The sequence below is a fragment of the Rhizobium sp. BT03 genome, assembly GCF_030053155.1.
Classification (GTDB): Bacteria; Pseudomonadota; Alphaproteobacteria; order Rhizobiales; family Rhizobiaceae; genus Rhizobium.
Genome location: NZ_CP125641.1, coordinates 456683 through 570748 on the forward strand (window position 1 = coordinate 456683; position 114066 = coordinate 570748).

Consider the following 114066-nt stretch of genomic DNA (forward strand, 5'->3'; position numbering starts at 1 on the left):
TGCCATGGTGCGCGACATCGACACGCGCTGGATCGTCCGTTCGATGATCGGCTCGGACGCCAAGGATTTCGCGAAATCCCTCACCCATTCCGTCGGCGAAGAAGTCTTCCGCGCCGAAAACATCAGCCTTCCCCGGCCGACGGGCGGGCTTGCGGTCAACGACGTTTCCCTGTCGGTCAAGGCAGGCGAGATCCTCGGCATTTACGGCCTGATGGGCGCCGGGCGCAGCGAATTCTTCGAATGCGTGATCGGGCGGCACACGCATTCGACCGGCAGGATCTTCATCGACGGCAGGCAAGTGCGCGCCCGCGACACCACGCGGCGCATCCGCCGCGGCCTTGCGCTGATCCCGGAAGACCGGCAGCGCGAGGGGCTGGTGCAGGTGCTCTCCATCGCTTCCAACCTGACGCTCGCAAGCCTGTCGCGCTTCACCCGGCTGTTCCATATTGACAGCGGCGCGGAGAAGAACGCCATTCAGGAGGCGATCCGCGATCTCTCCATCAAGGCGCCGAACCCGGATTTCGAGGTCACCTCGATGTCCGGCGGCAATCAGCAGAAGGTCGTCATCGGTAAGGCGTTGATGACCAATCCGAAGGTGCTGCTGATGGACGAGCCGAGCCGCGGCATCGATGTCGGCGCCAAGGCCGACGTCTTCCGCACGATGCGGCGGCTGGCGGCAAACGGGCTCGCCATCCTGTTTTCGACTTCCGACCTCGAAGAGGTCATGGCGCTATCCGATCGCATCGCGGTCTTGAGCAACGGCCATCTCGTCGCCGTCTTCGACCGGGACGAGGCGACGGAAGACGCCATTATCGCGGCTTCGGCCAAGGGACACGGACATCAAGGGAAACTCGCGTCATGATGGCGGCTACCTCAACCACTCTTGCGCCGAAGGGCGCCAACGGCTCGGCGCTTCTGACGCTGATGAAGCTCAGGACTTTCATCGCGCTTTTCGCCGTCATCATCTTCTTCGCGATCTTCGCACCGAACTTCACCTCGACGGCGAACATGATCCTGATGTCGAAGCATGTGGCGCTGAACGCCTTCCTGGCGATGGGCATGACCTTCGTCATCATCACCGGCGGCATCGACCTTTCGGTCGGCTCGATCGTCGGGCTTTGCGGCATGGTCGCGGGCGGGCTGATCCTCTACGGCATCGAACTGCCGATCGGCTACACCATCTATTTCAACCTCTTCGAGATCGTGCTGATCACGCTGTCGATCGGCCTTATCATCGGCCTGATCAACGGTCTCTTGATCACCAAGCTCAACGTCGCGCCCTTCATCGCCACGCTCGGCACGCTCTATATCGCCCGCGGCCTGGCGCTGCTGTCCTCGGACGGCCAGACCTTTCCGAACCTCGTCGGCCGGCCGGAATACGCCACCACCGGCTTCGACTTCTTCGGCGCCGGCCGCATTCTCGGCTTGCCGGTGTCGATCTGGATCCTGATCGTGCTGGCGCTCGCGGCTGCCTATGTCGCGCGTTCGACGCCGATCGGCCGCCACATCTTCGCCGTCGGCGGCAATGAGCGGGCGGCGCGCATGTCCGGCATCCGCGTCGATCTCGTGAAAATCTTCGTCTACATGTTCTCCGGCCTTTGCGCGGCGATCGTCGGCGTCGTCATCTCCTCGGAGCTGATGGCCGCCCATCCGGCGACCGGCGAAAGCTTCGAGCTCAATGCGATCGCCGCAGCGGTGCTCGGCGGCACCTCGATGTCGGGTGGGCGCGGCACGATCGGCGGCACGATCATCGGCGCCTTCGTCATCGGCATCCTCTCCGACGGGCTTGTCATGATGGGCGTCTCCTCCTTCTGGCAGATGGTCATCAAGGGCCTCGTCATCATCATCGCCGTGGTCGTCGACCAGGCGCAGCGCCGCCTGCAGCAGCGCGTCACCCTCATGCAGATGGCAAAGGCGGGTTGACATGAGCGGATTGAAAGGCGCGTTGATCGGCTGCGGCTTCTTTGCGATCAACCAGATGCATGGCTGGAACGATGTCGACGGTGCCGAGATCGTCGCCATCTGCGACCGCGATCCCGAGCGGCTGAAGCTCGTCGGCGACCAGTTCGGCATCGAGCGGCGCTACAGCGATGCCGGGGCGATGTTTGCCGATGGCGGCTTCGATTTCGTCGATATCGCCACGACAGTTCAGAGCCACCGCGCCCTGGTGGAAATGGCCGCTCGAAACAGGGTGCCGGCCATCTGCCAGAAGCCTTTCGCCAGGACGCTGGCGGATGCCAAGGCGATGGTCGAAGCCTGCCGCGCTGCCGGCGTGGCGCTGATGGTGCACGAGAATTTTCGCTGGCAGACGCCGATCCAGGCGGTGCGCAAGGCGCTCGATGTGGGCGCCATCGGCACGCCCTTCTGGGGCCGCTTCTCCTTCCGCTCGGGCTACGACGTCTTTTCCGGCCAGCCCTATCTCGCCGAAGGCGAGCGCTTCATCATCGAGGACCTCGGCATCCATACGCTCGATATCGCCCGCTATATCCTCGGCGACGTCAGCGCGCTGACCGCCCGCACCAAGCGGGTCAACCCCAGGATTAAGGGCGAGGATGTCGCGACCATCCTGCTCGATCACGAAAACGGCGCGACCTCCGTCGTCGATGTCAGCTACGCCACCAGGCTCTCGAAGGAGCCCTTCCCCGAGACGCTGATCGAACTCGACGGCTCCGAAGGCACGATCCGGCTCAGCCAGGGCTACGGCCTGGAGATCACCAACGGCAAGGGCACGACCGTCATGGATGTCTCGCCGAAGCTGCTGTCCTGGGCCTCGCGGCCCTGGCACAACATCCAGGAAAGCGTCTATGCGATAGAGCAGCATTGGGTCGACCAGCTCAGGCGCGGCGCGGAGCACTCGACCTCGGGCGCCGACAATCTGAAGACCTTCGCCCTCGTCGAGGCCGCCTATGACAGCGCCGCGCGCGGTCAGACGATCGATATCAGGGCTCTGCTGCGATGACCGCCGATGCGTTCCAGCTCTACGGCACCCGCGCTGCGGAAAGGCCGCCGGTCCGCCTGACGGCGGGAAAGCTGACGGCCGATCTCGCCGACGGCAACCTTCGTACGATCCGCTACGACGGTGTCGAGGTGCTGCGGGCGATTTCCTATCTCGTCCGCGACCGGGACTGGGGCACCTACAGCCCTGACATCGCCGATCTCAGGATCGAACAGGGCGAGGATCGGTTCGAGGTGACTTATCTCGCTCGCTGCCAGGGACCTGATGAGACGACGCTCGTCATCGAGGTCCGCATCAGCGGCAATCAGGACCGGCTCGATTTCGAGGCCGAAGCCCGGAGCGGAACCGGCTTCGAGACCAATCGCTGCGGCTTCTGCATCCTGCATCCGATCGTCGGCGTTGCCGGTTCGCCGGCAGCGGTCGAACATGTCGACGGCCAGATCGCGGCGACGCGTTTTCCCAATGTCATCGAGCCGTGGCAGCCCTTCAAGGACATGCGCGCCATCACCCATCAGGTCATGCCTGATGTAAGCGCGGAATGCCGGATGGAGGGTGACACCTTCGAAATGGAGGACCAGCGCAACTGGTCCGATGCCTCCTACAAAACCTATGTCAGGCCGCTCGCCTTGCCCTGGCCTTACCGGATCCCGGCCAACCAGCCCGTCCGGCAGAAGACGTCGCTCATCATCACGGATATCAGCCGCTCCGTTGCGCCGCCAGCCGCGACGCAGAGCGGAGCCATAAGGCTCGAACGCGGCGCGCGGACCGGCACCATGCCCGATATCGGCGTGATCGTTACGCCCGAGGAGGCCGAGGCGACGCGCGCGGCCGCGTTCCTCCTGTCGGAGATCGCGCCCAAGGAACTGCTCTTCCATTTCGATCCCGATGCCGGGCACGGCCTCGACGCGCTGAAAAACTTCGCGGAGATCGCTGCTCTCCATCGCGGTCGCTTGACGCTGGAGATCGCGCTCCCCTGCAAATCGTCGCCGGCGGGCGAGGCGGCCGGGATCGCCCGGCAGATGCAGCAGGCGGGCTTCAAGCCCGACGCGATCCTGATTTCGCCCTCCGTCGACCGGCAATCGACGCCGCCCGGCAGCAAATGGCCGGACTGCCCTCCGCTCGATGAGGTCTACGCCGCAGCCCGCGCCGCCTTCTCCGGCATTCGCATCGGCGGCGGCATGCTCAGCTATTTCACCGAGCTCAACCGCAAGCGCGTGCCGGCGGACGAGATCGATTTCGTCAGCCATTGCACCAACCCGATCGTGCACGCGGCCGACGATCTCAGCGTCATGCAGACACTGGAAGCGCTGCCCTTCATCACGCGCTCCGTCCGTGCGATCTACGGCGACAAGCCCTATCGCATCGGTCCGTCGACGATCCCGATGCGGCAGAATCCCTATGGCAGCCGCACGATGGACAATCCCGCCAGTGGACGCATTCCGATGGCCAACCGCGACCCCCGCCACAACGGCCGTTTCGCCGAGGCCTTCGCGCTCGGCTATGCGATCCGGGTGCTGGAGGCCGGTCTCGAATGCCTGACGCTTTCGGCGCTGACCGGTCCTTTCGGGTTGGTCGCAGGTCGCGATGAGCCGGTCGCGCAAGGCGGGCGGCGGCCGCTCTTCAACACGGTGCGGACCTTGTCGGCGCTGGCGGGTGCATCCTGGCAGGAATGCCTCTCGTCTTCGCCCTCCGAAGTTCTGTCGTTTGTGGCGCGGGATGCCGCAGGCGCCAAGCTTTATGTGGTCAATCTCACAGGCGAAGAGCGAAGGGTCGGCGGCAGCGCACTGGCCGAAGAGCTGCGGCTCGCGCCCTTCGCGACGGCCGCCTTGCCGCTAGAACAGGATGATTTTAGGCCCGGTTGGCCTAAAATCTGAATCCTGTTCTAAATTAAAGAGTTAGAGCATGATGTCGTCCGAAAACCGCTCACACTTTTCGGCATCATGCTCTAGGAGTCGTGGACTCTTGGGATTCCCAAAGGTGAGCAAATCAGATTCAAGACTGTCTTTTGGAGGCAGTCATGGGTGTTTTAGATCGTCTCATTCTTCGAGATGACCAGTGGGAGCGGATGTCTCGCCATATCATTGGCGACGATCGCACGCGCGGTTCGTCTGGACGTGACAATCGCATGTTTGTGGAAGCGGTCTTGTGGATCGTGCGGACGGGTTCGCCCTGGCGCGATCTGCCGGAGGTGTTCGGTGATTGGAACAGCGTGTTTCGCCGCTTCAGCCGCTGGAGCCAAAAGGGTGTCTGGTGGCGTGTCTTTGAGGCGATGTCGGAGGATACCGACTTCGAATATCTGATCGTCGACAGCACTATTATTCGCGCCCACCAGCACGCCTCCGGCGCAAAAAAGGGGCTGAAGATCAGGCCCTTGGCCGTTCCCGCGGCGGCTTGAGCACCAAAATCCATATGGCCGTGCGTGGCCTTGGATGTCCCGTTCGTTTCATCCTGACCGCCGGTCAGAAAGGCGATGCACCGCAAGCCGATCTCCTGATCGAAGACCTGCCAGCCGAGGTCGTCATGGCCGATACGGCCTACGACAGCGACCGGCTACGCAAACTCATTGCCGACAAGGGCGCGCAAGCGGTCATCCCGAACAATCCCTCGCGTGCCAAGAAGTATCCGCTCGACAAGCAACTCTATGCTCAGCGTTATCTCATCGAATGCTGCTTCTCGAAGCTCAAGCAGTTTCGACGCATCGCCACACGATATGAGAAAACCGTTCGAAACTACAAAGCCATGATCGCTCTGGCCGCCACAATCCTATGGCTCAGATAAGTGTCCACAGCTCCTAGCGGATTGACCTCCGGCCCGCCCGCCGCATCTATTCAGTCGGAGCTTGTTCAGGGGAGGATCGGCGTGAAGACGAAGAAGCTTATCAATGCAGGCGCGGATGCCGTCGATGAGATGCTGCAGGGCGTTCTCGCGGCGCATCCCGAGCACCTCCATGCCGTGGACGGCGTGCCGCGCGCCATCATTGCCAGGAACGGCCCGCGCAAGGGCAAGGTCGGGCTGGTGATCGGCGGCGGATCCGGGCATGAGCCGACATTCCTCGGCTATGTCGGCAAGGGGCTCGCCGATGCCGCCGCGATCGGCAATGTCTTCGCCTCGCCGCCGCCCGATCCGATCATGGCCTGCGCCATGGCCGTCGACGGCGGCGTCGGCGTGCTTTTCATGTACGGCAACTATGCCGGCGACGTCATGAACTTCGACATGGCCGCGGAAATGCTGGCGCTCGACGATATCGCGGTGCGCACCGTGCTCACCACCGACGATGTCGCGTCCGCGCCCGCCGATCAGAAGGACAGGCGGCGCGGCGTGGCCGGCAATGTCTTCATCTTCAAGGCCGCCGGCGCTGCCTGCGATCTTCTCTATTCCTTCGACGAGGTCGAGCGCGCCGCCCGCCACGCTAATGCGCGCACCTATACGATGGGCGTGGCGCTTTCGCCCTGCTCGCTGCCCCAGACCTTGAAGCCGAACTTCCAGATCGGCGAGGAGGAGATGGAGATCGGCATGGGCATCCACGGCGAGCCCGGCGTGGCGCGCGGGCCGCTTGGAACGGCCGATGCGGTGACCGACGAACTGATGGACAATCTTCTCCAGGAGATGAAAGCCGAGCGGGGCGATCGTGTCGCCGTGCTCGTCAACTCGCTCGGCTCCACGCCGATGATGGAGCTCTACATCATGATGCGGCGCGTCAAGGCGCGGCTCGACGAGGCCGGGCTCGTCATCCATACCTCGCTCGTCGGCAATTACTGCACCTCGCTCGAAATGGCAGGCGCCTCCATCACGCTCATGCATCTCGACGACGAGCTTCAGCGGCTGATCGACCATCCCTGCGACTGCGCCATGTTCAGGAGGTGATCGATGCCGATCGAGACCAAAGACCTGCAGCATCTCTTTGCCCTGATCGCCGCCGATATCGCGGCGCATCGCGACCATCTCTGCGAGCTGGACGGCGCGATCGGCGACGGCGATCACGGCCTTGCCATGGATGCCGGCTGTGAGGCCGCGGCCAAGGCGGTCGCAGCACTCGACCCCGCGCAGGCTGCGCCGACAGCCGTCTTCAACGCGGCGGCAAAGGCATTCCTGAATGCGGTCGGCGCATCCTCCGGCCCGCTCTATGCCACCGCTTTCATGCGCGCCGGCGCCGCCGTCAAGGACAGGCCGGACCTCGCGGACGAGGAGTTTGTGCGCGCTTTCGCGGCGATGGCTGCGGGCATTCAAGAGCGCGGCAAGGCCGAGCCCGGCGAAAAGACCATGGTCGATGCCTGGAAGCCCGCGGCCGATGCGGCGTCTGATGCCTGGGCATCGGGAGCTTCCCTCCTCGAATGTTTCGATCTGGCCGAGCGGGCGGCGCGCCAGGGCTGCGAAGCGACCAAGGATATGACGGCGGCCAAGGGGCGGGCGTCGCGGTTGGGAGAACGGGTGATCGGCCACATCGACCCCGGCGCGGCATCGGCCGCGATCGTCATCGCTGCCATAACCAATTTCGTTCGAGACGCGGATGGCTAGCTCAGACTTGTCACCTCAAAATCTCGCCGATAGGTTGTCGGGGGTAACGAGGTAGCCAAGACATGCGTATCCGAAAAGCCGTCTCCTCCGACGCGGAGGAACTGAGCGCTCTCCTGAACGAGATCATCCGCGCCGGCGGAACGACCGCGCTCGAGACACCGCTTTCGGCCGCCGAGTTTGCCGACTGGTTCATCGATGGCGAATTTCCGCTTGCCTGCCATGTGGCCGAGCACAATCAGTCGCTGGTCGGCTTTCAATCGCTGAGCTTATACGGCGATCCGCCGAAAGGCGTCGCCGACATCGCCACCTTTGCCCGTATGAACCCGAAGACCGCAGGCGTCGGCAGCGCGCTTTTCCCCGCGACGCTGGCGGCAGCGGAAGAGGTCAAGCTCGAATTCATCAATGCGACCATCCGCGCCGACAATGTCAGCGGCCTTGGCTATTACGCGAAGATGGGCTTTGAGACCTATGACAGGGTGGTCCAGGTTCCGCTTCAGGACGGGACGCCGGTCGACAGGATCAAGAAGCGCTTCAGCGTAAACGCCGTGAAGCGTGCGACGCCGAACGCCTGAATGGTTGAGATGATACACACGGCAATGACCAGAGACGTGCAGCCTTAAGAGCACGCGCCTATCCCTTCACCGTGATGAGTGGCTTGATCCTCGCAACTTTTGTTATCATATCCGCGTCGACCATCGGTGCCACAACGCTGTCGATTGGCTTGTATGCCGCTGGCGCCTCTTCCTTGAGCCGAGCCTGGATCTCGGCCACAATATCCTGCCGGCCCCGCAAAGTCGGGCTTCGAGGGTCGACGGGACCGATGACACGCAGCCCACTGCCGATATTCGTTTTCGAGCGCGCTTCCTGCCTTGATAGCTTGCGCCCCGCGCCATGAGCAGCCGACTCCAGAAATTCGCTCGAGCCGCATCCAGCAAGTAGCCAGGTGCCATCGCCCATGGAGCCGGGAAGGATGACCGGTTCGCCGAGCCATTCATATGGACTGGAGGCCATGACACCAACACCCCTGGCTGGGCACGCACCCTTTCTATGGCGTACGATATTTCCGTTTTGCCAAACAGTGTTGTGTGGGGCGTCATAGACGAGACGATGGTCGACTTCTCGTCCCAAAGCGCGCGCTAGGGCCTCCACCGCCGCCAGCCCGATAAAGAAGCGGTTGGCGAAGGCGGCATTCACGGCATTCGCATGACCATCCATGTACCTTCTGTAGAGGTGCGGCTGCATTTCCATAGAGAGCACCCGCCAATCCTCGCCAGATCTGGAAGCAATCCTCGCTCTCTCTTTTGTTGCCGTGCCTACTCGCTGTCCAAAGTCAAGAGAGCCCGAGTGGACGACAAGGACGACTGAGCCGGACTTCAGTCCGGCAGTTCGGGCAAATGCACCATCTGCAACGTGATCGACATAACCGAGTTCCACGAAGTGGTTCCCACCACCGATCGTGCCGAGGATAGCATCGCGGCGGTGGTCGTCATCGACCTGCGCATAGTCTGCGAAGTCAGGATCGATGCCCTCGCATGAGAAAACCCCGTTGTCGGAATGCCGTTCGAGATCGACCCACGCCCGCGAAAGATCGAGTTTGGAGAGCAGGCCAGTACTCGTCCGTTGCAGGTTATCAAGGAGCCCAGGTAGACCCTCGCGTAGAATTGCGTGACGGTCCAAACCCGTTAGGGCGATATCACGCCCGCCCTGAAAGAAGAGATGGCGAAGATGATGGTCGAGAAACGGTGTCGACAATTGATCTGCCGCAACGTCTTCGAGAACAACCATGCGCATCCCGCATCCGATGTCCGAGCCGATCATGTGCGGGAGAACCGCACCCTCAAGGTCCGCGACGACGCCAACGGGGACGGGTTTGCCGGGATGAAAGTCGGGGGTCGTGACGACTGCGCGAAGCGATGCCTTCTTTTGAATCAACGCTTCCGGCGATGGCAGCGCGCTCGCAAGGTCCGCAAGTGAATGTGAAAAACTCTGCTCCGGTTCGTCGTGTGCAACGACCGACCTGATGACATGCCCAGCAATGTTGCTGGTGCGGCAGATGAATGATGGCGCGTTCATGTGGTTCTCCGTGAGTGCCTAGGTTCAGCAGCCGCGGCAATACGGAGTGTCGGCGCATATGGCATGGCTTGATGAAAGGCTCAATTCCTTTTCAAAGTTGGCGCCAGAGGGATGTGAGGGAAGGCGCCCGAGTGGAGAAAACGCTCCTCAATAGCAACGGGCGTTGTGGATGACCGACAAGCCGCGCCACCTAATGTGCCGGAGCCAAGTGCTGCGACGGGTCGAGTTTTGTGCGGCGGCTATAGTAAGCCTATGAGGTATCAGCATAGTTTTTTACAATGGAAGAAAAGTGGCGATTAACTTCCGTCATAAATGGTGCTGTCTCGAGGATGTTATCGACTGCCGATAGTGGTAGATCTTGAATGTAAGACGTAAAACAGATCGAAGCCATGTCCGGAGATCAGCCATGCCGACTGCGATGTTCACAGCCGACGAACTTGCGGTGGTCCGCCGCGCTTACGCTCATCAGGTGGCGGCAACCGCCGGGACGACGAACCCGCGGATCGAGGCGGCCTTTGCCGTCGTGCCTCGCGAAAAATTCCTCGGCACGCCGCCATGGCAGATCGCCAATCTAGGTGGCGGATATCGCCCGCTGCTCTCCGCCGATTTGGTTCTGGCCTATCAGGATGCGCTGTTCGCCCTGCGGGCTGACAAGGGTGTCAACAATGGCAGCCCGTCGCTGCACGCGCGGCTCCTGGCGGAACTGGACGTGCAAATCGGCGATCGCATCGCCCATATCGGCGCCGGCACCGGCTATTATAGCGCCATTCTTTCGGAGTTGGTCGGCGCCACCGGTCATGTCTATGCCGTCGAGATGGATCCCAATCTGGCAGGCCACGCTCGATCAGCGCTTGCGGACCGGGCCAATGTCAGCGTCATCATCGCCGACGGTAATCAATGGCCGCAGCAAGAGATGGATGCGATCTACGTGAATTTCGCCGTCGGGCGTCCCGCGGTGCCCTGGATCGAGAGGCTGCGACCCAGAGGGCGCTTGGTATTGCCGCTCGGCGTGCCGCGCCAGGGCCGGCCGTCGAATGGCGGCCGTCATGCCTCCCATGGCGCCGCACTTCGCATCGAGCGCGGCGCCGATGGATTTGCAGCGCGCTGGATCGGCACAGCCTATTTCGTCTGCGCCGATGGGGGATTGACGATCGATGAGAATGAGACCGAGGCGCTGACGGCCGCGTTCAAACGCGGCGGCATCGAGTTCGTGAAGAGTCTGCTCTGGAAGACGGAGCCGCGAATGGGCCGCTGCTGGTATATCGGCGACCAATGGGCGCTCTGTTACGACGATCCCTGAAGCATTCATTCCGGGTCGTGGAAACTCGTCGGCGGCGACAGCGGCCCGCCGCGATAACGAAAGCCCGGCGCGGGAGAGGGCGCCGGGCTTCGATAGGGATGACCGACAGCCTGGGAGGAGGAATGCTGTCCGTCGAACAGAAGCGGCTCGGAGGGTTGAGCGCTTCGGTCCAGCATCAAGTAGTGACGCAATGCCACAAATTCAAGCTTGGCGGTTGGGCTATGGCGGGTGACGCGCTGGAGGCGGGTCGGGATGGGTGCGGCTCTGGTAATGGCTCGCGGATTCTGCGCGGTGTTGTCCGCGGACAACTTGCGCCGCTGCATTGGAATGGTTGCCTGTTGTCCGCGGACAACCTTTTCATTCGGCGTCGGTGCGCCCGCCTCGTCCTTCGAGGCCCCTTGCGGGGCGCCCCAGGATGAGGCTCTCGGGGGGCGGGCGCAAATTCTCCAGCGCCCGTTATAGGGGCGCAGAATGCCAACGCGCCCCTGTTAGGACGCGGCATCCGCCAATGTCCCTCAGTCCGAGGTCCGCAGGCTGACGGCCGGAGCCTCGAAGGACGTGCTCTGCGCTGCTTCCTGCGTTCATTCTGCGTTGGCGTACCCGCCTCTTCCTTCGAGACCCCTGCGGGGCGCCTCAGGATGAGGCTCTCGTGGGCGCTGAGCCCGCCGCCGCCGGCAGCCGCTTTGCTCCAACCTATCAGGAGTGCGGCACCCTCCAACGTCCCTCATCCTGAGGCGCGTAGGCCAAAGGCCGGAGCCTCGAAGGACACGCTCCAGCGGTGCTCCTTGCGTCCACCACCAGTGCGCCCGCCTCGTCCTTCGAGGCCCCTGCGGGGCACCTCAGGATGAGGCTCTCGGGGGGGCGGAGGCGCAGATTCTCCAGCGCCCGTTATAGCGGTGCAGAATGCTAACGCCCCCTGTTAAGGTCGCGGCATCCCCCAACGTCCCTCATCCTGAGACGCGCAGGCTGAAGGCCGGAGCATCGCTGGGTCCGCCGCGTCCTTCGAGGGCGCCTCAGGACGAAGCTTCTCGAGAGCGCCGGCGCGGAAAGCTGGAAGGTCGAGGGGTATTCTCCAACGTTGCTTCATGGATTCACCGGGGTGCTGCGGACAACGGATGCCGCGGGCGCTGTTCAGATATGATGTCGCGTGTCGAGTTGCGCCGACAAATCCCGTTGGCCCCATGAGCCTAAGCCTTGATGGTGAAGTGTTTGACGGTTAATGTATGAGTCTGGAAGCCTATCCAAACCTGCTGCCGGGTTGAAGGGCATGTGAGGTTTCTCGACGACCGTGTTCCTCAAGGTCGAAGTGTAATCGGCAGACTTCGACCAGAGCACTGGATCGTCCCATGTTGAACCCATCCATCAGGTTCTCGCCTTCGAACGTCGTCACTTTAAAGCAAGCGTTACGGGGCCAATATCCTCACATCAAATCGTCGCACTTTGATGAGGCAATCGCCGCGTCATTCGGCTTCAACTCATATGCTGCCATGCGCCCCGCCTTGTATCAGCTTGGCGCTTACGCCCGGCTGATCGTCGTCACCGACCACTTGCTGCTTCTGCTCCGCCTGGAGGAGCTTGGCTATCGCAATATCGCACCGGAGTCGTTGCGTCGCCTCATCTGGAATATAAACTTCCCCGATGATCGATATGACAACGATGTCGGACAGATTGTCCGAGCCCGCAGGAGGCCCGCGGCCGCCAATGCCGGGTAGCACATTGGCTGCATGCTAAAGTTGGAAGCGATCTGACGTGAAAAGTAGCGAGGTGGCCGGCGTGCCCGCCTCGTCCTTCGAGGCCCCTGCGGGGCGCCTCAGAGCCTGTGAATGTTTTGTGGCGGTGTCGATGGGATTGTGATTCTGTTGGGTGGTTGATTTGCTTGGGGGATGATGGTGAGCGACGAGCTGTTCGAAGGATTGCCGGTGCATGGATCGCAGCGCAGTGCTCAGGCGGGGCGCGGGGCGGCGCGCATGCGCGAGCCGGTGCGCGATCAGATCGAGTTGCGTGCCGTGGATATCGACAGCTTGATCGGCCAGGATCACGCGGTGCGCGTGATTTGGAGCTATGTCGAGGGACTGGATCTGAGCGCGCTTGAAGATCGGATCAAAGCGCGTGAGCAGCGGCCGGGCCATCCGCCGATTTCGCCACGGCTTTTGCTGGCGCTGTGGCTCTATGCCAGCAGCGATGGCGTCGGCAGTGCGCGGGCGCTGGAACGGCTGTGCGGGAGCCACGACGTCTATCGCTGGCTGTGCGGCGGCGTCTCGGTGAACTATCACACGCTGTCGGATTTTCGGGTTGGTTGCGCCGATCTGCTCGACCGGCTGCTGGCCGAGCATCTGGCGGCGCTTGCCGATGCCGGCCTCGTCGCTTTCGATAATTTGGCGCAGGATGGCGTGCGGGTCCGGGCGAGCGCGGGTGCCGCCTCGTTCGGCCGCAAGGCGACGCTTGATCGGCATCTTTCCATTGCCGAGGCGGTTGTGGATCAGCTCAAGCGCGAGGTCGATGCGCGTTCGGATGCCAGCACTCGGCGCATCGAGGCTGCCAGGCAACGAGCGGCGCGTGAGCGCGGCGAGCGGCTCAGAGCAGCCAAGGCCGCTCTTGACGAGATTCAGCGCCATCGCCAAGCGCGCGAAGAAAAGCGCGGCAATGGCAAAAAGCCGAAGGAGCCGCGCGCCTCCAGCACGGATGCGCAGGCGCGGGTGATGAAGATGGCCGACGGCGGCTTCCGTCCGGCTTATAATGTGCAGGTTGCGAGCACCGCCGGCGAGCAGTTCGTGGTCGGGCTCGAGGTGACCAATGCCGGCTCCGATCGCGGCCTCATGCGGCCGATGCTGGAGCGGTTGCGCGCGCTGAGCGGCCATCTGCCGCGCCGCTATCTCGCCGATGGCGGCTTTTGCAGCGCTGAAGATATCGAGTGGGCGCACGGCGAAGGGGTCGAGGTCTTTTGTCCGCCCACGCAGTCCAAACACGGAACCGATCCCTTCTTGCCGCGGCGCGGCGACGGTGCGGGTGTGTCAACCTGGCGGACCCGCATGGGAAGCGAGACGGGCAAGGCTCAGTACAAACCCCGCTCGATCTGCGAATGCATCCATGCCCGCTGGCGCAACTGGAATCTGCGACAATTGACGGTGCGCGGCATCGAAAAGGTCCAGGCCGTCGTGCTCTGCTACGCACTCACCAACAATATCCTGCAAGGCCATCGGCTTGCCAATGGCTAAACCAGGGCAATCACCCTGACGCCAACACGCGACCATCAAAACGCACCGCGTAATCGGCTAACGCTCGATGGCATCGGCCAGCCAAGACCAGCCAACACTGGCCTGAAACGCACAAGATTCAAAAGCTTCACAAGCTCTCAGGATGAGGCTCTCGGGGATGTCGGTGCGGGTTTTTCTGGGCCTGTCGCTGAGGCGCACCGAATGCCGGCGCCTCTTATTGGGGGTGCGGCATCTTCCAGCGGTCCTCACCTGAGGCGCGCAGGCCGCAGGCCGCAGCCTCGAAGGACACGCTCCGGCGCTGCTTCTTGCATTCATCTGGCGTCGGCGTGCCCGCCTCGTTCTTCGAAGCCCTGTGGGGCGCCTCAGGATGAGGCTTTCGGGGATGTCGGCGCGAGTTTTTCAGTGCCGGTTGCTGAGGTGCCGAATGCCTTTTATTAAGGGGCAGCATCCTGCGCACTTCATTCCGAGGTGCACAGGCCGTAGGCCGGAGCCTCGAAGGACATGCCCAATGTTGCTTCTTGCGTTCATTCGGCTTCGGCGACGGCACACCCGCCTTGCCCTCCGAGGTCCCCGCGGGGCACCTCAGGTGAGGCTTCTCGGGGCGGATTCTCCGGTATCTGTTGTTGCAACTCGGCTTGCCCGTGGCGCCTGTTGAGGGCGGCATCTTCCAACGGTCCTCATCCTGAGAGCTTGTGAAGCTTTTGAATCTTGTGCGTTTCAGGCCAGTGTTGGCTGGTCTTGGCTGGCTGATGCCATCGAGCGTTAGCCGATTACGCGGTGCGTTTTGATGGTCGCGTGTTGGCGTCAGGGTGATTGCCCTGGTTTAGCCATTGGCAAGCCGATGGCCTTGCAGGATATTGTTGGTGAGTGCGTAGCAGAGCACGACGGCTTGGACCTTTTCGATGCCGCGCACCGTCAATTGTCGCAGATTCCAGTTGCGCCAGCGGGCATGGATGCATTCGCAGATCGAGCGGGGTTTGTACTGAGCCTTGCCCGTCTCGCTTCCCATGCGGGTCCGCCAGGTTGACACACCCGCACCGTCGCCGCGCCGCGGCAAGAAGGGATCGGTTCCGTGTTTGGACTGCGTGGGCGGACAAAAGACCTCGACCCCTTCGCCGTGCGCCCACTCGATATCTTCAGCGCTGCAAAAGCCGCCATCGGCGAGATAGCGGCGCGGCAGATGGCCGCTCAGCGCGCGCAACCGCTCCAGCATCGGCCGCATGAGGCCGCGATCGGAGCCGGCATTGGTCACCTCGAGCCCGACCACGAACTGCTCGCCGGCGGTGCTCGCAACCTGCACATTATAAGCCGGACGGAAGCCGCCGTCGGCCATCTTCATCACCCGCGCCTGCGCATCCGTGCTGGAGGCGCGCGGCTCCTTCGGCTTTTTGCCATTGCCGCGCTTTTCTTCGCGCGCCTGGCGATGGCGCTGAATCTCGTCAAGAGCGGCCTTGGCTGCTCTGAGCCGCTCGCCGCGCTCACGCGCCGCTCGTTGCCTGGCAGCCTCGATGCGCCGAGTGCTGGCATCCGAACGCGCATCGACCTCGCGCTTGAGCTGATCCACAACCGCCTCGGCAATGGAAAGATGCCGATCAAGCGTCGCCTTGCGGCCGAACGAGGCGGCACCCGCGCTCGCCCGGACCCGCACGCCATCCTGCGCCAAATTATCGAAAGCGACGAGGCCGGCATCGGCAAGCGCCGCCAGATGCTCGGCCAGCAGCCGGTCGAGCAGATCGGCGCAACCAACCCGAAAATCCGACAGCGTGTGATAGTTCACCGAGACGCCGCCGCACAGCCAGCGATAGACGTCGTGGCTCCCGCACAGCCGTTCCAGCGCCCGCGCACTGCCGACGCCATCGCTGCTGGCATAGAGCCACAGCGCCAGCAAAAGCCGTGGCGAAATCGGCGGATGGCCCGGCCGCTGCTCACGCGCTTTGATCCGATCTTCAAGCGCGCTCAGATCCAGTCCCTCGACATAGCTCCAAATCACGCGCACCGCGTGATCCTGGCCGATCAAGCTGTCGATATCCACGGCACGCAACTCGATCTGATCGCGCACCGGCTCGCGCATGCGCGCCGCCCCGCGCCCCGCCTGAGCACTGCGCTGCGATCCATGCACCGGCAATCCTTCGAACAGCTCGTCGCTCACCATCATCCCCCAAGCAAATCAACCACCCAACAGAATCACAATCCCATCGACACCGCCACAAAACATTCACAGGCTCTGAGGCGCGCAGGCCGCAGGCCGAAGCCTCGAAGGACGCGCTCTGGCGCTGCTTCTTGCATTCCTTCGATGCCGGCGCACCCGCCTCGTCCTTCGAGGCGCCCTGCGGGGCGCCTCAGGATGAGGCTTCTCGAGGGCTGCGGCGCGGCAGTTTCGGCGCGCGGCGGGCGATGTTTGCCGTGGGCAACGTGAGCGACTATTGCCGGTCGTGTGCGACAGCGCTATTGATGAAGGTGGGCATGGTGGCGCGCTGGACGTCCAGCGTTCGGGCCGATGGCGGCGGGCGGAATTCAGGTTCAAATTGCACTTTCCGAACCGCGTAAAAGCCCGAATTTGCCGCCTTGGGGCATCGAATTTGCCAAGCAGGCAGTCGCCTCCAGATATAGACTACGCGGCAGTGATGAAACCAAAGTCCGGTTTCGTTTCCGTATCAAGAAATATATCCAATAAAATCAGCGGATTATGATCCGAGAATTTGATGCGGTTTCTGTCCCGCAGCCCTCGTGGGCTGCGGCGTCCCCTCCCCTGCGCTCCGAATCTCCGCAGGAAAGCAACGGCTTGCATCCTTTTGCGGCACCCGGCGTTATCCACGCAGCAAATCGGAGGATAGGGTAATGGCAGATGTGCTCCCGCTCAAGAGGTTGTCCATCGCCGCTGCGATGATGGCGGCGGCGATCGGGGCATTTGTGTTGATACAGGCGAAGCAGGACGGTGTACTGGTCCCGCCCGCGGAACCGGGCCGGGCGGTTGACGATCATGGCCGCAGCGCCGCCACGCCCGAGGCTATTCCGCTCAGCGGTCTTCGTGATGTGTTCTGGCGGGTTTACCATGAAGTCCTGAACGACCGGGTGACGCTCATTGCCGCGGGCGTGACTTTTTATCTGCTGCTGGCGCTGTTTCCCGCCATGGCGGCTTTGGTCTCACTCTATGGGCTGGTTGCCGATCCGGTCACGATTTCGGAGCATCTTCGCGAATTGGCCGGTCTATTGCCGCCGGGCGCCTTCGACCTGCTTGCCGATCAGATCAAGGAACTCGTCAGCAAGCGTGACAGTGCGCTCGGCATCACCTTCTTCGTCGGTCTCGGCATTGCGCTGTGGAGCACGCATAGCGGCACGCTGGCGATTTTCGATGCGATGAACGTCGCCTATGAGGAGAATGAAAAGCGCGGACTTATCCGGTTGAACCTCATCGGCCTCTGCTTCACCTTGAGCGCGATGCTTCTGATGGTGGTGATGGTCATGCTCGTCGGGGTGATGCCTGTGGTGCTCTCCTATCTCTGGCTCGATCAATTCAAGGAGCACATGGCCCTTCTGCTGCGGTGGCCGCTGCTTCTGCTGGTTGTCGCGGTGGCGGTCACCTCGGTTTACCGCTTCGGCCCCAGCCGGGAGCCCGCCAAACTCCGGTGGATGACCTGGGGCGCGGGTCTGACGACCGTCGCCTGGGCCGCCATGTCGCTTGCCTTCTCCTTCTATCTCGATCATTTCGCCAACTACAACGCGACCTACGGCACGCTCGGCGCGCTGATCGGCTTCCTTATCTGGATCTGGCTTTCCGTCGTCATTCTCGTCATCGGCGCGGAACTCAACGCCGAGCTGGAACATCAGACCGCGAGGGACACGACGACGGGCATGCCGCTGCCGATGGGCGCGCGCGGCGCCTATGTTGCGGACACCTTGGGCGAGACCGTGAGCTAACCGTTAAGGAGCGGCACCGATCATTGCATTCTCCCATGCAGTTTTGATGTAATTTGTCCCTGGGCAATCCCGACAGAGGAGACGATCATGACGGCCCCGCATCCTTCCAAAACCCATATCGGCAATCATGCACTGCATCCCGAAACGCAGATGCTGAATTACGGCTACGATCCCGAACTCTCGGAAGGGGCGGTCAAGCCGCCGGTATTCCTCACCTCGACCTTCGTCTTCAATTCGGCCGAGGATGGCCGCGATTTCTTCGATTACGTCTCGGGCCGCCGCGAGCCGCCGGCCGGCAAGGGCGCCGGCCTCGTCTATTCGCGCTTCAATCATCCCAATAGCGAGATCGTCGAGGACAGGCTCGCCGTCTATGAGCGGACGGAAAGCGGCGCGCTGTTTTCTTCAGGCATGTCGGCGATCGCCACCACGCTGCTTGCCTTCGTCAGGCCGGGCGATGCCGTCCTGCATTCTCAGCCGCTTTATGGCGGCACGGAAACATTGCTGGCCAAAACCTTCCTGAACCTCGGCGTCGCCGCTATCGGCTTTGCCGACGGTGTCAGCGAGGGCTCGGTGCAGAAGGCGGCTGAGGAGGCGATGGCCAGGGGCCGCGTTTCCGTCATCCTGATCGAAACGCCCGCCAACCCGACCAACAGCCTGGTCGATGTCGCGATGATCCGGCGCGTCGCCGACGCAATCGGCGCAAAGCAGGGGCATGTGCCGATCATCGTCTGCGACAACACCCTGCTCGGCCCGGTTTTCCAGCGGCCGATCGAACACGGCGCCGATATCTCGCTCTATTCGCTGACCAAATATGTCGGCGGCCATTCCGACCTGATCGCCGGCGCCGTTCTCGGCCGCAAGGCAGTCATCAAGCAGGTCAAGGCGTTGCGCGGCGCGATCGGCACCCAGCTCGATCCGCATTCCTGCTGGATGCTCGGCCGCTCGCTGGAAACGCTGCAGCTGCGCATGGAGCGGGCAAACAGCAATGCGCGCGCCGTCGCCGATTTTCTGCGCGATCACCCGAAGGTCGAGAAGGTTCACTACCTGCCTTACCACAATCCGGATTCACCGGCCGGCCGGACCTTCGCCGTGCAATGCACCGGCGCCGGTTCCACCTTTTCCTTCGACATTCGCGGCGGCCAGCCGGCCTCCTTCAAATTCCTGAACGCGCTGCAGGTGTTCAAACTCGCGGTCAGCCTCGGCGGCACGGAATCGCTGGCGAGCCACCCGGCGACCATGACGCATTCCGGCGTGCCGGCCGTTGTGCGCCAGCGCATCGGGGTGCTGGAATCGACCATCCGCCTGTCGATCGGCATCGAGCATCCGGACGATCTGATCGCCGACTTGGAGATGGCGCTGCAGGCGGCCTGAGGCCGCGCCAGGAGATATCGATGCCCGGCGTCGCCGGGCATCGTGCGTAACATCATTTGTCGTCGGTCGTCAGCTCCGTCTCGTCCGAGTTCACCACGAAGACCGCAAGCAGTTTCGCCGGCGCGGTCTTGCTGCCGTTGGCGCTGACACTGTGGTGATCGCCGGGGAATTCGGGAAAGCTTTCGCCGGCCTTGTAAATCTTCACCGGGCCGTCATTGACCTGGCTTTTGATCGAGCCCTCCAGAACGGTGGCATAGATGAAGGCGGATTTCGGGTGGGTGTGGCCCGGCGATGTGCCGCCGGGCTTATATTCGACGAGCACGGCCTTGATGCTCTTGCCTGGAACGTTGGGAAGCTCGTGGTCGTAGACGAGGGTTACCTTCGCCTTGTCGCCCGCGGCATGCGCTACGGTGCCGGCGACAATGGCAACGGCGAATGCCGCCGCCGAGATCATTTTTCCTAACATGTCTGGTCTCCTTGCGTTGATGGAAGCGGTAGCCGCGAGGGCCACGAAGGGCGGCCCCGGCCGTCAAGCGCTCTTCTTCTGCGGTGGCTGCCGGCTGAGCCAGTCGTCGAAGCGGATGCGGCCGAGCCGCGCCTTGGGCCCGGTGACCAGCGAGTCATCCTCGAGCTCGACGCCGAAGTAACGGGCGTGCGGATCGGCGATCACCTGGCGCGGATCGTTCGTCGCCTTGAGGAGGCGCGTGACGATGTCGGTGAGCCGGATTTTCTCCGGCCCGCCGATCTCGATCGTGCCGTTCACGGGGGCTGCGAGCGCCACCTCGGCCATGACATCGGCGACATCGTCCGAAGCGATCGGCTGCACATAGGCCGGTGACAGATGCACCATCTGACCTGATGTGCCTGACTGGGCGATGCCGGCCATGAATTCATGGAACTGGGTGGAATGCACGATGGTGTAGGGAATGCCTGAGCCCTTGATCAGCTCCTCCTGGGCCATCTTGGCGCGCATATAGCCGCTGGCCTGCAGCCGCTCCATGCCGACGATCGACAGTGCGATGTGATGTTTTACGCCGGCCGCGGCCGCTGCCTTCAGCAGATTGCGGCCGGAGGTCTGGAAGAATTCCAGGACCGCCTTGTCCTCGAAGGAGGGCGAGTTGGCGAGGTCGAGCACCACCTCGGCGCCTGCGAGGGCTTCGGCCAGCCCCTTGCCGGTGATCGTGTCGACGCCCGAATTCGGCGACGCCGCCAGCACCTCGTGCCCCTTGCTGCGCAATCTTTCCACGGTCTTCGAGCCGATGAGGCCGGTGCCGCCGATAATGACGATCTTCATGGGTGGTCTCCTTGTCCCTTACGAGGATTTCCTCTGTTGACGTGAGCTGGCTGGCGCAATCGCCGCCTCGGCGAGGCCGGCGACGTCATCGGTATGGGGACCGTCACTTGAGTGCGGGCGGCCGGAACCGATGGACAGGAGAATGCGCCGGATCGCGAGCCGGAACCATTCTCCCTCGGTCGTTGTCGGCCTATGCCAAGGCAGTAGGGCGGCTCGCCGAAATGGCGGAATTTGACGTCAACAGGGATCGGCCTGCGATCGTCGGTGCGGATGAGCGGAGGTGAGGGCGTTGCCGATGCGGAGTTTGGCGAGACGCCAACCCCACTCTCCGTCGTCCCCGGCCTCGAGCAGAGGACCCATGCCGCGGCTGCCGGTGGATGCGGTGTGGATGCTCGGCTCAAGGCCGAGCAGGACGGAGGGCGAGGCTAAAGTCGCGGGAGATCGCTCACCTCGTCGGAGACCTAGCGTCAGGTCCGCCCCTGCCGCTCCCAATCCTCACGCAGCGGCTTCAGGTCGTTGCCGATGTAGTTGAGTGGATCCGGCCCAGTTTGGCGAGAAGCCAACCCAGCCTCCGTCGTCCTCGGCCTTGCGCCGAGGACCCATGCCGCGGTTGCCGGTGGATGCGGTGTGGATGCTCGGCTCAAGGCCGAGCAGGACGGAGAGTGGAGCTAACGTCGCCGATCCTTCTCTCCGTCTTTTACGGGCAGCCGATGCAGGCGGTCCTTCTCAGGAAAGCGCGGCAGCCTTGAAGAGCGCCGTCAGTCCAATGCCGCCGCCGATGCCGATCATGGCGAGGCCGGTGGCGCCGGGAACACCGGCGCGGACCAGCTGACTGTACAGTCTTGTAACCAAGATTGCGCCGGATGCGCCGAAGGGATGGCCCAGGGCAATGGCGCCGCCCTCCCTGTTGACCGCGTCGGTGGAGATATCGAGCTGATCCAGCGAGGCCAGAACCTGGGCGGCGAAGGCCTCGTTGAATTCGATGGCATCGACGCCGGAGAGCAAAAGCCCGGGCTGGCGCTGCAGCAGCTTCCTGGTCGAGGCGACCGGGCCGATGCCGAGCAGGTTGGGATCGACGCCGGCGGCAGCGCTGTCGATGAAGGCGAGGCCTTTTTCGATGCCGAGGCTTTTGGCTAGGCCCCGGCTCATGACGAGCACCAGGCAGGCGCCGTCGTTCACAGGGCAGGCATTGCCTGCCGTCACCGAACCGTCGGGGAGGAAGACGGGCTTGAGGTTTGCCAGTGCTTCGATCGATGTCGTGGGGCGCGGGCATTCGTCCCGCTCCAGCAATCCGTGCCCAGTGGAGATTTCGACGATCTCTTGCCGGAAGAGACCGGCCTCAGCCGCCTTGACGGCGAGGCGGTGGCTGCGGAGCGCGAATTCATCCTGTCTCCGGCGCGTGATGCCAAATTGCCGGGCGACGTTTTCGGCGGCAATGCCCATATCGGGATCGCCGACTGCATCAGGGGAAAAGCGGGCGCGACCGTAAAAGCGCGGCAGCGCCCCGTTGGCTTTCGGCCGTTCGACGCGCCAGGGCGCGGTGCTGACGCTCTCGACGCCGCCGGCGAGAAAACAGGACCCCGCCTTCGCCTGGATCAGGCGGGCGGCCATGATGATCGCTTCCAGGCCGGAACCGCATTGCCGGTCGATGGCGACGCCGGGAACCGCCAGGGGCAGGCCGGCGGCAAGCGCCGCCAACCGGCCGATATTGCCGCCGCCGCCAGCGGCATTGCCGACCAGCACGTCGTCGATGGCTTCGGGCGCAATGCCTGTTTCGGCAACGATCCGCCGGATGATCGGCGCAAGCAGGTCTTCGGCCGCAACAGTCGCAAGCGATCCGAAGGCCCGGCCGATCGGGGTGCGGTAAGCGGCAACCACGACCGGCTGCCAATCCTCGTCAGGCTGATAAGCGTAGGACAAGACCATCTCCCGAAATCACCGCTGCTTCCACCTGGCCTCTGGAAATCTTGCCGCTGCTCGTCATCGGCCAAGAAGCGATATGGTGGAATTGCCTGGGGATCTTGAACCTGGCGAGCTGTCGCGCGCAATGCTCGGCCAGCATTTTCGCGTCTTTCGCCTCTCCCGAGACGACTGCCACGATCTGCTGGCCATAATACGCATCCGGCAGGCCGAAGACGACGGCCTCTTCGACGCCGGGGCAGGTTTTCAGCGCGCTTTCGACTTCGGCGGGATAGACGTTGTTGCCGCCCGATATCATCATGCCGCCTGCCCGGCCGATCACCCGCAGCATGCCGTTTTCGTCGAGCTCGCCGAGATCGCCGACCGTCGCTCCCGCCTCGGTGACCCGGAATGCCTGGCCGTCATCGCCCCAGAGATAGCCGTCGGCGATGAGATCGCTGCTGACGAAGATGGTGCCCGGCACATCGGTCCCGACATCGTTTCCATCAGGGTCGCGAATGGAAATCTCGACGCCGGGATAGGCCTGCCCCACCCGGTCGATCGGAAAATCGACCGCGCCGCCGACAAGGGTGGAGATGGTCATGAAACCGATTTCGGACGCGCCGTAATATTCGCGAATGCGCGCTTTCGGGAAAAGGCGGCGCATGGCTTCGACCCCGTTCGCGTCGAGCTTGGCGCCCGCGGTCAGAACGTCGTGCAGGGAGGTCAGAGCCGGTTCGTCTGCCCACGCCCTGGCAATGCCGGCTATATGGGTCGGCACGGCGACCAGCCGTTCGATCTTCTCGGAGGCGAGGATACGCGCGACGGCGGCGGGATCCCATTTCCGGACCGAATGGAAGGTGCCGCCGGCATCCAAGGCTTCGACCAAGGCGTAAAGCGCCAGCCCATGCGCCAGGGCGCCGGGGCATAGGGTGGACGGCGCATCCTCGAGTTCGAAGACGACATGTCCGCGATCGAGGCTGCGGCGCCACTGCTCGCGCGAGCGAAAATAGGCTTTCGGCTCGGCGGTGGTGCCCGAGGTAAAGCCGATCAGGAAGATGCCATCGGCATCGTCAGGCAGATCATCTCCGGTCTCAGCGAGATCGAAGGGCTCGGCTTCGGCGGCGACGACCGATATGCCGAGCCTGCGAGCAATTTCGGCGCTCGGCCCGGCATAATCGTCGACAATGAGCACGTCGGGCGCCAGCCGCTCGACGATGCGCTCGATTCTCTCAGGCGGCATCATCGGGTCGATCACCGCGCAGGCGTTCGGCAGGGCAGTGGCGGCGATAAAATATTCGGCGAAGCCGATATGGTTGCCGAGGCTGAGGGCTACAAGTTTTTCCACGCCGGGCAGATCGAGCGTGCGGCAGCTTAAGCGCGGCAATTCCTGGAGAAAGCGGCAGATCGCCTTGGCACGCACATAAAGCTCGCCGTAGCTCAGGAAGCGGCCGTCGATCACCACGGCCGGCGTGTCAGGCCTTTCCGCTGCATGTCGAATAAGCTGCGCATGGATCGGCATGGACACTCGCTGGTTTGAAGATCGGCCGTCAGCCTAACGCCGCTCTGGTGGTCTCGGGGATCGGCGTGGGACGGCTGTCCGAAAGGCCGACGCAGACCCAGACAAGGCCGGCTGAGGCGCAGTGGGCGCCGTCGCGCTGGCGAAAGAGTTCGATCGCGAAGGCGAGACTTGTGCGCCCGATTTTCTCGACGCTCACCTTGGCTTCGACGACATCGTCGACGTCGATGGGGCTGTGAAAGGTGATCTCGGCCTTCTTCACGTGATAGGCGACACCTGAGGAGGTGTGACGGAAGTGGCTCAAGATTTCCCGGTGCCGCAGGAACTCGACGACCGCATCCTCGCAATAATCGAGGTAAACCGAATTGTGGACATGGCCATAGATGTCGATGTCTCGCATAGAGACCCGGAAGGATGCTAAAGGCCTGTCGTCAACGCTCATGCGATCACCCAAAATTGGTGGGCTGTTCTAACCGCTGTTGTCTGGGGGATGCAATGCAATATCAGGCGATCGTGCGAAAATTCGGGCCGGCCCCGGAGGTCGTCGGGATCGAGCGGGCCGAGCTGCCGGCGCTGCGGCGCGACCAGGTGCGGGTGCGCCTGCTCGCGCGCTCGATCAATCCCTCCGATATCATCACCATATCAGGCGCCTATGCCGGCCGCACGACCCTGCCCTTCATCCCCGGCTTCGAAGCCTTCGGCGTGCTCGAAGCCTGCGGTGAAGAGGTTTACGGGCTTGCGCCCGGCACCCGCGTGCTGCCGGTGCGCAGCGCCGGCGGATGGCAGGAATTCAAGGATACCGATCCCAGCTGGTGTCTTCGTGTTCCGGAAGCGCTGTCCGATTTCGAGGCGGCGACGAGCTACGTCAACCCGATGACGGCCTGGCTGATGCTGCACAAGAAAATCGGGCTGAGACCCGGCATGCGCATCGCCGTCAATGCGGCCGCCTCTTCGATCGGATCGATCCTGATCGGTCTGGCAAATGCCGTCGGCGTCGAGCCGATCGCGATCGTCCGCAGCGAGGAGTCGGTGGCGCGCCTGCGCGGCCGGCTCGAGTCTGTCATCGTCGACGGGGCGGACGACGATCTGGCCGCGGGCCTTGCCGGCCGGCATGGGCTGGACGCGGTGCTCGACTGCGTCGGCGGCGCGCGTGCCTCAATCCTCGCTGCTGCGCTCAAACCAGGCGGCCATTTCGTGCATTACGGTCTGCTTTCGGGCCAAAGCATTCCGAATTCCTTCTGGGCCTCTCATCCCGATATCAGCTTTTCCTTTTTCCATCTCAGAGAATGGGTTCATTCCGAAGCCATGGGGGATGTCCAGCGCGCCTATTCCGAAGTGGCGGCGCAGATCGCCCAGAAGGTCATCGCGACCGAGGTGCGGGAGGTCTTTCCCCTGGATAAGATCGGTGAGGCGCTGCAATCCGCCCTTCCCTTCCGGGCGGGCGGCAAGGTGCTGCTGGCCTGACAAAACCAGCGCCCGCCTCGTCATTCGAGGCCCCTGCGGGGCACCTCAGGATGAGGCTCTCGTGGGCGTTGGCGTATCCTCATCCGCCCGTTATTATCGGCGCGGCATCCGCAACCTCCCTCATCCTGAGGCGTGGAGGCCGTAGGCCGGAGCCTCGAAGGACACGCGCCAGCGCTGCTTCTTGCACCTGCCTCGGTCCAAACCTACACAGTTTCGTGCCGCAGCCGTGCGCGGATAATCTCCGGGTGGTTCCGCTCGGCCCATCCGACCAGGGCTTTCATCGGGATGAGGAAGGAGCGCCCCAGCTCCGTCAGCTCATATTCGACGCGCGGCGGGACTTCGGGATAGACGGTGCGCCTGACATAGCCGTCCTGCTCCAGATGCCGCAGCGTCTTGGAAAGCATCTGTTTCGAAATGTCGCCGATCTCGCGCAGCAGCTCGTTGAAGCGCTTCTTGTCGGTTTCCAGCGCCTCGAGCGTCAGCAGGCTCCATTGATCGCCGATGCGATCGAGCACGCCTCTGATCGGGCATCCGGCTCCCGGCCGATCGGTTTCTTCAGGCACGGCGTCCTCCTTTTTGGGTCATCGCGCGCTGACCTTGGCACTGAAAACTGCCTTCTTGCCGGGCATGTCGCTCTGTCCTAGACCAGCCTCATAGTCTGTTTCTTAGACTAGATCGCGGCCATACCAAGGAGCTTGATGCATGACATTCGGGAAATCGCTTTTCGCACTCGCCATTGTGGCGGGAATGGCCATGCCTTCCGGCGCTTTTGCCGCCGCGCGGGATGTGAAGGTCGAGGAAGCCAATCGCAAGCTGGTGGTGGAGTTTTACGACCGATTCTTCAACAAACACGATATCGCCGCCGCCTCGGTCGTCGCGGACGAGTACCGGCAGCACAATCCTGAGGTACCCGATGGCAAGAAGCCTTTCGTCTCCTTCTTCACCGGCTTCTTCAAGGACAATGCGCAGTCGAAGGCCGAGATCGTCCGCAGTTCGGCCGACGGCGATCTCGTCTGGCTGCATGTGCATGCGACGAACGGCACCGGCGATCGCGGCCAGGCGATCGTCGATATTTTCCGCGTCAAGAACGGCAAGATCGTCGAACACTGGGATGTGATCCAGGCGGTTCCGAAAGACGCCGCCAACAAGAACACCATGTTCTGATCGAAGGTCTGAATTCAATGGGGCCGGCTTTTAGCTGGCCCCATTCTCGGCGGAATCGGCCCACGGGCGTTCCGCTTTCGGCGTCGCCAGCCCGTGTTTGGCAAGTTCCAGCGTCAGGATGCGGGTTTCGAGCAGGTTGAAGATGCGCAGGACAGCCTCGATCGCGTCGAAGGGCTTCGTCAGGAAATCCTTGGCGCCGAGCGAAAGTGCGCGCCTGCGCGTCGGCAGGGTCGCATCGGCGGTCAGAACCAGGATCGGCAGGTAGCTGTTTTCGGGAATGAGCCTTGCGAAGGTTTCGAGAAGCGCGAAGCCGTCGAGATCGGGCATCATCAGGTCGAGAAGAACGAGATCGACTGGATGCTCGCGGAAGAGCCGAAGCGCCTCGCGCGGCTCAGTGGTGCTGATCAGCGCCTTAAAGCCTTCACGCTTGAGAATGCGCTCCAGCAGCGAAACATTGGCCGGCTCGTCATCGACGATCAGGATCGTCGAGGCTCGCACGATATCGGTGGAATCTGTCATGGACCAAAACCCGCGACGTCATCCTCGGCCTTGTGCCGAGGATCTATGCCGGCCCAATTAAGTTTCTAAAAATAAATGTTTTCCCGTCAAGCAATTACCGTGGTCAGATGCTCGGCACAAGGCCGAGCATGACGGAGGAGAGCTTTTCAACAACTGGCGGTGCCCTACGGCACCGCGACGTCTTGCGTCTCGATCTCCCGCATCGCCACCGGCGCGCGCGGCAGATCGACATGGAAGGTGGCGCCGCCTTGCCCGTTGCTCAAGCCGAGCGTGCCGCCCATGGCGTCGATCAGATGTTTCGACAGCGCAAGCCCGAGGCCCGTCCCCTCCTGGTTGATCCGCTCGGCCCCCAGCCGGTCGAACGGCGTGAACAGCCGGGCGACGCGGTCGGCCGGGATGCCGGGGCCGGTATCGCTGACTTCGATCCGAATGCGATCTCCCATCGCGCGTTGGCTGACGGTCACGCTTCCCTGGTGACGATTGTATTTCACCGCATTGGAGAGAAGGTTCAGGAACACCTGCAGCAGACGCCGCCGGTCGGCGAGCACCATCAGACCCGGCTCGGCCGGCGCGGTGACCTCGATCCGGATCTGCTGCTTGCCGCAGAGCGGTCTTGCAAGCGACACCGCTTCATCGATCACTTCGGCGACAGGCTGCGGCTCGACAGCGAGATCCATGCGGCCGGCCTCGATTCTGGCCATATCGAGAACCTCGTCGATCAGGCTGAGCAGATGCCGGCCGGCTCTCAGGATCTGGGCGACGCTCTCCCTGGAATCGGCATCGGTCACGTCCATTTCCAGAAGCTGGGCGAAACCGAGAACGGCATTGAGCGGCGTGCGCAGCTCGTGGCTCATGCGCGACAGGAACTCGCTCTTGGCGTTGCTGGCACGGATCGCATCCTCGCGGGCGGCAAGCAGCGCCTCCTCGAATTGCTTGCGCTCGGTAATGTCGCGGGTGATCTTGGAAAAGCCGCGCAGCCGGCCGGTCTCATCATGGAGCGCGGTGACGACGACGTGCGACCAGAACCGCGACCCGTCCTTGCGCAGGCGCCATCCTTCCGCCTCGGTACGTCCATCGCGCGCCGCCTTGGAAAGCTCTTCTGCCGGAAATGTGTCCCTGCTTTGGGTGGGGTAGAAGCGGGAAAAATGCTGGCCGACGATTTCCTCGGCACCGTAACCGGTGATCCGCTCGGCGCCGGCGTTCCAGCTCACCACCTGCCCATGGGCATCGAGCCCGAAGATGCCGTAATCGCTGACGCCCTCGACCAGTTGGCGGAAGCGTTCCTCGCTCTCGGTCAGATCGGCCTCGCGCTTTTTCAGAAGGACGCTCGCGTCTTCGAGCGCCTGTTCGAGGCTGCCGAGTTCATCGAGGAAAGGATCGGCCACCGTGACGACTTCGCCTTGCGACAAGAGATGCGCCTGGGCTTTCAATGCGTGCACGCGGCGCACGATGCTTGCTGAAAACAGGAAGACGGCGGCGAGCGCGCCGGCAAAACCAAGAAAGCCGGCTGATATCATCAGGCTGCGCGACAGGGTGCGGACCTGGTCGGCGGCCTGTGTCCTTGCGTCAAGGAGATCGGCCTCCCGCCGGTTCATCGCGTCGATCTCCTGCCTCAGCACATCGAGGACCTGCTTGCCCTCGATGAGCCTGGCCGCAAGATCCTCGCGCCCGCCGGCGCGCAGGATGTTGGCCTGTTGCAACAGCTGCAGACGGTCGACTTTGGCATCGACCAGAGCGCGGATGCGGTCGAGGCGGGCCTTCTGCTCTTCATCCCGCAATCGGCGGCCGACTTCGTCGAGCACCACGGGCAGCCTGTCCTCGGCCCGGTTGAAGGGGTCGAGAAAATCGGGTCTGCCGGTCAGGAGATATCCCCGCATCGCCGTTGCGGCCTCGGCAATCAAGGCGTGGATCTCCTGAATGCCCGACTGGATCTCCAGCGTCACGCGCACCTGATCCTCGGCGATCCGGCTTTGCCGGTCGGCGACGAAGACCGAGGCGAGAGCCGCCAAGAGCAGCGCCAGCGGCACCATGATGATGACGATGCCCTTCGCCCGCAGCGGAAGGTCGGCGAAGCGCAACGACCGCCGACCCGCAGGTACCGACGTTGTCCCGGTCATGACTGATCTTCCCCTGATGTTGCGACGAGCCCGCCGCGCACGGCCATGACGGCGGCCTGCGTCCGGTCGCCGGCGCCGAGCTTGCCGATGATGCGTTCGACATGGATCTTCACGGTGCCGGGCGAAATCTTCAGCGCCCGGCCAATCTCCTTGTTGGTCAGGCCTCCGGCCACTTTCGTCAGCACCTCGCGCTCGCGCACCGTCAGTGTTTCCAGGCCGCTATTGTTGGTCTGCGGCTTGGTGGCGGCGCGCTTCAAGAGTCTTGCGACCAGCGGGCCGTCGAAGAAGGCGTCGCCCGCGAGCACGCGGCGGATCGTGCGCAGAATGTCGTCGCGGCTGGCGTCCTTCAGCAGATAGCCGGTGGCCCCGGCCTCGATCGCCGCTTCCAGATAATCGAGACTGTCATGCATGGTGATGATCATCACCCGCGTTTCCGGCGACACGCGGCGGATCTCCCTGGCGGCGGCGAGGCCGTCCATGCGTGGCATGCGGATGTCGAGCAGTGCCAGATCCGGCTTGCGGGCAGCGCAAGCGTCCACCGCTTCCACGCCGTCGCGCACATCGAAGGCGACATGGAAATCGTCCTGGCCGCCGATCATGGCAATCAGCCCGGCGCGGGCGATGTCATGATCGTCGGCAACGAGAATGGATGCGGTCATCCCGATATCGTCTCCTGCTGAAGGGGTGCGAAGGCGCGGACACAGGTGCCGCCTGCAGCTCCCGCGCCGATCTCGATACGGCCGCCGAGCAGCGCCAGCCGCTCTCGCATGCCGACGATGCCGAGCCGCGCTCCCCGCTCCTGAATCCGGGGCGCTTCGCCGATGCCCTTTCCATCATCGATCACTTCGAGATGGGCTTCACCCGCGCTGTCCTCGAAGAGGCGCACGATGAGCCGGCGCGCCTCGGCATGCTTGATCACATTGGTGATTGCCTCCTGCGCGACGCGGTAGAAGATGATCCCGGTCGATGCCGGCCAGCGGTCGGCGCCGGCATCGAGATCGGCGATCACCTCCAGGCCGTCGATCGCATCGAGGCGGGTGCGCAGCGCCGCCGCGACGCCGAGATCATCGAGCTCGGGCGGGCGAAGATCGGCGATAGCAGCACGGAGATCGGCGACGGAATGGCGCGCGAGTGCGGCGAGCTGGTCGATCTCCGGCTTCAGCGCATGCGCCTCGCCGATACGGGCGGCCAAATCCTGCAGGCGATAGCTGAGGCCGGCGGCGAGCTGCGCCGAGCCGTCATGCAGATCGAGCGCCACCCGCTGCCGCTCCTGCTCCTGCGCCTGGATCAGCTGCGCGACGAGGGCCGCGAGTTCGCTGCGCTGCCGCTGCAGATCGCCGAGCAGCGCCTGCTTCTCCGCCGCTTGCCGTTCGAGATTGCAGGCGTCGGCGAGCTGGCCCGCCACCACCTCCAAGGTCTGCCGGTCGTCTGCGTCGACAGGCCGCCCTCTCGACGGGCCGATGAGCGTCAGCGAGAGATCGGAACCATCCTGCGAGGCATACAGGATGCCGTCGCTTTCCGGGCTCCTCGATTGCCCGACCGTCAGCTGCATGGGCGCCTCTCCGTGCAAGGGCGGAAAGACGAGCCTCGCAAGCGACGCTCCGGCGAAATCGGCAAGCCGGGACAGAACCTCCGGGGCGGCCGTTTCGAATGTTTGCGCATCGAGCAGGTTTCGCGCTTCGATGATGAAACGCAGCCGCGCCGCCCGTGCTTCCGCCGCCCGGTAAAGGGCTCTCATCTCCGCGACATCAGGCGAATGCGCTGTATCTGTGTTATGCTCCAGGCCCAAGGGGACTGCTCCTGAAATGAATGACGAGTTGAACGCGCCCGGCACGATAGTCATTCCGGTGGGAATGTCATCTATGCCGTTCGGCAGACCGGATCGGAGCCACCCGGCAGATGGGGCGGCAGCGCCGGCCGCTTAGATATTGGTCATGCGGTCGACCGAAGCGATATCCGCCGGAACCGCCACAAAGGAAAGTCAAACATGCGTACCATCATTGCCGCCGCCCTCGTCCTCGGTTTCGTTCAGGTCCAGTCGGCGGCAGCGGCCGAAACGGCGACCTGCGCGCCGGTGAGCGAAGAACAGGTCGCCAAGCTCTTCGACCGCTGGAACGCTTCGCTCGCAACGCTCAATCCCGAGGAAGTCGCCAAGAATTACAGCGCGGACTCCGTGCTGCTGGCGACGCTCGCGAACAAGCCGCGCCTGACCCAGGAAGAGCGGATCGACTATTTCAAGCACTTCCTGGAAAAGGGCCCCAAGGGCCACATCGACAGCCGCACCATCAAGACCGGCTGCAACTGGGCGGTCGACACCGGCACCTACACCTTCACCATGAAGGACGGCTCGAAGGTTCCCGCCCGCTATACCTACACCTACGAATTCAAGGACGGGAACTGGCTGATCACCTCGCACCACTCCTCGATGATGCCGGAGAAGTAAAGGTCCGTCCGATCCGGCAGGAAGACCCCGTGTCCACCCACACGGGGTCTTCTGATGTTGACGGACGGAAGAGAAGGCGTGCCGTGCGGAACCCCCCTCTGCCCTGCCGGGCATCTCCCCCACAAGGGGGGAGATTGGCAAGTGGCTCAAACTTCGCGCCCATTACGCTTTTGCCAGACTGTGAGGCTGGTTGTTTGGCGAGGCCGTTGCGCCCAGCCGATCTCCCCACCTGTGGGGGAGATGCCCGGCAGGGCAGAGGGGGTGCCACACGGTACACCCTCTCCTTCTCGTAAAAATCTCGCCCATCGCGTATCGCCACGCCAACCCGCGCTCCCTCTCCTGTACCCGTCACAGGAATCCAGCGACCGCGCATCTGCGCGGTGAATGACTCTCATTTGGGAAGGAAGTCTCCCGCGCCCAAGGACCTGGGCGCACTGGATTCCTGTGACGAGCACAGGAATGAGGAGAAGTAATGCCGTGGAATCACAAGGCATTCCGATAGAGACGAAAAAGCCCTGGCGCAGCCGAAGCTGCGCCAGGGCGAAATGCTTGCCGATCAGACGAGGTCGAAGCGGTCGGCGTTCATCACCTTGTTCCAGGCGGCGACGAAGTCCTTGACGAACTTCTCCTTGGCGTCGGCCTGACCGTAGACTTCGGCGAAGGCGCGCAGCTGCGAGTGCGAGCCGAAGATCAGGTCGACGCGGGTGCCGGTCCACTTGGCGGCACCCGTCTTGCGGTCGCGGCCTTCGTAGACGCCGTCCTTGCCGGCGGCCGGAACCCACTGCGTGGCCATGTCGAGCAGGTTGACGAAGAAGTCGTTCGTCAGCGTCTCGGGACGGGCGGTGAAGACGCCGTGTTCCGGCTGGCCGGCCTTCAGCACGCGCAGGCCGCCGACGAGGACGGTCATCTCGGGCCCGGTCAGCGTCAGCAGCTGGGCGCGGTCGACCAGCGCTTCTTCCGGCTTCATGAACTGCAGGCGCTTGCCGTTCACATAGTTGCGGAAGCCGTCGATGCGCGGCTCCAGCGCTGCGAAGGAATGCGCATCCGTCTGGGCTTCGGAAGCATCCATGCGGCCCGGCGTGAAGGGCACCCTGACGGCAGTGCCGCCGGCTGCCGCAGCCTTTTCGACGCCGGCAGCACCGGCGAGCACGATCAGGTCGGCGAGCGAGATCTTCTTGCCCCCGGTCTGGGCCGCGTTGAAGTCCTTCTGGAGGCCTTCCAGAACGCCGAGCACCTTGGCGAGCTGGGCCGGCTGGTTGGCTTCCCAGTCCTTCTGCGGGGCAAGGCGGATGCGCGCGCCGTTGGCGCCGCCGCGCTTGTCGGAGCCGCGGAAGGTCGAGGCGGACGCCCAGGCGGTCGAGATCAGTTCCTGCACGCTGAGGCCGGTGGCGAGAACCTTGGCCTTCAGCTCGGCAATGTCCTTGTCGTCGACGAGGGGATGGTCGACGGCCGGGATTACGTCCTGCCAGATCAGGTCTTCGGCAGGCACCTCAGGGCCGAGATAGCGCACCTTCGGTCCCATGTCGCGGTGGGTCAGCTTGAACCAGGCGCGGGCGAAAGCGTCGGCGAACTCGGCCGGATTTTCGAGGAAGCGGCGCGAGATCTTCTCGTAGACCGGGTCGAAACGCAGCGCCAGGTCGCTCGTCAGCATGGTCGGCAGATGCTTCTTGCCGGCGTCGTAGGCATCCGGAATGGAGGCTTCGGCGTTCTTGGCCTGCCACTGCTTGGCGCCGGCCGGGCTCGTCGTCAGCTCCCATTCGAAGGCGAAGAGGTTTTCGAAGAAGTAGTTGCTCCACTTGGTCGGCGTCTGCGACCAGGTGACTTCGAGGCCGGCGGTGATCGCGTCCTTGCCGACGCCGGTGCCGAAGGAGCTCTTCCAGCCGAGGCCCTGGTCCTCGATCGCACCGCCTTCCGGCTCGGCGCCGATCAGGGACGGATCGCCGGCGCCATGCGTCTTGCCGAAGGTGTGGCCGCCGGCGATCAGTGCCACGGTCTCTTCGTCGTTCATCGCCATGCGGGCAAAGGTTTCGCGGATATCGCGGGCCGAAGACAGCGGATCGGAATTGCCGTTCGGACCTTCCGGATTGACGTAAATGAGGCCCATCTGCACGGCGCCGAGCGGTTCCGCCAGCTGGCGTTCGCCGCTATAGCGCTCGTCGCCGAGCCAGGTTCCCTCAGGACCCCAGTAGAGCTCTTCCGGCTCCCAGACATCGGCGCGGCCGCCGGCAAAGCCGAAGGTCTTGAAGCCCATGGATTCCAAGGCGACGTTGCCGGTGAGGATCAGCAGGTCGGCCCAGGAGATGCGGTTGCCGTATTTCTGCTTGATCGGCCACAGCAGGCGGCGGGCCTTGTCGAGATTGGCGTTGTCAGGCCAGCTGTTGAGCGGCGCGAAACGCTGCTGGCCCTGACCGGCGCCGCCGCGGCCGTCGGTGATGCGGTAGGTGCCGGCGCTGTGCCAGGCCATGCGGATGAACAGGCCGCCGTAATGGCCGAAGTCGGCCGGCCACCAATCCTGCGAATCGGTCATCAGCGCGGTGAGATCCTTCTTCAGCGCGTCGAGATCGAGCTTCTTGAACTCCTCGGCATAGTCGAAGGCCTGGCCGAGCGGATCGGCGCGGCCGGAATTGTGATGAAGAATCTGCACGTTCAGCTGGTTCGGCCACCAGTCACGGTTCGTCCGTGCCGTCGGAGCCTTGTGATGTGCAACAGGACATTTGCCTGCGCTGTCAGTGGGGTTGTCCATGATTGTCTCCTTCATTGCTTGATCTGTCTGCCGTTCAAAAGTCGAGCCGAGTGGGCGTCCGGCTCTCCCTTGCTGTCTTCATATCGGAAGCATATGATAATTTTAAGTTGGATTTACTGATTGCTGCGATAAGTTGAACTTATGAAGAACCTGACCCTGAAACAGCTGCGTTATTTTGAAGCCCTGGCAAGGGATGGCCGCTTCCGGCGCGCGGCCGATGCCTGCGCGATTTCCCAGCCGGCCCTCTCCATGCAGATCAAAGAACTCGAGCAGGAGTTGGGCAGCGAGCTTTTCGAGCGCAGCGCGCGCGAGGTGAAGCTGACGGCCTTCGGCCAGACCTTCGCTCTCAGGGTCCGCGAGATCCTGCGCGCCGTGGACGAGCTGGGGGAATTGGCGCGGGCCTCGCGCGATTCCTTCCTGACGCGGCTGCGCATCGGCATCATCCCGACGATCGCCCCCTATCTGCTGCCGGTCATCATAAACGATCTGAACAAAAGTTTCGCCGGTATTCAGATCGAAGTGCGCGAGACGCAGACGGCAAAGCTGGTTCAGGAGCTGGCGCAAGGTCAACTGGATACGGCGATCGTCGCGCTGCCGGTGTCGGAACCGTCGCTGACCGAACTCGAACTCTTCAAGGAGGAGTTCGTCCTGGTGCGGCGGCCCGAAGACGAGGGCAAGCCGGTGCCCGAACGCGAGGCGCTGCGCGAAATGCGGTTGTTGCTGCTCGAAGAAGGCCACTGCTTCCGCGATCAGGCGCTGTCGTTCTGCAAGATCGGGCCGGCCCGCCCGCGTGAAGTCATGGAAGGCAGCTCGCTCTCCACCCTGGTCCAGATGGTCAGCGCCGGGATCGGCATCACCTTGATCCCGGAGATGGCCGTTCCGGTGGAAACGCGCTCGGCGCAGGTTTCGATCTCCCGCTTCCAGTCTCCGCAGCCGTCGCGAACGATCGGCATGGTCTGGCGCAATTCGACCCCCATGGCCAAGCAGCTGCTGCAGGTTTCCGAGGTGGTTCGCCGCTCGGCGGAGGCGATGCGAGGGCAGTATGCTGGGGGGTGAGCGGGCGATGGTTGTTCAGTCGTGCCCAAGACCCCGCCCCAAACCCCTCCCCACAAGGGGGAGGGGCTTAACTCGCGGCCCTGGCTGCATTCAGTCTTGAACGCAGAGCATGCGGCTGGCTCTAGCCCCTCCCCCTTGTGGGGAGGGGTTTTGGTTCGCCCTCCGCGTTTACTGCGTGAGCCGCAAGGTATCCCCGCGAATGGCGGCGGCGATCGTCTCGTAGACGGTCTTGATGGTCGCCGGCGATGCGGTGAAGAAATGTGCGGTGTTGGTGGCGCAGTTGCGGATATTCACCACATCGGCATCGCTGCTATAGGACAGCGTATAGATTTCGATGCCGCTCTTCTTCATCGCCGAGCATGCGGCCTGCATTGCTGAGGTGGCGACCTGGTTGCAGGCTGACGATTGGGTTTGAGAACAGATCCAGTCGAACTTGTCGTTCGGGTCATATTTCGTGTTCATTTCCCCGTCGGTCATGAACACCATGACTTTCTGTACGGAATCGGATGCGGCCGCAGGCGAGGTCTTGTCTCCCCATACGCCCTTCCATTTCGGCGACAAGGTGTACCATCCAGCGACCACGCCGGCGTCCAGGCGGGTGGAGCCTTCGGATGTCAGCTGGGTCACGGCGTTTTTCAGATAGGTGAAGTCGCCCGTCAGCGGCGTGATCGGCGGCGGACAGAAACTGGTCCCCGATTTGGGATTGGCATCCATGGCGACGAAGGCGACAGTGCTCGGCGGCGCATCGCTCATGCCCTCAGTGCCGATCGCGCCGGCATCCTTGACATCGACATCGGCGCGCGGCTCGATGCAGCCCATCCAGTAATAATTCTTGGACGTGGACATAACCGGCGTGACGCCGTCGATCCAATAGCCGAGCTTATAGCTGGAGGAAGTATAGACGGATTTCGGATCGGTCCAGCGTTTGGGAACCGCCGCTGCTCCATTATACGATTTGAGCCAGGCCGTATTTCCCATGCCGATGTTGACGCGGCTGGAAAAAGGCACGATCGAGATTTTGGTTTTGTCGACGAGCGCGGCGTTGGATGAGAAGGCATGCAGAAAGCCGCTGACCGCGGTTTGCATCGGTGCGAAACGGTTCTCCTCGATCATCGAACTCGACACGTCGAGAACCAGCGCGATCTCCAATTGCTTCACGCCCGGCAAGGCTGCGCAGGACCTGACACTGATCGGAACGGACTGGATATTGGCCACCTGCATGAAGGTGGTGGGCACGGCGTCCGCGACGTCGAGGCATAGTTCCGACTCGTCGCTCGAGACTTCTGGCTCGCCGATGACGGCAGTCTGAAGGTCGCCATTCGCGGAAAGGAAGGCGTTGACGGTCTTAGCAATGCTCGCCTCCGGCATGCCGTGCTTGTATTTTGCCGCGGCCGCGAGCACCGCAGAATCTGCGGCCGACTGTAAATCCGTTCGATCGTTATAAGCTCTGATGAAGTCGATGGAGGCGCCGACCGCGAGAAGCAGAGGCACGGCGACCAAAATGAAGATGATTGCGACGGCTCCGTCGCGATTGTCGGTCAGGCGGGAAAGGGAAAAGAAACGGCGTGTCATATGCATCGGCTCAAAATATCTTCAGTTCTCTCATGTCCTCCCGAGGCAGGGCTACGGCGGTACCGTTAACGACCAGGAAATGCCGGGCCGTGTGAGAACGATAGGGAGAATTTTCAGACGCGAATCGTATAGACGGCTCTGATTCTGGATATTTTGGCGGTGATCGACGCCGCCTCATCACCTTCGTCGGGAAGGCTTCGAACGGACGGCGTCACCCGACCGGGCTCTTGAACGAGCATCGGACCCGCTTTGTGGCGCGTATCAATCGACGGACCGGGCTCAGCCCCTCGTCTTAAGAGCGCCGTTTGAACGTATGCTCGGCCGCCGGAAATTTTCGCGACCGGACTTCGTCGGCATAGGCTGCGGCAGCCGCTGTGATCCTCTTGCCGAGGTCGTCGTAACGCTTGACGAAACGAGGGGTGAAATCGTTGAAGAGCCCCAGAATGTCGTCGGACACCAGAACCTGGCCGTCGCAGGCGGAAGAGGCGCCGATACCGATGGTCGGTATGTGCATGGCTGAAGTCACCTCCCGGGCAAGCGGCTCCACCGTGCCTTCGACGACGGCTGCAAAGGCGCCAGAGCCGCCGATGGCATGCGCGTCACGCCGGATTTTTGACGTCTCGTGTTCCGAATGGCCGACGGAACGATAACCTCCCGCGGTATGAACCTGCTGCGGCATCAGGCCGATATGCCCCATGACCGGGACGCCTCGCTTCGTCAGAAAGGCGATGGTCTCGGCCATCTCCTCGCCGCCCTCCAGCTTGACGGCATCGCAGCCGGTTTCCTGCAGGATGCGGACAGCATTGCGGAAGGCAACCTCTTTCGATTCCTGATAACTGCCGAACGGCATGTCGACGACGACGCAGGCCTTGGAGACGCCGCGCATGACAGCCTTGCCATGGGCGATCATCATGTCGAGCGTGACGCCGATGGTGGTCTCCATGCCGTAGAGCACCATGCCGAGCGAATCCCCGACCAGCAGCAGGTCGCAATGCTCATCGAGCAGGCGCGCCATCGGCGTGGTATAGGCGGTCAGGCAGACGATCGGCTTGCCACCCTTCATGGCGCAGATGCGCGTCGGCGTCAGGCGCTTTTGAGATCCGGTGGCGCTCATTTCGTCACTCCCTTTCCCGGCTTGCCCTTCCCGCCGATAACCCCGGCAATCCGGTTGTTGTGGACCACTCGGTTGTCGAGCAGCCGCGTCGAGCCGAACCGAACGAAAAGCGCCACGATGACAGGGTCATCGATCGAGCTGACCGGCTCAAGCGTCGAAGCGTCTCTGACGGCGACGACTTCGGGTGTTGCCAGAGGCTCGCGACCGAGGAATTCCGTGAGCTTTGCTTCCAATTTCCTGGCATCCGTCAGACCGTCGGCAACCAGGCGCTCGGCCTCGTCGAGGGTCCGCGGGACGATCGCCGCGGCACGCCGCTCCTCAGCATTGAGATAGATATTGCGCGACGACAATGCGAGGCCGTCGCCGTCCCTGACCGTCGGTACCGATATCACCCGCACCGGCACGGCCAGATCATCCACCATGCGTTTGATGATGACGACCTGCTGGTAGTCCTTCTCGCCGAAATAGGCGGTCTGCGGCTGGACGATGTTGAAAAGCTTGTTGACGACCGTGGCGACGCCGGCAAAGTGTCCGGGCCGGACCGCCCCTTCGAGCTGGTGCCCGAGATCGGGAACGTCGACCACGGTCAGCATGGGCCGGGGATACATATCCTCGACGCCGGGCGAAAAAAGGAAATTGACTCCGGCCTGCTTCAGCATGGCTGCGTCGCGTTCCAGATCGCGCGGATATTTGCTCAGGTCTTCGGCTGGGCCGAACTGCAGCGGATTGACGAAAATCGAGACGACGACGATGTCGTTCTCGGCGCGGGCGCGCGTGACGAGCTGCATGTGCCCGGCATGGAGATAACCCATCGTCGGCACGAGGCCGACGGTGCGCCCCTGCCGCTTCAGAGCGTCGAGTGTGTGGCGCAGCTCGTCAATGCTCGAGAAAACCCGCATATATCCTCCCCGCGGCCGGTCACTCCATCTTGGGCGCGGATAAGGACTGTAATCGATGCTGGAGGTCAATGCATATTCTGCGATAAAAACGATTAGATGGAACGGCATGCCGAACGCCGGGCGATATCAGCCCAGGAAAAGGCCATTTCGCCACGGAGTTCCCGCGCCGCTTCCGAGCGGCTTGCAGCCGGACCGGCGATGTGCGACTTCCATTGCTTGCCCTGTCCGTCAAGATACCATCACAGTCGGTCGCTATGGACGTTACATGGAGGACGCATGGATAAGCCCTGGAAGATCAGCCGCGGACCGATTGCGGCAACCGAGCTCGACGTGGAGAAGGCAACCGCGATCAATATGCTGCTGATCCGGCCGGTCGCCGTGCTTCCGGCCAAAGCGGGAGATCCGATCCGTCCATTTGCCGTCGGCCTTTTCAACGAACTCCGTCCGCTCTTGAAGCCTGATGCCGGTGTCACGACGCTGCGGCGGGCGACCGCTGCCTATGTCCACTGCCGGCGCTACTATTTCGCCAGCGCCCAGCCCGATTCCATGCGCCATGACCTTGCCGGCGACCCCGTCGAACCGCTGTCACCCGAAGACCGGATCGTCGCGCAAAAGCGCTTCCTGAGCCTCAAGCAGAGCACCGGCAAGGCTGAAGCGCCCGAGCAGGCGGCACCGGTTCCCCCTCCCCTGCTGAGCAAAAGCGAACAGATCCGCGCGGCCCTTCTCGGCAAAAGGAACGCCGTCAGCTAGATTCGTACGGTGCCGGATCGAAGAATAGAGCGCCATTTGTTCGGCGCTCTGTAAACGATTGCCGTGTCGACTCATCAAAACCTTCGTGTAGTCCTCAGTTTTTGCTTTACAGAGCATTAATGCAATTGCGCTAATTTTAGCACCAACCAGAACCGGTTTGGACTTGCTAGAACGATGCGTTTCCCGATTGCAGCTTCCCTCTTCGCATTGGCCGCGGTCCAGCCCGGCGCGGCCGCCGATCTTTCCGCCTATAAACGGCCGCTGACGGTTCCTTTCCAGGGGGTGACGGCCTATTCCCCTCAGTTGGCGACGCTCGGCAAGATGCTGTTCTTCGACCCCCGGCTTTCCGGCAACAAGAACATGACCTGCGCCAGCTGTCATAACCCGTCCTTCGGCTTCGAGACACCAGTGAAGACGCCGATCGGCGCGGCCAATACCGCGCTCGGGCGCCAGGCGCCGACGGTTCTGAACGTTGCCTGGGTCACGCCCTTCTTCTGGGACGGCCGCGCCCCGAACCTGGAGGAGCAGGCGGCGGGCCCGATCACCGCTGCCGCTGAGATGAACGGTAAGCTCGACGATGCCGTGAGCGAGATGCAGGACATACCCGGCTACAAGAAGTGGTTCGGCGAGGTCTTCCCCGACAAGGGCATTACCAAGGAGACGCTGCTGACGGCGATCGCCACTTATGAACGGACGGTGGTTTCCAACTGGTCGCCCTTCGACCGCTGGGTGGATGGCGACGAGAAAGCGGTCTCCGATAGCGCCAAGCGCGGCTTCGAGCTGTTCACCGGCACGGCTGGCTGTTCCGCCTGCCACTCGGGCTGGAATTTCACCGACAACAAGTTCCATGACATCGGCCTGCCGAGTGAGGATATCGGCCGCTACAAGATCGATGCGAGCAGCGCCGACAATAAATACGCTTTCAAGACGCCCGGCCTGCGCAACACGCTCTACCGCGGTCCCTATATGCATGACGGCAGCCTGAAGAGCATGGACGAGGTGATCGTCCACTATGAAAGCGGTGGCGTCAGCCGTCCGTCGCTCGATCCCGACATGTCGCCCTTCCTGCTGACGGAAGAGGAGAGCAAGGATCTGATCGCCTTTCTGGAAACGCTGACTGCCGAAAAGCAAGACATCCCCCTGCCGACGCTGCCGAACTGAGGTGCAGGCAATGAAACTCTCCATCCGCATGCAGATACTCATCCCCATGGTGGCCACGATCATCGTCGGCTTCGGCAGCGCATTCCTGATCGGCTACCAGGCGATCACCGGCCAGACCCGGGTCGCCGCGGTCGTGCAGGAGGCGGTGAACGCCAAGCTGGCCTCCGCCCAAATCGAACAGCAGTTCAGGCAAGCGACATCGGTCGTCGACCGAGTGCTGTCGATGACGAATTTCGTCTCTGCGGCCGAGGTCAAGACCGAATTCGACAAGAGCAACGGCGCGCTGACGCAATCGCTCGACGAGCTCGGCGGCATCGATCTCGCGACCTCGCTGACTGAAGGCGTGCGCTCGCTGCGCCAGGCGCATGATGTCTGGGAAAAAGACGTCAAGGTCAGCCTCGGCCTGCAGCCGGCGGACGAAGTGCCGACGGCCGAGAAGCTGGCGCGTTCGCAGCAGGCGATCCTGACCGGGATTGCCGCCGTCAACGCCATCGTCGATAGGATCGCGACCGAGAGTGTGGCCGACGCCGGCAGTGCGCTGGAGACGAAGATCGAAATCGAGCTGGCCTTGGCGGGCCTTGCCGCGATCATCGGCCTTGGCATTCTGATCGCCATCGCCCGACATGTGTCGCGCCCGATCCAGCGCATCACCCAATCCATGCAGGCGCTCGCGAGCGGCGAGACCGACAAGGCGATCCCCTATGCGGGGCGCCGCGACGAGATCGGCCTGATGGCCGGTTCGGTGGAAGTCTTCCGTCAGAATGCCATCGCCCGCACCCGGCTCGAAAACGAGGCGGAGGAGAACCGGCGGCTGGCGGAAGCAAACCGGCTGGCCGACCAAGAGCGGGCGGAGGCGAGCGCGGCCGAGCGGCTGACGATTGCCACGTCGGGGCTGGCGGCCGGGCTGAAGCGGCTCGCGGAGGGCGACCTCGCTTTCAAGCTCTCGGACCGGTTCGCGCCGGAATTCGAACCGCTCCGGCATGATTTCAACGCCTCCATCGAGCAGCTCGGCGGCACGCTGCTTTCCGTCTCCGAAAGCGTATCGATCATCAATTCCGGCACCCGCGAGATCAGCAACGGCTCCAACGAACTCTCCGGCCGCACCGAGCGGCAGGCGGCGACGCTCGAACAGACCGCTGCGGCACTGAGCGCCGTGACCGCCAAGGTGACGGAAGCTTCCAAGATCGCCGACGAGGCCCGCGGCGTCGCCGACAGCGCCAATCGCAGCGCCGTGGCTTCAGGCAAGGTGGTGGCCCAGACGGTCGAGGCCATGGGGCAGATCGAGGAATCGTCCAAGCAGATCAACAATATCATCGCCGTCATCGACCAGATTGCCTTCCAGACCAACCTCTTGGCACTGAATGCCGGCGTCGAGGCGGCCCGGGCCGGCGAGGCCGGCAAGGGTTTCGCCGTCGTTGCCCAGGAAGTGCGCGAACTGGCGCAACGTTCGGCCCAGGCAGCCAAGGAGATCAAGGAGTTGATCGGGCGGTCGTCCGCCAAGGTCAGTACCGGCGTCGAACTGGTCAGCCAGACCGGCGCAGCCCTTGGCGACATCGGCCGCTTCATCGTCGATATCAACCGGTTCATGGAAGCCCTGGCAGGCGCGGCGCGCGAGCAGTCGATCAACCTGTCGGAAGTCAATGCGGCCATGCACCAACTCGACCAGGTGACCCAGCAAAATGCTGCGATGGTGGAAGAAACCACGGCAGCCAGCGTGACGCTCGCCGGCGAAGCCGAACGCCTGCGCGAACTGGTCACCCAGTTCGAACTGGGCAGGGACTCCGGGACGAGGATCTATCGCGACGCGGCCTGAACGTGGGGTTGGCGAGCGAACCCGATCTCGGATTTTGAGAGACGTGACGTTCAGTGCCGGTCAGCTAGGCTTGTCTCCGAGCTCATAGCCGCTGACGTCCTCACTCAGAGATGTCAACCGATCGAGCGCCAAGGTTCGCTTGGTGTCCCGAGCTGCCTTGAATGCCGCAACATCCGTTGCTCTCAAACGGCGGTGACTGCCAACCATTTCCGCCGGAAGCTCCCCCGCATCGACCAATCGAACCAGATACTGCCTGGAAACATTGAGAATGTCGGCCGCAGCCTGAGTTGACAGCATCTCTTCGTCCGGCAGAACCGTTACAGGGCGGCCCTCCGCGAGAAGCTCGGCCGCCTGATACATGATCTCGGCCAATGCATGAGGCACTTCTAGACGCTCGCCATCGGCGTCGACGACCTGAACACTCCCCTGCCGCTTTCTGGATGTCGCCCGTAAAAGCGATGCTATACGAGCAGCTGCCGATCTCTCGGGTGCTGGAACAACATTCGGCGTTCCGGGAGGATTCTTATCCTGCGATGTGCGATGTGTTATGGCCATGTCGAGAATATGGCGCGCAAACGCTATAAACGCAACTGGCTTCCTTTGTGCCATCGGAAATTTCGCATGAGTGCTTATGTTCGTCGCTGTTCTTGATGCCAATGTTCTTTTCCCATGCTGCTGCGAGATACTCTGCTGCGCGTGGCGTCAGAAGGTTGTTTTCGGGTTCACTGGTCGCCTCGTATTCTGGAAGAATGACCCGGAACTTGGTCAGCGATTACGGTATGGATCCTTCCAGAGCCGAAGCGTTGCGAACTGTTATGGAGGCGGCATTTCCTGAGGCGAATGCGGAAGGCTGGGAAGACATCGAGCCGGCCATGCGAAATGATCCGAAGGATCGACATGTCGTCGCGGCGGCGGTTGCTGCAGAAGCTACAATTATCGTGACCTCAAACATCCGCGATTTCGATAATATGCCCGACGGCATTGTTGCCATGACCTCTGATGAATTTCTCACCGAAACCTTCGCGAGAAACGAGACGAAGGTGCTAAGGGCGCTTACTTTGCAAGCCGCCGCCTATCGACGACCAACGTTGACCGTAAGCGAGCTCATCGAAAGACTCGCACTCACCTCCCCCCGTTTTGCCGAGCAGACACTCCAGGCTCTTTCCCGACGTTCACCTGCTCGCCACGCGCCTCCAGCAGAACTTTAAACCGGTCCTCCGACCGCAACAGCGCCATCAGCATAGGACCGAGCGCGAATTCGCCGCGTTCGGCGCGTCGCGTCAGGTCCCTGAGATAACCGCCGGCGGAGTTGATGCGCCCTCCCCGCTGCAAAATACAAGCCATGACGGCGGCGGCGTTCTCGGGGCCCATCACCGAGGCCGCTTCCTCATAGGCCGATGCGCTGACGGCCAGTATCGAGCGCACGACGATCGCCGCCATCGTGAGGTCCCGCCAGCTGGCGACCGTGCCACCTGGCCCGTAGTCGACAATATCAGGGCAGGCCTGGAGAACCGTGCCGAGCGGGAAGGATTTCAATCCTGCGGCATTTGTCCGGGCAATGGCCCGCGATCCCTCCCCGTCCTTCCCAGCCATTCCGGTTTCACGGCTTCTCAGCCCTGCTCTCGGCTGGTGATCCGGCTTCGCCTCCTGCCGCGGTTCCAAGCCCGGTTCAGATTCAGATATGGATTCGGGATTCGAATTCTGTATGTGGCGCTCAATCCGGGATTCATTGGTGCTCGTTATCTGAATTTTTCCATGCAATTCCAACATGTTGACGATGTCGTGGCGCGCCGTCTCGAGTTCTTCGAGGATCGGCGGGAGGTTTTCGGGCGTTGCCGCCCTCGGAATGCGCTGCAGGAGTGCCTGGAACATCGAAGAGATGCGTTCCCAGTCGCCCGGAACCGCTTCCGCGACGGCTGTGGAAATGAGCTTGGCGATGTCGCGCCGGCAGATGGTCAGCCGCTCTTTTGTTGCGCGCAGCATCTGCCGGTCGGCGGCAAGGCGGGCGGCGATCGCTTCGATCTCGGTGGCGCGGGCAAGAAGCGGCGCCAGGCTGAAGCCATAGGCCTCGTCGACCCCGCCTTCCCTGTTGCGGCGGATATAGCGCTTGCCGTTCGGACTGTCCTTGCGGGAGATAAGTCCGGCCTCGACGAGACCGGCGAGATGCCGGCGCAATGTCGCGGCCGCCATGCCGCGTGCCCTGAGGCAAAGCTGCATGTTCGAGGGAAAGACGACCAGGCTTTTTTCGCCGGACAGCTCGTCGCCGGGAAAAAATGTCAGCAGCGCATCGAGTACCGTCAGCGCACGATCGCTGACGCCGAGACCCGCCCGGGCCTCGCAGACCGATCTGAACAGCTTCCACTTGTTGCGCCGCGTCCCGGCTCCGATCGCTTCGCCGCGCCGCTGTTTCAGCAGCATGCCAAGCGTCATCGGCCGCCGCCCGAAGGGCGTCGTCACAGATTCACTCTCCATTTCCTTCACCTTCAATCAGGCAAAAGAAATCCGCTCACCGAAACGATGCGAGGAAAAAAGTGCTGCAGCGTCTTTTACGTGTCTGAAAAGGCGCAGGGGCGCTGCAGGACTCTTGACTGGGATTCGTGAAAATGCGATTCTCTGTCTTGCTTAAGGATAGGAGAAGGGCTTCCACGACTCAGGTCATTTGGGGGCCTTTTTCTTTTGCGGTTTAGTCTCCTTGTTTGCTCTCCTCGGCGAGGAATTGCTCATAGAGCGCATCCAGCCTGCTGGAGAGAAATTCCCCGAAGCGGCCGGCATTCCTCGCTTTCATCGAGAGCGAGAACGCCTTGCCGTCATTCTTCATTTCCGCCTGGACCGCCTTATCTAGCGGCTGCCATTTGACCTTCCTTGCCGCGGCGGTTTTCTTCACCGGCCGCGCGCTTTTGTTCAGCGCCGCATAGAGCGTTTCGAAACGTTTGTCGGAAGGTAACTGATGAAAGCTGTCGTCTTGCAAGACCTGGGCGACACTTGCCGCATTGGCCGATTTGCCGGCGAGCAGCGAAAGCTCCACCCAGCGTTCGCGGCCGATGCCGGGTGCTGGGCCGATCGCCTGGACGACCTTCGGCGAGATGCGATCCATCACTGAAATCATCTTCGAGATCGACGCCGCATTGGCGGCAAGGGCTGTTGAAATGACCTCCCTGTCGTAACCGAGTTCTTCCAGCCGCCCGGCGAAGAGCGCGCGCTCGATGAAAGTGAGATCGGCGCGGGCCGAGTTCTCCTGGCCCTGGGCGATGACATGGGTGCGGTCGTCGACCGCTTTGACGACCGCCCTGACATTGCGGCCGAGTTCGCGGGCGGCGCGCAGCCGCCGGTGGCCGAAGACGACTTGATAGTGTCCGTCGATCTTGCCGTGAGGGCGCACCAGAATGGGCGTATCCTGCCCGCGCACACGGATCGCTTCGACCAGCGCGCGGAATTCCTCGTCATCCTCGGACAGGCGGTCCTTGACGAAGGAGACCTCGACGACATCGGGGTCGAGATCGACGACCGCTTCGCCCTCCAGGAATTTTTCCGCCTGCTTGGCGAGCTCATCCAGCGAGCGGACGAGCGAGCGGCCTGCCCCGCGCATCGGATAGCTCGGCGCGCCTGCATTCTCGTCAGGCATGTCGGCTAGCCCTTCCAGCAGATTCTTTCGTGCCATCACGTCCTCCGATTGCGGTCAATCAATTGATTCGGTTCAAGGAAAAAGCGAATTTGTCAGCCGACAAATCACCGCCCCCATGCCCGATGAATAAGCTCGGCGATCTCTGCATTGACGGCGTCCATCGCCTCCAGCGCCCGGTCATAGGTTCCCCGGTTCATCGACGATCGCTCGACCTCATAGAGCGTCTGCTTGGTGATCCCGGCATCCGAGATCGCCGTCGACTTGACCATCTGGTGCTTCAGCATGAACTCGTGGAACATCGTCGACATGAAGCCGACCATCTGCGCCTGCGGCACGTCGGTCGGTTCGTAGCGGGTGATGAGATAGCGATACCAGGAGAGGTTCACTTCGGCGCCGGCCGCACGGATCGGCTTCAGGATGCCGCCGAGCATCAGCAGGAACTGGCCCATCGACATGACGTCGAGCATCTGCGGATGAATGGTGATCAGCACGCTGGTCGCCGCCGTCAGCGCCGTCAGCGTGAGGTAGCCGAGCTGCGGCGGGCAGTCGATGACGACGACATCATAGCGGTCATCGACCTCGGCGAGCGCCCGCGAAATGCGGGTGAAGAAGGTCTTGCCGTCATTGCTCGACTTATCGGCCATCGCCAGCGGCGTATCGTATTCGTATTCCTGCAGGTCGAGATTGGCCGGCACGATATCGAGGCCGGGAAAATTCGTCTTATGGATGATCTCGGAGAGCTTCTTTTTCTCGCCGTCGTAGCGGATCGCTTCATAAAGCGACGAGGCCTGATCGAATTCCGGCTGGAAGCCGTGCAGGGATGACAGCGATGCCTGCGGATCGAGATCGACGGCAAGTACGCGGTGGCCGGTCAGCGCCAGATGCTGGGCGAGGTGGGCAGCGGTCGTCGTCTTGCCCGAGCCGCCCTTGAAATTGACGACCGCCAGTACCTGCAGCTTCTCATGGCTGCGCCTATGGGGAACATACATGCGGCTCTCGGAGCGGCCGTGCGCATCGAGATAGCGGCGCAGCTCCAGCATCTGCTCGGCGCTATAGGAGCGGCGCCCCGAAGCCGAGGTCTGCGGGCGGGGGCCTTTGCCTTCGAGATGCAGCTTCTTCAGCGTGCTTTGCGAGGCGCCGACATAATTGGCGACCTCCGCCAGGGAGAAGCTGCGCAGTGTCTTCTTTGCATTGGGCGGAAAGCGCTGCACGCTGAGCAGATGCAGCTTCTTTGAAATCACGTCGCCATGCTCAAGGATCTGATCCTCGAAATGCAACGGCGCCTTGTTCAAGGCGGTCAAATTAGCGTTCATCGGCAGCAATCTTTTCGGATAACGATTTTCGGGATCAAAAGCCCTTCTAACCGTTATTATCAGCGATTCTCCGATGCCGGCCAAGAATTTTAAGGTTAACGCATATTAACCTTTTCGGCGCTGGTTCAAGCACTTGGCCGTCTCATGAAGCGTTAAGAGTTTTCGGGGCCGGGGGCGCGTCTTCCGCGCCCCCGGCCGCCACCCGGCCGAAGGGGAGGGGGCATTCGGCGGGCTTACTCAAGCGGCACTTCGCCTGATGTGATCCGCTGCTCGTCGGCGGCAAACAGGTGAACGGCATCATGGGCCGGTGCGATCTTCAGTACGTCGCCGGGGGCGGCCCTGATCCGTTCCCGAAAGACGCAGGTGAGCGTCTGCGTGCCCAGCCGGACGATCACGAGCGTTTCCGAACCCGTGGGTTCCACCACCACGGTCGTCACCTCGATGCCGTCAGGGTCGAGCCTGATATGTTCGGGGCGAATGCCGTAGGTGACGGCGTCGCCGGGGCGGCGCTCGCTCGGCAGCAGCAGACCGTCCGCGGTTTTGAACCCGGCTTCCGTCATGCGGCCCTGGATGAAATTCATTGCCGGCGAGCCGATGAAGCCGGCGACGAAAAGATTGTTCGGCCGGTCGTAGAGCTCCAGCGGCGAGCCCGACTGCTCGATCAGCCCGTCCTTCATCACGACGATCTTGTCGGCCATGGTCATGGCTTCGATCTGGTCGTGAGTGACGTAGATGGTGGTCGTCTGCAGCCGCTGATGCAGTTCCTTGATCTCCGAGCGCATCTGCACCCTGAGCTTGGCGTCGAGGTTCGACAGCGGCTCGTCGAACAGGAAGACGGCCGGGTCGCGCACGATCGCTCGGCCCATGGCGACACGCTGCCTCTGGCCGCCGGACAGTTGTTTCGGATATCTTTCGAGAAGATTTTCGAGGCCGAGGATCTTGGCGGCATTGCCGACCCGCTGGTCGATCTCCGTCCTCGGCATGCGTTTGAGCCGCAGGGAAAAACCCATATTCTTGGCGACCGTCATGTGCGGGTAGAGCGCGTAGTTCTGGAACACCATGGCGATGTCGCGATCCTTGGGCGCAAGCTCGTTGACGGTATGCCTGCCGATCTGGATCTTCCCCGAGGTGATGCCCTCCAGGCCGGCGATCATCCTGAGCAGCGTGGATTTCCCGCAGCCCGAGGGGCCGACGAGGACGACGAACTCGCCGTCGCCGATATCGACCGATACGCCTTTGATGGCTTTGAACGCGCCGTAATCCTTGCGCGCATTGTTGACCGAAACATGGGCCATGACAGTCCTCCCGAATTCGCCGTCAAAGTCCGTTCAGGACCGTTTTGAGATAATCGAGGCCGAGACGCTCGCCCTCCTTGCGCGCCGACAGATCCTTGCCCGGCCAGCCATAAGCGGCGTCCTCGTGCTCGATCGACAGCGTGCCGTCAAAGCCATGCCCACGCGCCTGGCGCAGGAAGCGCGGCCAGTCGAGAAGGCCGAGCCCCGGCAGCTTGTATTGCCACCAGCCCTTGCCGTGATAGCCGACGGCCTGCAGGGCCTCCTTGTCGATCGCGGTATCCTTGGCGTGCAGGATGGCGATGCGGTCTTTCACCGCCTCGATCGCCCGATAGGGATCGACGCCGATACGGATGAGGTGTGAGGGATCGAATTCCAGCCCGAAGCGGCGATCTTCGATCCTGCGGAAAAGCTCCTGCCATCCTCTCGGCGTCGTGCCGATGAAATTATCTCTGGGCCCCGGCCAGTTTTCGATCGCGAAGGTGAGGCCGGAGGATTGCGTCTCTCCGATCAGCTCGTTCGCGAATTCGGCGAAGTCGTCATAATTGGCCTCTTCGCCGGCGCTGTCGTCGCGGCCGGGGAAGATCACGAAGATCGGGACGCCGGCCTCGCCGATCGCCCTGGCAAAATCGGCGGTCCTTGCCCTGAGCTGCCGGCGTTTGTCGCGGTCGGCATCGAGCTGGTTGCCGAAATAGGTGATCGAAGAGACGAAGAGGTTGCGGCTGCGGGCAAGCGCGACGGCGGCCTCGACCCGATCCGGTGTCTTGATATGGCCGCCGACATCGATTTCGATGGCATCGAATCCCGCCGATGCGGCGAAATCCACCACTTCTTCAAGCGGGCGATCGTTGAATGTCGAGGTGTAAAAGCCGATCTTCATCAAAATCCTCCCATCTTCATCAAAATCCGGCTGTTTCAGCTGTTCAGGCGATCCATGTTTTTCAGCGGCGAACGCGTGCGTTGAGCCGCATCGGCCGATGCGAGCATGAGGGCCGCCGCCATCGGCATGGCCGCCGCGCCCATGGCCGAAGCATCCTCGCCGAGCGAGGCGCGATGCAGCGACGGCAGGTTGGCGTCTTCGGGGTCGAGATGTTCGTGTACATAACGCAGCAGCTCGTCGACGATGCGGATCGGCAGCCGGCCGCCGACGAGGACGGCGTCGGGATCGACGATCAAACCGATATGCTTGACGGCGACGGCCAGATGCGCGCTCATTTCCTTCAGCCACTGCGAAACCAGGCGCCTGCCATGCGCATCGAGCGTCAGCAGATCGTGCGGAACACTCACCTCGATGTCGTGGCGGGCAAGAAAATCATAAAGGGAAAACAGCGAGAATATTTCCCCGAGAAGCTGGACCTTGTGGGCCTTCTCGTCGCTGCCGTCGGCAATGGGAAGCCAGCCGATTTCGCCGCTGAGGCCCATGGCGCCGCGATGACCGTTGCCGTCAAGCACGAGACCGCCGCCGGGGCAGGCGTTGATGGCGATATAGAAGAAGCTGCTGCTCTCGGCGCCGAGGCCATAATCGAGCTCGGCAAGGGCTGCGGCATTGGCTTCGTTTTCGATGAAGACGGGATGCTGGGTCAGGTTCTCCAGTGCGGCGCGCACATCGAATGCCGTCCATTCCTGATAGGCCTCGGGTTTGCCGAGCAGGGAGATTTCGCCGAGCCAATCCGGCATCGCCAGGCCGATGCCGGCGAGCCGCGCATCGTCGATCAGTCGGCTGCGCTGGAAATGCGAAATCGCATCCGATGTCAGCTGCAGGAATTCCGCCGGCAGGATGAAGCGCTTTTCATGATGCACGCGGGCGCGGACGTTGCCGACGGCGTCGACCGCCAGGATCGTCAGATGGTCGCGATCGATGTTGATGCCGATCGCAAAACAGGCATCCGGATTGATCTCCAGTTCGATTGCCGGCTGGCCTCGCAGGCCATGCCGCCGGCGGGCTTCCATGATCAGCCCCTCATCCAGCAGCCGATCGACGATGCGGGCGATCGCCGGTTTGGTAAAACCGGTGCGCCTCGCGATTTCGGCGCGCGAAATCGGCGCCTGGCGATGGATGCAGCGCAGGACGACCGCCCTGTTGTGCTCGCCGGCATCTTCGACATTGGCGCCGGTCAGATCGGGGGAGGGCCTGGCGGCGAGTGTCTGGTTCATAGGGTCGAATCCTTCATCAATCATCGAGACTGAACCGATCCTCATCCCTTCACCGCACCGCTGGTCATCGCGCCGAGGATCAGCCTCTGGAGCGACAGGAAGGCCACGATCGCCGGAACGACGGAGATCAGGCAGGCGGCGGCAAGCAGCTGAATGGACGAGTCGGTCTGCATGCCGCGGAAGTTAAAGATTCCGACGCCGATCGGCATCAGGTCATTTTTGGTGAGCAGCAGGAAAGGCACCAGGAATTGCGACCAGCCGGCAATCACCGTGATGATGAAGACCGAGGCGATACCCGGCGCCGACAGCGGCAGAATGATGCGCCAGAACACCGAGAAGCGGTTGCAGCCGTCGATCATCGCCGCCTCGTCGAGGCTGCGTGGAATGCCGTCGACGGTGCTCTTCAACAGCCAGGTCGCCAGCGGAACGCCGAGCGCGATATAGACCATGACGACGGCAAAATGGGTGTCCAGCATGCCGAGCCGGTTCATGTAGCGGTAGAGCGGCACCATGATGACGAGCGGCGAGATCATCTGGAAGAGCAGCAGCCCCATCATCGACAGGCCCTTGCCGCGGAAATTGAAGCGGGAAAAGGCGTAAGCGGCGGGCAACGCCACGATCAGCACGCCGAAGCCGCTCAAGGCCGCGAGCTTCAGGCCGTTCCAGAGATAGATCGGGAAATAGCTGTTGTTGAGCACCGTGATGAAATTGTCGATGGTGGGGTTCTGAGGAATATAGCGCGCCGCGCCGCGATAGATCTCGCGCTTGTCACGCATCGCCATCGACAGGAGATAGGTGAGGGGACCGGCGAAGAAGACGAACATCGCCAGCATGAAGAGATAGCTCAAGGCATCGCCGAGCCGCGTTCCTGTCCTCCCGCTCATTGCTCTTCCTCCTTCGGCAGGAACGACGCGTAGACGAAGGCAAGCCCGAGGCTGATGATCAGCATCAGCACCGAGAGCACGCTGCCGCCGGAGAGATCGTAGTTTCTGAAGACGATGTTGAAGACGTAGAGCGAGATCACCTCGGTCGCGCGCCCCGGGCCGCCGCCGGTCAGGGTGATGATCGCATCGAAGGTGTTCACCGTCTGGATGGTGATCAGGATCATGTTGACGAGGATGGCGGCGCGCAGCTGCGGCAAGGTGACGAAGAAGAACTGCTGCGATGCGGTTGCGCCGTCGACCTCGGCGGCTTCATAGAGCGAGGGATCGATCGCCTTCAGCGCCGCATACATCACGACCATCGAAAAGGCGGTGCCGCGCCAGATGTTGGAGATCAGCGTCGACCATGGCGCAATCGCCGGATCGGAAAGCCAGGCGACGGTCGGCATATGCATCAGCCTGAGAATGCTGTTCAGCGCGCCATAGGGCGCTTCGGAAAACAGCATCTGCCAGATGATGCCGCCGGCAATGCCGGGCACGACCCAGGCGACGAGAGCCGTCGTTCTCAGGATCGTCGTGCCGAACAGGCCGCGTTTTTCGCCGCGAATAACGGTGACGGCGACCGCAAGACCGAGGATCTGCTGGCCGATGACGCTGCCGCCGACGAAGATCAGGGTCGCCCATAAAATGTCCGGCAGCTGCGGCGAACTCAAGGCATTGACGATCGAGCCCAGCGTATAGTCCTGATTGTCGCCGATCAGCGTCGCATTGGTGAAGGACAGCCGGAAAACGTCGATGACGGGGTAGAGGTAGAAGATGCCGATGACGACGATCACGGGCATGATCCAGGGCAGGGGAGCGCCGGCGAAACGGCGCATGAACGTTCTGCTTTGAGGCGGGCTGTCGGCCTCGATGGCAATAGGGCTCATTGGCTTCCCTGTCCTGACTTGGCAAAGCCGGCGACGCCTGCGGGCAGGCGCCGTCGTTGTCTAAAGTGGCGGAGATAGCTGCCGATGGCTGCCCCTCACCCTAACCGACCGGGGTCGAGCCACTCGTCTCGACCCGTCCTGCGGACCCCCGTAAGAACGGGGAGAGGGGACGTGCCCGACGAGGCGCTGGTGAGGGACGGAGAGCTTGCGGCTTGTCCCCTTCTCCCCGCGAGCGGGGAGAAGGGGGCGGCAGCCGGATGAGGGGCCGCCTAGCGACCCACAGCATCACAGCCGCTTGTAAGCCTCCATCGCCGCGCTGAATGCGGCTTCCAGCGCTTCTTCCGGTTTCTTCGTGCCTGACAGCACGTCGCCCATCATGATCTGGATCTGGTTCGAGATCTCAGGATAGATCGGCACGCCGGGGCGTGCCTGCCCGTCGACCAGCGCCTTGGCGAAGGTCTTGTTGGCTTCGGTCGAGAAGACCTCGTATTTGTCGAACAGCGACTTGCGGGTCGGCAGCTGCTGCTGCAGGGCGTTGGCCGGCCCCATATAGACCTCGCGTGCGAGGTTGGCGCACATCTCGACCTTGTCCTTGTCCTTGCTGAATGAGGCGATCGTCCAGCCGCCGGTGCCTGTCGAGCGCTGATCGGCCGTCGGGCCGGGGATCGGCGAGAAGGTCCAGTTTTTGAACTCGGCTTCGTCGAGCGTAGACTTCAGCTGGGCATATTGCCAATTGCCGCCGATGAAGAGGGCTGTGGTCGCCGCAGCCGCCGCAGCATTCATGTCGTCGTAATTGGCGATCGTGCTGACGCGCTTGGGGGCCGCGCCGGAATCGACGAGATCCTTGAAATAGTTCAGCGCCTTCAGGAATTTCTCCTTGTTCTCGCCTTCGCCGAAGACCGGCTTGCCTGAGTCGTCGACGAGTTTGCCGCCGAGCGCCCAATAGTTCGCCAGCCAGTCGAAGGTCGTGCCCTCCCAGCGCCCGCCGTTGAAGAGCACGCCTTCCATGCCCTCCTTGGTGGAGGCAAGGGCGGCTGTCTTCAGATCGTCCCAGGTCGCAGGCGCCTCGGCGACGATCGATTTGTTGCGGTAGAGCACACGCAAATCCGTATCCCACCACCAGGCCCGTACGGTCTGGTCTTTGTCGGTGATGCCGCTGCGGATGAAGGGGAAGAGGTCGTCCACTTCTTCCTTCGAGAAGTAAGGCGTGAAGTCAGCCAGCACATGATTGACCATGAACTGCGAGAGGACGAAGGAGTCGACGGCGGCGCAATCGGGCGCATTGCCGGCCTTGGCCTGCTCCAGCATCTTGGCCTGTTCGGTGCCGATGTCTGAGGACATGAACTGCATCTGCAGTTTCCAATCGGGATGCTTCTTGATGAAGTCGACGAAGAGCTTCTGATAGCCTTCGGCGATGGCGGGATCGGAATTGTTCGGGCTGTCGTTGGTCAGGCGGACGACGAGGGATTTTGGCGCATCGGCAAGGCCGATCCGGTCCTTGGTGGCAAGTTCCTGGGCAAATGAAACGGATGCTGAAAATAACATTGTGCTCAGCGCAAATGCGCTGACGGTGGCGCTCTTCATGATGGGTCTCCTCCCCATTTTGAACGAATACAGCCTGGCGGTCAGTTGACCTCTCCTCATTTCCGTGCTGCATTAATTAGATTAAGTTACTTTGATTTGATGTCAAGCCACAGCTTGGGAGGCCAGAGCCGGGAGGTTGAGATGCTGGCGACAATCAACAGCAGCTAGCGCAGAATTCCGGAAAATCGAGATCGATTTTTCGAAAAGGATCTGCGCCATCGCCGTGACGGAGCGCCCTTTCGGACGCGTGGCGCAGCCACCGTAATTTTCCTGAAGAAGCATGAGGCGATCGCGGACGGCCGCGATGGCAAGCTGCAGTTTTCGCCCGGCTGCGCGGCAGCCGGAAGCAAACTCATGGAGGACAAGATGCGTTTACTCATTCTCGGCACTGGCGGCATGGCCAACCAGCACGCTGCACGTTTCAAGGCGATCGAAGGCGTCAGCGTCGTCGGCGGCGTCGATGTTGTGCCGGAAAGGCTTGCCGCCTTCTGCAGCGAACACGGCATCGCCAATCACTTTACCTCGCTCGAGGAGGCTCTCGCCTGGGGTGAGTTCGATGCGGTCGCCAATGTCACTCCCGACAGCATCCACCACCCGACGACGCTTCAGGCGGTGGCCGCCGGCAAACACGTCTTCTGTGAAAAGCCGCTCGCCACCGATGCGGTCAAGGCGATGGAGATGACCGAGGCGATCGAACGCTCGGGCAAGGTCGGCATGGTCAATTTCACCTATCGCAATTCGCCCGCCCTGCAGAAAGGCCGGCAGATGGTGCTCGCCGGTGAAATTGGCGCGGTGCGCCATGTCGAGGCGTCGCACCTGCAGAGCTGGCTGGTCGGCCGCCACTGGGGCGACTGGAAGAGCGAAAGCAAATGGCTGTGGCGGCTGAGCAAAAAACATGGGTCGAACGGCGCGCTCGGCGACATCGGCATCCACATTGTCGATTTCGCCTCCTATGGTTCCGGGCTCGACGTCGCCCATGTCTTTGCGCGGCTGAAGACCTTCGACAAGGCACCTGATCATAAGATTGGCGAATATGACCTCGATGCCAATGACAGCTTCACGATGAACGTCGATTTCACCAATGGCGCGATCGGCACCATCCAGGCGACGCGCACGGCCGCTGGCCAGATGGATCAGCTGCGCCTCAGGGTCTATGGCGAAACCGGCTCGATCGAGATGATCTACGACACTGGACAATCGACGCTGCGCGCCTGTCTTGGCGAAGACGTGCACACCGCGACCTGGCGCGACGTGCCCTTCGATCCCGTCGAAACCAACTACCAGCGTTTCGTCCAGGCCGTACGGGCCGGCAAGACGCAGGAACCGTCCTTCCGCCGCGCCGCCAATATCCAAAAGGTCCTGGACAAGGCGCTGGCTTCCGATCTCAGCCATGCCGATGAAGCGCTGACCTGAGCATCAGGCCGAAGCCGGCGGCAGCAGCAACGTGTTGAGGAAGGGCAAGAGGGCGGCACCGAGTGCCACGCCGCCGCCGCTGAAGCTCGCCGGTTTCATCGGCGAAATCCAGGGCGTCAGCAGCGGTCTCGTCGAGGTGTCGCGTCGCTCGATGGAAAGCTGATGGATCAGTGCTTCGATCATGCCTTGCGGCAGATCGCCGCCGATCATGACGACGCTCGGGGCAAGAAAGCCGGCCATGGCGATGATCGGATCGAGCAGGTGGCCGGCGGCTTCGCGTATCCATTGTGACAGCAAGGGGCAGGAGAACTCTTCGCTCTTGAGCAGGCGGGCGAAGTCCCCGTCGCCGATGCGTGAGCGCAGGGAATGGAACCCGACGACGGTGTTGAGCTGGACATTGTCTGGCCCGGTCAGCATTTCGCCGATGCTGCCCGCCCGGCCATGCACGCCGGAATAGGGAACGCCGCGAACGAGAAAACCGGCCTGCACGTCGTCGTCGATGATGATCATCGCCAGACAGCCCTCCGGCATGGCGCTGCCGATGGTGCGCTCGGCAAGCAGGCTTGCCGTGCATTCGTTCTCGACATAGGGCCTCGCGACCGTCGACATCGCGGCGATTGCGTCGCTATCATCTTCCGTCCAGCCGCCGGCGGCGATGCCGAGTCCGATGACCGGCAGGGCGGCATGCCGATCGACCATCTCACGGACGGCCGCATGCACCAGCCTGACCTTGTCCGCCGGCTCTACGTCGAAATAGGCCCGGTCATGCACCTGGCCGCTCAAATCGATCAGCACGATCTCGCCGCGTCGTTGGCGAAGCTTGACTCCGACCGAAAAAGCGCCCTCCGGCCGCAACGCGAATTCCGTCGCGGTTGCACCACCGCCAAGTCCATTGCGGCGGTTCGACGTTACGAGCTTCTCGTCCGCCAGCCGCCGCAGAATATTGGTTATGCCAGGCCCGGTCAGCCCACTATGCCGCCCAAGTTCGGTGCGCGTCAGCGGCCCGTGCCGGCGGATCGCCTCCAGGATGACGCGGATATTCCGGTCGGCGATCTCCCCCGACCTCAGCCCGACCGTTTTGGCGCGCGGAACGCCCATCTCCTGGGTGTGAAGCCGACGCGGCCCTGACCGAAGATACCGCATGACCGTCTTCCTAGAGCAACATTACGGTTGTGTAGCACGCTTGTCGGTGTTCGTAACGATTTCGAGTGGACGCGTAGCTAACTAATTCCGTTGCATCAGGGATTCGGCATGGGCAGCGCGATGCCCGGGAGAAGAATAGCGGTTCCGAGCGGAAGAGCCAGGCCTCGTCGAACGACCGTCGATCTAATAGCTGCAAGGACGGTCGTTGCCAAAGCCGTCGCGGCAGGCAGGTCTCAGTCCATAGTCCACGCTGCTGTATCCAACCGAGCCGGTTTGCACTGAGTCGGTCGAACTCGTTGTGCACGATGACGACACGGCAACCGCGATGATGGCTGTGATCGCTGCGAGTATTTTGCGAATCTGGAGCATCCCCACCTCCCCATTGCTGGCCGAGGGCCAGCGTCATTCATGTGATTGCCAGTCAGATAGGCCGATACCGCGCCCGGTAAACTGTCGTAGTCGATCAAGATTGCGTTATTCCTTGAACGTCTGGCAGCCGGTCCTATGCCGAAACAATGGCTCCCTTCACAATGACCCTCCTCCGCACTTGACGGCAAATCAAAGTTACTTAATCTAAGGTCGGCTGGGCCCGCTGGGAGGAGGGGCCAGCAATCGCGATCTCTGTCGCGCCATCTTCATCTCCCAAAGCCATGATTCCGGATCGTTCGCCGCCGATTTTTGAACAGGATAAGCCATGTCTCTGACCATTGCCCAACGTTTCGATCGTCTCAAAGTCCGCATCGCCGAACTCGCGCATTGGCGGGATCGGCAAAGCGTTGCGATCGACGGCTGGACGTTCGAGGGCGAGCCGATCGGTCATCATCAGGACTGGCCGCATCGACAGGGCGTCGTGCATTTCGCCGCCCGCGCCGAGGCGCCGGAGAGCTGGCCGCTCGATGATATCCGCCTGCAGCTCGATCTCGGCGGCGAGAGCCTGATCACGCTGAGCTATCCCGGCGGCGAGACGGAGATGTTCGGCCTCGATCCCTATCATCAGGAATTTCCGGTCAAGGGCCGCCGCTTCCAGATCGCGACGGAAAGCGTCGCGCGCTTTCCGTTCGGCGAGCCGAACCGGGCGCCGCGGCTGAACAAGGCCCGGTTCATCCTGCTCGATGGTCCTGCTCATCGCTTGCATCTTCTCCTGAAGCAGGTCACCGAGGCGATCGGGGTGCTCGGCGAACATGACGTCGTGCCGCATCTGGTCGATGCCGCCGAGCAGGCGTTGCGCAGCCTCGACTGGCCGTCGGATACGGCGGCCTACATCTCGCGCACCGCCGATGCCGTCATGCAGCAGAAGATCTGGGAACTGCCGGAGCTCCAGGAAAATCCGGCGGGCCTCACGGATGAGCAGAGTGCTTCGGCGGCGTCCGCCTTCGAGGTCCTGACGGCGCGGTTGAAGGAATTGCAGACGCGCTTTCCGCCGAATGGCGAGCTGCTGCTGACCGGCCATGCCCATATCGACCTCGCCTGGCTTTGGCCCTATCGCGAGACGCGGCGGAAGATGCGGCGCACCTTCAACACGGCGCTGTCGCTGATGGAGCGCTCCGACGATTTCCGCTTCAACCAGTCGACCGCCCATTATTACGCGCAGATGGAAGAGGAAGACCCGGAGCTTCTCGAACACATCAAGGAGAAGGTCGCGGAAGGTAAATGGGAAACAGTCGGCGGCATGTGGGTCGAGCCTGATACCAATATGCCCACCGGCGAAAGCCTTGTCCGCCAGGTGCTCTACGGCCAGCGTTATTTCGAAAAGACCTTCGGCACGCGCCATACGGTGTGCTGGCTGCCGGATTGCTTCGGTTTCTCCGGCGCGCTGCCGCAGATCCTGAGACAGGGCGGCATCGACAGCTTCTTCACCATCAAGGTCAATTGGAGCGAGACCAACCATATCCCTTCCGATCTCTTCTGGTGGAAGGGTCTCGACGGCAGCCAGGTGCTGACCCACACTTTCGACAATCCGATGCAGGGATATAACGGCTTCGTGCAGGCCGATTGCTATCTGCCGACATGGAAGAACTTCCGCGGCAAGGTGCAGCACGATACCTCGCTTCTGGCCGTCGGCTACGGCGACGGCGGCGGCGGTGTGACGCCTGAAATGGTGGAGCGCGAAGTGCAGCTGCGCGATTTCCCCGCCATTCCGCAGGCGCGCTGGGGCACCGTCAAAAGCTTCTACGAGAAGGCGCACCGCACTGCGGGGGAAAAGAACCTTCCCGTCTGGGACGGCGAGATCTATCTCGAACTGCACCGGGCGACGCTGACGACGCAAAGCGGCGTCAAACGCAAACACCGGCAGGCCGAACGCGCACTGATTACCGCCGAAACGCTCGCTTCCCTTGCCCATATGCTCGGTGCCGAAAAGCCGAAAAGTCTCGAAGCGGATTGGCGCGTGGTGCTGAAGAACGAATTCCACGACATCCTGCCGGGATCGAGCATCCGCGAGGTTTATCAGGATGCGGAGCAGGAACTGGGTGGCGTCATCGACCACGCCAAGTCCGAGCAGGCAAAGGCCTTGCAGGCGCTGTCGGCCCATCTGCCGAAGGGCGGGCTCGGCAATGCGCTCGTCGTCGTCAATCCGTCGCTTGCGCCACGGCCGGTGAGCGCCACGCTTGCCGACGGCACGGTCATCTCGGCCGGCGATATCGTCGCTCCTCTATCCGTCGCGGTCTTCGATCGGCAGGTGCTTCGGCCGGCCGGCCGGCTGACGGCCAGCCCGGATTGCCTCGAAAACGACCATCTCGCTGTGACCATCGGCAAGGACGGGGCGGTTGCGAGCCTCATCCACAAGGCGAGCGGCCGCGAAGCGGTCGATGGTTCGGCCAACCAGCTCTGGGTCTATCCGGCCGACAAGCCGCGCAATTGGGACGCCTGGGATATCGACGCCGATTATGCCGAAAAGGCCATCCGTCTCGAGGCGCCGGAAAGCATTTCGCTTGTCGAAAGCGGCCCGCACCGCGCGGCAATCCGCGTCGTTCATCGCTACCGGAATTCGAGCGTCACCCAGACCTATGTGCTCAGTGCCAATGCGAAGCGGCTCGATATCGAAACGACGATCGACTGGCATGACCGCCGCACCCTGCTGCGCACCCTGAACCCGGTCGATGTCCGGTCGCGGAAGGCAACGTTCGAATGCGCCTTCGGCGTCGTCGAGCGGGCGACGCACAGCAACACCTCCTGGGAACAGGCAATGTTCGAGGCGGTCGCCCATCGCTTCGTCGATATCAGCGAGCCGGGTTTCGGTGTCGCCCTGATTAACAACGCCAAATACGGCCATAGCGCACGCGGCAATGTGATCGGCATGAGCCTGGTGCGCGGGCCGATCTATCCGGATCCGCTGGCCGATGAAGGCGAGCAGAGCTTCACCTATGCGCTGATGCCGCATGAGGGTGCCTGGCATGACGGCGGCGTGCTCGACGAGGCGATCGATCTCAACCAGCCGCTTGTCGCAGTTGAAGCCAGCGGCCTCTCCGCCGGCACTTTTGCGCCGCTAGCGGTCACCGGAATCCCCGTCGCGTTCTCAGGCCTGAAGCCGGCAGAAGAGGGTGACGGTCTCATCCTGCGCCTCTACGAACCGGCCGGCCGGCGCGGCACGCTCGCCCTCGACCTGCCTTCAGGATGGACGGCATCGCAGCCGCTGAACATTCTCGAAGAGCCGATGGAGCGGAAGGGAGCTGCCGACATCATGCCGTTCGAAATCCGGACCTGGAAGCTGCAAAATGGCTGACGCCTGACCGCCATGCGTGCCGGGAATTAAATGGCCGATGGCAAACGCACCATGATTTGAAGAACTGGCGGGCGCTCCTGAAAGCAGCTGCTATCCCCTAGAATTGGATGAGACGCCAGCCGCATCCGGCGGTCGAAAAGCGTCGGGTCGGGCGGCAAAGTTCGCAACTACAAAATCCACGAAAGCGCGGACTTTTGGTGAAAGCTGACGATTGGACGGCCAGACGAGCGAGAGCGAACCGTACGGCACCATGAAGGAAGTCAGGACGGGGACCAAACTTCCGGCCCGCATATGGGACTCTGCGACGTAGACGGGCAGATGCGCAAGGCCCAAGCCGTCCCGTGCTGCCCGCAGACCTGCATCCGTGTTGTTGAACGTAAGGTTCCTTGGGAAAATTACCCGATCGTATGGTGAGCGGAATGCCCACGGCGCAAGCCGGCCGCTGGATGGGTATTTGAAGTGAATGCAGGCATGTTGGGAGAGGTCATCCGGCGTCTGCGGTCGTCCATGGCGCTTGAAATAATCGGGACTTCCGCAAACGACGAAATGCTGGTCGCCGAGATGGCGGGCAATTAATCGTGCATCGGCAAGCTCACCGCTGCGCACGACGACATCCAGGCCCTCTGCGACCAGGTCGATGACCTTGTCTTCGAAATCGATGTCCAGTTCGATCTCCGGAAACTGCCCGGCAAAAAAGGGCAGGATCGGCATGAGAAGGTGATGCCCGACGATATGCGGCACGCTGACGCGAAGGCGCCCCCTTGGACGTTCCCGGCTTCGTGAGATCGTGGCCTCCGCGTCATGCATGTCGTCGATGATGCGTTTGTAGCGCTCGTAGAGCAGGGTTCCTGCTTCGGTCAGGCTGATGCTGCGCGTGGTGCGGTTGAAGAGCCGCACGCCCAATCGGCTTTCGAGCCGTGCGACCGCTTTTCCAATCGCGGAGGGTGAAACGCCGGCGACGCGCGCGGCTCCGACATAGCTCTGCTGTTCGGCAGCATAGACAAGGGCGAAAACGCTCGCGAGGCTTTCCATTTGGCACCCAATTAGAGAGATTTTGTCCTTTATGTACGTCCGTAAGCTGCCATTGATCAATATTGCGTAGGAAATATCCTTTGTCGCCAAGCGGTATCAGCCCCGCATCAGAGGAGTGGAAGCATGCAGGACTATGCAAAAGAATTGCCTGAGCACGTCGGCAAATACATTGGAGAGAACGAGCTGTTTCTGGAGATATTTCGGGGGAACAACAGTTCGTCGCAGCGTGCACGACCGCCTTTGCTTTTCGTTCACGGCGCCTTCACCGGCAGCTGGATGTGGAGCAAGCACCTTCCTCATTTCATATCGGCCGGATGGAATTCTTACTGCATCAATTTGCGCGGCCACTACAAAAGCAGATCGGTCGATTTGACCAAGGTCGAATTTGAGGACTACCTGGACGACATCCGCCAGGCGATCTCCGAAATCGCTGAGGAATGCGCAACTCCACCTGTTGTGATCGGCTTCAGCATGGGAGGGATACTGAGCCAGAAACTGGCGGAAAGCGTCGGGATTGCCGGGCTGGTGCTGATCGATTCCAGCATTTGCAGGCAAGTGCATGACGAGGTGCCCTATCGTCATCTTGCACCCCGAATGCCGGGTCTGGTTGTGCCGGCGCCGGCGCGCGACGAGCAAAGCAGCGCCGATGAAACGCTCGACGATATCACGTTCCAGCGGAAGTACCTGTCGATGGAATCGGCGAAGGCATTCGCCGCATTTTCCTTTCATTTCGGGGCGGAGGGGATTTCCGTCGATGGCGGGAAAATCACCTGTCCCAGCCTAGTCATCTCAGCCGTCAAGGATGAAGAGGATGATCGCCGAGGCCGGGCGACGGCGCGGCATATTGGCGGCGAGTATCTGGGGCTTCAGGGGACGACACATACGGGTCTGCTGGTCGGGCAAAGATACCAAGAGGCCGTAAGCTGCATGATGGTTTGGCTGGCGCGCTTTGCAGATAGCTCCAGTCAGCCTTCCAAGCTGAGGCTTGCCAGCAGCCGGCCGACATAGGCTTCCAAGCCGCCGACCATGTCGAAGCGGTCGGGATCGCGCAGCCAGAGCATCTGCAGGCCGTCCATCACCGCGATCAGTTCGGCGGCCATTGCCCTGCTGTCGATCCTGGCGTCGATCGCGCCGTCGGCAATCGCCCGTTCGAAGGTCGCGGCGACATCCTTCTGCATCTGGGTGGCGCGCGCGAGAAACCATGCCTTGGCGGGGTGGTCCTTCATAAGGCTCTCGGCATTCAGGATGGCGAAGGCCCTGACGACCTCGATCATGTCGGCGTTGCGGCGGAAGATGGCGACCATGCCCTTGAGCAGGCCGCTGAGATCGGAGCGATAATGCTCGATGAAATCAGCACTTTCGAGATCGCGTTGTGCGAGGATTGCCAGCAGCAGATCGACCTTTGTGGGAAAGTGGTGCAGCAAGCCGGGCAGCGACAGGCCGACATCCCGGGCGATATCGCCGATCGCGGCATTCTGGTAGCCGTCCTCGGCAAAGCGCCGCATCGCCGCCGTCAGGATTTCCGCCCGGCGTGTCTCTCCCTTGCGGGATCGGCGCCGTTGTTTTTCCTCTCCGGTCTGCTGTTCCGACAATTCTGCCATCGTCTCTTGTCTGCCTCTTGGAGCGGCGGTCGGCCGGTCCTCGGCCGATTTCTCCCATGCTCTCTATCCATACATCAGGCTTGCCCGATTGACATCTTAAAAATACCGAGTAATCGGTAGGTTTAAGGATTTCCTTGGGAGGTTTGCATGATCGATTCCATTCTCGACCAGATGACGCTCGAGGAGCAGGTCTCCCTGCTATCCGGCGCCGATTTCTGGACGACCGTTCCCGTCGAGCGTCTCGGCGTGCCGAAGATCAAGGTAACGGACGGGCCGAACGGCGCGCGCGGCGCCGGTTCGCTGGTCGCCGGTGTCAAGGCGACCTGCTTTCCGGTCGGCATCGCCCTCGGCGCCACCTGGAATCCCGATCTCGTCTCGCAGATGGGCGCAGCCCTTGCGCGCCAGGCAAAGAGCAAGGGTGCCGCGGTGCTGCTTGCGCCCACGGTGAATATCCACCGTTCCGGACTCAACGGCCGAAATTTCGAATGCTATTCGGAAGATCCGATGCTGACTGCAGAACTCGCCGTCGCCTATATCGACGGCGTGCAGGGGGAGGGGATCGCAGCGACGATCAAGCATTTTGCCGGCAACGAATCCGAGATCGAGCGCCAGACCATGTCTTCCGATATCGACGAGCGGACGCTGCGCGAAATCTATCTTCCGCCCTTCGAACAGGCCGTCCGCCGCGCCGGCGTGATGGCCGTCATGTCCTCCTATAACCGCCTCAACGGCACCTATACCAGCGAGCATCACTGGCTGCTGACCAAGGTGCTGCGCGAGGAATGGGGTTTCCAAGGTATCGTCATGTCCGACTGGTTCGGCTCGCATTCGACCGCAGAGACGATCATTGCCGGTCTCGATCTCGAAATGCCGGGTCCGGCGCGTGATCGCGGCGCTAAGCTCGTCGCCGCCGTGCGCGAGGGCAAGGTCGAGGCCGAAACCGTGCGGGCGGCAGCGCGGCGGATGCTGCTTCTGCTCGAGCGGGTCGGCGCCTTCAAGAGCAAGCCCGATCTCACCGAGCGGGCGATCGACCTGCCTGAGGATCGGGCGCTGATCCGGCGCCTCGGCGCAGAAGGCGCGGTTCTCCTCAGGAATGACGGCATCCTGCCGCTGGCGAAAACCTCGCTCGACCGTATCGCCGTCATCGGCCCCAATGCGGCAAGCGCGCGCGTCATGGGCGGCGGCAGCGCGCAGATCGCGGCGCATTATACAGTGAGCCCGCTCGAAGGCATTCGCGCCGCCCTTGCCAATGCCAACAGCATCAGCCATGCGGTCGGCTGCCGCCATAACCGTCTGATCGACGTGTTCAAGGGCAAGATCACGGTCGAATATTTCAAGGGCCGGGGCTGCAAGGGCAATCCGCTGCATTTGGAAATCGTCGACAAGGGCGAATTCTTCTGGTTCGAGCTGCCGTCCGGCGATCTCGACCCTGCCGATTTTTCGGCCAGGATGACCATGCAATTCGTGCCGGAGGAGAGCGGCGATCATGTCTTCGGCATGACCAATGCCGGCCTGGCGCGTCTCTTCGTCGACGGTGCATTGACAGTCGACGGCCATGAGGGCTGGACGCGCGGCGAAAACTATTTCGGCACCGCCAATGACGAACAGCGCGGCACCGTGCCGCTCGAAGCCGGCCGCGCCTATGCGGTGACCGTCGAGTATGAGCCGTCCATCGCGAGCGGGGAGGGCATCAACCTTATCGCCGTTCGTTTCGGCGTGGAAAAGCCGCTCGGCGAGGCTGATATCGAGGCAGCCGTCGAGACGGCCCGCAATTCCGATCTGGCGCTTCTCTTTGTCGGCCGCGACGGCGAATGGGATACCGAAGGGCTGGACCTGCCCGACATGCGGCTTCCGGGCCGGCAGGAGGAGTTGATCGAGCGGGTGGTGGCCGTCAACGCCAATACCGTCGTCGTGCTGCAGACCGGCGGCCCGGTGGAAATGCCCTGGCTCGGCAAGGTCCGTGCCGTGCTTGAGATGTGGTATCCGGGGCAGGAGCTGGGCAATGCCGTCGCCGATGTGCTGTTCGGCGACGTCGAACCCGGCGGGCGCCTGCCGCAGACCTTCCCGAAGGCGCTGGTGGACAACTCCGCCATCACAAGCGATCCCGCCGTCTATCCCGGCAAGGACGGGCACGTGCACTATGCGGAAGGCGTCTTCGTCGGCTACCGTCATCACGACACACGCGCCGTCGAGCCGCTCTTCCCCTTCGGCTTCGGCCTTGGCTATACCCGCTTCAACTGGGGTGCACCGCGGCTGTCGGCAGGCGAAATGGGTGCCGAAGGCGTGATTGTCAGTGTCGACCTGACCAATACCGGCGATCGGGCAGGATCCGAACTGGTCCAGCTCTATGTGCGCTCGCCGAAGACCAAAGTGGAGCGGCCGGACAAGGAGCTGCGCGCCTTCGCAAAACTTTCGCTGCAGCCTGGTGAGACCGGCACGGCCACGATGAAGATCCTGCCGCGCGATCTCGCTTATTTCGACGTCGAAACCGGCGCCTTCCGCGCCGACCCGGGTGACTATCAGCTGATCGTGGCGGCGAATGCCGCGGATATCCGGTTCGTCGTTGATCTGTCCTCACCACTCACCCACGTGCTGCCGGCTTCGCATTAGCTAGCGGCTGCATTCTCCTGATATTTCAAGCAGACTATCTGAAGCGCTCGCAATAGCGACTGATGCCGGGATTGTTGTGGGCGATCTCATGTTGGTGCAGCGTGGCAGGGTCTCGTAAGTGATTCCCAACTTGGTCGGCAAGGAGGTCTCTCTTTCACTTGCCTGTGTCAGTCCGCCGAGCTTCCAGACAGTTTCGCAGAGCTTGCTCGCATTCTTGCGAGAGCTCCATTGGAAATTTTAGCTGCGGATGACCGCTGGCGTCGATTTGAAAATCATATTCTTCTGAAGATGGAAGGATCGAGACTGGCCTTTTCCCAGTATAGTGAGTCAGAGTTTCTACAGCATAATCGACGCCCCACATATGTGGCGTTTTCTCCAACGGTCGAGGCTCCAGGTACGGCGTTTCGATTTCAAAGAAATCTGGTCCGCCTTGATGCCAGCGACCCACAAACAGCGATCTGCCTAAATGAGTTGCGTAGTATACTGCATCGATTTTGCTGAAAGTACGGCCTGTTTTAGTAACGTATTGTGCGTCGCACTGGACGAGATTTGCTTCGCTCTCGTCCCAATAATCGCGGAATACATATAGTACGTGATCAAGTTGCTCAAAGGCCGATTCTCCACTTACTATAATGTCGAAAGCGCCTCCAACCCCTTCCTTCAGAAAGCGTCCCTGCCGATGTTGGGCCAGCAAATATTTAGCACATGCGCCGAGCAATTCAGCGAACAAACCAGTTCCGTCTAGTGAGACTATGGCTTGATCATTTAAAAATTGTTCAAAATGCTTCCGTCCAGACCCGCCAAGCAAATTAAAACTGCCTTCTTTTGCAGTGCTTTTGGCTATATTGTGAGAAACGGAAACCGGTCCGTAGTCCTTAGATATGCCGAAGATGAACCAGCTAGCATCGGAACCGCGAGGAAGATTCGCGTTCTCTACTAAATGCTGGAAATCGGAAAAGCTCAGCATAACATCTGGGGAGTTTGCGAATAGAAACTTGAATGAATGCTCGTAGGCACCCATTGTTCCACTCCAGCCTAGAACCAGAAATGAGCCAATTGGGAAAATTTTCCGAGCAAGGCCTGCGACCCACAGGCCACTATCAGACATTTGTTCGGTCTCGTTGGGTAACCGTTGTGTCGGAATTGGAGCGTCGTGGTGAACGCGGGAGTTGGTCGTAAGGAGTGCGTCTCCAACAGCGAGAAAATATGGGGGCCTTACGAGCCCAGCAATTAAAGTCATTTGTGATCCCCCGTTGCTGAATATGATGCTGGGTAGCAACCTAATAATCTCATTGCCAAGAGGGCTTTCGCCGCAAATAACGATCGAAGCACGGGGGTCGCCAGCGCGCGATCCTTTCTTTGATGATGTGTCGCAAGTCTCGACGAAGACATCAACGGCTGAGGAGCGAGCTAGCGCAGAAGCTTCATCTGTAGAATGTGCAGTTCGTGGTGCATAACGGTTAGATCGCTCGTGAATTCGGCTGACGATCTCCACGCGCTTTGGATGTCAGAGGCTCTATCGTCGATGCGGCAGGCGGCGCGATCAGACCGCGTCGGGCTGGGTGCGGAGATTGGTGACAACGCGCCGGTTCTGCACCTTGCAGGAGCGCTCGGTGCAGTCGCGGACTTCTCGATCGTTGCCGTAGCCCTTGGCCCACATGCGCTTCGGATCGACGCCCTTCGAGGCGAGATAGGCCATCGCCGCATCGGCTCGCTTCTGCGACAGCGTCTGCATTTTGGAAGCAGAGCCGGAATCGTCGGCAAATCCCTGCAGCTTGAGCAGCCAGGTCGGGTTCCTGTTGAGCCAATTGGCCTGGTTGTCCAAGGTTGCCATGGCGACGGAATCGAGCGCGGCCGAGTCCTGCTTGAAGTAGATCCGCCGGCCGACATTGAGGATAAAATCCTCTTCGCTGCCGGCCGCGACATTTTCGAAACCGGGCGCGGGATCGTTGGTCTGGCCGGTCATCGGCGCCGCAGTCGGTTCTTCCAGGGAGGCGACCTCCGTAGTGGAGCAGGCGGCAAGCGCCAGGAGCATGGCCACGGCGAGAAGGCGGCTGGTGTATCCTGTTGTAGCAGACATCAGCGTGATTTCCTATTCGACCGGGGTTGTTTGGCTGACCTGCGTGGTGCTTTCGGCCTGGTCGGCAATATGCGGGAGAACCTGTACGGCCGTGCCGATCGGGCAACGCTGGTAAAGGTCGATGGCGTCTTCGTTGAACATGCGGATACAGCCGCTGGAGGCATCCTTGCCGATACTCCAGGGTTCGAGCGTGCCATGGAAGCGATAGCCGGTGTCGACGCCGTCGCGATGCAGGTACATGGCGCGGGGTCCAAGCGGGTTTTTCGGGGAGCCTCCCGCCACGAATTCGGGCAGTTCGGGATGGCGCTTGCGCATCTCCGGCGGCGGCGTCCAGCGCGGCCAAAGCGATTTGGCGTCGATCGTGGCGCGGCCGAACCATTTGAAGCCCTCACGGCCGACGCCGACGCCGTAGCGAATGGCGGTCTTGTTCTCCATGATCACGTAGAGAAAATGGTGCCTTGTATCGACGACGACGGTGCCGATCGGCTCGCTGCTGAAATATTTGACGACCTGGCGGTGCCACCGTCTGTCGATCTTGGCGAAGTTGGTCCCTCTGAACGTCACGCCATTGTCGACGATGGTGCCGTCAAAATAGGACGACGCCGCGGCGAATGCCGGTCTGCCGACCGCACCAGCGCCAAGTAACGCCAAACCACCAAGCAAAATTTCCCTGCGGGTCCCCAGCATCGGCAATATCCCCCTAAAGCCAAAGCAGCGAATATCAGTAAATCAGATTTTTCATTTGCGACAACAGAAAATCTTCTCTTCGCTCAGGGCGGGGATCGCATCTCCGGTCTTCTGGACTGTATTGCTCCGCTCATTACTCCAGGAGGCGACTGTTCACCCTGGGCAACCTCAGAGGAAAAGTTCGGGAAGTTCGCAGCCGGCGATGCATCGCAACCTGACCGCCTCAGCCATGTCTATCGACCGATAGGGAAACCGTAAACGCGTGCCGACGGGTCCCCAATTGCCGATGGCGCTCAAAAGCTTGTCGAGAGCGACGTTCGAATAGCCGAGTTCCCGGCGAAAGGGGACGATATGCGCGTCCATGAACGTGCAGATGCGTCGTTCGAGATCGAGAGCGGCATCGAGTTCGTTTCGCGTCGATGCCGTCCAAATCTGAGCGCCGCGGGGACTGAGACAGGCGACATTGGAGAAGGAGCCTGCTGCGATGCCTTCCCTGACGCCGGTTGCGAGATGATGGCCGGGGACGAAGAGCGAAAGCCCGGACAGATGCCGGCGCGCTTCGGCGTACCAGGAAGCGTCGCCATCTGCGAGCTTGATGCCGATCACCGCAGGCGCTGCCGCGCAGACCGCGCCCAGTTCCTTTGGCGTCAGCACCCGTTTGGCATGCGGCGGATTGTAGAGGATGAGCGGAGTTCCGCCGGCGGCCTCGGCCGCCCTTTTCAGGAAGTCGACCGCTTCGGCATCGGTAAGCGGCCACCAGTCCGGCAAGATGACTTGAATGGCGCGGGGATCGAGCGCGGCGGCGCGGCGGACGCGGTTGAGCATGATCAGCGGGTCGGGCTGGCAGGCGCCGATCACGAATGGCATGGAGGAAACCTCGCAGCGTTCGGCCAGCATCGCCTGGATCCTGTCGAATTCCTCCTCCGTCTGATTGTGGAATTCACCGGCGGTGCCGTTCGAATAGATGCCGTCGACGCCGGCCTCGATGAGGATGTCGATCTCTTCGCCGAGCTTATCGAATTCGATGCTGTCGTCGGCTGCGATCGGCAGAAGCAGGCTCGCCCAGTTTCCGCCGATGGCCGGATGCGGCGTCTTCGCGTTCATCTGTTTTCCCCCTAGAACAGGATGATTTTAGGCCCGTTTGGCCTAAAATCTGAATCCTGTTCTTAATTAAAGAGTTAGAGCATGATGTCGCCCGAAAACCGCTCACACTTTTCGGCATCATGCTCTAGATCACGGATCAGTTGAGGTCGTCGCGGATGCAGGCCTTGAAATGGCCGGGCGCGATTTCCCGGAACGGCGCCGGCACAGGCATCGAGGGCGCTCGGACAGCGCGTGCGAAAGACGCATCCGCTCGGCGGATTGGCCGGGCTTGGAATATCGCCTTTCAGGATCTGCCTGTCACGGCGGGCATCCGGATCGGGTGACGGGATCGCGGAGAGAAGGGCGCGCGTATAGGGATGCTGCGGTCTCGCATAGAGATCGGCACTCGGCGCGATCTCCATGATGCGGCCGAGATAGAGCACGATCACCCGGTCGCAGATATATTCGACGACGGCGAGGTCATGCGAGATGAACAGCATGGTAAGGCCAAGCCGCTGCTGCAACTCGCGCAGCAGGTTGATCACCTGCGCCTGGATCGACACGTCGAGTGCGGAGACCGGCTCGTCGGCAACGATGAATTCCGGCGACAAGGTCAATGCCCGGGCGATGCCGATGCGCTGGCGCTGGCCACCGGAAAATTCATGCGCGTAGCGATTGATCGCGTCAGTGGGCAGATCGACCTGGGCCAACGCGGTTTGCGCTCGTTCGAGCCTGTCGTGTGCCGATCCGATCCCCTGGATCTTCAGGCCCTCCGTCAGGATTTCGCCGATCGTCATGCGCGGCGACAGACTGGCGAAAGGGTCCTGGAAAATATACTGCATGCGCGGCCGTTGCCGCCTGAGCGCCGAGGCGGAAAGTCCGGTGAGTTCCTGTCCGTCGAAGCGGACACTGCCTGAGGAAGGTTCGACGAGCCGGAGGACGGAACGCCCGATCGTGGTCTTTCCGCTGCCGGATTCGCCGACCAGCCCGACGACTTCCCCCTTGCCGATATCGAAGGAGATGCTCTCAAGAATGTTCAGCCGCGCGCCGCGGGAAATATAATGTTTCGAGAGGTCGCGGACGGAGAGCAGCGGTGCGCTCATCTAGATCTCCTGCCATCTGATGCAGCGGCTGCGGTGCTGCGGATTGACCTGTTCGAGTGCGGGAATTGCGGCGCGACAGGCATCGATCGCGAATTTGCAGCGCGGGGAAAAGGCGCAGCCGCTCGGCATGTTCATCAGGCTCGGAACCATGCCGGGAATGGCAGAGAGTTTTTCGCCCGCCCGTTTCATCCGCGATGCCTCGCCGAGGCGCGGCATCGAGGCGAGAAGGCCCATCGTGTAGGGATGCTTCGGATTGCGGAAAACCTCGCCGACCGGCCCTTCTTCGACGATCCTTCCGGCATACATCACCGCGACGCGATGGGCGATTTCGGCGACCACGCCGAGATTGTGGGTGACGAAGAGCATCGCCATGCCGCGCTCGCGCTGCAGCTTGAGCAGCAGATCGAGGATCTGCGCCTGGATCGTCACGTCGAGCGCCGTGGTCGGCTCATCGGCGATCAGCAGCGCCGGATCGCAGGCGAGCGCCATAGCGATGGTGGCGCGCTGGCGCATGCCGCCCGACAGTTCGTGCGGATATTGGCCGGCACGGCGCCGGGCGTCCGGTATGCCGACGCTTTCAAGCAGCGTGACGGCTGCGTCCATCGCCGCCCTCCGGTTCGCACCACGATGGATGCGGATCGGCTCGGCGATCTGGTCGCCGATCGTGAAAACGGGATTGAGGCTCGACATCGGCTCCTGGAACACCATGCCGATGTCGTCGCCTCTGATGCTGCGCATGCTCTCTTCGTCGAGGGAAACAAGATCCCGGACCGCGCCGCTTCTCGTCGTCAGTCGGATGCTGCCGGCGGCGATCACGCCGATGTTGCGGGTGAGCAGCCGCATGACCGACAGGCTGGTGACCGACTTGCCGGAGCCGGATTCGCCGACGAGCGCCAGCGTCTCGCCGGCGGCGATGGTCAGGTCGATATCGTTGACCGCCGTGATCTCGCCACCGCGGATGCGGAAGACCGTTCGCAATCCCCTGATGTCGAGTACCGGTCCGGCCGACTGTTCCATCGACCGGCTCAGTTCAACAGGCCGGTTGCACGCAGGATCTCGTTGATCCGTGCCGTCTCGGCATCATTCAGAGAGGCGCGCGGCCGCGGCATGACGGCGCTGTCGATAATGCCGAGGCTGCGCATGGCAGCCTTGAACGCGCCGATGCCGGAAGCGCCGCCGCTGACACGGCCCTGTGCGACCCAAACGATTTCGAAGAGGCGGCAGAGGCGCTCCTGCTCTTTCCTGGCGGCGGCCCAATCGCCGCGCTGGGCGGCATTCCAGAGCCTGATATAGCCGTGCGGATCGACATTGGCGATACCGGGAACAACGCCGTGAGCGCCCATCAGCAGGGCGTTGTCGACGACGATCTCGGAGCCGGTCATCAGGAAGACGTCCTTGTGCTCGGCGAGATCGAGGAGCGCATAACGGAAGTTGCCGTCGTCGCCGCTGGAATCCTTTAGGCCGATAATGGTGCCTTCCTTGGCAAGTTTGACGACGGTCTGGCGCTGCAGCTTGACGTGAACGCAAACGGGAATGTCATAGGCGACCAGCGGAACGTCCACCGCGTCTCTCACATAACGGAAATGATCGAGGATCTCGGACTGGCTGGTGACCGTATAAAAGGGTGCGGTGACCACAACGGCGTCGGCGCCGGCGGCCTTTGCGACCTTCGAATGGGCGATGACCCGATCCGTGGTCGGATCGATGACGCCGACGATCAGCGGCACGCGGCCATTCACCACCTTGGCGGAATGCTCGATGATTTCGCGGCGGGTCCGGTCGTCATGGAAGACGACTTCGCTGGTCGAGCCGAGGACGAATACGCCGTGGCAGCCGGCATCGATCAGATGTTCCAGCACCCTGGTATAGGAAGGATAGTCGACGGTGAGATCCGGATTGAGCGGCGTTACGACGGGGGGGACGACACCCTTGAATTTGGTCATTTTCGCTTCTTTCGCTAGTCAGTTCAGTTCGGCACGCGGATCGAAGGCATCTCTGAGGCCATCGCCGATGAAGTTGATGGCAAGCACGGCAAGGATCAGCGCCGCACCGGGAAAGAGCCATTGCCACGGATATTGTTCGAGCACGGCGGTGGAGCGGGCCGCGTTCAGCATGTTGCCCCAGCTTGCCGCCGGCGGCGCGATGCCGAGACCGAGGAAGGACAGGCCCGCCTCGAGCAGGATGGCATTGGCGATCTGCAGCGTTGCGTAGACCACGAGGATATCGATCGCGTTCGGCAGGCCGTGGCGGAAGAGCAGATGCCCGATGCCGGCGCCCATGCCGCGGGCGGCCATGACGAAATCGCGCTCACGCAATTCCAGCAGCCGGGAGCGGATCATGCGTGCAAGCAGCGGCCAGGAAAGCAGCGAGATGACCAGCACCGTCGGCCAGATGCCGGTGCCGGCGATCGAGGCGAGCACGAGCAGGAAGATGACGGGCGGCAGGGTCATTACCAGATCGACGAAGCGCATCGAAACGGCGTCCGCCCACCGGCCTGCAAGCGCCGAGATGGCCCCGAAGAGAAAGCCGATGACCGCCGAAAGCGCGGTCGATGCGACGGCGACCAGCAGCGAGATCCGGCCGCCTTCGAGTACGCGCGCAAAGACATCGCGGCCGACGCCGTCGGTTCCGAACCAGTGGGTTGCGCTCGGGCCGCTGTTCATCGCCAGAAGATCGATGTCATTAGGCTGGAAAGCCCACCACAGCGGATAGGAGAGGATCAGCAGCAGCATCGGAACGGCCATGCAGACGCCGGCAACGGCTGCGCGGTTGAGCAGGAAACGGCTGAAGGCGCGGGCAAGCGGCCCTGGGCTGCGGCGTTGGGGGGAGCGTGCCAGCATGGTCAGCCCACCTTGATGCGCGGGTCGACGACCGCATAGGTGATATCGGTCAGAAGATTGACTGTGATAACGCAAGTGCCGATGACGAGCGTCGCGCCCATGATGACGGGGTAGTCGCGGGTCTGAACGGCGTCGACGAGCAAAAGACCCATGCCCGGCCAGTTGAAGACGCTCTCGATGAAGATGGCGCCGCCGATCGCAAGCCCGATGGTGGAGCCGATCAGGGTGACGATCGGAAGAAGCGCATTGCGCAGCGCATGTTTGGCGATGACCCAGAACTCGAACACGCCCTTGGCGCGGGCCGTACGCACGTAATCCTGGTTCAGGACTTCGAGCAGCGAAGCGCGCATGTAACGCATGATCAATGCGGCTTGAGCGACGGACAGAAGGGCGGCCGGCAGGATCAGATGGTGAAGGAGATCGCCGATCGAGAAATCCTCGCCCGGCGTCAGCATGCCACCCGACGGCATCCAGTGCAGGCGGACGGAGAAAATATAAAGGCCGATCAGCGCGCTGAGGAATGCCGGGCTCGAAATGCCGGCAAGCGCAACTACCGACAAGGAGAGATCGGCAAGCGAATTGCGGCGGACGGCGCCGATCACGCCGCAGGCGATGCCGGCGACGATGGCGAAGGCAAGTGCGGTGCCCATCAACAGTACCGTCGGCCCGATCCGCGACAGCACCAGACCGAGAACCGGCTGGTCGAGACGCTTGATCGAATAACCGAGATTGCCCGCCAGCGCCTGCTGCAGCCAGCCTAGATACTGGACGGGCAAGGGCTGGTCGAGCCCGAGTCTTCCACGCAGATCGGCAAGATCCGACGGCGACATCGGCAGGTTCGGATCGATATAGGCATCGATCGGATCGCCGGGCGTCAGGCGCAGCAGCAGGAAGATCAGCATGCTCAGGGCGACGAGCATGCCTACCCCTATGATCAGGCGTCTAAGACTGTATCGGAGCATCGTCTATCCGTTTTTTCGGGCCGTCTTGCCAGGCCGTCTTGTCAGGCGTCCTGTCAGGGTGGCCGAAGCCACCCTCGAGCCTTTGCGGAAAACGCTATTCGGTGATCGACCATTTCTGCGGGTCGGCCTGGTAGGGGCCGCCGCCGGGCGCCGGCGTCCAGACGAAATCCTTCGCCTTGGTCGAGACGATGCCGTAACGGTTTGCCACCCAGAGCGTCGCCCAGGGCAGGTTGGTGTTCATCACCTTGCAGACGTCCTGGTAGGCCGCATCCCGCTTGGCGCTGTCAGGCTCGGCAAGCGCGTTGTCGAGTGCCTTGGTGAGATCAGGCATACGAACTCTGGCGACATTCGGTCCGGCCGGAGGGATCTGCTTCTCGTTGAGGCCGACATTGATGCTTCCGGCATCCGGCCCGTTCTGCAGCCCGGCGTAAACCATCTGGAACTGGGCAATATCCGGCGTCGCATTGAGCACGATGCTGTTATAGGTTGGCGCATCGACGGCGCGCGGAACGACGTTGATGCCGACCTGGGCAAGCATCGCCTGAACGGCGGCAAGGACGTTGGTGGCAAGCGGCGTGGTGTAATAGGTCAAAAGCGTGATCGGTTTATCGCCGTTGATCTGATCCCAGCCGGCTTCCTTGAGCAGTTGCTTGGCCTTTTCAGGATCGTAGGCATAGGTGTCGATGCCCGGGGGTATCAGCTGTTCGGCGACGTAGGCGCAGTTGGCCGGCTTGGCCGCGCCGCCATAGAGGCTCTGGATGATGGCATCGCGATTGATCGCATACATCACCGCCTGGCGGACGCGCACCTCCTTCCAGATCGGGGAATCATGGTTGAAGCCCAGATAGTTGACGACGAAAGAATTGCCTTCGATGACCTTGAAGTCCTTGCTGTCCTTGAAGGTCGGCACGTCGTTGGAATCGACATAGGTGAACTGGATCTCGCCGGATCGGAGCGCCGCGATCGCCGCGGCCGGGTTGGCGAAATAGCGGTTGATGACGCGTTCCAGTGCTGGTTTGCCGCCGCGATAATCGCTGTTTGCGGCAAGCTCGACATACTGATCGGAGACGTATTTGGTGAATTTGAACGGTCCGGTGCCGATCGGCGCGGTGGACCACCAGGTGTTCTTCGCCAGCTGGTCGGCCGGTATCGCGGCGAGCGCATGCTCGGGCAGCATCATCACCTTGGTCATCGTGTCGAGAAAACTGCTGCTGGGTGCGCTAAGCTTGATGACGACGGTGTGATCGTCCGGCGTCTCGACGGACGATATGCCCTTCAGCCGGGCCGCGAGCACCGAGCCGGTTTTCGCATCCGTCGCAAGGCCCAGGGTGAATTTCGCATCCTTGGCGGTAAAGGGCTTGCCATCATGCCATTTGGCGTCGGCGAGCTTGAACGTGTAGGTCAGCTGGTCCGGGCTGACCTCGTAGGCGTTCGCCAGCGCGCCGACGACTTTCTGCAGCTTCTCGTCATAGGTGATCAGCGGTTCGTAATAGATGCTGAGCCAGGTGAAGCCGGCGGTCGCCGCCAGCGGATTGAAGTTGCCCTGGAAACCTCCCGGACCGACATCGAAGCCGCCGGACAGGGTGGCGGCCTCAGCCTGGATCGCGGCGCCCGAAACGATAAGAGCCGGAACGGCTGTTGTCGACAGCAGGGCGCCAAGCGCGATGGCGGATAATCTAGACAGTCTTTTCATGCGTTCCTCCCATGTTTGAACTTGTCTTGTTATTGGCAATCACCCGGGCAATTCCCTCGTAATGGCGATCCAGGCGCCGGCGCGCCTCCTCCAGATCCTTTGCCTCGATCGCATCGACGATCGCGGCGTGATCACGCCACGTCGCCATCGGATCGGTATTTTCGAGGTTGACGAAATCCGACGCCTTGTAGAAGGCGAGCCAGAAGACATCGATCAGCCGTACGAGCGTTTCATTGTCCTGGCAGCGAAACAGCAGCCGGTGGAACAGCTGGTCGTCTGTGGCAAAGGTTTCACCGCGCTCGGCATGGGCGCGCATTCGATCGACGGTGGCGCGCAGTTCGGCGATGTCCTCCTCGCCGATCACATCGATCGTCTTGCCGATCAATCCCACCTCAAGCGTGCGCCGGATTTCGAGCACCTCCTCGATCTGACGCAGAGCGCCGCCGAGGCCGTAAGCGAGGTTGTCGAGAAGCGGCTCGAAGGAAAAGGCCTTCACGAAGATGCCGACGCCGCGCCGCGTCTCCAGCACGCCGAGCGATTCCAGCGCCTTGATACCCTCCCGCAGCGAATTGCGGCTGACGCCGAGCTGGGTGGCAAGCTCGCCTTCCGCCGGAAGCAGGGTTCCGGGCGCTAGCCCATTGTCGTCGATATAGGCGCGCAGACTTTCCTGCACCGAGACATGCAGCAGGGGTGCGCGCGTCAGCGGCTTCATCGATTTCAATGTCATGCCGGGGTCGCTTTCTCGCATCGCCGATAAAGGATGCCTGTTACATATATACTTGTAGGATATCTGTCAAATGGTCAGGCTGCTCACGGTGCATCGGGCGTCGGCGCTTCAGCCGCATCGCTTGTGAAAACAGCGTCCCGGCGCGAGCAATGTCCACTTCAATGTCTGGATTTATGCGGCTGAAGCACAAGGCCGACACCGGGCCGAGCCTTAGAGATGCGTGCAACCTGTTCGGGAGTGCCGAAAGCTGCGGATTTCATCGACAAAAGGTGACTAAAATAATCATCTTATGTTGACAATGCCCTGTTCGCTCCATAGGTTCCGCGCGCATCTGTGACGTAGGGACCAAGTGATGGCGCGTGCTTTTTTGAATGTTTCTAATAATCTACCGCGAATTTATAGAGAGAGCCTATTTGCCACGACGGCGGTCGTTCTGATCGGTATTGCAGCATCGCCGGCTTACGCTCAGAGCGCTTCCGCAGGCGATACCGCGACGACGCTGGAGCCGATCGTCATCCAGGGTGCAGCCTCTGATAGCAAGACCGACCGGACGTCGGTCACCGCCAAGAACAGCGCGGGCGCGACCAAGATCAGCACGCCGCTCGTCGAAACGCCGCGTTCGATCTCCGTCACGACCGAGAAGGAAATCGAGCAACGCGGCGCGCAGTCGGTCATCGAGGCGGTGCGTTACACAGCCGGCGTGACCACAGGAACGAGCGGCTTCGATCCGCGTTTCGACCAAATCTATATTCGCGGCTACAACGCCACGACGGTCGGCGACTATCGTGACGGATTGCGCCAACCCTACATCAATTACGGTATGTTCCGCACCGACCCCTATCAGTTGCAGCGCGTCGAGGTGATCAAGGGGCCGGTCTCCGTTCTCTACGGCTCGGGATCGCCGGGCGGCCTGGTCAACAAGATATCGAAGCTTCCGACCGAAGAGCCGATCCGCGAAGTCGGCATTACCTACGGCACCAAGGACCGGGTGCAGGGAATGTTCGATTTCGGCGGACCGATCAGCGAAGACAACGACGACTTTCTCTACCGCATCGTCGGCCTTGCCCGCCGCGGCGATACCAATTTCGATATTGCCGACGACCGCTATTTCCTGGCGCCGTCCTTCACCTGGAAGCCAGACGAGGGCACGTCTCTGACGGTGTATGGTCTGGCGCAGGCGGACGAAACCGACGCCAATGTCGGCGCGATCACGACCGTGGATGGCAGGATTCTCGATATCAGACAGAGCGATCCCGATTATGACTATCAGAAGATCAAGCAGCAGCAGGTCGGCTATCAGTTCGAGCATGAATTCGACAACGGCCTGACCTTCCGGCAGAACCTGCGTTATTCGCATCTCGATCTCAGGGCCCGCTACCTCGGCGTTACCAGCTGGACCGGGACCGTCGCGCATCGCGGCACGAATGCGATCCGCGACGAAATGAACGTGTTCCAGGTCGACAATCAGCTCGAGGCGAAATTCGATACGGGTCCGCTTGCGCATACGATGCTGTTCGGGCTCGACTACACCAATCTCAAGTCGAGCTTTGGCTATGGCTTCGGAGCCGCCGATCCGGCATTCGACTTCGATATCGCCAATCCGACTTACGGAGTCTCGGGTTCTACGCCGGACTATAATTTCTTGGCTTCCGATGCCGATATGCGGCAGGTCGGCATCTACGCCATGGACCAGGTCGAGGTCGGAAACTGGCGCTTCAACTTCGGCGGCCGGCAGACCTGGGTGAACCAGACGCGAGATTCGACCTTGCCCACGGTCAGCTCGGAGGATGTCGACAAGAACGCCTTCTCCGTACAGGCCGGCGCACTCTACCTCTTCGACAACGGCATCGCGCCGTTCGTTTCCTACGCGACCTCCTTCGATCCGGTCACCAACCGGTCGGCCGCCAACACGATTCTTCCGCCGACGAAGGGCGAGCAATACGAAGTCGGCGTGAAATACCAGCCTCCCGGCTCCGACATCCTGCTATCGGCTGTCGCCTATCACATCGTCGAGCAGAATAAGCCGAGGCTCGCCGACCCGCTGACCTTTGCCTATGACTCCCAGGGCGAAGTGACCGGAAAGGGTATCGAGCTTGAAGCCCGTGCGGCAATCGCCGACGGCCTCGATATCATTGCGGCCTATACCTACAACGACTCCGAAGTAACGGGGGGTAACAACGTCGGAAATACGCCGGCCGTCACCCCGACCCATATTGCAAGCCTGTGGGCGAACTACACCTTCCAGGAAAGCAATCCCTTCAACGGTCTGTCGGTTGGCGCCGGCGTGCGCTACATCGGCGAGACCTGGACGGATGTTGCCAATACCTCGAAAAATCCTGCGACTTTCTATGTCGATGCATCCGCCTCCTATGATTTCGGCGCGGTCGACAAGAAATATGAGGGTCTGACGGCAGCCTTCGCCATCCGCAACATCGCCGACGAGCGAGAAACGGTTTGCGAAGAGGGCTTCTGCTACCTAGGCCAGGGCCGCAACATGACCGGGACGCTGAAGTATCGATGGTAAGGCATGGCCGCAGAGACGAATAGGGCGTCTCGGCGCCCGACTTCGATTGCCGATTATCCTATCGCCCACCAGGCCGTCTGCCTTGACGGCCTGGTGGGCGATGGCGCGTTTTCCTATTGCCGGGGCAAACTGCTCAGTGTCCCACCGCAGACGGGCATCGTCGTCGCCTGCAGAGATCTTTGCGACGGGGCAGTCTTTGAAGGGATCATCGCCCGGTATGCGCAAAAATTTCCAGGCGGCGATCGCCGTGCGATCGTCTCGATGTGGACGCTCTACTATTTCAGCATTCTGACGATTGCCCCCAGCCTGCACATGTTCGTGCACCGGATCGGGCTGCCGTTGCAGATCGATCGGCTATCGCTTGTGTGCAACGAAAAGACCGGCGAGCCGGAAGCCTTCGTGATGACTGACAGGCTTGGCGTTACGGCCGATCCGGCGGGGGAGCTGCACCGGCTGATGGTCGGCCACGTCGAGCCTGTTGTCGCGGCGATCGCCGCCAATGCCGGTGTCGCTCCGAAGCTGCTCTGGAACAATGTTGCGGCCTATCTCTCATGGATTCTCAAGGAGATCGCCCATCGCCACGAGCGGGACCTCGTCGAAGGCGGCCTGGCGCTGCTTAACGACGCTGCATGGCCGTGCGGCCGGCGCAACCCGATGGTCGGCATGATCCGCACGGCGCGGCAGCAATGCGGCCTCGAATTCGCCCGTCGCAAAGTCTGCTGCCTGCGTTATAACCTGCCGGGCGTTGGCGGCTGCGGCGAAGCCTGCCCACTGCCGGACGGACGCCATTAAACGTCCAGACCCCGGTCGGGTTAGGGTGGGGGCTGTCATCGGCATGAGTCAAACGGCCGAACACAAGCCCGCTTGAGACGCCGATTGCCGACCACCCTTCATGCCCGCCGGCGCAAAACGATCAACAGCATCGGGGCGCCCACAAGAGCCGAGATCAATCCGGCGGGGATCTGGTAGGGGAAAGCGATCATGCGCCCTGTCCAGTCGGCAATGACGAGAAGGGCCGCCCCAATGAGGGCTGCGGCGAAGATCTGGGCGGCGGGCCGGCGAAGACCGAGCCCGTGGGCAAGGTGCGGCGCCATCAAGCCGACGAAGCTCAAAGGGCCGACGACGAGCGTCGCTGCCGCCGTCATGACCGCCGAGAGACCGAACAGCACCGCGCGGGCGGGAACGATCCTGAGGCCGAGTTCACTTGCCGTCTCGGTCCCGAGCTGCAGCAGGGCAAGCCAGCGGCTGGCGAGAAAGGCGGCGGCCAGACAGCCGAGCGCAATCAGAAGGGCGCTTGCGGCCACCGCATTGTCGACGAAATAGGTCGAGCCCGCCATCCAGCGAATGAGCGCCAGGCCGCGCGGATCGCCGCTCGCGGCAAGGACGCCGATCCCGGCGTCGAGGATCGCGCCGAGGGCGATGCCGGCGAGCAGCACACGGTTCGGGCCGAAGCCGGAACGCGCGCTCAAGAGGAAAATCAGGGTCAGCACGCCAAGGGCGCCACAGCCGGCAAAGCCAAGCTGGACCGTCAGGCCGGGCGCCGCAAAGACAAACATGGCGGCCGCCACGCCGAGCGTCGCTCCTGCCGATACGCCAAGCACCTCGGGGCTTGCCATTTCGTTTCCGGTCAGCCGCTGCAGGATCAGCCCGGTCACGCCGAGCACGGTTCCGGCCCCGAATGCGGCGGCGACCCGCGGCAGCCGAAGGGGAAGGATTTCGTCCCACGAAGCGGCCGGCAGCCATGCCCAGGCGCCGTCGGGTGCGCGGCCGAAGAAGATCGCGGCAGTCGCCAATGCGATGACCAGGACGAGCAGAGCAGCGAAGGATGCCGTTCTGTTGTTCATTATATGTTGGGGTGACGGCAGGCCGGGCAGCGCGCGCGAAGCCGTGGCGAGACGTGGGAGAAGAGCGATCAGGATCGGGCCGCCGAGCAGTGCCGTCACCGCCCCGGTCGGGACGAAGTCGCCCGGAGCGGCAAGCTTGATCGCCTGATCCGTCAGGAGCAGAAGGCCGGCGCCTGCAATGGGCGACCAGATCAGCTGGCTGAGAATTCGCCTGGCGCCGGCGAGCCGCACGATCTGCGGGGCGACCAGCCCGATGAAGCCGATGACGCCGACGGCGCTGGTGACGAAGGCGCTGAGCGCGATGGCAATCGCTAGCATGAAACCGCGGGCCCATTTGATCGGCAGGCCGAGGCTCGTTGCGCCGGCATCGCCAATCTGGCTCAGCGCCAGGGGTCTCGTGGCCAGAAGAGCAAGCGCCGCCAGCAGCGCCACCTTCGGCAGCAGCGACGCCGGGATCGCCCAGCTCTGCTGCGACAGCGATCCGGCGCCCCAGATGAAAATCCCGGAGAGATATTGATCGTTCATCAGCACCAGGATGGCCGCCGCCGCCCCGCACCAGAGACCGACGATCATGCCCGACAGGATGAGGGAAAAGGGCGAAAAACCGTGCCGGGCGCTGATCGAAAAGATGGCGGCGGCGGCAGCGGCACTGCCGGCAAGCGCGGCGGCGTCCCGGCCCCATCCCGTGAGCGACGGGATGGCGAGCATCACGGAAACCAGCGCCAGATTGGCGCCGGTGGAAATGCCGAGCGTCGTCGGCGAGGCCAGCGGATTGCGCAGCACCTGTTGCAGGATCGTGCCGGAGAGCGCGAGTGCGGCGCCGGCAATGAGGGCTGTCGCCATGCGCGGCAGCGTCGAATAGAGGAAGAGAAGGCGCTCGGCATCATAACCGCCGGACGCCGCCTTAAGATGCGGCAGTGCCGCCAAAATCTCCCTTCCGGCAAGGGCCAATCCGGAAAAGAGCAGGAGGCCCGCAAGTGCGGGCGCGCCGAAGTGCGAAAATCTGGCCTTCATCGGGCTGAAGTCTCCAGCGTATCGACGACCAGGGTCGAAAACCGCAGCGCCTCCTGAACCATTCCGAACATCAGAACGCCTGGAATGACCGAGATACGCTGCCGCCTGACAAAGGGAAGACCGGTCCAGAGCGGGCTTTCGGAAAGCTGCGTCAGGACGTCGGGTGGAAGCAGCGGCGAAACGATGATCAGATGCGCGTCTTCGCCGAGTTCGGCGAGCTGTTCCAGGCCGACCGTTTGAAATCCCCAGTAACTGGCCTCGCCCTTCCAGGCATTCTCAAGGCCGATGCGCTTCATGGCGCCGCTGAAAAGCCCGGGGCCGCCATAGATGCGCGCATGCCTGTTGTCGATGAAGTTGATGACGGCAACCGGAGGCGCCGACAGGTTTTTTGTCCGCCCGCGCAACCGATCGAACGTGGCATCGGCATGGGACAGAAATGCCTTTGCTTGCTCTGCCCGTCCGATCATCGTGCCGAGCCGCAGCGTTTCGGCGTAGGAACAGGTTAGCGCCTCGTTGTGCTCGGCGTAAATGGTGAACCGCTCCACCGGTGCGATCCGCGACAGTTTATCGTCCAGTGCCGCAAGGAAAGGGGTGCTCAGAATGAGCGATGGCCGGATGCTGGTCAGGACCTCGAGATTGATCTCCGACGTGGTGCCGAGATCGACGACGCCGGCCGGCATCGTCGGTTCGACCACCCATTCCCCCCAGTTTCTCAGGGAAACGACGGCGCGCGGCGTCTGGCCGAGCGCCAGCATCGTCGAGGCCAGTCCGTAATCGAGCGAAACGACGCCGCCATCGCCGGCGCGCACGGTTGCGGGTGCGCCGGTCATTGCCAGCGCGCCGAGCAGAAAGTCTCGTCGTCTCAAAGCGTCGTCTCACCTGCCTGAACACCGGCGAGCGGCTTGACCATGAACAGGCACGGGTGATCCTCGTGCCACAGCTTTGCTAAGACCTCCGCCCTGATAAAGCCGTTCCGGTCATAGAAGCGCCGCGTCGCCTCGAATTGCGGTTCCTCGCGGTCGCGCGGGGCGAGCGTCTTGACCGTCAGCAACCGGGCACCCGCTTCATGGCCGAAACGTTCGGCTTCGTCGATGAGATGACGTCCGGCGCCGCGGCCGTGATGTTCAGGCCGGGTCGCGATCAGTGCGATTTCGACGGCGCCGGGCAGGTGCGGCTTCAAGGCCATCAGCGCGGTGACGACATCGGCTTCGATATAGCCGAACACCGGCAGCTCTTCGATCGCCTGGGCACTCGCTTCGATGACCTCGGGTTCGGAAAACCAGTCGGGCAAAGCCCCCATGATCGATCGGCAGAGCTCCGCCTTGCCCGTCAGGATCTCAACTGTCCTTCCCATTTTTTCTCGCTTTCACTCCGTCGATTTAAACTTGACTCCTGTTATCACCTTAAAATAGACACTGCAATCAAATCGTGTACTTTCCCTCCAAAAAGGAGCGCCACGACCACGTCGACCAGTAACGACAGAGCCTGATTTTCCATTTGTAAAAAGGGTACAGGACAATGCAAGCATTGCATCGCGATGTGAATGGAAATGCCGTTGTCAACGCCATGATCGAAAACAAGGATAAACTCCTTAAAACGATTGAAAGCGTTGTCAAATCAAGGTCATATTCCGAGGATATCTTTCAGGATGGCGTGATTAAAGCTTACGGGGTCAAAACCGATGGCATTCGTTGCCCGATCGGCTACGCCTTCCGGATGGTCTATAACCTCGCACTCGACGAAAACCGCCGCCGCCGTCAGCAGATGAACAACTATAGGTCGATCGATCAGGTTCAGGAAATCACGGCTCCCATCCCCACCGTGCTCGACCAGCTTGTCGCTGCCGAGACCCTGCGCGATGTGCTTGCCTCGCTCGAGGCGCTGCCGAAGCGCACCAACGATGCCTTCATTCGCCACCGCCTCAACGGCGTGCCGCAGAAGGATATTGCCGCCGAACTCGGCGTCTCGAGGACCCTCGTCAATTTCATGATCAAGGCGGCGGAGGAGCATTGCCATCTGGCGATGGCCGAACCCCTCCTGCGCCCCGATCATGCGCACCGGCAGGTTGTTAGCGTCTCGCCGCGTGCAGCGCCTGCTGCAAATCGTTCCACAGCAGTTCCGGCTCTTCCAGGCCAACGGCAAAACGAACCGTCTGCTCGCTCACGCCGAACCGGATGAAGGATGTCATCCGGTCGGGGATCTGCAGCGCCACCTTGGCGGGGACCACCAGCGTTTCGGGTCCCCCCCAGCTGACGCCGAGGCGGATGTCGCGGAGACCATTCACAAAACGGGCGACGTCGATATCGGGATTGAGATCGAAGGCGAACAGCCCGGCATAACCCGACAGCGTCGCCCGTCCGGGATGGTCCTGAAAGGCCGGGTGACGAACGCGCGCAATCGCCGCATGCTGCTTCAGCCGATCCGCCAGCAGAAGCCCGCTGCGCTCATGCTCCTTCAGCCGCACACGCAGGGTGCGCATGCCGCGCAACAAGAGCCAGGCCTCGAACGGCGAAAGCTTGGCGCCGACATAGGGATAGGAGGTCGCGTTGATCCTGGCGATCGCCTCCTTCGAGCCGACGACGACGCCGGCGACCGTATCGCTGTGGCCGCCGAGATATTTCGAGGCGGCGTGAATGACGATATCGACGCCGTGCTGGATCGGCTTCTGAAAGAGCGGCGTTGCCCAGGAATTGTCGATGATGGTGGTAACGCCCGCCTCCTTCGCCATGGCCGACAACGCCGCAATGTCCTGCAGCTCGAAGACGAAGGAGGTCGGGTTTTCGAGATAGAGCAGCTTGGCGCCGGAGAGCGCCTTGCGGACCTCGTCGTGATCGGCGGGATCGACGAAATCCACTCCGACGCCGAGCCGGCCGAGCAGTTTGACCAGAAGACGATAGACATCATTATAGAGATGGCGGACCGCAACGACCCGGTCGCCGGCCTGCACCAGGCTCAGAATTGTCGAGGTGATGGCGGCCGTTCCGCTAGAGAAGGCGCGTCCATCCTCGGCGCCCTCGAGGCGGGCGACCAGGAGTTCGAATTCGCGGACGGTCGGATTGTCGCCGCGCGAATAGATGTAGTTGCGCGTGCGGCCTGCAAAAACATCCTCCATCGCCTCGTAGCTGTCATAGGTGAAGAGCGAGGTTTGGAAGATCGGCGGAGACACGGCGTTGAATGCCGCCGGATCGACAGGGGTGAAGAGATCGTCGGCGATCGCATGGGCGCCGAGGTCGTGCGGGTTGATCGACTGGTTCATGGTCATCCTCTCATGGACAAAAGCTGGGAGTGGGACGGATGGAGGTCAGATGGCCGGTGGAGCGCTGCCGGAGTGCACTGAGCGACCTCACAAGGCAGACGGCCGACAGCAGGCCGGTGAGCGCCGAGGCCAGGAACATGGCGGCCAGCAGGCCTGAAAAGCCGAAGAAGGGCGGCAGGAGCGCAAGCAGCGGAAACAGCAGATAGCCGTTTTGCGCCAGACCGACGGCAATCGCGGCTTTCGGCCGGCCCTGCGCCTGGAAGAGGATCAGCACCGTTTGCCGCAGGCCGAACAGCAGAAGAGGAAGATGGGTTGCGATGATCGCCTGCCCGGCGATCCCAATCACCGCCGCATCGTCGCTGAAGAACGAAGCGAGATGTTCGGAGAAGGCAAGCGCCATCAGCCCGTAGGCGCCGCTCGCCGCACTCGTGACCGCTGTCAGGATGCGGGTTGCCGACAGCACCCTGGCCATATCGCCTCGACCCCAGGCAAAGCTTAGAATGGACTGGGCCCCAAGCGAGATGCCGATAACGGGAAGTGTTCCGACAGCCAGCAGCCGCAAGGCAATCCCGATGCCGGCAATGCCGGCTTCGCCGTGATAGGTGCCGGCGAGCGACACCATGATCGCAATGGCGCCTGCCGTCGTCAGGCTGGTCAGCGTCGTCGGCGCCCCGACGGCAAGGACGGGCCTGAGAGCGCGGAGATCTGCCAACCGCCAGTCAAGGGTCAGCCGGACCATCCCAAGCCGCCTGGCGTGATAGGCGCCATAGATGGAAAGCGCGACGATCTGCGACAGGATGGTGGCGATGGCCACACCCTGCAGGCCGAGGCCGAAGCCGAAGATCATGATCGGGTCGAGGATCATGTTCAAGGCAAAGCAGGCGACCAGCGTCCACATGCTGAAGCGGGCATTGCCTTCCGCGATCGCCAGAAAATCGAGAATGATCTGCGCCATCGTCAGCGGGATCGAGATCGCGATGATCATCAGGTAATGCTGCGCAAGCGGCTCGATTGCTGATGTGGCGCCGAACAGCGGCAGATCCGGAAACAAGACGAGTGCGAGCGCACTTGCCACGCCGAAGGCGACGCCGGCAGCAAGGCTGATCGAAGCGATGACGCCGGCCCGCGAGCGGTTGCCGGCTCCGAGCAACCGCCCGACCTCGGTCGCGACGCCGACGCCGATGCCTTCGCCGAAGGCGGCGATCAGCATCAGGATCGGCAGGACGATCATGATCGCCGCGATCTGGTCTTCGCCGATCATGCCGACGAAGACCATGTTGATGGTGTGGTGCGCGGCATTGATCGACAGGCCGAACATGGCCGGCAGCCCGAGCCGCAGCAGCAGCCTGAGAAGCTGGGGACTGGCAAGATCCTCCGGGGCGAGGCGCCGCTTGCGCAGGCTGCCGCTCATCTCGCTCATGTCGTTCATGATGCGGGCACCCAGAGATGATCGCCGAAGAAACGCTCACGGGTCAGCATCACCAGCAGCGCCCGCTTGTGCGGAAAATTGAAATGCTTGACCTTGGCAAAACCCGAGCGATCGAGGTTGCGGATCTGCTGCTCGTGGCTAGCGCGCGGCTCGCCGACGATGCGCTTGGTGCGCGGATCGTCGAGGAAGATGAAATGCATCAGCGAGGGAAGCCAGGCGCTGATCCATTTCTTGCCGCGATAATCGGGCTCGCCGATCGCCACATGCCAACCGCGGTCATAATCGTCGGCATCGTAGAAGGGGCCGAGCCGGTTCTCCTTGGCCCAATAGACCTCGAAATAACCGAAGGGGATGTCGGCGAAACTGCCGATCAGCGGCAGGACATGCGGATCGGCGATCCGCTCCTCCAGGATCTCCCGGTGCTTGTCGAGCGAGCCCGCATCCTCCCAGATCGTGTTGACCTGTTCGTCGTTCATCCAGCGGTGAAAGATGGCAAGATCGGTCTCGGGGTCGGCGACCCGGAAGCTGATATCGCGTTCCAGCCACGGGATGAAGCGCTGGTAGACCGTGCCCTTCGGCTTTGCCGGCCGGCGCGGATGATAGCGCCCCGCCGTCATTTCCTGCACGGGCGGCATCGGATAGGTGAGCTGCGGCAGCCAAAGCGACGGCCATTGCCAGAGGATCTCTGCATCCAGCCTGCCGCCGGCACCGGAAATATGCGGCGGGAGGCCCGTCCGATGCCCTTCGAACGCGATTGATTTGATCGAGCGATCTTCCGCCGTCACCGCTTCGGCGGCCGCCATCAGAAGCTCCGCCGATCGCGCGGGATCACCATGGTAGAAGGTCAGCGTCGCGGTGCCGGCCTCGACCTCGAATGCGGCCTCGTGATGCCCGTGCGCGGTCTTCAGATGGATGAGATTGGGTGCGAGGCTGACGTAGCTGCGCGACTGCAGACCGCGCCTTTGTTTGGCGGCGTCGAAATCCATGATGTTCTCCTTGACCGACAGGGCTTTTGATGCGGCGAGCATGAAGCCCGCTCTAGTGCCGATTTGGTAGAATGACGATCCATCTCCAGCCCGATTTAGGGTTCGGAGAAGAAAAAAATTCTCAGCAATTCTCTAAACCGCAGCCATCGGGATCCGTCATTTGCGCATGACATCCATCTCTGCAGGAGCTTCGAATGGACAATCTTGAGCCTCGCGACGATCTTTGGATCGCCGTCATCGACACCGAGCGTCACTACTCGGTCTGGCCGCAGGACAAGCGGATTCCCACGGGCTGGGAGCCGGCCGGCTTTGCCGGTTCACGTCAGGAATGCCTGGCGCATATCCGCGGCGTCTGGACGGACCCGCGGCCCCTCTCGCTGCGCTCGGCAATGTCAGGCGATGCGCGTCTCTGAATAACGTCCGGATCCCCAAGATGAACAAGCAAATCACAAATTTCGCCGATGCTTCCCCGACCGATGCCGCGATGGACGCGGTCTTCGAGAGCTTTCCGCTGACGATCGCGCAGAAGCGCATCTGGTCGCTGGAGCAGATCGGCAACTACACCGTCTTTCCCGACCAGGTCATCGGGCTGCGATTGAGCCCGGCAGCCGGCATCGAGACGATTGCCGGCGCCTGCCGGGCGCTCGTGGCGCAAAATCCCTCGCTTGCCTTGCGCTTCCGCCGGCTGGCGGGCGGCCGCATCGAGCAATATCGCGGCGCATCGAACGCGGTGCCGATCGAGATCCTCGGCAAAGACGGCGCGGCCCTTTCCGAGCCGGATGCCCTGGCTGCAAGGAAAGCCTTCCGCGACAAGCGCTTCGATCTCCTGGAGGCCCCCGGTGCGCGCATCCAGATCATCCGGCTTGCTGACGGGCAATCGCTGCTGACGATCGTGCTGCATCCGATCGTCTGCGACCACCGCGAAAAATCCGTCCTCGCCGGGTCGCTGGCGCGTATTCTCGACGGCGAGCCGGTTGGCGACATGCAGCCGGTGGAAATCTCGGCCGGCACGCGGGAGGCCGATTGGCTGGAGACGGACGAGGCGCGGGAAGCCTTTGCCTATTGGCGCGACACCATCGGTCTCGACTATGCGGCTTCGACCTTTCCCACCCGCTTCAACAGCGGCGGGCTGGCAGGCGTGGCGCGCGCGCAGCACCGATTTTCGCTCGAGCCCGACCTCTGGAGCAAACTCGAACGGCATGCGGGGGATAAGGGCGTTCCGGTCGATCGCGTGCTTCATGCCGGCTTCTGCGCGCTGCTGGCCCGCTACAGCGGCAACTACGCTTTGCTGACCGGCCTTCTCGTCGCGCGGCCCCATAAGGAGCATTTCGCCAGCCGCGGCCGCGCCGAGCAGGTGCTCCCGCTCATCCTGTCGCTGACGTCGAGACATTCCCTCGACGATGTCATCGCGGCGATCTCGCAGGCAAGTGAGGAGGGCGAGCGCCGGCTCGTGCCGCTGGAACGCATCACCCAGGAACTGGTGGTCAACGAAGCCGCCGCCCAGGAAGCCGTGGTCAAGGCGCTGTTCGAATTCCGTGGAGCCTATGCGCTACCCAGCCACGCCACCAATCTGGAGCCGCCGGGGGCCCGCGCCGACAGCGAGCTCTCCCTGGTGGTCGAGGCGCATTCGGATGGTGCATACGTGCTGATCGACTACGCGCAGGATCTTTATGACGGCGCTTTGGTTGCCCGGCTCGCCAGGCATTTCGGCCTCGTGCTCGAACAGATGGTCGCGCAGCCGAATGTCAGGATCAAGGATATCGAACTGGTGGGGGCCGACGAGCTCGACTGGTTGTCGGCGCCTTACGAAGACGACGTCGTCAACGACGACAGGCCGGTGCATGAATTGATCGCAGCCCATTCGCGCCGGACGCCGGAGAAGACCGCGATCGTCTATGGCGACGAGGAGTGGAGCCATGGCTGGCTGGAGGCGAGCACCAACCGCCTCGGACATCGGCTGCGGCAGCTCGGCGTCCGCGCCGAAGTGACGGTCGCCATCTTCATCAAGCGCTCGCCGGAGGCCGTCGTCGGCATCCTGGCGACGCTGAAGGCCGGCGGCGCCTATATCCCGGTCGAGCCCGATCATCCGCCGGTGCGCAACCATCACATCCTGCGCGACGGCGGCGTCAAGATCGTGCTCACTCATAGCTGGCTGCGCCATCGGTTGCCGGAAGAGCTCGACACGATCGTCCTCGAACTCGACAAGATCGATCTCGACGGCGAGCCGGATACGCCGCTCTATATTCCCACCCACAAGGATCAGCTCGCCTATGTCATGTACACCTCGGGCTCGACAGGATTGCCGAAGGGCGTCGCGGTCGAACACGGCCCGCTGACGCACCATCTGCAAAACACCTCGCGCGTTTACGGCATGAGCTCGGAATCCCGCGAGCTGCCGTTCCTGCCCTTCAGCTCGGACGGCGGCCATGAGCGCTGGATGAACCCGCTGATGGAAGGCGGCAGCATCATTCTTCCCGATCAGCCGCTGTGGACGCCCGAGGAGACTTTGACGGCGATGCGCAAGCACGGCGCCAACAATGCCAGCATTCCCACAACCTATCTGCAGCAGCTGGCGGAATGGGCCGATATCACCGACAGCGCGCCGCCGATGCGGCTTTATTCCTTCGGCGGCGAGGGGCTGGCGCAACCGACCTTCGATCTTTTGTCGCGGGCGCTGAAATCGGAATGGCTGATCAACGGTTACGGTCCCACAGAAACCATCATGACGCCGATGGTCTGGAAGGTGAGGGCCGGCACGAAGTTCCAGGGGGTCTACGCGCCGCTCGGCCGCGCCGTCGGGCTGCGGCGCGTCTATGTGCTCGATCCCGATCTCAATCCGTGCCCGATCGGCGTGACCGGCGAGCTCTATATCGGCGGCGAGGGGATCGCCCGCGGCTATCTCGGCAAGCCGGATACCACGGCCGACCGCTTCATCCCCGATCCGTTCTCGAAGGAGGGCGGCCGGCTTTATCGTTCCGGCGATCTGACGCGCTGGCGCGATGACGGAACCGTCGAATTCGTCGGCCGTGTCGATCATCAGGTGAAGCTTCGGGGCTACCGCATCGAACTCGGCGAGATTGAAGCGGCACTGCTCCAGCAGCCCGGTGTCGGCGAAGCCCTGGTCGTGCTGCGCGATGACGATGCCGGCGAGAAGGCGCTGGTCGCCTATGTCGTGCCCAAGAAGGACGAGACGTTGAACGTCGAGACCGTCCGCGCCGGTCTCGAACGCAGCCTGCCCTCCTATATGGTGCCGGCGGCCGTGGTCGAATTGGAAAAAATGCCGACCAATCCGAACAGCAAGCTCGACCGCTTCGCGCTTCCGGCGCCCCAGCCGGTCCGGCGCGAAATCGTCGAGCCGGCGACCACCCTCGAAGAGGAGGTGCTCGACGTCTGGCGGCAGGTTCTGAAGCTGGAAGCGATCAGCGTCGAGGATAATTTCTTCGCGATCGGCGGCAATTCGCTCGGCGCGATCCGCATCCTTTCGCAGCTCCGGCAGCGCCGGCCGAAAACGCCGCTCACCGTCGCCGATATCTTCAACAACCCGACCATCCGCGCCTTTGCCGGCGTGATGGAGCAAGGGGCCGAACGGGATCTGTCGGAGGTGATCGTGCTGCGGGCCTCCGGCGCCAAGCCGCGGCTCTATTGCTTCCCGGGGCTTCTCGTCAGCACCCGCGAATATGTGAAGCTCGTCGATTATCTCGGCGCCGACCAGCCGGCGACCGGCTTCATTTGCCATTCGCTGTCCGAAAGGAAGGAAGTCGGCGCGCCGATCGAAGATATCATCGAGAGCTACGTCGATTACATCAGGACCCATAGCGGGGGCGCGCCCTGCACTTTCCTCGGCTGGTCCTGGGGCGGGCTTCTCGCCTACGAGGCCGCCCGCGCTCTCGGCAACGAGGTCGACGTCAGGATGATGGCGATGGTCGACGTTTGCGATCTCGGATCGGAATTTGCGATCGGCGCCAAGCCGAGATTCCGGCCGGGCGAGCGCGACGCGCTTCACCGGGACGTCGCGGCATGGCTTCAAAAGACGGCGATGCGGTCCGAATGGGACCGGCTGCTGTCGACGATGGATGCCGATACCTACGACCAGTTCCTGCGCTTCGTCGGCGACGAAAAGGACCCGCTTCCGACCGACGGGCCGGATATCAGCAGCCGCGAGCATACGTTCTGGGTGCTGATCGACAACGCCCTGATCTTCCGCAAGCATCGGCTCGTCCCTCACGATGTGCCGATCTATCCCTGGGCGGCCGACGACAGCCTCAACCGCGGCCTCAACCTGATCGATTGGCGTCGCCTGTCGCCGCGGGCGCATGCGGCCGAAATCATCACCGGCACCAACCATCTGCACATGATCGGGTCTCCCGCCTTCCATTCAAGGCTTGCCCTGCGTCTCAAGGAAACAGAGAAGGACTTCGCATGACCGTCGCTTTTACCCGCAGGGACGCCCTCAACGAGCCGCTCGATCTTGCCGGCATCGGCATCGGCCCCTCCAATCTGAGCCTCGCCTGCCTGCTGGAATCGGTGCCCGAGGTCCGCAGCCGCTTCTTCGAGCGGCGAGACTCGTTCGACTGGCATCCCGGGATGATGATGCCCGGCGTCGAGCTGCAATCGTCTTTTCTGAAAGACCTCGTCACCCCGGTCCTGCCGACCAGCCGCTGGTCGTTCGTCTCCTATCTGGTGGCGCATAAGAGACTGTATGCCTTCCTCAATGCCAATTACGACGCCGTTCCCCGGCAGGAATTCGCACGTTATCTCGCCTGGGTCGCCAAGGGCGTGGAGGGTTTGCGCTTCGGAACGGAGATCCGCGACGTCGAGCACCGCGACGACCGCTTCGTCCTGCGTTTTGACAATGGCCAGGAAGAAGCGCGCAACCTGGTGATCGGCACGGGGTCTTCGCCCTTCGTACCCGACTGGGCAAAACCCTTCCTGGGTGCCGATTGCTTCCATAACAGCGAAGCGAAATCGCGTATCGGCGATCTTCGCGCCGGCCGCATCGTCGTGGTCGGCGGCGGCCAGAGCGGCGGCGAGGTCGTGGAAGCCCTGCTTGCCGATCCCGGTTCCATGAGCGAACTGACATGGATCAGCCGGCGGCACAATTTCGAGCCGATCAACGACACGCCGTTTTCAAACCAGGTCTTCTCGCCTGAGTATGTGCAGGCCTATCTGAAGCTCGGTGGCGAGCAGAAACAGGCAGCCTTGAAGAACTCGGTCCTGACCAGCGACGGCCTGTCGATTTCGACGATTCATTCGATCTACCGCCGTCTCTATGCGCTGCGTTATCTCGAGCCGAGCACGCTCAATGCATCTCTGTCGCCAAGCCGCGACGTGATCCAGATGGAGCGAAACGGCAATGCCTATCGGCTCATCGTCCGAAATCAATTCGACGGCGGGATCGAGGTGCTGCATGCGGATGCGGTGGTGCTGGCAACCGGCTACCGGTTCCGATTGCCGGATGCGCTCGCCTCGCTGGGGGAACGGATAGCGCTCGACAGAAACGGCTATCCCATGCTCAACGACGATTACACGATGCAATGGACAGGCCCGCGGGCAAACCGGCTGCTGGCGCAGAATGCGGGCCGATACTCGCATGGTATCGCCGACTCTCAGCTCAGCCTGATGGCCTGGCGCAGCGCGACGATCGTCAATACGCTTCTCGGCCGGCAGCATTTCGACGCGGAACCGGACAATGCGCAACTGGCCTGGGCGACGGAGACGGCGTCCGCAATGCCGCATCAGCTCCGAGCCGGCTATTCGGACGGCATGCTGTCGTCCTGAAATATCTGTATAGACATGCCGGGGAGCCCGGATTGCGAGCAGGCAGCCAGCGCCACGACGTGCTGGCTGCCGCTTTCGACCAGACGATGGTGCCATTGGTAGCGATCGTCGCCGAGCATCACAGGGATGCCGTCCTTCCAGGCGAAAGCGACAGTGCGAGGATCCTCGCGCAGCCCGACGCCGAGCGCCTTCAGATGGCTCTCCTTGAGCGTCCAAAGTTCAACGGCGGCTCGCGCACGTTGATGCGCGGGCAGTTCGTCGAGCCAGCGTCGCTCGTCCAAGCTGCAATAGGTGTCCAAAGTCACCTCTTCGATCTTGGTGTCGGCGCGCTCGCAATCTATTCCGATGCGCTCGCAGCCCGCCGCAACCGCGACCGCCACCAGCCCGTCGGCATTGGACAGGCTGAATTGCGGTCTATCGCGACCCTCAAGGCTTAGCTTGCCGTGTTCGTCTGCGACCAACACGATCTCACCCGGCAGCGTCCCGGCATGGGCGCTCAACAGGCGCCGTAAGAGATAGCGGCCGGCTATGAACGAGGCTCGATCTCGTTCAAACCGATAGGTCGCCGCCCGATCCCTTTCATCCGGTGAGAGCGACTGCATCCAGCGGTCTCGGTCACGTTCGTTCCTGGAATACTGCCAGAGAGAGATTTCGATACCGGCAGGTTGGCTTTCTGATAGCTGCATGGATCCAGTATGTGTTCCCAGGGCCGATTGGCAAGCACGCAGCTGCTTGCCGACGTTGCGGATGGCAGGTAGCGGCGTCCATTCCCTGACAGGTGCCACACAAGTTAATTTCAGGACCTCTTTCGGCTCTGCTCGACGGCCGACGATCGGCGCCGTGCCGATATCAGCCAAGAGATATTTTCACTCGCGGGGGCTGTTTTTTCCAAGGTTTCCATGAACTTATGGTCGTGTTGTGGCTCTAATTAATCGCAGAAGTGTCGGTCAGCGCAAGTTTTCTAAAAACGACACCGGCGCCGCCGTTTAGTTAATACTAAATTATTAGATCCGGTGCGAGATTTTGCATCAACCGGAAAGCCGGTCGTCCCATTTATCTTCGAGGAGACCCGCATGAAGCGCCTCAGTATCAAGCAAGCCCTGATCGTGAAGCTGTCGATCATCAGCTTGTTCATGGTTGGACTGTCCTATGTCTCGCTGAGCACGATTTCGACACTCCGTGCCAATACCGAGCAGATAGGGACCTTCTGGATGCAGAGGCTCGTGACCGCGCGCGAAATCAAGGATAATTTCCTCGAGGTGAAACTGGTCTATGCTCAGTTCCTTCTGGAGGATACAGCGGAGGAACGGACCGTCGCGCGGCAAAAAATCGATGCCGCAGGCATCGCGCTCGACAAGATTGTCGCCGAATACGAAAAGGGCGTCCGCACCGAGCGAGGGCGCGAACTGATCAATCAGATCAAGCCGGAACTGAGCAAATATCGCGGGTTGGCAGATCAAATGATCGCACTTGAAAACAGCGGGAAGACGCCTGACGCAGTCCGTTTCTTCAAGCAAGAGATGGAGCCTCAATCGGCGCTGGTCGACAAGGGTGTGGGCGATCTGGTTGCTTTCATTCTCAGCCAGGCCGAAGGTTTTGTGGCCGCCAGCGATGGTTCCGCGGCGTCCGCCTTCATGTTGACGGCCGCAATTGCAGCGCTGGCCGTGCTGATCGCCATGGCAGGCATCGCGTTTGCAATATTCGGCATCGCCAATCCGATCAAAAGCATCGCCTCCGCCATGAAGCGTCTGTCGGACGGTGACCTCGATAGCGACATACCTGGTGCCGGCCGCGCCGACGAAGTTGGCGAAATGGCCGGCGCCGTCGAAGTTTTCCGCCAGAATGCTCTCAGTGTCGTCAGGCTCGAAGAGGAAGCGGCTGCATCTCGCAGCGAGAGTGAGGCGGTGCGCGCGGCAGCCCAGCAGCGCGCCGAACGTGAAGCCGAACAATTGCGCTTCGCAACCACGAGCTTGGGTGGAGGCCTTCGGCGGCTTGCAGCCGGCGACATATCCTTTCAGCTTTCTGAGCAATTTGCCGCCGAATACGAAAGCTTGCGCGAAGACTTCAACGCTTCGCTCCGGCAATTGGGCACGACGATCGGTGCGGTGCTCCAGACGGTACACAGCATAGATAGCGGTAGCGGCGAGATCGCATCCGCTGCGCAGGACCTTTCCAAACGTACCGAACAGCAAGCAGCCTCTCTCGAAGAAACGGCTGCAGCCTTGGACGAGATCACCTCGAATGTGACGATGGCGTCCAAACGCACCGACGAGGCGCGCAACGTGGCTCTGGAGGCCGATCTCAGCGCCCAGCGATCGGCAACCGTCGTGTCGGAGGCGGAGCAGGCCATGCGACGCATCGAGGATAGTTCGGAGCAGATATCGAACATCATTGGCGCGATCGATGAGATTGCCTTCCAGACCAACCTCCTGGCGCTGAACGCCGGCGTTGAAGCTGCCCGTGCGGGTGAGGCCGGCAAAGGTTTTGCCGTGGTCGCACAAGAAGTCCGTGAGCTTGCCCAGCGCGCTGCTCACGCAGCCAAGGAGATCAAAGGCTTCATCCAGAAGTCGTCGACGGACGTCAAAAATGGCGTCAAACTGGTTCTCGAAACCGGCACGTCGCTGAAAGCGATTGGCGAGCACGTCGTACAGATCAACCAGCTCATGGATGCGATTGCCACCTCGGCGCGTGAGCAATCGACCGGACTTGCCGAGATCAACACCGCCGTCAATCACATGGACCAGGCGACCCAGCAAAATGCGGCGATGGTCGAACAGTCGACGGCCGCCGCCGCCTCTCTGTCCTCCGAGGCCGGCCGCCTGCGGCATCTGGTCAATCAATTTCAATTGGAGGGCGACAGAAGCACGGCGGGCGTGGAGCACGGCAGCCGGGGCTTCGACGGCGATGCGCCCATCCGGCTGGTCGCTCCGCGGCGTGCGATGCAAAGATGAAGCCGCTGGCGGCGCAATGACGCGCTACAAGAATGCCCCTGTCGGCCTGGCGTGTAGCAAAGGATCTACCAGCGCAGCAGGCGAGGGCCGGTGGCGGCGCCGAGCGCGCCGGTGAGCAGGATGCCGAGGGAATACCAGATCAGCACGAAGGGCATGCCGTTCTCGGTGCAGAACCACGAATAGACCCAGGCGCCGGCCGCTCCCGCGGCAATGCCGGCGACGAAGCCCGTCAACCGCAAGTCCGAGGGTGCCGCCTGGCGCAACGCCCAGACGGCGCCGGCATAGACGGGCAGGGCAAAGCTGAGGATCAGCCACGGGCAATGGAGCGCCGAGGAGCCGAGGATCAGCACCGGATAAGTGTCGGTCGGGGCCATCATCAGCTGGGCGGCTGCAGCCGCCGTCATGGCGGCGAAGATTAAGGCAAGCAGGCCGAAAAAGCGGCCCTCGGATCCGTCGGGGCGGGAAAGCCGATAGACGGCGAGGAAGGCGGTTACGGCAATCAGCGCATTATAGGCGGATTTGATCCAGAAGACCGGCAGCATCAGTACTTCAGGCATATCGACCCGCGGACCGAGAATGGCCAGCATCAACAGCAGCGACAGCCCGAGCGCCGGCACGATGCCGAGCGCGAAGCGCCGCCGCAGCGCATTGCGCGGCACCGGCTTCAGGTCGCTTGCCAGGCGTTCGACGATATCGTCCGTCTTTGTCACGATGCGCCTCGCAATCTCTCTGCGAGCGCCTTCAGCGCCCGGTGGATGCCGACCTTCACCGCCGATTCGGACTGGCCGGTGCGGCTTGCGGCGTCGGCGACCGACTGGCCTTCCAATTTCACCTGGCGGATCAGCTCGCGCTGTCTCGGTGACAGCCCACTGAGTAACCGCTCGACATCCATGCGGGCCGTCAGCGTATCCTCGCTGAAGTCGCTTTCGATCTCCTCGCCAAGCTCGGTCTCGGCTAGCCTGCGTCCGCCGCGGCCGCGATGGTGGTCGATCAGCTTGTAGCGGGCGATCGAGAAGAACCAGGCCGTGAACGGTCTTTCCCGGTCATAGGTGGATCGGCGCGAATGCAGTGCCAGCAATGTCTCCTGGACCAGGTCTTCCATATCCGCTTTCGTCGCCGCAGCCATCCTGCGGCTGTAATAGCCGACAAGCAATAGGCGCAAGGCCGTGAGCAAACGCCGATAGGCTGCCTCGTCCCCGTCAAGGGAGAGAAGCATCAATGCTTTCAGGGCTTCTTCCGAATGGGCGGTTGTCATGCTGTCGAAGAGTTCATTCGCAGAAAGCGGCAATCGGTTACAGGGAAGATCAAAAATAATGCCGTCATCACAGCCCTATCACATGCGCGTGAGGCTGTAACGCATTCCGGCGCTCCGCCGAATAGCCAAATGTGAGCCGTCGGCAGGCCGCCGGCGGACACGGATCCATTTTCAGGAGAGTTCCATGACCAAGCTTTTTTCCAGCCTTGCAGCCTGCACCTTCGCCATCGGGCTTTCGCTTGCCGGCGTCGCATCGGCTGAGGACGCGATGAAGTCCGATGCGATGAAGAAGGACACTATGGAGAGCAGCAAGATGTCGAAGGATGCCATGAAGACGTCGGGCACCAAGACGGACTGCATGCACAAGGCCGGCATGGAAAAGGACGCGATGAAAAAGGCCGACATGATGAAGAGCTGCGACGCGATGAAATAAGCGTTCGCGTCTGCGCGGCCGCCGAAACCTTATCCGCGGCGGTCGCGTCTTCTTCTCTCGAAACGTCCATCCATTCGGAGAATGATCATGGCGACGATCGATGCCCGTGCGAAAACCGGGCGCATGCTCATCTACCGCCACAGCCTTGCCGTCCGCCTGTCGCATTGGCTGAACGTGCTATGCCTCACCGTGCTGCTGTTCAGCGGCCTGCAGATATTCAATGCGCATCCGGCGCTCTACTGGGGCCAGTACGGCGCCGACAACGATCCGTCCTTTATCTCCATGGAAGCTGCCGAAGACGGCGACCACGTGAAAGGATTGACGCATGTCGGTTCGTTCACCTTCGATACGACAGGTTTCCTTGGTGTCTCCAATGTCGACGGCGAGGCGACAGCAAGAGGTTTTCCAAGCTGGCTTACGGTTCCCAGCTATCAGGATCTGTCGACCGGCCGGCGCTGGCATTTCTTTTTCGCCTGGCTCTTCGTCTTCAACGGCATCGTCTATCTCCTCTATGGGCTGATCAGCCGGCATTTCCGCCGGGATCTCGCCCCTGAAAGCAAGGAACTGACGCTCGCCCATCTCGGTCACGAGGTCGCCAATCATGCCCGGCTGCGTTTTCCGAAAGGAGCTGAGGCACGCCACTACAACACTTTGCAGAAGCTGACCTATCTCGCGGTCATCTTTCTGCTGTTGCCGTTGATGGTTGCGACGGGACTGACGATGTCGCCGGGCTTCAATGCCGTGGCGCCCTGGCTGCTCGATATTTTCGGCGGACGGCAATCGGCCCGCACCCTGCATTTTCTCACGGCCTTTTCGCTCGTCGCCTTCGTCGTGGTGCATGTCGCGATGGTGATCCTGTCGGGTGTGTTCAACAATCTGCGCTCGATGATCACCGGCTATTACGCGATCGAACAGGGAGATGAACAATGAGCCGCCTGATCACCCGCCGCCGCTTCCTGATCGGCTCCACCCTGACCGCCTCCGCACTGGGATTGAGCGGCTGCGACGCATTGGTCGAGAGCGACCGGACGAAGTCGGTCCTGAAGGTCGCCGAGGGCTTCAGCATGAAGACGCAGCGCTTCCTGCTCGGCGACAACGCGCTCGCCCGTGAATTCAGTGAGGCGGATCTCTCGCCGGTCTTTCGCTCGAACGGCACCAGCATGCCCGACAACCCGCAATATCTCGACTGGATGAGCCGGCAGTTCTCGACCTGGAGGCTTGATGTCGGCGGGCTTGTGGAAAAACCGGCTCAGCTCTCGCTCGCGCAGTTGAAGGCGATGCCGTCGCGCAGCCAGATCACCCGGCACGACTGCGTCGAAGGCTGGAGCGCGATCGGTAAATGGACGGGTCTGCCACTCGGCGCCTTGCTGCAATCGGTCGGGCTCAAGCCCGAGGCTCGTTACATCGTGTTCCACTGCGCCGATGAATACGAAAAGACGCTGGATGGCACCGGCTGGTATTATGAGAGTATCGATCTGGTCGATGCCTTCCATCCGCAGACGATCCTTGCTTATTCGATGAACGGACGCGACCTGGAAGTGGCGCATGGAGCGCCGCTGAGGCTGAGGGTCGAGCGGCAGCTCGGTTACAAACAGGCGAAATATCTGACCCGCATCGAAGCGGTCGCCGATCTCGGCCGGCTTTATGGCGGCAATGGCGGCTTCTGGGAAGATCGCGGCTATGAATGGTATGCCGGCATATAGGGTGCGGGCAGACCCGGCCCACCAGGCTCAGGCTCTCCTGTTTAAGTTTTATGCGGCGGATTGACGCACAACTCCGGCGATGATACCTATGCCTCAATTGGTCAGGCCAGTTGACCAGATGCGCGCTTGAGGAGAAGCCGCGGGGAGGCACAATGTTTTCGCCTGTTGAATCACGCCGCCTGTACAGGCAGGTGGCGGACCAGATTCGTTTGATGATATCAAGCGGCGAGCTTGCCGTCGGCCAGCGGCTGCCGGCCGAACGTGACCTGGCGGAGCAGCTGTCGGTGTCGCGCCCGACCGTCCGCGAAGCGCTGATCGTCCTGGAGGTCGAAGGCCTCGTCAACATCCGCATGGGATCCGGCATCTATGTCGTGCGCCAGCATGCCGCGACTGCGGCAGGGAGCGAGCGCGAGCCGGTGGAAGGGCCTTTCGAGCTGCTGCAGGCGCGCGCCATCATCGAATGCGCCATTGCCGAGGAAGCTGCGGGCTGCGCCGGTCCGGAAGGCATCGCCCTGCTCGACGACGCGCTGACGCGCATGAGCGGCGGCGTCAACGATGCGAGCACGGTGCTTGCTGCCGATCGCGCCTTCCACACCGGCATTGCCGCCATCGTCGGCAATGCAACACTGATCCGGGTGACGGGTGAGATGTTCGACATGCGCATGACGCCTTATTTCGCCAAGCTCGCCAGCCACTTCGAGGGGCCGGGAACATGGCGCAGCGCCGTCGACGAGCATCGGGCCATTCGCGACGCGATTGCATCAGGCGATGGAGCGGGCGCCAAGGCGGCCATGCGCGCTCATCTCGCCCTATCGCAGAAGAGGTTTTCCGAAAGCTTCGGGGAGGAGTTTTCGGGAGAGGAGGAGCGCGGCCGCCAAAAGCGGCCCGCGAAAGGAACTGCCAAGATTTAACCCGAGCTCGGGAGGAGAGAGCGATGAAGAGCAGACTGGCAACGATACTTTGCACCGCAGCCGCGATCATGGCGACGACGGCGGTCGCGCATGCCCAGACGGTACTGAAATGGGCGCATGTCTATGAAACCTCGGAGCCCTTCCACACCGATTCCGTCTGGGCTGCGGAAGAGATCGCCAAGCGCACCGACGGGCGCTACAAGATCGAGGTCTATCCGGCCTCGCAGCTCGGCAAGGAAGCCGATATCAACCAGGGGCTCAAGCTCGGCACGGTCGACATCATCATCTCGGGATCGAGCTTTGCCGCACGCGACTACAAGCCGATCGGCGTCACTTACTTCCCCTACATCTTCCGCAGCCCGGATCATCTGATCGCCTATACCAAGAGCGATGTCTTCAAGCGCCTCGCCAAAGGCTATGAAGACAAGACCGGCAACCACATCGCCGCCGTCAGCTATTACGGCACGCGCCATACGACATCGAACAAGCCGATCGCCAAATGCGCCGATATGCAGGGCCTGAAGATCCGCGTGCCCGACGTTCCGGCTTATCTCGCCATGCCACGCGCCTGCGGCGCCAACACCACGCCGATCGCCTTTGCCGAAGTCTATCTCGCGCTGCAGAACGGCACGGTCGAGGCGCAGGAAAACCCGCTGACAACGATCGAGGCGAAGAAGTTCTACGAAGTCCAGAAGAACATCATCCTGACCGGCCACATCGTCGATCACCTCAATACCGTGATCTCGAAGACGCGGTGGGCGAGCCTGTCCGACGAGGACAAGAAGATCTTGGGCGAGGTCATGCAGGAGGCCGCGGAGCGCACGACCAAGACCATCGCCGGCAAGGAAAACAGCCTGGTTGCGACCTTCAAGGAAAAGGGCATCAACGTCACCGAGGTCGATAAGGCCGACTTCGAAAAGAACGTGATGGAAAAGGTGAAGTTCGAGGACTTCGGCTATGAGAAGGCCGATTGGGAAGCCATTCGGGCGATCCAATAACAGCCGCTCGATTCGCGCCTGCGGCTGCCCCTCACCCTAACCCTCTCCCCGTTAAAACGGGGAGAGGGGACCTGCCCTGCGAGACGTTGGCGAGGGACGGAGACGTCGCCGCATATCCCCTTCGCCCCGCGTGCGGGGGTCCGAAGGACGGGTCGAGACCCGTGGCTCGACCCCGGTCGGTGGCGGCAGCCGGATGAGGGGCAGGCGCCGCCGAGCAATCAACGAGGTTTGTCGACGAACTGAAAGGGCCGCCAACTGCTCTTTGTCATGCTCGGGTTTGTGCCCCAGGCATCTGCCCCGGTCGATAGGGCAGCAGATCCTCGGCACAAGGCCGAGGATGACGACGAGCAAGAATAAGCGCCGCGCGCTCCTTCCCCAACCGGAACAAGGCCGATCATGTCGCAAGAAATTCACACGCCAATCACGGCCGAGGAAATCGGCCACGAGTTCGAAGGCCACGCGCCGACCGCAAACGTCGCGGATTACGCCGTCGAGGACTGGATCACGCTGATCGTCTTCTGGCTGATGGCGGGCTGCGTCTTCCTGCAGTTCTTCACGCGCTATGTGCTGAACGACAGCTATGCATGGACCGAGGAGATCGCGATCAACTGCCTGATCGGCGTCGTCTTTCTGGGCGCCGTGATGTGCGTGCGCACCTCGCGGCATATCCAGGTCGATGTGTTCTATCACTATATGCCGGCCGGGCTGGCGCGCGTGCTCGCCACCTTCGTCGATATCGTCCGCATCGGCTTCTTCGCCTATGGCTGCCACCTGATGTGGCGCTATGTCGACATCGTCGCCGACGAGCAGATGGTCACCGTCGAGCTGCCGCGCAACATTGTCTTCTATTCCGTGCTCGTCGCCTTCGTGCTGATGCTGATCCGCGCGGTCATCGTCTTCATCGCAAACATGCGCCGCGGCTACTCCGTTCTGGAGCGCCCCGAAGAATTCCAGACTGTCGAGGGTTGATCCGATGCTGCTGCTTCTTGGTTCGTTTCTGGTGCTGATGCTGATCGGCGTGCCGGTCGCCATCTCGATGGCCGTCGCATCCGTGCTCTATATCGTCCTTTACGGCGTGGCGCCCGATATCATCGTCGCCCAGCGCATGATCGCCGGCGTCGAAAGTTTTCCGCTGCTCGCTGTCCCCTTCTTCATCCTGGCGGGCAACCTGATGAATTCGGCGGGTGTGACCGGCCGCATCTACTCCTTCGCGGTCGCCCTCGTCGGCTGGATGAAGGGCGGGCTGGCGCAGGTCAATATCATCGGCTCCGTCATCTTCTCCGGCATGTCCGGCACCGCACTTGCCGACGCGGCCGGCATCGGCACGATCGAGATCAAGGCGATGAAGGATCACGGCTATCCCGTCGAGGCCGCGGTCGGCGTGACGGCGGCGTCTGCCACGCTCGGTCCGATCTTCCCGCCGTCGCTGCCTTTCGTGATCTACGGCATGATGGCGAATGTTTCGATCGGCGCGCTTTTCATGGCCGGCATCCTGCCCGGCGTCGTGATGACGCTGCTGATGATGGTCACCGTCGCCGCCTTCGCCTACAAGAAGAGCTGGGGCTCCGACGCGCCCTTCGATATCAGGCAGCTGCTGTCGGCCGGTATGGAAATCGTCGTCGTCCTGCTGGTGCCTGTGGCGATCTATCTGATGATGCAGGCCGGCCTGTCGATGAACGCCGCTGCCGGCATCGCCCTTCTCGCCCTTCTGGCGCTCGACTGGTATTTCGGCTTTTCCGCCGTGATGGCGCTGATGACCCCGGTGATCCTGATCGGCGGCATGACGATGGGTTGGTTCACGCCGACGGAGGCCGCCGTCGCCGCCGTGCTCTGGTCGCTGTTCCTCGGGCTGGTGCGCTACCGCACCATGACGCTCTCGACACTCGCCAAGGCAAGTTTCGACACGATCGAGACGACGGCCTCGGTTCTCTTCATCGTCACGGCGGCATCGGTCTTCGCGTGGTTGTTGACGGTGAGCCAGGCGGCACAGCTGCTTTCCGATGCGATCCTGTCAATCACCGACAACAAGTGGGTGTTCCTGATCCTGGTGAACCTGCTGATGCTTTTTGTCGGCTGCTTCCTCGATACGATTGCGGCGATCACCATCCTCGTGCCGATCCTGCTGCCGATTGTCGCCAAGTTCGGCATCGATCCGGTTCAGTTCGGCCTGATCATGACGCTGAACCTGATGATCGGCCTGTTGCATCCACCGCTCGGCATGGTGCTTTTCGTGCTGTCGAGGGTGGCGAAACTCTCGGTCGAACGCACCACCATGGCGATCCTGCCCTGGCTGGTGCCGCTCTTCCTGGCGCTGATCCTGATCACCTTCATCCCCGCCGTATCGCTCTGGCTGCCGCAGCAGCTCGGGCTGCTGAGATAGGAGAGATAAAATGCAGACACGTCTGGCACGGCTCTACCAGAAGGGCGATCTCAGGATCGAAACCGACACCGTTCCGGTCCCCGGTCCAGGCGAAGTGCTTCTCAAAATGGCGGCCGCAGGTATCTGCGGCTCAGATCTGCACTATTATCAGGATGGCGGCTTCGGCCCGGTCAGGGTTCGCGAGCCGATCATCCCGGGCCACGAAGCCGCGGGAAGCGTGAGCCGGGCAGGCGAGGGGGTCGATCTCAAGGCCGGCGCGCTGGTGGCGGTCAATCCCAGCCAGCCCTGCGGCCAATGCGAATATTGCGAAAAGGGCTTGCCGATCCACTGCCTGGAGATGCGCTTCATGGGCAGCGCAATGCGCCTGCCGCATGAACAGGGCATGTTCCGGGAATGGCTGGTGGTGCCGGCCAAACAATGTTTCGAAGTCGGGCCTGCGACGACGGCCGCCGAAGCGGCCTGCAGCGAGCCATTGTCGGTCTGCCTGCACGCCGCATCGCGGGGCGGCGATATCACCGGCAAACGTGTCCTCATCACCGGCACCGGCCCGATCGGCGCCCTGATGGTTGCGGTTGGCGCTTATCACGGCGCAGCCGAGATCGTGGTGACCGATCTGGCGGATGCCGCGCTGGAGAGGGCAAGGGCGATGGGCGCCAGCCGCACGATCAATGTTTCCCGGGACGCGGCAGCGCTTGCGCAATTCGAGGCGGGCAAGGGCTATTTCGATCTCGTCTTCGAATGCTCGGCTGCCGCACCTGCGATCCGCAGCGCCATTGCCGCCATCAAGCCGCGCGGCACCATCGTCCAGGTCGGCGTCACCGGAGAGATCGCGATCCCGCTTAACGCCATTGTCGGCAAGGAGCTTCACATCCACGGAACGCAGCGCTTCCACGAGGAATTCGCCACCGCCGTCGAGCTGATCTCCAGCCGTAAGATCGATGTGCGGCCGATCATCAGCCACAGCCTGCCGCTCGAACAAGCCACCGCCGCTTTCACCCTCGCCGGCGACCGCACGACTGCCTGTAAGGTGCAGCTTACGTTTTAGAAGGGCTCATTCCGTGCCGGCACGCCATTCGCGGTAGGCAAGATGGATTTTCGCGCCGATCGTCGTCAGCGGCTGCGGCGGCAGCGCAACCGGCGTCGCCAGGCGGTCGTAGACACGGCCGAGTTCGGAGTCGTGATCGAGCACGCGTTCGGCCGCGGCGATGCCGGCGGCGGTGGAGTTCGATGCGCCGAGGCCGTTGCAGCCGCAGGCCGCGAAAACGCCGCGCTCGATTTCTCCGAAGGCCGGCACGTGGTTGCGCGTCAGCGCCATCGCGCCGCCCCAGCGGTACTGCATGCCGACACCGGCGAGCGTGGGGAAACGATGGGAAAACTTGCCGGCATGCAGGCGGCCGGCGCTGCGGATATCGGTATCGCCGATCTCGATGCCGGGATTATAGCTGTAGCGGGAACGTATGAGGACGCGGTCGCCGCCCTTGGTATTGATGCGGCGCACCGTCGTTCCCATCGGCAGCGCCGGGGTCGCCGCCCATTTCCTTTCGCCGCCGAGCCTTGCCGGATCGAACTCCTCCGTCAGGGACGCATAGGTGAAGACATGCAGGAGACGCCCGCGGAAGAAACCGAAGCTTTCCGCATGGCCGTTATTGGCCATGATGATCTTGCCCGCCTGCACCGATCCCTTCGGCGTCTTCACCAGCCAGCCGCCTCCGGAGCGCTCGAAGGAGAGGGCGGGCGTCTGCTCGAACAGCCTCACCGGCAGCTTTAGGCAGTCGGCCACGCCGCTTATGTAAGCGGCCGGCTGGATGATGATCGTGCCGGGCGAGAACAGGCCCGAGGTGAAGGCCTGCGATCCAGTCACGGCTTCGATTTCCGGGCCTTTGAGCAGGCGATGTGCTTCGCCCATCTTCGAAAGCTGCAGCGAATAGGCCTCGAGATGCTTGTCGCCCTCCGTGCTCATCGCGATGCTGTAGCGGCCGCAGGGATCGAACAAATCCTTTCCCCAGCCGTTCTCAGCGGCGAGTTCGCTCGCAAGAGCGATGGCCGAACGCTGCAGGAGCACGGAGTCGCGGAACTTGCCTTCCGATTCGCCACTGAAATCGTCCGAGGAAACCTCGTGGGGCAAATCGATGATGAAGCCGGAATTGGCGCCGGCCGGGCCTTCGGCGACGATGCCGGCTTCGAGAACGGCGACCCGGACGGTCGGATCGAGCTGCGAGATCCGGTGGGCCGCCGACAGGCCGGCAAAGCCGCCGCCGATGATCGCGACATCGACGCTGATCGCTTCGTCCAGGGCCGGGCGCGGCGTGCGTGGTGCAAGTGTGGCCACCCAGCCCGACAGGCCGGCGCGTTTGGGAAGCCTGGAGGCGACGAAGACGTTCTGTGCGGCCTGGGTCATGGTCAGATCGCTTCCCGCCCCATGAGCGGTTCGATCGCGCGCCGGAGAGCGGGAAGCTTTTCCGGGGCAAGGGCGCGCAACGGCTTTCTTGGGGCGCCGGCGCCATAACCGATCAGCTCGGCGGCTGCATAGACGGACTGCACGTAATCGCCTTCCCAGATCAGGCCCATCGCCGGCTCCAGGAATTTCCAGAGCTCGCGGACCTCGTCCCATTTGCGCTGTGCGGCGGCCTCGACGAGGGCGACAGAGGTTTTCGGCGCGAAGTTTGCGCCACCCCAGATCAGGCCGTCGCATCCGGCATAAAGTGCATAGGGAACGAGCGGGTCGGCGCCGTTCATGACGAAACGGCCGGTACGGATGAGGGCTGCCTGTTTTCCCAAATCCCCGCTGCTGTCTTTGACGGCTGAAAAGCCCGGAATGTCGTTCAGCTTTTCGAGGAGTTCCGGCGTGATGGCGACGCCGACCGCCTGGGGCACGTTATAGCCGATAACGGGAAGGCCAGATTCGGCGACCTCGGCGTAGAAATCGAGAATGCCCTGGTCGTCGGTCGGCCCTTCGAAGAAGGGCGGAAGCACCATGACGCCTTCGGCGCCGGCGTCGCGGGCGCGGGCCGTCCGCTCCACGACGTCTTCCACCAGCAAGGCCGAAGTCTGGGCGATCACCTTGGCGCGGCCATTGACGATCTTCGCGCCACGGCGGACCAGTTCTTCGGACTCCTGCTTGGAGAGATAGACGTGCATGCCGGTTCCCGAGCTGAACAGGAAGCTGCGGATCCCGGCGGCGAGATAGTGTTCGACGTTGATTTCAAGCTGTCCGTAATCGATGCGGCCGGCATCGTCGAACGGGGTGGTGATTGCAAGATTGAGTCCTGGAAAGGGAAAGGCGGTCATCGATTAAATCCCGTTGTGTTAGGCTGTGAGGTCGAGGCAGATTGTCTTGAGCTGCGTGTACTGGCTTTGACGGAGCTTTAGAGGGTCGGCGTCTCCAGTCCCTCGGGGGCCGCGTACATGGCCATATTCCTCCGGGAGAGCTCGATATGGAGTCGCGCCAGCTCGCCGGAGGCTTCGGCATCACGCCGCTCGATGGCCTCGATCATCTCCTCGTGCTGATCCGACGCCAGCTCGAGTTCTTCCTGCATGCGCGGCGTGTTCGGGTGCTGGTAAAAGATCTTGCCGATACGGGCGTGGTCGATCTGCAGGCGGCGCAGGCTTGGAACGACATAGACATTGTGGGCCATCTCGCCGATCTGCCGATGGAACTGGTCGTTGTGGAACACCCTGCTCTCCACATCGCAGTCCTCGACCGCTTTGCGGAAGGCGCGCTGGATCTGCTTGAGGACCTCGAGTTCCGCTTTCGTGCGGTTCTCGGCCGCGAGCTTGTTGGCGGTGATGTAAATCATCGGCGCCAGCAGGAAGAAGTCGCGCAACGACTGATAGCTCATCGAGCTGACGCGGGCGGCGCGGTTCGTCTCGAGCTCAATGAAACCCTCGCCGGCCATCTGTCGCATCAGCTCGCGCACCGGTGGGCGAGACAGCCCGAACTCTTCGCTCAAGGCCACTTCATCAAGCACTGACCCCGGTGGCAGCTCCATGGTCAGGATGCGCCTGCGCAGGGCAAGTTCGAGGCTGGTCTTGCGGTCGGGACTGGCGATTTCAGCGTTCATGGAGTGGTCCGTCTCATAATCTCTTCTGAAGACATTATGTAGACATATGATAGATATCAAGTCGTCAAAAAGAATTACACCGATCGCTCTTCGCTCGTCACTCGCGGCAACTGACGGTTTCTCCTGGATTAAGTATTTGTTTTCATTGAAATTTGGTGCGGCATGGCCAACCTATAAGGCGAACGCGGACGCTCACGCATCACAGCGAGCCCGATCCGGTGTGGAGATCAGGGCGGCAATCACAAGCTCTGGCGGCGGGCGACGATCGGCTCCGATGGCGCAGCCTGGTTTAGCCGGCGAAAGACGCAGACCTGGTTGCGGCCCGCTTCCTTGGCGCGATAGAGAGCCATGTCGGCCTCGTGCTGGAGGTTGGCCAGTGAAATGTCGGTGTCGAGCGCCGATTTCAAGGCTACTCCGACGCTCAGCGTCACCGAAGGGCCGACGCCGGAGGAAGGATTCGGAAGGGCGGCGGCTTCCACGCTTTCGCGTATTCGCTTTGCCACCCCGACGGCCTCGTCTTCGTCGACATCCGGAAGCACGATCAGGAATTCCTCGCCGCCATGGCGCGAGACGAGGTCGCGATCGGCCCGCACGCAGCTCTGGATGATGCCGGCAACCTTGACGAGGCAGCGGTCGCCCTCGCCGTGACCGAGCTTGTCGTTCAGCGCCTTGAAGTGATCGATATCGCACATGAGCATGGCTGTGACGACGCCGGTTTCACCGCCGTTGCGCCACAGGCCCTCGAGCGTTTCCATCATCCAGCGGCGGTTGGCAATCCCCGTCAGCGGGTCGGTTCTGGCCAGCCGCTCCAACCGGCCGTTCGCATCGGCCAATTCGGCGACGCGACGCTGGTCCCTGCAGTCCAGGAGAAATGTCTTCTGCGCCAGAATGTTCATCGTGCGCCGGGCGACCACGGTCGCAATGATGCCGCAGGAAAAGAACAGCGTCCCGGCAATGACGCTGCCCGTTTCCGCAAGCGGGTTGTACCACTGCAGGATGAAATAGAGGCAGAGAGCATAACAGGCGATGGCGATCGTCCACGCCAGCGGGGCGCTGAAGATGGTGATGGCGCTCGTCGCGACGAACAGCATGATGGTCAGATGCCGCTCGTAAAACTCCCCTCCGGCAAAGACGCCGACGAGGGCGACCGATAGAAGAATGATGTACATTCCCACAAGCAGCGATATGCGCTGAACCGCCGCCGGGCGCGGCTTGCTCCAGACGACCGCTGTAAAAATTGCCGCCGGCGGCAAAAGGCAGGCGGGAGCGACCATCGGCAGGACGATTTGGTGGGGAAGCAGGATAGCGTTCAGCGCCAGCGTCAGGATATCGACGAATGCCACCCATATCATCCAGGACCGGATGACCTTCGCGGTCTGCCGCCACGACCTTTCGTCATATCGGCGGCGCAGATCCCCTGTCAGGCGGATATCACGGGTTCGGCCCGATAAAAGACGTTCGACCTCATCCGCCATCGCGCCAGTCAGCGGCCGCGGTGAGAAAGACCCGGCGGCAGAACCTTCGGAGGAGGTGCTTTTGGTATCATTCATCCTTGGATTATCTAGCCGCGATCGAAAGCTCGGCAAGGCTCACGCCTGGATGTCCTGATTCCTATGTTGATATTTTGTAAACAAGATTCCCTGCGTGATCTGGGCCAGATCGTCCCGATCATGCTACGAACCCTCGTCCGAGAGGGAACAGGATGAGACTCAAGCTGGTTGCAGTTGCGGTCGCGGCGCTGGCGCCGGTGGTCGCGATGCTCGCATACAACGAAGTCGCGCTCCGCCATCAGCGCAACGAAGAGGTGCGCGCATCCGCGGCGCAGGCGGCCAGGCAAGCGTCGTCGGAAGTCGAACGGATCGTGGAGGGGCTGCACGCTCTTCTGGTGTCCGTCTCCGCCATGCCATCCGTGCGGCACCTTGAGGTCCAAGGCTGCAATGAAGCCCTCAAATCGGTGGCGGAAAACGTTCCGAACATCCGCACCATCTTCGTCGTCGGGCTCGACGGACAGCCGGTCTGCGGCAGCATGGCTTTTCCCGATGGCGTGATGTTCTCCGACCGAGACTATTTTCAGCAGGTACTCGAAACCAAGGGGTTCGCCGTCGGCACCTATACGCAGAGCCGCCTCGTCGACAAACCCGTCCTGCCGCTCGCCATGCCGCTGATGGAGGGCGACGCCGTCAAGGCCGTCATCGTCAGCGGGATCCGGGTGGATTGGCTGCAGAACCGCATCACCGAGCGTGGCGTCGCGCCCGGTAACGAGGTGACGATCGCCGACGGCAAGGGAACCGTCGTCGCGCACGTTCCCCTTCCGGAACGGTTCGTCGGCACGGTCATATCCGAGGAATACCAGCGCCTGGTCCATGCCGAGCAGCCCGACGTGGTCGAGATCACAGGCAGGGATGGAACAACGAGCGTTCTCGGCTATCGGCCGATCGCGCTGCCCGCCAGCCCGCTCTATATCAGCGCCGGCTTCTCGAAGCTGGAGGCCTTCGCGCCGATCAACCGGGCGACGCTGATGAATACGCTCGCCATCACCGGCGGTGCGCTTTTCGCCTTTCTTGCCGCGATCTTCATCGGCAACCGCTTCATCCTCGTGCCGATCTCCAGGATCGCCGAGGTGATGGAGAAGTGGCGCAGCGGCCAGACGACGGCGCGCACCGGCATGACGGGGCCGGACGAACTTGATGTCGTCGGCGCGACCTTCGATCGGCTGCTCGACGAACTCGACGAGCGGAGACGCCGGAACGAGCAGGCGGAGGAGGAGCGAACCCTGCTCGTCCGCGAAATGGCGCACGGGGTCAAGAACGGCTTCGCCCTCGTTCAGGCGATCGCCCGGCAGACCTTCTCGCGTGCCAATCCGGAAAGCTATATCGCCTTTGCCGAAAGGCTCGCCGCACTTGCCGGCACATATGATCTCATTCTGTCGCGGGAGGGGTCGGCCGCGTCCGTCAGGGAGATCATCTCCGCCGCCTTGCGGGCGCATATCACCTCGGAGGAACGCATTCGTCTCGATGGCCCCGACGTGGTTCTTCCCGCCGACATCGCTCTGCCGCTTTCCCTCGTGCTCCACGAACTGGCGACCAATGCGACGAAGTACGGAAGCCTCGGAAGCGAGCAGGGAACCGTCGCCATCGAGTGGAAACACGATGACGGGCGCGTCCTTCTCGTCTGGAAGGAAGCCGGCGGTCCGCCGGTGTCGCCGCCGACGAAAAGAGGTTTTGGCTCCGTCCTCATTGAGCGGGCATTTTCCTCCAAGGCGCAGGCGCGCTCCAGGTCGGACTACAGGCGCGAAGGGCTGGTCTTCGAAGTTGTCTTCTTAACCGGAGAACCTGCAGCCAAGGCCGGATAGAGATATTGCGCCGGAACTCGGATCCAGGCGGATAGACCGCCCTATTTTCCGGCAGGGGGACGCTGCAGATCGATGCGGCTCGTCACCACGGATTTGCCCGAGGTCGGGTCCTGATCGACCGTCTGAAGCCGAAGCCTGTCCCGTCCGAGTTTCTCGATCATCAACGTCGCGTTTCGGTCGCCATTGACCACGCGCGCCCAGGTCACGCGAAGATTGAGCGCCTCGCCCTGTCTGCTGCCGACCAGTTTGGATGGCTGTCCCGAGGGTCCGATGTAGTTGCCGGTGTATCGTTGTCCCAATGCTTTGACATTGGCCGAGAAAGCTCTTGTGAAGACCGCAAGGCCGCGACATTTCCCGTTCATCGAGACGGCGGATTCGCTCGCGTCCGATTTGAGGGTGCAGGAAACGTTGAAGTTTGTGCCGCCGATCCTGGTGAGAACCATGCCGGTCCCGCGCCAATCGCCCGCCAAGGATCGCAAAAATCCCGCCTCCGACGCCTTTGCAGTGTGAGGCAGGCAGGACAGCGAGAATATAGCAGCAATCAGAGCAGCACGCATGAAAGCCTCCCCGGTTAACCGGCTCTACCAAACCGCTGAACGCTGCAGATTGTTCCGACAAGGCTCATGCCGTTGAATGGGCGTGCCACGTTTGCGGTGAAGGTCGGTGCCCTTGCCGAATTGCGGCGTCAATCGGGTCGCCTTCTCCGGGTACGATAAATTGGGTCATGCCGGCTGTCGAGAACACGCGTACCGGGAAAGGCACGGTGGCCGCTATTCCTCTCCCGCCTGAAACCTTTGAGTAATAAGGAGGGGATGGTGAGTTGTGCATTTCGACCAGCGCGGTGTGATGCACCACCTTCCCCGCGTGCGCGGCTGAACCGCTCTAGCTTGCTTTCCAGTTCGCATTATCGGGGATCGACCGCTGAGGCACGACGACCTGGATGATGGACGGGCTGTTCAGGTTTTCTTTCGCGCCACTTATGGCTTCCTCCAGTTCGCCATAGGTGTCCACTTTCCAGCCTTGGCAGCCAAAGACCTCTGCCAACTTGCTGTAATTCCATCGGTGCAGGATGCATGAATTGTAGAACGGCTTGTTACCATGGAAAACCGATGCATCGGCAAGCCATTGCTCCACGCCGTAGATGCCGTTGTCCATCACGAAGATGATCGGGTTGAGATTGAAGCGGGTTTGTGTCGAGAGGCATTGAGCGGTCATCTGAAACCCGCCATCCCCCGCAAAAACCAGCAGCCTCTGTTTATCTTGCTTCGCTAGCGAAACCCCGGTCGCGGCCGGACCGATATAACCGATCGCCGAATAGGATGATTGGACGATGAAACCGCGGCGAGCACCCACTTCAAGAAGCAGGCTCCCGAAATAATTCAAACTGGCGTCGGCACCAACGATGGTATTTCCGTCGATCTGCTGCTGAATGAAATCGTAGAAGCCCTGATAGGTGATTTCGCCTGCCGGGTTGACGACCGGCGCTTGCCGGGCCGTTTTCGCCGGAAGACTTTGGGCTTTGCACGTCAGCCTTTTGTCAATCAAGCCGTTGACGAGATCCGCCAGCGAAACCTGTGCGTTGAAGATCGTGCCGTATTTCACCGTATCCCAGGAGGCGAATGCGGTTTTAGCGAGATCGATGGGCCAGCCCAAATCATTGATATCGGTCAACCAGACGCCCAGCGCCAATACGAAGTCGGAGTCTTCGACCAATGACTGGACATAGGGTGACGACGATTTGCCATCGAACACCCCGGCAAATTGGACATCGTCTTCCGACAGGATGGCCTTGCTCAAAAGCTCGGTCACGTATGGAATTTTGAGGTCCCGAATGAGCCGCTCCGCC

General features: G+C 62.2%; 97 protein-coding genes and 1 pseudogene (2 of these 98 only partly in view). 41 read left to right on the forward strand and 57 right to left on the reverse strand.

What is annotated here, in order from left to right:
• The 8 genes from QMO80_RS23960 to QMO80_RS23995 form a co-directional block, all read left to right on the forward strand.
• Positions 1-862: the 3' portion of a sugar ABC transporter ATP-binding protein gene (locus QMO80_RS23960; protein ID WP_283200370.1), read on the forward strand. It extends 689 nt beyond the left edge of the window; 862 of the gene's 1551 nt are visible here — the last part of the coding sequence; the start codon falls outside the window, past its left edge; it ends in the stop codon at positions 860-862.
• Positions 859-1923: an ABC transporter permease gene (locus QMO80_RS23965; protein ID WP_283200371.1), complete on the forward strand. Its 1065-nt coding sequence runs from the start codon at positions 859-861 to the stop codon at positions 1921-1923. The genes QMO80_RS23960 and QMO80_RS23965 overlap by 4 nt, the downstream gene beginning before the upstream one ends.
• Position 1924: 1 nt before the next feature.
• Positions 1925-2959 carry a Gfo/Idh/MocA family protein gene (locus QMO80_RS23970; RefSeq protein WP_283200372.1) on the forward strand — a complete coding sequence of 345 codons (1035 nt, stop codon included), beginning with the start codon at positions 1925-1927 and terminating at the stop codon, positions 2957-2959.
• Entirely contained in the window at positions 2956-4830 is a 1875-nt protein-coding gene (locus QMO80_RS23975) for a hypothetical protein (protein ID WP_283200373.1), read from the forward strand. Before QMO80_RS23970 ends, QMO80_RS23975 begins: the two co-directional genes overlap by 4 nt.
• Before the next feature lie 143 nt (positions 4831-4973).
• A protein-coding gene (locus tag QMO80_RS23980; RefSeq protein ID WP_283200169.1) for an IS5 family transposase occupies positions 4974-5734 on the forward strand; the annotation gives its coding sequence in 2 pieces (ribosomal slippage) (positions 4974-5301 and positions 5301-5734; 762 coding nt in all).
• An 81-nt stretch (positions 5735-5815) separates the two neighbouring features.
• A complete protein-coding gene (locus tag QMO80_RS23985; protein WP_283200374.1) occupies positions 5816-6820 on the forward strand; it encodes a dihydroxyacetone kinase subunit DhaK in 1005 nt (334 codons plus the stop codon).
• 3 nt (positions 6821-6823) lie between these two features.
• Positions 6824-7471, forward strand: a complete 648-nt coding sequence (gene dhaL / locus QMO80_RS23990) for a dihydroxyacetone kinase subunit DhaL (RefSeq protein WP_283200375.1) — start codon at positions 6824-6826, stop codon at positions 7469-7471.
• A gap of 62 nt (positions 7472-7533) precedes the next feature.
• Entirely contained in the window at positions 7534-8043 is a 510-nt protein-coding gene (locus QMO80_RS23995; RefSeq protein WP_283200376.1) for a GNAT family N-acetyltransferase, read from the forward strand.
• Positions 8044-8101: 58 nt separating this feature from the next.
• Here the strand turns inward: QMO80_RS23995 and QMO80_RS24000 are convergent, their stop codons facing one another.
• Positions 8102-9544 (reverse strand): RtcB family protein, encoded by a 1443-nt coding sequence (locus tag QMO80_RS24000; protein WP_283200377.1) that lies wholly within the window; start codon positions 9542-9544, stop codon positions 8102-8104.
• A 406-nt stretch (positions 9545-9950) separates the two neighbouring features.
• Here QMO80_RS24000 and QMO80_RS24005 point away from each other — a divergent pair, with 406 nt between their 5' ends.
• On the forward strand, positions 9951-10844 hold the full coding sequence (locus QMO80_RS24005; protein WP_283200378.1) for a protein-L-isoaspartate O-methyltransferase: 894 nt from the start codon (positions 9951-9953) through the stop codon (positions 10842-10844).
• A gap of 5 nt (positions 10845-10849) precedes the next feature.
• Here the strand turns inward: QMO80_RS24005 and QMO80_RS24010 are convergent, their stop codons facing one another.
• Positions 10850-11167 carry a hypothetical protein gene (locus QMO80_RS24010; protein ID WP_283200379.1) on the reverse strand — a complete coding sequence of 106 codons (318 nt, stop codon included), beginning with the start codon at positions 11165-11167 and terminating at the stop codon, positions 10850-10852.
• Between the two features lie 1023 nt (positions 11168-12190).
• Here QMO80_RS24010 and QMO80_RS24015 point away from each other — a divergent pair.
• Complete coding sequence (locus QMO80_RS24015) at positions 12191-12556, forward strand: hypothetical protein (protein ID WP_283200380.1); 366 nt, start codon at positions 12191-12193, stop codon at positions 12554-12556.
• A 171-nt stretch (positions 12557-12727) separates the two neighbouring features.
• Positions 12728-14059, forward strand: coding sequence for an IS1182 family transposase (locus tag QMO80_RS24020; protein WP_283196684.1), 1332 nt, complete (start codon positions 12728-12730; stop codon positions 14057-14059).
• An 823-nt stretch (positions 14060-14882) separates the two neighbouring features.
• On the opposite strand, the gene QMO80_RS24025 is transcribed toward QMO80_RS24020, so the two are convergent.
• Complete coding sequence (locus tag QMO80_RS24025) at positions 14883-16214, reverse strand: IS1182 family transposase (RefSeq protein ID WP_283196684.1); 1332 nt, start codon at positions 16212-16214, stop codon at positions 14883-14885.
• 683 nt (positions 16215-16897) lie between these two features.
• Between QMO80_RS24025 and QMO80_RS24030 the strand changes: the two genes are divergently transcribed.
• The gene (locus tag QMO80_RS24030) at positions 16898-17977 is read left to right on the forward strand and encodes a YihY/virulence factor BrkB family protein (RefSeq protein WP_283200381.1); all 1080 of its coding nucleotides are present in this window, start codon (positions 16898-16900) and stop codon (positions 17975-17977) included.
• Between the two features lie 87 nt (positions 17978-18064).
• Positions 18065-19348: a cystathionine gamma-synthase family protein gene (locus QMO80_RS24035; protein ID WP_283200382.1), complete on the forward strand. Its 1284-nt coding sequence runs from the start codon at positions 18065-18067 to the stop codon at positions 19346-19348.
• A gap of 52 nt (positions 19349-19400) precedes the next feature.
• Here the strand turns inward: QMO80_RS24035 and QMO80_RS24040 are convergent, their stop codons facing one another.
• The 5 genes from QMO80_RS24040 to QMO80_RS24060 form a co-directional block, all read right to left on the reverse strand.
• Positions 19401-19814: a cupin domain-containing protein gene (locus QMO80_RS24040; RefSeq protein WP_283200383.1), complete on the reverse strand. Its 414-nt coding sequence runs from the start codon at positions 19812-19814 to the stop codon at positions 19401-19403.
• Between the two features lie 63 nt (positions 19815-19877).
• Positions 19878-20642 (reverse strand): SDR family oxidoreductase, encoded by a 765-nt coding sequence (locus QMO80_RS24045; RefSeq protein ID WP_283200384.1) that lies wholly within the window; start codon positions 20640-20642, stop codon positions 19878-19880.
• Between the two features lie 726 nt (positions 20643-21368).
• Entirely contained in the window at positions 21369-22562 is a 1194-nt protein-coding gene (locus QMO80_RS24050; protein WP_283200385.1) for a thiolase family protein, read from the reverse strand.
• Complete coding sequence (locus tag QMO80_RS24055) at positions 22540-24063, reverse strand: class I adenylate-forming enzyme family protein (protein WP_283200386.1); 1524 nt, start codon at positions 24061-24063, stop codon at positions 22540-22542. Before QMO80_RS24055 ends, QMO80_RS24050 begins: the two co-directional genes overlap by 23 nt.
• Positions 24064-24091: 28 nt before the next feature.
• Positions 24092-24502, reverse strand: a complete 411-nt coding sequence (locus QMO80_RS24060; protein WP_283200387.1) for a thioesterase family protein — start codon at positions 24500-24502, stop codon at positions 24092-24094.
• A gap of 53 nt (positions 24503-24555) precedes the next feature.
• On the opposite strand from QMO80_RS24060, the gene QMO80_RS24065 reads away from it, so the two are divergent.
• Positions 24556-25524 carry a zinc-dependent alcohol dehydrogenase family protein gene (locus tag QMO80_RS24065; protein WP_283200388.1) on the forward strand — a complete coding sequence of 323 codons (969 nt, stop codon included), beginning with the start codon at positions 24556-24558 and terminating at the stop codon, positions 25522-25524.
• A gap of 203 nt (positions 25525-25727) precedes the next feature.
• On the opposite strand, the gene QMO80_RS24070 is transcribed toward QMO80_RS24065, so the two are convergent.
• Positions 25728-26087, reverse strand: coding sequence for a helix-turn-helix domain-containing protein (locus QMO80_RS24070; protein ID WP_283200389.1), 360 nt, complete (start codon positions 26085-26087; stop codon positions 25728-25730).
• 139 nt (positions 26088-26226) lie between these two features.
• Between QMO80_RS24070 and QMO80_RS24075 the strand changes: the two genes are divergently transcribed.
• On the forward strand, positions 26227-26688 hold the full coding sequence (locus tag QMO80_RS24075) for a nuclear transport factor 2 family protein (RefSeq protein WP_283200390.1): 462 nt from the start codon (positions 26227-26229) through the stop codon (positions 26686-26688).
• A gap of 30 nt (positions 26689-26718) precedes the next feature.
• On the opposite strand, the gene QMO80_RS24080 is transcribed toward QMO80_RS24075, so the two are convergent.
• From QMO80_RS24080 to QMO80_RS24095, 4 genes are all read right to left on the reverse strand, one after another.
• Positions 26719-27207, reverse strand: coding sequence for a response regulator (locus tag QMO80_RS24080; protein WP_283200391.1), 489 nt, complete (start codon positions 27205-27207; stop codon positions 26719-26721).
• A 164-nt stretch (positions 27208-27371) separates the two neighbouring features.
• A complete protein-coding gene (locus QMO80_RS24085) occupies positions 27372-29324 on the reverse strand; it encodes an ATP-binding protein (RefSeq protein WP_283200392.1) in 1953 nt (650 codons plus the stop codon).
• Positions 29321-29983 carry a response regulator transcription factor gene (locus QMO80_RS24090; protein ID WP_283200393.1) on the reverse strand — a complete coding sequence of 221 codons (663 nt, stop codon included), beginning with the start codon at positions 29981-29983 and terminating at the stop codon, positions 29321-29323. Before QMO80_RS24090 ends, QMO80_RS24085 begins: the two co-directional genes overlap by 4 nt.
• A complete protein-coding gene (locus tag QMO80_RS24095; protein WP_283200394.1) occupies positions 29980-31062 on the reverse strand; it encodes a sensor histidine kinase in 1083 nt (360 codons plus the stop codon). The genes QMO80_RS24090 and QMO80_RS24095 overlap by 4 nt, the downstream gene beginning before the upstream one ends.
• Before the next feature lie 249 nt (positions 31063-31311).
• On the opposite strand from QMO80_RS24095, the gene QMO80_RS24100 reads away from it, so the two are divergent.
• Positions 31312-31767 (forward strand): SgcJ/EcaC family oxidoreductase, encoded by a 456-nt coding sequence (locus QMO80_RS24100; protein WP_283200395.1) that lies wholly within the window; start codon positions 31312-31314, stop codon positions 31765-31767.
• Positions 31768-32323: 556 nt separating this feature from the next.
• Here QMO80_RS24100 and katG read toward each other — a convergent pair.
• Positions 32324-34510 (reverse strand): catalase/peroxidase HPI, encoded by a 2187-nt coding sequence (katG, locus tag QMO80_RS24105; RefSeq protein WP_283200396.1) that lies wholly within the window; start codon positions 34508-34510, stop codon positions 32324-32326.
• A gap of 141 nt (positions 34511-34651) precedes the next feature.
• Between katG and QMO80_RS24110 the strand changes: the two genes are divergently transcribed.
• Positions 34652-35566, forward strand: coding sequence for a hydrogen peroxide-inducible genes activator (locus QMO80_RS24110; protein ID WP_283200397.1), 915 nt, complete (start codon positions 34652-34654; stop codon positions 35564-35566).
• 168 nt (positions 35567-35734) lie between these two features.
• Here the strand turns inward: QMO80_RS24110 and QMO80_RS24115 are convergent, their stop codons facing one another.
• From QMO80_RS24115 to panC, 3 genes are all read right to left on the reverse strand, one after another.
• Positions 35735-37138, reverse strand: a complete 1404-nt coding sequence (locus QMO80_RS24115; RefSeq protein ID WP_283200398.1) for a VWA domain-containing protein — start codon at positions 37136-37138, stop codon at positions 35735-35737.
• Between the two features lie 292 nt (positions 37139-37430).
• Entirely contained in the window at positions 37431-38252 is an 822-nt protein-coding gene (gene panB, locus QMO80_RS24120) for a 3-methyl-2-oxobutanoate hydroxymethyltransferase (RefSeq protein WP_283200399.1), read from the reverse strand.
• On the reverse strand, positions 38249-39151 hold the full coding sequence (gene panC, locus QMO80_RS24125) for a pantoate--beta-alanine ligase (RefSeq protein WP_283200400.1): 903 nt from the start codon (positions 39149-39151) through the stop codon (positions 38249-38251). Before panC ends, panB begins: the two co-directional genes overlap by 4 nt.
• Positions 39152-39427: 276 nt before the next feature.
• Here panC and QMO80_RS24130 point away from each other — a divergent pair, with 276 nt between their 5' ends.
• The 3 genes from QMO80_RS24130 (at position 39428) to QMO80_RS24140 (ending at position 42875) form a co-directional block, all read left to right on the forward strand.
• Positions 39428-39901: a ProQ/FINO family protein gene (locus QMO80_RS24130; protein WP_283200401.1), complete on the forward strand. Its 474-nt coding sequence runs from the start codon at positions 39428-39430 to the stop codon at positions 39899-39901.
• Positions 39902-40075: 174 nt separating this feature from the next.
• A complete protein-coding gene (locus QMO80_RS24135; protein ID WP_283200402.1) occupies positions 40076-41062 on the forward strand; it encodes a cytochrome-c peroxidase in 987 nt (328 codons plus the stop codon).
• 10 nt (positions 41063-41072) lie between these two features.
• Entirely contained in the window at positions 41073-42875 is a 1803-nt protein-coding gene (locus QMO80_RS24140) for a methyl-accepting chemotaxis protein (RefSeq protein WP_283200403.1), read from the forward strand.
• A gap of 60 nt (positions 42876-42935) precedes the next feature.
• Here the strand turns inward: QMO80_RS24140 and QMO80_RS24145 are convergent, their stop codons facing one another.
• Positions 42936-43484 carry a helix-turn-helix domain-containing protein gene (locus QMO80_RS24145; protein WP_283200404.1) on the reverse strand — a complete coding sequence of 183 codons (549 nt, stop codon included), beginning with the start codon at positions 43482-43484 and terminating at the stop codon, positions 42936-42938.
• Positions 43485-43636: 152 nt separating this feature from the next.
• On the opposite strand from QMO80_RS24145, the gene QMO80_RS24150 reads away from it, so the two are divergent.
• Complete coding sequence (locus tag QMO80_RS24150) at positions 43637-44083, forward strand: PIN domain-containing protein (protein ID WP_283200405.1); 447 nt, start codon at positions 43637-43639, stop codon at positions 44081-44083.
• On the opposite strand, the gene repC is transcribed toward QMO80_RS24150, so the two are convergent.
• The 9 genes from repC to QMO80_RS24195 all read right to left on the reverse strand — a co-directional run bounded on the left by repC (position 43998) and on the right by QMO80_RS24195 (position 54650).
• Complete coding sequence (repC, locus tag QMO80_RS24155) at positions 43998-45347, reverse strand: plasmid replication protein RepC (RefSeq protein ID WP_283200406.1); 1350 nt, start codon at positions 45345-45347, stop codon at positions 43998-44000. The genes QMO80_RS24150 and repC overlap by 86 nt on opposite strands.
• Positions 45348-45558: 211 nt before the next feature.
• Positions 45559-46533, reverse strand: coding sequence for a plasmid partitioning protein RepB (gene repB / locus QMO80_RS24160; RefSeq protein ID WP_283200407.1), 975 nt, complete (start codon positions 46531-46533; stop codon positions 45559-45561).
• 68 nt (positions 46534-46601) lie between these two features.
• A complete protein-coding gene (gene repA / locus QMO80_RS24165; protein WP_283200408.1) occupies positions 46602-47810 on the reverse strand; it encodes a plasmid partitioning protein RepA in 1209 nt (402 codons plus the stop codon).
• 233 nt (positions 47811-48043) lie between these two features.
• The gene (locus QMO80_RS24170; protein WP_283200409.1) at positions 48044-49105 is read right to left on the reverse strand and encodes an ABC transporter ATP-binding protein; all 1062 of its coding nucleotides are present in this window, start codon (positions 49103-49105) and stop codon (positions 48044-48046) included.
• Positions 49106-49127: 22 nt separating this feature from the next.
• Positions 49128-49982 (reverse strand): sugar phosphate isomerase/epimerase, encoded by an 855-nt coding sequence (locus tag QMO80_RS24175; protein WP_283200410.1) that lies wholly within the window; start codon positions 49980-49982, stop codon positions 49128-49130.
• A gap of 35 nt (positions 49983-50017) precedes the next feature.
• Positions 50018-51256, reverse strand: coding sequence for an ROK family transcriptional regulator (locus QMO80_RS24180; protein ID WP_283200411.1), 1239 nt, complete (start codon positions 51254-51256; stop codon positions 50018-50020).
• Positions 51257-51297: 41 nt separating this feature from the next.
• Entirely contained in the window at positions 51298-52140 is an 843-nt protein-coding gene (locus tag QMO80_RS24185) for a carbohydrate ABC transporter permease (protein WP_049730799.1), read from the reverse strand.
• Positions 52137-53066, reverse strand: a complete 930-nt coding sequence (locus tag QMO80_RS24190) for a carbohydrate ABC transporter permease (protein ID WP_071092836.1) — start codon at positions 53064-53066, stop codon at positions 52137-52139. The genes QMO80_RS24185 and QMO80_RS24190 overlap by 4 nt, the downstream gene beginning before the upstream one ends.
• A 285-nt stretch (positions 53067-53351) precedes the next feature.
• Complete coding sequence (locus QMO80_RS24195) at positions 53352-54650, reverse strand: ABC transporter substrate-binding protein (protein ID WP_283200412.1); 1299 nt, start codon at positions 54648-54650, stop codon at positions 53352-53354.
• Positions 54651-55016: 366 nt separating this feature from the next.
• Here QMO80_RS24195 and QMO80_RS24200 point away from each other — a divergent pair, with 366 nt between their 5' ends.
• Positions 55017-56063: a Gfo/Idh/MocA family protein gene (locus tag QMO80_RS24200; protein WP_283200413.1), complete on the forward strand. Its 1047-nt coding sequence runs from the start codon at positions 55017-55019 to the stop codon at positions 56061-56063.
• A gap of 3 nt (positions 56064-56066) precedes the next feature.
• Here the strand turns inward: QMO80_RS24200 and QMO80_RS24205 are convergent, their stop codons facing one another.
• Positions 56067-57206 carry an ROK family transcriptional regulator gene (locus QMO80_RS24205; protein ID WP_283200414.1) on the reverse strand — a complete coding sequence of 380 codons (1140 nt, stop codon included), beginning with the start codon at positions 57204-57206 and terminating at the stop codon, positions 56067-56069.
• A 183-nt stretch (positions 57207-57389) separates the two neighbouring features.
• A complete protein-coding gene (locus QMO80_RS24210; protein WP_283200415.1) occupies positions 57390-57575 on the reverse strand; it encodes a hypothetical protein in 186 nt (61 codons plus the stop codon).
• A 325-nt stretch (positions 57576-57900) separates the two neighbouring features.
• On the opposite strand from QMO80_RS24210, the gene QMO80_RS24215 reads away from it, so the two are divergent.
• Complete coding sequence (locus QMO80_RS24215; protein ID WP_283200416.1) at positions 57901-60927, forward strand: glycoside hydrolase family 38 C-terminal domain-containing protein; 3027 nt, start codon at positions 57901-57903, stop codon at positions 60925-60927.
• 90 nt (positions 60928-61017) lie between these two features.
• Here the strand turns inward: QMO80_RS24215 and QMO80_RS24220 are convergent, their stop codons facing one another.
• Positions 61018-61959 (reverse strand): LysR family transcriptional regulator, encoded by a 942-nt coding sequence (locus QMO80_RS24220; RefSeq protein WP_283200417.1) that lies wholly within the window; start codon positions 61957-61959, stop codon positions 61018-61020.
• 123 nt (positions 61960-62082) lie between these two features.
• On the opposite strand from QMO80_RS24220, the gene QMO80_RS24225 reads away from it, so the two are divergent.
• A complete protein-coding gene (locus QMO80_RS24225) occupies positions 62083-62967 on the forward strand; it encodes an alpha/beta hydrolase (protein WP_283200418.1) in 885 nt (294 codons plus the stop codon).
• On the opposite strand, the gene QMO80_RS24230 is transcribed toward QMO80_RS24225, so the two are convergent.
• Positions 62925-63560 (reverse strand): TetR/AcrR family transcriptional regulator, encoded by a 636-nt coding sequence (locus QMO80_RS24230; RefSeq protein WP_283200419.1) that lies wholly within the window; start codon positions 63558-63560, stop codon positions 62925-62927. The two genes, QMO80_RS24225 and QMO80_RS24230, sit on opposite strands and share 43 nt — an antisense overlap.
• A 147-nt stretch (positions 63561-63707) precedes the next feature.
• Between QMO80_RS24230 and QMO80_RS24235 the strand changes: the two genes are divergently transcribed.
• Entirely contained in the window at positions 63708-66170 is a 2463-nt protein-coding gene (locus QMO80_RS24235; RefSeq protein ID WP_283200420.1) for a beta-glucosidase, read from the forward strand.
• A 154-nt stretch (positions 66171-66324) separates the two neighbouring features.
• Here the strand turns inward: QMO80_RS24235 and QMO80_RS24240 are convergent, their stop codons facing one another.
• The 11 genes and pseudogenes from QMO80_RS24240 to QMO80_RS24290 form a co-directional block, all read right to left on the reverse strand.
• Entirely contained in the window at positions 66325-67191 is an 867-nt protein-coding gene (locus QMO80_RS24240; protein ID WP_283200421.1) for a hypothetical protein, read from the reverse strand.
• Between the two features lie 522 nt (positions 67192-67713).
• Positions 67714-68250, reverse strand: coding sequence for an OmpA family protein (locus tag QMO80_RS24245; protein WP_283200422.1), 537 nt, complete (start codon positions 68248-68250; stop codon positions 67714-67716).
• A 12-nt stretch (positions 68251-68262) separates the two neighbouring features.
• Positions 68263-68937: a L,D-transpeptidase gene (locus tag QMO80_RS24250; RefSeq protein WP_283200423.1), complete on the reverse strand. Its 675-nt coding sequence runs from the start codon at positions 68935-68937 to the stop codon at positions 68263-68265.
• Between the two features lie 168 nt (positions 68938-69105).
• On the reverse strand, positions 69106-70041 hold the full coding sequence (locus QMO80_RS24255; protein WP_283200424.1) for a dihydrodipicolinate synthase family protein: 936 nt from the start codon (positions 70039-70041) through the stop codon (positions 69106-69108).
• 136 nt (positions 70042-70177) lie between these two features.
• Positions 70178-71123: pseudogene (locus QMO80_RS24260) on the reverse strand (ABC transporter ATP-binding protein).
• Positions 71124-72140 (reverse strand): ABC transporter ATP-binding protein, encoded by a 1017-nt coding sequence (locus QMO80_RS24265; RefSeq protein ID WP_283200425.1) that lies wholly within the window; start codon positions 72138-72140, stop codon positions 71124-71126.
• An 8-nt stretch (positions 72141-72148) separates the two neighbouring features.
• Positions 72149-73066, reverse strand: coding sequence for a dihydrodipicolinate synthase family protein (locus tag QMO80_RS24270; RefSeq protein ID WP_283200426.1), 918 nt, complete (start codon positions 73064-73066; stop codon positions 72149-72151).
• 18 nt (positions 73067-73084) lie between these two features.
• A complete protein-coding gene (locus tag QMO80_RS24275) occupies positions 73085-73963 on the reverse strand; it encodes an ABC transporter permease (RefSeq protein WP_283200427.1) in 879 nt (292 codons plus the stop codon).
• A 2-nt stretch (positions 73964-73965) separates the two neighbouring features.
• Complete coding sequence (locus QMO80_RS24280) at positions 73966-74925, reverse strand: ABC transporter permease (RefSeq protein WP_283200428.1); 960 nt, start codon at positions 74923-74925, stop codon at positions 73966-73968.
• 94 nt (positions 74926-75019) lie between these two features.
• Positions 75020-76618, reverse strand: coding sequence for an ABC transporter substrate-binding protein (locus QMO80_RS24285; protein ID WP_283200429.1), 1599 nt, complete (start codon positions 76616-76618; stop codon positions 75020-75022).
• Positions 76602-77345 carry a FadR/GntR family transcriptional regulator gene (locus QMO80_RS24290; protein ID WP_283200430.1) on the reverse strand — a complete coding sequence of 248 codons (744 nt, stop codon included), beginning with the start codon at positions 77343-77345 and terminating at the stop codon, positions 76602-76604. Before QMO80_RS24290 ends, QMO80_RS24285 begins: the two co-directional genes overlap by 17 nt.
• A gap of 352 nt (positions 77346-77697) precedes the next feature.
• Between QMO80_RS24290 and QMO80_RS24295 the strand changes: the two genes are divergently transcribed.
• Together QMO80_RS24295 and fhuF are read left to right on the forward strand one after the other, a co-directional pair.
• On the forward strand, positions 77698-79869 hold the full coding sequence (locus QMO80_RS24295; protein ID WP_283200431.1) for a TonB-dependent siderophore receptor: 2172 nt from the start codon (positions 77698-77700) through the stop codon (positions 79867-79869).
• A 3-nt stretch (positions 79870-79872) separates the two neighbouring features.
• Positions 79873-80661 carry a siderophore-iron reductase FhuF gene (fhuF, locus tag QMO80_RS24300; protein WP_283200432.1) on the forward strand — a complete coding sequence of 263 codons (789 nt, stop codon included), beginning with the start codon at positions 79873-79875 and terminating at the stop codon, positions 80659-80661.
• Between the two features lie 98 nt (positions 80662-80759).
• Here the strand turns inward: fhuF and fhuB are convergent, their stop codons facing one another.
• The 3 genes from fhuB to QMO80_RS24315 are packed head-to-tail and all read right to left on the reverse strand — an operon-like array spanning position 80760 to position 84081.
• Entirely contained in the window at positions 80760-82727 is a 1968-nt protein-coding gene (gene fhuB / locus QMO80_RS24305) for a Fe(3+)-hydroxamate ABC transporter permease FhuB (RefSeq protein ID WP_283200433.1), read from the reverse strand.
• Positions 82724-83557 carry an iron-siderophore ABC transporter substrate-binding protein gene (locus tag QMO80_RS24310; RefSeq protein ID WP_369685947.1) on the reverse strand — a complete coding sequence of 278 codons (834 nt, stop codon included), beginning with the start codon at positions 83555-83557 and terminating at the stop codon, positions 82724-82726. The genes fhuB and QMO80_RS24310 overlap by 4 nt, the downstream gene beginning before the upstream one ends.
• A gap of 32 nt (positions 83558-83589) precedes the next feature.
• A complete protein-coding gene (locus tag QMO80_RS24315) occupies positions 83590-84081 on the reverse strand; it encodes an N-acetyltransferase (protein ID WP_283200435.1) in 492 nt (163 codons plus the stop codon).
• A 164-nt stretch (positions 84082-84245) separates the two neighbouring features.
• Between QMO80_RS24315 and QMO80_RS24320 the strand changes: the two genes are divergently transcribed.
• Entirely contained in the window at positions 84246-84905 is a 660-nt protein-coding gene (locus QMO80_RS24320; RefSeq protein ID WP_283200436.1) for a sigma-70 family RNA polymerase sigma factor, read from the forward strand.
• Here the strand turns inward: QMO80_RS24320 and QMO80_RS24325 are convergent.
• Genes QMO80_RS24325 through QMO80_RS24335 form a run of 3 tightly spaced genes read right to left on the reverse strand, consistent with a single transcriptional unit; the run spans position 84796 to position 88398 of the window.
• Complete coding sequence (locus QMO80_RS24325; RefSeq protein ID WP_283200437.1) at positions 84796-85983, reverse strand: PLP-dependent transferase; 1188 nt, start codon at positions 85981-85983, stop codon at positions 84796-84798. The two genes, QMO80_RS24320 and QMO80_RS24325, sit on opposite strands and share 110 nt — an antisense overlap.
• Before the next feature lie 10 nt (positions 85984-85993).
• On the reverse strand, positions 85994-87412 hold the full coding sequence (locus QMO80_RS24330) for an MATE family efflux transporter (protein WP_283200438.1): 1419 nt from the start codon (positions 87410-87412) through the stop codon (positions 85994-85996).
• Complete coding sequence (locus tag QMO80_RS24335; protein ID WP_283200795.1) at positions 87409-88398, reverse strand: GNAT family N-acetyltransferase; 990 nt, start codon at positions 88396-88398, stop codon at positions 87409-87411. The genes QMO80_RS24330 and QMO80_RS24335 overlap by 4 nt, the downstream gene beginning before the upstream one ends.
• A gap of 194 nt (positions 88399-88592) precedes the next feature.
• Between QMO80_RS24335 and QMO80_RS24340 the strand changes: the two genes are divergently transcribed.
• From QMO80_RS24340 to QMO80_RS24350, 3 genes are read left to right on the forward strand one after another with little or no spacing between them, the layout of a single operon-like run.
• Positions 88593-88811 (forward strand): MbtH family NRPS accessory protein, encoded by a 219-nt coding sequence (locus QMO80_RS24340; protein ID WP_049732135.1) that lies wholly within the window; start codon positions 88593-88595, stop codon positions 88809-88811.
• Between the two features lie 20 nt (positions 88812-88831).
• Positions 88832-92821, forward strand: a complete 3990-nt coding sequence (locus QMO80_RS24345) for an amino acid adenylation domain-containing protein (protein ID WP_283200439.1) — start codon at positions 88832-88834, stop codon at positions 92819-92821.
• Positions 92818-94176 (forward strand): lysine N(6)-hydroxylase/L-ornithine N(5)-oxygenase family protein, encoded by a 1359-nt coding sequence (locus QMO80_RS24350; protein WP_283200440.1) that lies wholly within the window; start codon positions 92818-92820, stop codon positions 94174-94176. The genes QMO80_RS24345 and QMO80_RS24350 overlap by 4 nt, the downstream gene beginning before the upstream one ends.
• Here the strand turns inward: QMO80_RS24350 and QMO80_RS24355 are convergent.
• On the reverse strand, positions 94149-94862 hold the full coding sequence (locus tag QMO80_RS24355) for a 4'-phosphopantetheinyl transferase superfamily protein (RefSeq protein WP_283200796.1): 714 nt from the start codon (positions 94860-94862) through the stop codon (positions 94149-94151). The genes QMO80_RS24350 and QMO80_RS24355 overlap by 28 nt on opposite strands.
• Before the next feature lie 387 nt (positions 94863-95249).
• Between QMO80_RS24355 and QMO80_RS24360 the strand changes: the two genes are divergently transcribed.
• Entirely contained in the window at positions 95250-97127 is a 1878-nt protein-coding gene (locus QMO80_RS24360; protein WP_283200441.1) for a methyl-accepting chemotaxis protein, read from the forward strand.
• Between the two features lie 65 nt (positions 97128-97192).
• Here the strand turns inward: QMO80_RS24360 and QMO80_RS24365 are convergent, their stop codons facing one another.
• The gene (locus tag QMO80_RS24365) at positions 97193-97837 is read right to left on the reverse strand and encodes an NrsF family protein (RefSeq protein ID WP_283200442.1); all 645 of its coding nucleotides are present in this window, start codon (positions 97835-97837) and stop codon (positions 97193-97195) included.
• Entirely contained in the window at positions 97834-98382 is a 549-nt protein-coding gene (locus QMO80_RS24370; protein ID WP_283200443.1) for a sigma-70 family RNA polymerase sigma factor, read from the reverse strand. The genes QMO80_RS24365 and QMO80_RS24370 overlap by 4 nt, the downstream gene beginning before the upstream one ends.
• 184 nt (positions 98383-98566) lie before the next feature.
• Between QMO80_RS24370 and QMO80_RS24375 the strand changes: the two genes are divergently transcribed.
• From QMO80_RS24375 to QMO80_RS24410, 8 genes are all read left to right on the forward strand, one after another.
• The gene (locus QMO80_RS24375) at positions 98567-98815 is read left to right on the forward strand and encodes a pentapeptide MXKDX repeat protein (protein ID WP_283200444.1); all 249 of its coding nucleotides are present in this window, start codon (positions 98567-98569) and stop codon (positions 98813-98815) included.
• An 87-nt stretch (positions 98816-98902) separates the two neighbouring features.
• The gene (locus QMO80_RS24380; RefSeq protein WP_283200445.1) at positions 98903-99745 is read left to right on the forward strand and encodes a cytochrome b/b6 domain-containing protein; all 843 of its coding nucleotides are present in this window, start codon (positions 98903-98905) and stop codon (positions 99743-99745) included.
• Positions 99742-100518, forward strand: a complete 777-nt coding sequence (locus QMO80_RS24385) for a molybdopterin-binding protein (protein WP_283200446.1) — start codon at positions 99742-99744, stop codon at positions 100516-100518. The genes QMO80_RS24380 and QMO80_RS24385 overlap by 4 nt, the downstream gene beginning before the upstream one ends.
• Positions 100519-100670: 152 nt before the next feature.
• Positions 100671-101429, forward strand: a complete 759-nt coding sequence (locus QMO80_RS24390) for a FadR/GntR family transcriptional regulator (protein WP_283200447.1) — start codon at positions 100671-100673, stop codon at positions 101427-101429.
• 23 nt (positions 101430-101452) lie between these two features.
• Positions 101453-102427 (forward strand): sialic acid TRAP transporter substrate-binding protein SiaP, encoded by a 975-nt coding sequence (locus QMO80_RS24395; protein WP_283200448.1) that lies wholly within the window; start codon positions 101453-101455, stop codon positions 102425-102427.
• A gap of 396 nt (positions 102428-102823) precedes the next feature.
• Entirely contained in the window at positions 102824-103396 is a 573-nt protein-coding gene (locus QMO80_RS24400; protein WP_283200449.1) for a TRAP transporter small permease, read from the forward strand.
• 4 nt (positions 103397-103400) lie between these two features.
• Positions 103401-104807: a TRAP transporter large permease gene (locus QMO80_RS24405; RefSeq protein WP_283200450.1), complete on the forward strand. Its 1407-nt coding sequence runs from the start codon at positions 103401-103403 to the stop codon at positions 104805-104807.
• A gap of 10 nt (positions 104808-104817) precedes the next feature.
• Entirely contained in the window at positions 104818-105852 is a 1035-nt protein-coding gene (locus QMO80_RS24410) for an L-idonate 5-dehydrogenase (RefSeq protein ID WP_283200451.1), read from the forward strand.
• Between the two features lie 6 nt (positions 105853-105858).
• Here QMO80_RS24410 and QMO80_RS24415 read toward each other — a convergent pair whose 3' ends face one another.
• The 4 genes from QMO80_RS24415 to QMO80_RS24430 form a co-directional block, all read right to left on the reverse strand.
• A complete protein-coding gene (locus QMO80_RS24415; RefSeq protein WP_283200452.1) occupies positions 105859-107205 on the reverse strand; it encodes an FAD-binding oxidoreductase in 1347 nt (448 codons plus the stop codon).
• Between the two features lie 2 nt (positions 107206-107207).
• Positions 107208-108095, reverse strand: coding sequence for a dihydrodipicolinate synthase family protein (locus tag QMO80_RS24420; RefSeq protein WP_283200453.1), 888 nt, complete (start codon positions 108093-108095; stop codon positions 107208-107210).
• Positions 108096-108172: 77 nt separating this feature from the next.
• Positions 108173-108868, reverse strand: coding sequence for a GntR family transcriptional regulator (locus QMO80_RS24425; RefSeq protein ID WP_283200454.1), 696 nt, complete (start codon positions 108866-108868; stop codon positions 108173-108175).
• Positions 108869-109107: 239 nt separating this feature from the next.
• Positions 109108-110418, reverse strand: coding sequence for a GGDEF domain-containing protein (locus QMO80_RS24430; protein WP_283200455.1), 1311 nt, complete (start codon positions 110416-110418; stop codon positions 109108-109110).
• Positions 110419-110570: 152 nt separating this feature from the next.
• Between QMO80_RS24430 and QMO80_RS24435 the strand changes: the two genes are divergently transcribed.
• Positions 110571-112220 (forward strand): sensor histidine kinase, encoded by a 1650-nt coding sequence (locus QMO80_RS24435; protein ID WP_283200456.1) that lies wholly within the window; start codon positions 110571-110573, stop codon positions 112218-112220.
• A 41-nt stretch (positions 112221-112261) separates the two neighbouring features.
• Here QMO80_RS24435 and QMO80_RS24440 read toward each other — a convergent pair whose 3' ends face one another.
• On the reverse strand, positions 112262-112777 hold the full coding sequence (locus tag QMO80_RS24440) for a hypothetical protein (RefSeq protein ID WP_283200457.1): 516 nt from the start codon (positions 112775-112777) through the stop codon (positions 112262-112264).
• Between the two features lie 325 nt (positions 112778-113102).
• Positions 113103-114066 carry the 3' portion of an alpha-keto acid decarboxylase family protein gene (locus QMO80_RS24445; protein WP_283200458.1) on the reverse strand. It continues 692 nt past the right edge of the window, so 964 of the gene's 1656 nt are visible here — the last part of the coding sequence; its start codon lies beyond the right edge, outside the window; the stop codon is at positions 113103-113105.

What these genes read in the sequence shown, in the direction of transcription:
- QMO80_RS23970 (WP_283200372.1), top strand. Translation starts at nt 1,925, where the DNA reads ATGAGCGGATTGAAAGGCGCGTTGATCGGCTGCGGCTTCTTTGCGATC.
- QMO80_RS24240 (WP_283200421.1), bottom strand. Translation starts at nt 67,191, where the DNA reads ATGGGTGCCTACGAGCATTCATTCAAGTTTCTATTCGCAAACTCCCCA.
- QMO80_RS24020 (WP_283196684.1), top strand. Translation starts at nt 12,728, where the DNA reads ATGATGGTGAGCGACGAGCTGTTCGAAGGATTGCCGGTGCATGGATCG.
- QMO80_RS24095 (WP_283200394.1), bottom strand. Translation starts at nt 31,062, where the DNA reads ATGAGAGCCCTTTACCGGGCGGCGGAAGCACGGGCGGCGCGGCTGCGT.
- QMO80_RS24080 (WP_283200391.1), bottom strand. Translation starts at nt 27,207, where the DNA reads ATGACAGATTCCACCGATATCGTGCGAGCCTCGACGATCCTGATCGTC.
- QMO80_RS24360 (WP_283200441.1), top strand. Translation starts at nt 95,250, where the DNA reads ATGAAGCGCCTCAGTATCAAGCAAGCCCTGATCGTGAAGCTGTCGATC.
- QMO80_RS24265 (WP_283200425.1), bottom strand. Translation starts at nt 72,140, where the DNA reads ATGGAACAGTCGGCCGGACCGGTACTCGACATCAGGGGATTGCGAACG.
- QMO80_RS24100 (WP_283200395.1), top strand. Translation starts at nt 31,312, where the DNA reads ATGCGTACCATCATTGCCGCCGCCCTCGTCCTCGGTTTCGTTCAGGTC.
- QMO80_RS23965 (WP_283200371.1), top strand. Translation starts at nt 859, where the DNA reads ATGATGGCGGCTACCTCAACCACTCTTGCGCCGAAGGGCGCCAACGGC.
- QMO80_RS24270 (WP_283200426.1), bottom strand. Translation starts at nt 73,066, where the DNA reads ATGACCAAATTCAAGGGTGTCGTCCCCCCCGTCGTAACGCCGCTCAAT.
- QMO80_RS24345 (WP_283200439.1), top strand. Translation starts at nt 88,832, where the DNA reads ATGAACAAGCAAATCACAAATTTCGCCGATGCTTCCCCGACCGATGCC.
- QMO80_RS24180 (WP_283200411.1), bottom strand. Translation starts at nt 51,256, where the DNA reads ATGAACCAGACACTCGCCGCCAGGCCCTCCCCCGATCTGACCGGCGCC.
- QMO80_RS24420 (WP_283200453.1), bottom strand. Translation starts at nt 108,095, where the DNA reads ATGACCGCCTTTCCCTTTCCAGGACTCAATCTTGCAATCACCACCCCG.
- QMO80_RS24005 (WP_283200378.1), top strand. Translation starts at nt 9,951, where the DNA reads ATGCCGACTGCGATGTTCACAGCCGACGAACTTGCGGTGGTCCGCCGC.
- QMO80_RS24135 (WP_283200402.1), top strand. Translation starts at nt 40,076, where the DNA reads ATGCGTTTCCCGATTGCAGCTTCCCTCTTCGCATTGGCCGCGGTCCAG.
- QMO80_RS24250 (WP_283200423.1), bottom strand. Translation starts at nt 68,937, where the DNA reads ATGCTGGGGACCCGCAGGGAAATTTTGCTTGGTGGTTTGGCGTTACTT.
- katG (WP_283200396.1), bottom strand. Translation starts at nt 34,510, where the DNA reads ATGGACAACCCCACTGACAGCGCAGGCAAATGTCCTGTTGCACATCAC.
- QMO80_RS24375 (WP_283200444.1), top strand. Translation starts at nt 98,567, where the DNA reads ATGACCAAGCTTTTTTCCAGCCTTGCAGCCTGCACCTTCGCCATCGGG.
- QMO80_RS24065 (WP_283200388.1), top strand. Translation starts at nt 24,556, where the DNA reads ATGCAATATCAGGCGATCGTGCGAAAATTCGGGCCGGCCCCGGAGGTC.
- QMO80_RS24400 (WP_283200449.1), top strand. Translation starts at nt 102,824, where the DNA reads ATGTCGCAAGAAATTCACACGCCAATCACGGCCGAGGAAATCGGCCAC.
- QMO80_RS24415 (WP_283200452.1), bottom strand. Translation starts at nt 107,205, where the DNA reads ATGACCCAGGCCGCACAGAACGTCTTCGTCGCCTCCAGGCTTCCCAAA.
- repC (WP_283200406.1), bottom strand. Translation starts at nt 45,347, where the DNA reads ATGGAGAGTGAATCTGTGACGACGCCCTTCGGGCGGCGGCCGATGACG.
- QMO80_RS23995 (WP_283200376.1), top strand. Translation starts at nt 7,534, where the DNA reads ATGCGTATCCGAAAAGCCGTCTCCTCCGACGCGGAGGAACTGAGCGCT.
- QMO80_RS24410 (WP_283200451.1), top strand. Translation starts at nt 104,818, where the DNA reads ATGCAGACACGTCTGGCACGGCTCTACCAGAAGGGCGATCTCAGGATC.
- repA (WP_283200408.1), bottom strand. Translation starts at nt 47,810, where the DNA reads ATGAACGCTAATTTGACCGCCTTGAACAAGGCGCCGTTGCATTTCGAG.
- QMO80_RS24035 (WP_283200382.1), top strand. Translation starts at nt 18,065, where the DNA reads ATGACGGCCCCGCATCCTTCCAAAACCCATATCGGCAATCATGCACTG.
- panC (WP_283200400.1), bottom strand. Translation starts at nt 39,151, where the DNA reads ATGCGGGTTTTCTCGAGCATTGACGAGCTGCGCCACACACTCGACGCT.
- QMO80_RS24200 (WP_283200413.1), top strand. Translation starts at nt 55,017, where the DNA reads ATGCGTTTACTCATTCTCGGCACTGGCGGCATGGCCAACCAGCACGCT.
- QMO80_RS24220 (WP_283200417.1), bottom strand. Translation starts at nt 61,959, where the DNA reads ATGGAAAGCCTCGCGAGCGTTTTCGCCCTTGTCTATGCTGCCGAACAG.
- QMO80_RS24090 (WP_283200393.1), bottom strand. Translation starts at nt 29,983, where the DNA reads ATGACCGCATCCATTCTCGTTGCCGACGATCATGACATCGCCCGCGCC.
- QMO80_RS24000 (WP_283200377.1), bottom strand. Translation starts at nt 9,544, where the DNA reads ATGAACGCGCCATCATTCATCTGCCGCACCAGCAACATTGCTGGGCAT.
- QMO80_RS24315 (WP_283200435.1), bottom strand. Translation starts at nt 84,081, where the DNA reads ATGGGAAGGACAGTTGAGATCCTGACGGGCAAGGCGGAGCTCTGCCGA.
- QMO80_RS24075 (WP_283200390.1), top strand. Translation starts at nt 26,227, where the DNA reads ATGACATTCGGGAAATCGCTTTTCGCACTCGCCATTGTGGCGGGAATG.
- QMO80_RS24235 (WP_283200420.1), top strand. Translation starts at nt 63,708, where the DNA reads ATGATCGATTCCATTCTCGACCAGATGACGCTCGAGGAGCAGGTCTCC.
- QMO80_RS24215 (WP_283200416.1), top strand. Translation starts at nt 57,901, where the DNA reads ATGTCTCTGACCATTGCCCAACGTTTCGATCGTCTCAAAGTCCGCATC.
- QMO80_RS24170 (WP_283200409.1), bottom strand. Translation starts at nt 49,105, where the DNA reads ATGGCCCATGTTTCGGTCAACAATGCGCGCAAGGATTACGGCGCGTTC.
- QMO80_RS24110 (WP_283200397.1), top strand. Translation starts at nt 34,652, where the DNA reads ATGAAGAACCTGACCCTGAAACAGCTGCGTTATTTTGAAGCCCTGGCA.
- QMO80_RS24325 (WP_283200437.1), bottom strand. Translation starts at nt 85,983, where the DNA reads ATGAACCAGTCGATCAACCCGCACGACCTCGGCGCCCATGCGATCGCC.
- QMO80_RS24045 (WP_283200384.1), bottom strand. Translation starts at nt 20,642, where the DNA reads ATGAAGATCGTCATTATCGGCGGCACCGGCCTCATCGGCTCGAAGACC.
- QMO80_RS24145 (WP_283200404.1), bottom strand. Translation starts at nt 43,484, where the DNA reads ATGGCACAAAGGAAGCCAGTTGCGTTTATAGCGTTTGCGCGCCATATT.
- QMO80_RS24440 (WP_283200457.1), bottom strand. Translation starts at nt 112,777, where the DNA reads ATGCGTGCTGCTCTGATTGCTGCTATATTCTCGCTGTCCTGCCTGCCT.
- QMO80_RS24425 (WP_283200454.1), bottom strand. Translation starts at nt 108,868, where the DNA reads ATGAACGCTGAAATCGCCAGTCCCGACCGCAAGACCAGCCTCGAACTT.
- QMO80_RS24390 (WP_283200447.1), top strand. Translation starts at nt 100,671, where the DNA reads ATGTTTTCGCCTGTTGAATCACGCCGCCTGTACAGGCAGGTGGCGGAC.
- fhuF (WP_283200432.1), top strand. Translation starts at nt 79,873, where the DNA reads ATGGCCGCAGAGACGAATAGGGCGTCTCGGCGCCCGACTTCGATTGCC.
- QMO80_RS24295 (WP_283200431.1), top strand. Translation starts at nt 77,698, where the DNA reads ATGGCGCGTGCTTTTTTGAATGTTTCTAATAATCTACCGCGAATTTAT.
- QMO80_RS24380 (WP_283200445.1), top strand. Translation starts at nt 98,903, where the DNA reads ATGGCGACGATCGATGCCCGTGCGAAAACCGGGCGCATGCTCATCTAC.
- QMO80_RS24330 (WP_283200438.1), bottom strand. Translation starts at nt 87,412, where the DNA reads ATGAACGACATGAGCGAGATGAGCGGCAGCCTGCGCAAGCGGCGCCTC.
- QMO80_RS24195 (WP_283200412.1), bottom strand. Translation starts at nt 54,650, where the DNA reads ATGAAGAGCGCCACCGTCAGCGCATTTGCGCTGAGCACAATGTTATTT.
- QMO80_RS24230 (WP_283200419.1), bottom strand. Translation starts at nt 63,560, where the DNA reads ATGGCAGAATTGTCGGAACAGCAGACCGGAGAGGAAAAACAACGGCGC.
- QMO80_RS24060 (WP_283200387.1), bottom strand. Translation starts at nt 24,502, where the DNA reads ATGAGCGTTGACGACAGGCCTTTAGCATCCTTCCGGGTCTCTATGCGA.
- QMO80_RS24190 (WP_071092836.1), bottom strand. Translation starts at nt 53,066, where the DNA reads ATGAGCCCTATTGCCATCGAGGCCGACAGCCCGCCTCAAAGCAGAACG.
- QMO80_RS24355 (WP_283200796.1), bottom strand. Translation starts at nt 94,862, where the DNA reads ATGCAGCTATCAGAAAGCCAACCTGCCGGTATCGAAATCTCTCTCTGG.
- QMO80_RS24370 (WP_283200443.1), bottom strand. Translation starts at nt 98,382, where the DNA reads ATGACAACCGCCCATTCGGAAGAAGCCCTGAAAGCATTGATGCTTCTC.
- QMO80_RS24320 (WP_283200436.1), top strand. Translation starts at nt 84,246, where the DNA reads ATGCAAGCATTGCATCGCGATGTGAATGGAAATGCCGTTGTCAACGCC.
- QMO80_RS24245 (WP_283200422.1), bottom strand. Translation starts at nt 68,250, where the DNA reads ATGTCTGCTACAACAGGATACACCAGCCGCCTTCTCGCCGTGGCCATG.
- fhuB (WP_283200433.1), bottom strand. Translation starts at nt 82,727, where the DNA reads ATGAAGGCCAGATTTTCGCACTTCGGCGCGCCCGCACTTGCGGGCCTC.
- QMO80_RS24040 (WP_283200383.1), bottom strand. Translation starts at nt 19,814, where the DNA reads ATGTTAGGAAAAATGATCTCGGCGGCGGCATTCGCCGTTGCCATTGTC.
- QMO80_RS24185 (WP_049730799.1), bottom strand. Translation starts at nt 52,140, where the DNA reads ATGAGCGGGAGGACAGGAACGCGGCTCGGCGATGCCTTGAGCTATCTC.
- QMO80_RS24385 (WP_283200446.1), top strand. Translation starts at nt 99,742, where the DNA reads ATGAGCCGCCTGATCACCCGCCGCCGCTTCCTGATCGGCTCCACCCTG.
- QMO80_RS24285 (WP_283200429.1), bottom strand. Translation starts at nt 76,618, where the DNA reads ATGAAAAGACTGTCTAGATTATCCGCCATCGCGCTTGGCGCCCTGCTG.
- QMO80_RS24275 (WP_283200427.1), bottom strand. Translation starts at nt 73,963, where the DNA reads ATGCTGGCACGCTCCCCCCAACGCCGCAGCCCAGGGCCGCTTGCCCGC.
- QMO80_RS24205 (WP_283200414.1), bottom strand. Translation starts at nt 57,206, where the DNA reads ATGCGGTATCTTCGGTCAGGGCCGCGTCGGCTTCACACCCAGGAGATG.
- QMO80_RS24030 (WP_283200381.1), top strand. Translation starts at nt 16,898, where the DNA reads ATGGCAGATGTGCTCCCGCTCAAGAGGTTGTCCATCGCCGCTGCGATG.
- QMO80_RS24015 (WP_283200380.1), top strand. Translation starts at nt 12,191, where the DNA reads ATGTTGAACCCATCCATCAGGTTCTCGCCTTCGAACGTCGTCACTTTA.
- panB (WP_283200399.1), bottom strand. Translation starts at nt 38,252, where the DNA reads ATGAGCGCCACCGGATCTCAAAAGCGCCTGACGCCGACGCGCATCTGC.
- QMO80_RS24335 (WP_283200795.1), bottom strand. Translation starts at nt 88,398, where the DNA reads ATGGATTTCGACGCCGCCAAACAAAGGCGCGGTCTGCAGTCGCGCAGC.
- QMO80_RS24255 (WP_283200424.1), bottom strand. Translation starts at nt 70,041, where the DNA reads ATGAACGCGAAGACGCCGCATCCGGCCATCGGCGGAAACTGGGCGAGC.
- QMO80_RS24055 (WP_283200386.1), bottom strand. Translation starts at nt 24,063, where the DNA reads ATGCCGATCCATGCGCAGCTTATTCGACATGCAGCGGAAAGGCCTGAC.
- QMO80_RS24115 (WP_283200398.1), bottom strand. Translation starts at nt 37,138, where the DNA reads ATGACACGCCGTTTCTTTTCCCTTTCCCGCCTGACCGACAATCGCGAC.
- QMO80_RS24405 (WP_283200450.1), top strand. Translation starts at nt 103,401, where the DNA reads ATGCTGCTGCTTCTTGGTTCGTTTCTGGTGCTGATGCTGATCGGCGTG.
- dhaL (WP_283200375.1), top strand. Translation starts at nt 6,824, where the DNA reads ATGCCGATCGAGACCAAAGACCTGCAGCATCTCTTTGCCCTGATCGCC.
- QMO80_RS24025 (WP_283196684.1), bottom strand. Translation starts at nt 16,214, where the DNA reads ATGATGGTGAGCGACGAGCTGTTCGAAGGATTGCCGGTGCATGGATCG.
- QMO80_RS24130 (WP_283200401.1), top strand. Translation starts at nt 39,428, where the DNA reads ATGGATAAGCCCTGGAAGATCAGCCGCGGACCGATTGCGGCAACCGAG.
- QMO80_RS24175 (WP_283200410.1), bottom strand. Translation starts at nt 49,982, where the DNA reads ATGAAGATCGGCTTTTACACCTCGACATTCAACGATCGCCCGCTTGAA.
- QMO80_RS24395 (WP_283200448.1), top strand. Translation starts at nt 101,453, where the DNA reads ATGAAGAGCAGACTGGCAACGATACTTTGCACCGCAGCCGCGATCATG.
- QMO80_RS24435 (WP_283200456.1), top strand. Translation starts at nt 110,571, where the DNA reads ATGAGACTCAAGCTGGTTGCAGTTGCGGTCGCGGCGCTGGCGCCGGTG.
- QMO80_RS24310 (WP_369685947.1), bottom strand. Translation starts at nt 83,557, where the DNA reads ATGACCGGCGCACCCGCAACCGTGCGCGCCGGCGATGGCGGCGTCGTT.
- QMO80_RS24280 (WP_283200428.1), bottom strand. Translation starts at nt 74,925, where the DNA reads ATGCTCCGATACAGTCTTAGACGCCTGATCATAGGGGTAGGCATGCTC.
- QMO80_RS24350 (WP_283200440.1), top strand. Translation starts at nt 92,818, where the DNA reads ATGACCGTCGCTTTTACCCGCAGGGACGCCCTCAACGAGCCGCTCGAT.
- QMO80_RS24290 (WP_283200430.1), bottom strand. Translation starts at nt 77,345, where the DNA reads ATGACATTGAAATCGATGAAGCCGCTGACGCGCGCACCCCTGCTGCAT.
- QMO80_RS24340 (WP_049732135.1), top strand. Translation starts at nt 88,593, where the DNA reads ATGGACAATCTTGAGCCTCGCGACGATCTTTGGATCGCCGTCATCGAC.
- QMO80_RS23975 (WP_283200373.1), top strand. Translation starts at nt 2,956, where the DNA reads ATGACCGCCGATGCGTTCCAGCTCTACGGCACCCGCGCTGCGGAAAGG.
- repB (WP_283200407.1), bottom strand. Translation starts at nt 46,533, where the DNA reads ATGGCACGAAAGAATCTGCTGGAAGGGCTAGCCGACATGCCTGACGAG.
- QMO80_RS24140 (WP_283200403.1), top strand. Translation starts at nt 41,073, where the DNA reads ATGAAACTCTCCATCCGCATGCAGATACTCATCCCCATGGTGGCCACG.
- QMO80_RS24225 (WP_283200418.1), top strand. Translation starts at nt 62,083, where the DNA reads ATGCAGGACTATGCAAAAGAATTGCCTGAGCACGTCGGCAAATACATT.
- QMO80_RS24430 (WP_283200455.1), bottom strand. Translation starts at nt 110,418, where the DNA reads ATGAATGATACCAAAAGCACCTCCTCCGAAGGTTCTGCCGCCGGGTCT.
- QMO80_RS24085 (WP_283200392.1), bottom strand. Translation starts at nt 29,324, where the DNA reads ATGACCGGGACAACGTCGGTACCTGCGGGTCGGCGGTCGTTGCGCTTC.
- QMO80_RS24010 (WP_283200379.1), bottom strand. Translation starts at nt 11,167, where the DNA reads ATGCAGCGGCGCAAGTTGTCCGCGGACAACACCGCGCAGAATCCGCGA.
- QMO80_RS24210 (WP_283200415.1), bottom strand. Translation starts at nt 57,575, where the DNA reads ATGCTCCAGATTCGCAAAATACTCGCAGCGATCACAGCCATCATCGCG.